The sequence below is a fragment of the Faecalimicrobium sp. JNUCC 81 genome (assembly GCF_053667625.1).
In genome coordinates this window covers 57672-173014 of the sequence record NZ_CM132203.1, presented here as the reverse complement: position 1 = coordinate 173014, position 115343 = coordinate 57672, and the positions used below count along the sequence as shown (strand labels likewise).

Sequence of the window (115343 nt, the reverse complement as noted above, 5' to 3'; positions counted from 1 at the left end):
CATTTAAACCTTCTATAAGCAACGTAGCACTTTTTATTCCAGCAGCCGGATCTGATAATATGTCTAAAAGTTTAACTTTATAGTCTTTAGATTCGCCCCATCTTATATACATTCTAAGTAACATTTGCGCCCAGTCTTGAGCATCTAATCCACCTGTTCCTGCATTTATAGATAATATTGCATTATTTTTATCATACTCTCCACTTAAAAGAGTTTTTATTCTTACAATATCTATCTCTTTTTGTAATATAACTATAGAGCTTTCTATTTCCTTTTCAATAGATGGATCTTTTTCCTCTAATCCAATTTCTATTAAAACTTCTATATCCTCTAAAGCTTCCTTTAGTTTATTATATTCATCCACTGTTTCTTTTAAAGTCTTATTTTCTTGAAGAACTTTTTGAGCCATTTCATTGTCATTCCAAAAATCTTGCTCATTCATTTTAGCTTCATTTTCTTCTATTTTAATTAATAGTGAAGCAATGTCAAAGAGAGTCCCTCATTTCTTCTATATTTGAACCCATAAGCTCTAAGTTGTGTCTATATTCTTGTATATTTAACATTTGGATCCTCCAAAATTATCTTCCACAGCACTTTTTATATTTCTTTCCACTTCCACATGGACAATCTTCATTTCTTCCAATATCTTCATCTTTTTTAACAGTCTTACTTTCTTCTCCATCTGTTATATTAGAAGATAAGTGATCAACATCTATAATTTGTTTTCTTTCTACAGGTTGTTCTTCTACAGTTATATTAAATAAATATTTTATAGTATCTTCTTTTATATGCATATTCATTTCGTTAAACATTTCAAATCCTTCATTTGTATATGCTATAACTGGATCTTGCTGACCTATTGCACGAAGTCCTATACCTTGACGTAATTGATCCATAGCATCTATATGATCTATCCAATGGCTATCAACTGATTGAAGAAGTATTACTCTTTCTACTTCTCTCATTCTTTCTGATCCTATTCTTTCTTCTTTCCCATTGTACATTTTCATAGCTATTTCATATACAGCTTCTACTAATTCAGCTGTATTAAGCTTTTCTATATCTGGTATTTCTATACTTCCCTTTGGCATAAATTGATGGTACATATAATCTTTAAATCCATCTATATTTATTCCTTTTTCTTCAGCATAAGCATTTGCTGCATCTTCTATTAAAGAATGAATCATACTTTGAATTTGTTCTTGAAGATTTTCACCCTCTAATACACGTCTTCTTTCTGCATATATTGTCTCTCTTTGCTTATTCATAACATCATCATATTGAAGTACGTGCTTTCTTATTCCGAAGTTTCTACCTTCAACTTTCTTTTGTGCACCTTCTATAGATTTAGTTAACATCTTATGCTCTATAGGCATATCTTCCTCAAGACCTATTTTTTCTACCATCGCAGATATTCTCTCACTACCAAATAATCTCATAAGATCATCTTCTAATGATATATAGAATCTTGAACTACCTTTATCTCCTTGACGACCAGCACGTCCTCTTAACTGGTTATCTATTCTTCTAGATTCATGTCTTTCTGTACCTATTATAGCTAAACCACCAGCTTCTATAACTTGAGCTTGTTCTTCTTCACATTTTTTCTTGAAGTCTTTATATAGCTTTTCATATTTTTCTCTAGCTACAAATAATTCTTCATTACCTTCTTTTTCTATACCTTCTAATGATGCGTCTACTCTATTTATTATAGATTCAGCATATCCTATCTTTTTCATTTCTTTTTTAGTTAAAAATGTAGGATTTCCTCCAAGAACTATATCTGTACCACGACCTGCCATGTTAGTAGCTATTGTTACTGCTCCTAATCTACCAGCTTGTGCTATTATCTCTGCCTCTTTATCATGGTGCTTAGCATTTAATACTTCATGCTTAACTCCCCTTCTTTTTAAAAGTTGAGATATTAATTCAGAGTTTTCTATTGAAACAGTACCAACAAGTATTGGTTGTTTTAATTTACTTCTTTCTATTATATCTTCAACTACTGCATTAAATTTCCCTCTTACATTTTTATAAACAGCATCCGATAAGTCATCTCTTTGTATTGGTCTGTTTGTTGGTATTTGAACAACATCCATTTTGTATATTGCTTTAAATTCTTCTTCCTCAGTTTTAGCAGTACCAGTCATACCAGCGATTTTATTATACATTCTAAAGTAATTTTGGAATGTTACAGTTGCTAATGTTTTAGATTCTCTTTGTATCCTTAATCCTTCTTTAGCTTCTATTGCTTGGTGTAATCCTTCTGAATACCTTCTACCAAACATAAGTCTCCCTGTAAATTCATCAACTATTACTATTTCTCCATCTTTAGAAACATAGTCTACATCACGCTTCATTATTGTATGAGCTTTTAATGCTTGATTTATATGGTGATATAATTCTGTATGAGCTATATCTGTTAAGTTATCAACGTTAAAATAAACTTCTGCCTTTTGTATTCCTGAATCAGTTAAAGATACCGATTTTTGCTTTTCATCGATTTCATAATTTTCAGGTTTTAATGTTAATACAAAAGTATTAGCATCTGAATATAAATGTGTAGATTTATCTCCAGGTCCTGATATTATAAGAGGTGTTCTAGCCTCATCTACAAGTATAGAGTCAACCTCATCAACTATTGCATAATTTAGTTCTCTTTGAACCATTTGCTCTTTGTGTATTACCATATTGTCTTTTAGGTAGTCAAACCCATATTCATTGTTTGTTCCATAAGTTATATCACATTGATATTGAGCTCTTCTTTCTTGAGGGTTTTGTCCATGAACTATAACCCCTACTGTAAGCCCTAAGAATTCATATATTTTACCCATTTGCTCTTTATCACGTTTTGCTAGGTAGTCATTTACTGTAACTACATGAACTCCCTTTCCTGTAAGAGCATTTAAGTAAACTGGCGCAGTAGCAACTAGTGTTTTACCTTCCCCAGTTTTCATTTCCGCTATTCTTCCTTGATGAAGCACAATTCCACCTATAAGCTGTACTCTATAGTGTCTCATCCCTAATACTCTTTTAGAAGCTTCTCTTATTACTGCAAAAGCTTCTGCTAAGATGTCATCTATTGTCTCACCGTTGTTTAATCTTTCTTTGAATATGTTTGTCATATTCTTAAGTTCTTTATCAGACATAGATTCAAACTTAGGCTCTAATGAATCTATTTCATCTACTATCTTATTAAACTTTTTTAGCTCTTTTTTATCTGCCATGTTAAATAAATTATCTAAAAAACCCATGTTCAGTATCTCTCCTCGCTCATTTTTTATACTATTATACATTTTACCATAAAAACACTGTATGTAATATTCTTTATAATTAAAAAGCTATCGATAATTAAATTTATCGATAGCTTTTTAATTATTTTAATTATGTTATTCGTGTTCTATCATTCCATATCCACCATTTTTACGTTTATAAACTAAAGACATTTCATCAGTTTCTATATTTCTAAACATATAAAAATCATGTTGTAAAAGATTCATTTGTAATACCGCTTCTTCTGGATTCATTGGCTTTATATCAAATTTTTTATGTCTTTTTATTTCTATTTGATCAAAATCATCGTCTTCATCGTCTTTTTCATAATCAATTGTAGTACCTTTTTCAACACCATTAAATCTAATACTTTCAACATCTTGGTGTCTATCTAATAATCTATTTTTAAGTTTTCTTAATTGCATATTTAATTTATCATATACAACATCAATAGCTGCATATAAATTTTCTTCTGAATCTTCTGCTCTAATTATCGGTCCATTTATAGGAATTATTGTTACCTCTATTGTTTGTCTTGACTTTGAAGCACTAACAGTAACATTTACTCTTGTTTCTGGATGTATATAAAAATCTAATCTACCTAGTTTTTCTTGAATAGTATTCTTTATACCTTCTGTTAGTTCCATTTGCTTACCAGATATTATTATATTCATAAGAACATCTCCCTTCAGTTATGCAGTATAAATTTTATACCTTAATATAGTATTCTACTCTAATTTAGCTAATCCTTTATTTTTATTGTTAGCTTTTATAAATTAATATATACAACCAAAAATATATTAATTTTTAATAATTTATAATACTTATTATTAATATGTGGATTACTAATATTCATATGATTTGTGGATAATGTGGATAGAATTGTTAATAACTCTAGTTTTGTGTATTTTAAGCTATTCTTTTATTTTTATATATCCACAAATATCAACAATAGTTGTTATTAATTTGTGAATTTATGTCGTAAAATTATACTAAATATCCATTTTTAATATATTTTACTCTTTTATGGAATACCATTTTTTATAAAAAAAAAGTACCTATAAGGTACTTTGAATATTTAGCTGACCTGGTTTTTGACCCCACACTCGCCTACTGGAGGGTTCGCTTGGGTTCGCCGCACTACTAGCTCTCTCGATTTTATATCGGTAGGTCTTACTTCTAAGCTGCACCATGATCATCAACCCAATTTTTAGTGTTGACTTACGTGGATCCCTTTGCCTGCAACTGGCTTGGACTTTCAACCACAGACCTAAATATTACTCATTTATTTTAATACGTTAATAATCATATGTCAATAGGAATTTATTCCATAACATAAGCATCTGAGGCTCTAGTAAGCAAAGTCATAACAAATACTTTATTAACACCATTTAGTTTTAAGACTTTTGATATCTCATTTACAGTAGACCCTGTTGTAAATATATCATCTATTAGAAGTATGTTTTTATTTTTTAATAGATTATTTATATCATCTATAATAAATGCATTTCTTAATTCTTTTTTTCGCTCATTTTTACTTAATTTATATAGTTGTACAGTATCATATTTTCTATATATAATGTCTACATCTGGTATATTAATTAATTTACTTAATTTTATACCTATCTTTTGAGCTTGATTAAACCCTCTTTTCTTTAAACGGTTTTTATGTAATGGTACATACATAATATAATCAAATTTTATATCTTCTATTTCTAGTCTTTCTTTCATTATTTGCGCTATATACTTACTCATATATGTTTTATTTTTATATTTAAAATCTAAAGCAAGCTTTTTACTCAAATCATTATATTCTATACAAGATATAGCTTTATCAAAATAGAAGGTTTTGTTAAAACAACTGCTACATCCGCTTATATCTTGTTTTTCTAGAGAATGATTAATTATTGGTTTTCCACATTTTTTACATCCATCTAGTATAAAATGTAGTTCTTCAAAACAATTTTTACAAGTTGAATAAGTATTAGTTTTACTTATGGGTTTATCGCATATTATACATGTTATATTTTCTGGATATATAAAATCTAAAATTAAATTAATTATGTCTTTAAATACTTTAGAGAAAATAATCCCTTTATTATTCATATTTATTTAACTAACAACCCTTCTACTTTAAATTTATTTAACTTATATGCTAAATTAGAGTATCTCTCATTCGTTCTATTATTTTTTATCATATATTCTAAGTACTTTACATCTCCAACTAATACAACTAGCTTTTTAGCTCTCGTTATAGCTGTATATAACAAGTTACGGCTAAGTAGCATCGGTGGGGCCCATGTTATAGGTATAACTACAACTGGAAATTCACTTCCCTGGCTTTTATGTATAGTTGTACAGAAACTATGATCTAGTTCATCTAATTCATCATACTTATAAGACACTATTTTAGTATTATCAAATAATACGTATACAGTTCTCTTATCTTTGTCTATATGATATACATAACCTATATCTCCATTATATATACCTTCTCCACTATCTTTTGAATCTTCACTTTCCCATTTTTTAGTGTAATTATTTTTTATTTGCATAACTTTATCACCGACTCTAAAAAGTCTTTTTTGGAAACTCTCTTCTAATTTAAATTTTTCAGGTTGGTTAAGGTATTTTTGTAACTCTACATTTAGATTGGTCACACCTAAGTCGCCTTTTCTCATAGAAGCTAGTATTTGTATATCTTTTAATTTATCTACATTATAAAATTTAGGTAGTCTTTCATTAACTAAGCCAACTATTTCTTGTAAAATTTCTTCATTTGTAGATTTTCTTATAAAGAAGAAGTCTTTACCTTTTGAATTTAAGTGAAGAGGTTGTCCGTTATTTATTTTATGAGCATTTACTACTATCATACTTTCTCTTGCTTGTCTAAATATTTCATTTAATTCAACTACATTTATAACCCCAGAATCTATCATATCTTTAAGTACATTACCTGCTCCAACAGATGGTAACTGGTCACTATCTCCAACTAGTATAACTCTAGTTCCTTCTTTTATAGCTCTTAGTAATGAGTACATTAATAAAATGTCAACCATAGAAACTTCATCTACTATTATCACATCTGCTTTTATAGGTTCTTCTTCATTTTTCATAAATTCTAATTGGTCACTATCTGTAGCAAATCCCATTTCAAGTAATCTATGTATAGTTTTTGCTTCTTTATTAGAAGTTTCGCTCATTCTTTTAGCAGCTCTTCCTGTTGGTGCTGCTAAAACAACTTCTTGATTGTTATTTTCAAATATTTTTATTATTGTGTTTATAGTTGTAGTTTTTCCTGTTCCAGGACCTCCAGTAACTATTACTACTCCACTTTCTATTGATTCTTTAACAGCCTTAGCTTGGTTAGTAGCTAACTTTATACCTTCTTCATTTTCAACAAGTCTTATTTCTTCTTCAATATCTATATTTAAATCTTTAAATTCACATTGAGATAATTTTATTATTTGCTTACAAACCCCGTTTTCAGATAAATAGTATGGTATTAAATATATTAAGTTTTGTCCGCTCATTTTTTCTATATGCACCTTTTGGTCATAAGCTAAATCCATTATACACTCTTCTATAAGATCAGTACTTACTTGTAATAGTTTTTTAGCATCTTGTATTAAAATATTTTCTGGTAGATAAGTATGTCCACTTCCTAAAGATTGATTTAGAGAATATAAAATTCCTTGGCAAATTCTATCTTTAGAATTCTTTTCTATTCCTATTTTATTCGCTATATCATCAGCTATTTTAAACCCGATACCTCTTATATCTTCCGCTAACTTATATGGATTTCTATTTATAACTTCAATAGCCTTATTTTTGTATTTTTTATATATTTTCATACAGTAATTAGGAGTAATTCCATAAGGTGATAATTCAATAATTATATTTCTAAGTTCTCTATTTTCTTCATAACTTTTGACTATTTGATTTATCTTCTTACTTCCTATACCTTCTACTTCTTGTAATCTTTCAGGACTATTTTGTATTATATCTAAAGTATTAACTCCAAATTTATCTATAATCCTTTTCGCCATTTTTTCACCTATTCCATGTATCATACCCGATGCCAGATATACATAAATTCCTTCGAGTGATGATGGCGTTACTGGCATAAATTTATTTACCTCAAACTGAGTTCCATAAGTTTTGTGATTTATCCATTTCCCCTCTACTTCTATGCTTTCTCCAACTGATAAAGTTGGCATACATCCGACTATTACAACTTCACTATTAGAGTTAGCTAAATGGGCTATGGTGTATCCATTATCCTCATTTTTGAATACTATATCACTTATCATTCCTTCTAATCTTTCCATACTTTTCTCCTACAACAAATAATATTTCTATACTGTACTTAAGTTGTAATTATTATACCTTTTATATAAAATAAAATCACCCCTTAAAGTAATATTACTTTAAGGGGCTTTATTTATAAATCTAATTTATATTATTGTCCTAGAGCTTCTTTTCTTAAAATTTGAGCTTTATCTGTTCTTTCCCATGGTAAATCTATATCAGTTCTACCAAAGTGTCCATAAGCTGCTGTACTTTTGAATATTGGTTGTCTTAAGTCTAAGTCTCTTATTATTGCACCTGGTCTTAAGTCAAAGTTCTTTTCAACTAATTTAACTAATATTTCTTCAGATACTTTTCCAGTTCCAAACGTATCTATAAATATAGAAAGTGGTCTTGCTACACCTATTGCATATGCAAGTTCTATTTCACACTTGTCAGCAAGCCCAGCTGCAACTATATTCTTAGCTACATATCTTGCAGCGTAAGCTGCAGATCTATCAACTTTTGTAGCATCTTTTCCTGAGAATGCTCCACCACCGTGTCTTGAGTATCCTCCGTAAGTATCTATTATTATTTTTCTTCCTGTAAGACCTGTATCTCCTTGAGGACCACCAACAACGAATCTTCCCGTTGGATTTATATATATCTTAGTTTCTTCGTCTAATAAATTAGCTGGTATAACTGCTTTTATTACATGATTTATTAAGTCTTCTCTTATTGTTTCACTAGTTACTTCTTCTCCATGTTGAGTAGATATAAGTACTGTATGAACTCTTACTGGAGTATTTCCTTCGTATTCTACTGTTACTTGAGTTTTTCCATCTGGTCTTAAGTAATCTAATGTAGAATTTTTTCTAACTTCTGTTAATCTTCTAGCTAATTTATGAGCTAAAGATATTGGAAGTGGCATTAATTCCTCTGTTTCGTTACAAGCAAAACCAAACATTATACCTTGGTCACCTGCACCTACTTTTTCTATTTCATCTTCTGCTGTTTGTCCATCTCTATTTTCTAATGCTTCATCAACACCCATAGCTATATCCCCTGATTGTTCATCTATAGAAGTTATAACTGCACAAGTGTCACAGTCAAATCCATATTTTGCTCTATCGTATCCTATTTCTCTTACTGTTTCTCTTACTATTTTAGGTATATCAGCATATGCTTTTGTTGTTATTTCTCCCGCTACTAATACAAGCCCCGTTGTTACTGTAGTCTCACAAGCAACTCTTGATAGTGGATCTTGCTTTAATAATTCATCTAATATTGCATCTGATATTTGGTCACATATTTTATCTGGATGCCCTTCTGTTACTGATTCTGATGTAAATAAATGTCTTGCCATTTTAATTCCTCCTTAATTTATAATTTCGGGGTTTGATTCATCCCCTATGCTAGTCCAATTATGAATACTCTTAGTTAATTTAACTTTATATATCTGAAATCTTACGCTATATATTAGAGGTAATAGTTTAATAATTAAAAAACCTCTTCTTATGCAAGAAGAGGTTAATTTTGTATATTCAATACATTAATTAACTAACCTCATCTCTCAAGACTATTTAGTCTTGTAGGATTTAGCACCTTTTCCCAAATGGGTGGTTGCTGGGCTTCACAGGGCCTATCCCTCCGCCGCTCTTGATAAGGTAATCAAGAAAGTTATTAAGTTCTTTATATTATATATCTCATTAATTTATATATTACTATCTTTATAAAATCCTGTCAATAATTTTAAATCAAATTTATCATTTGGAATATTCTTGCTTGTACTATATCAACTATATAGTATCCTATTTAATACCATTTTCATATTATATATTATGTAACCTAAGATAGGTATTTTTTAAATTAAAAATTCATATATTTTTTTGAAGGGGGGTGCCTATGTATTTAGCCAAAGTGAATTATAAAAAAGAGAACGTTGTAGAAGTATTAAGTTCAATACTTAAAGATTTAATCGATGAAAATACAGTTGTAGTTTGCATAGGAACAGACAGAGCTATCGGAGACGCTCTCGGACCATTAGTTGGTACAATGTTGCAAAATAGTGATTTTAAATACCCCGTTTACGGAACATTAGATAATCCTATCCACGCTTTAAATATATACGAATCTATTGATCACATAAAACAGATTCATCCAAATGGAAATTTTTTAGCTATAGATGCATGTTTAGGGTCAAAAAGTAGCATAGGTAATATACAAATAAGAGAAGGCCCAATTTTACCTGGAAAAGGTGTTGGAAAAAAATTACCTCAAATAGGAAACCATTCTATTGTAGGAATAGTTGATAAGATAGATGAAAATAATAGATTTTCATTTAATAATGTGCGCCTTAGCTTCATAATAGAATTAGCCGAAGTAATTTCGTTAGCTCTATTACTTTCTACCTAAAATATTCGTCAACACGTTACTCAAAATATTCGCCAACATGTTACTCAAAAAAACTCGCCCCATTATATTAGATAAGTCTAATATAATAGGGCGAGTATAATATTTATTTTAAAAAGTCCTAAATTTTAGGACTTTTATTTTATTTTTGTACAAGAGCAAACATTAATTCTCCGCTACAAGCAAGTTCTTCTCCAACGTAAGCTTTTGCTGTAGCCTTACCAATGTTTCTTCTTAAAGATAGCATTTCAACTTCCATAATTAATGTATCCCCAGGTCTTACTTCTTTTTTAAATCTTACCTTATCTATACCTGCAAATACACCTAATTTACCTTTATTTTCTTCTATAGACATCATAGCTACTGCCCCTACTTGAGCCATAGCTTCAACAATTAAAACCCCTGGCATTATAGGATATTCTGGAAAGTGGCCTTGGAAAAATGGTTCATTAGCTGTAACATTTTTAATACCTACTGCTTTTTTTCCTTCTTCTAATTCTATAACCTTGTCCACTAACAAAAATGGATATCTATGTGGTATTAACTCTTTTATTTGATCTATATTTAACATTGAAATACCTCCCTAAATTTTATTTTCTTCTAAAGGTACCACCTGTTTCAAGTAAGTCTAAAGACCCTAATGCACTTCCTGTTCCTTTTGCAACACATGCTAAAGGCTCATCTGCTATTATAACCTTTATACCTAGTCTTTCTTCTATTCTTTTGTCTAAACCATGTAATAAGGCTCCTCCACCTGTCATTATTATGCCTGTATCACTTATATCAGCTGCTAATTCTGGTGGTGTTTTTTCTAATACATTATGCGCTGAAACAACTATTTGCTCAGCACATTCATCAAGAGCACTTAAAATTTCTGTTGAGTTTATCTCTAGAGATACAGGTAATCCTGTAACTAAATTTCTACCGCTTATTTTCATACTCTTTTCTTCTTTTCTTTTAAATGCGCATCCTATTTCTATCTTTATTTTTTCAGCACTTCTTTCTCCGATAAGAAGATTATGTTGTTTTCTTATATATCTTACTATAGCTTCATCAAATTTATCTCCACCCATTTTAATAGATTCGCTTACAACAGCTCCTCCTAAAGATATTACGGCTATATCCGCTGTACCTCCACCGATATCTATAACCATGTTTCCATTTGGTTCAGCTATATCTATACCTGATCCAATTGCAGCTGCAATTGGTTCTTCTATAATATATACATCTCTTGCTCCGGCTTGTCTTGTAGCTTCTTCCACAGCTCTTTTTTCTACTTCCGTAACACCCGTTGGAACACAAACCATTATTCTAGGCATAAAAAATCTTGAGAATCCTTTTTTGTCTACAACTTTATTTATAAAATAATTTAGCATTTTTTCAGTTACATCGTAGTTTGAAATAACTCCATCTCTTAATGGTCTAATAGCTACTATATTTCCAGGTGTTCTACCTATCATCCTTCTTGCTTCTTCACCTACTGCTAAAACAGAATTTGTTCTTTGTTCTATCGCTACAACAGATGGCTCCTCTAATACAATTCCTTTACCACTAACATACACCAATACATTAGCAGTACCTAAGTCTATTCCTATATCAGCTCTAGCCATTTTTTCAACTCCTTTTTATATTCATTTATATTTAAACTTTTCGTTTTTTGCAAATACTCCTATATTACAAAATATACAAAAACCCTGTTTAAGTCAAGGAAAAGTTTCTTCATTTTTTAAGTAGTAAATTTATTTTATAAATAAAAAAAATGTAGGCTTTAACCTACATCTTTTTTTATATCTTTTTCATATTTAAGTTTTGTTGCCATGCCGCCTCTTATGTGTCTCTCAGATTTATTCTTTTCTAAAACCATCTTAACTTCTTTAGCCAGAGATGGATTTATTTCTTCCAGACGTTCTGTTACATCTTTGTGAATTGTACTTTTACTCACTCCGAATGTTTTTGCAGTTTGTCGTACCGTAGTATTTCTTTCTAGTATATATTTTGCTACAACGATAGCTCGCTCCTCTATATGAGATCTCAAGACTTCCCCCCCTCACATACTAGCCTTAATCATATATATGTAGCATTTCAAAAAAATATAACAGACTTAATCAAATTTGATTAAGTCTGTTATATTTTTTATTTTATTAAACTCATTGGATCTATGTATTTTTTTCCTTTAAATGCTTCTACATGTACGTGTGACCCATCTTGTCCTTCAACTGAGCTTGTGTTTCCTACAGTTCCTAAAACATCTCCAGATTTAATTTCTTGGCCTTTTTTAACCTTTGTATCTTTTGATAAATTAGAATATACTACTGTTGTATCATTATCACTTTTTACTTTAACTGAAATTCCATGTTGATCATCTGTAAATACAGATTCAACTTTACCATTTAATAAAGACTTGATTTCAGAACCACTCTTTGCACTTATATCTAAACCTTTATGTATTTCCCATACATCTAATGTTTTTGAATAACTTGGTTCTTTTTCTGAATACTCTCTAATTACTTTAGTTCCTAAAAAACTTAACTTCGAATCATTTTCCTTAGCCTTTTCTTTAGCTTTTTCTAAATTTTGCTCTGAATTTGTTGTTGGTACCACATTTTCATTATCTTTTTCTATTAATTGCAATTCATCATCTTTATCGGCTTTGTTTACAAATCCTTTATTAGACGCTAATTCATCCACATTATTTTTTGTAAACCAAACCCCACCAATTGCTAACAAACAAACACACGCAAATAAGGCTAAGTAAAAACCATCTTTTTCTAATAGCTTTTTCTTCATACAGCACCTCCAAATATTTATGTATTTATATTGTTGGCGTTAATTTCTATTTTTATACAATTTATGAACTTTTTTGAAATATATATTTTGTTATATATTTAATATATTAACTTAAAATTCTACATTAAAATAAACTCTATAAAGCAAGTAATTTGCTTTATAGAGTTTATTTTAATATATATCAGTTATATTAGTTCCTGTATAGTAATGAGACAATATTTCATAATACTTATAGCCGTCTTCTGCCATACCTTGAGCTCCCCATTGACTCATACCTACTCCATGTCCATATCCCTTTACATTAATTTTCACAGAGTTATTTTCAAACTTAATATCAAAGTTAGCCGAGTTTAAACTTAATATATTTCTGACATCGGTACCTTTAATTTCTTTATTACCTATCTTAATCGTTTCTACAGCTCCGCCTTCACTTCTTTTTTTAACCTTAACTTGATTACTCAAGTTACTTGCATCTATTTTAATATTACTATAACTTTTCTTAAATAAGTTTGCAAAGTCACCATTACTTAATTCTAATGCAGAAATATACTTAGGAGCATTTTTATCATATGGGCTATCAACTGATTTTAAATATGGATATGCTGAAGAAAAAACCTCTTCACTATTCTCAGTCTTTCCAGATGACGTTGAAAAATATAATGTAAGTATAGGCTTTCCTTTATATGTAATAATTTGACCTTTAGTCTCATCTACTGCTTGTTTTATTTTTTTATAAGAACTTTCCATCCAAGCTTTACCATTCCTCTTTTCTAGTTCTTCTGGACTTTTGTATTCTTGACAATGCCTAAAATCTGTACATACAAGTGCATTTTTATGTTTGCTATTTGGACCTTGTTTTTCTTTATACTTTACATAAGTTCTTGCTGCTAAAGCTTGGGCCTTTAAAGCCTCTATATCAAATTCTGCAGACATTTCCCCTGCTAAAACTCCACACAGATATTCTTCCATATTCATTGCTTGAACTTTACCCAACTTATGATTATATACATTAATAATAGGTGTTTTTTTATCTACAGTTTCATAATTTATTACTTCTTTTTCTTTTTTAGTGTCTGCTACTGGTGCTTTAGTAACTAATTCTTTTACTTCTTTTACTTGTGTACTAACATTAATATCATCATAAGATACTACACTTATAAGTATTGGAATTGATATTGAACAAACTACTACACCTGCTAAAATTAGTAAAGGGTTCTTCATATACTTCCTCCTTAGTTTTCTTATTAACATTAAAGTATATGAAAAACCCTATTCTTTTATTACATTAAATTACGTATTTATTAATCTTCTACTATCTTTATATTCCCGCCTAAAGCAGTTATTTTCTTATCTATATCAACATATCCTCTTTGTATGTGATATATTTCACCTATTTGAGTTTCACCTTCAGCTATAAGCCCACATAGTATAAGCGCTGCACCAGCTCTTAAATCTGTAGCATTTACTTTAGCTCCATGTAATTTATCAACACCATTAACTATAGCACTTCTACCTTCTATCTTTATATTCGCACCCATTCTATTAAATTCAGCAACGTGCATAAATCTATTTTCAAATACAGTTTCTATAACTACCCCTGATCCATTAGCTACAGTAAGCATAGCCATAAATTGAGCTTGAACATCTGTAGGAAATCCTGGATGAGGTAATGTTTTTATATCTATTGGCTTTAAAATTTCTGGTCCTATTACTCTAACAGCATTATCTAACTCTATTATTTCACATCCAGCTTCTTTTAATTTAGCTGTAACTGGCTTTAAATGCTCCATCATCACATTTTCTATTATTATATCGCCTTTTGTCATAGCTGCTGCTACCATGTAAGTTGCAGCTTCTATTCTATCTGGTATTACATTATGTTCCGCTCCATGTAATTCCTTAACTCCATTTATTTTTATAGTATTAGTACCCGCACCTTTTATATTAGCACCCATTTCATTTAAGAAGTTTGCTAAATCTACTATTTCTGGCTCTTCTGCTGCGTTTTCGATTATAGTAGTTCCTTCTGCAAGTGCAGCTGCCATCATTATGTTTTCAGTAGCTCCAACTGATGGGAAATCTAAATATAATTTAGCTCCTGTTAATTTTTTAGTAGTAGCTTCAACGAATCCGTGATCCATATCTACATCAGCACCTAAGTATTTAAATCCTTTTAGATGTAAATCTATAGGTCTAGTTCCTATAGCACATCCTCCTGGCATAGATATCTTAGTATGATTAAATCTTGCTAATAACGGTCCCATAACTAAGAATGATGCTCTCATCTTTCTTACAAGTTCATATGGTGCTTCACATGTAGTTATATTAGTTGCATCTACAGTTAATGTAGTACCTTCATATTCTACCTCAGCTCCTAAATGTCTTAATAAATCAGATATAACATGTACATCTCTTAAATTTGGAACTCCTCTTAAAGTAGACTTTCCTTTTGCTAATAAAGTTGATGCTATTATTGGTAAAACTGCGTTTTTTGCTCCATCTATTTTAACGTTCCCCTTAAGTGGGTTACTCTTGTTAACTATTATCTTTGCCATTTTATTGACCTCTCCTCATTAATTAATAATCTAATTTTATAATTGGCGTAGCAATATAGATGATCGTTTTTTCGTCATCCTCACTATACCTCATTCCTATATTCAAATTTATCTTATCGCCTAAATATTCTAAGTAATTATCCTTTAAAACTTTGCTATATGCTGTAATAGATATAAAATTTTCTTCCTCTACTCTATCTATTTCTTTAGCATTCATATTATATAATATTTCTTGAAAAATATCATCATATTTATTCATCTGTAACTTTTTTGTGTACTCTCCTGATATACACGTATTTATGTCAACTTTTTGAACATGTTTGTTTAACGTATTTTCAAGAATTGTATAAATATCCACTATATTTTTATATACTTTATTTTCTAATATGTCAACCATAATATATGCTTCTTCGTCATTTTTTTTAATTCCAGAAATTGAAATATTTTTTTCTTCATTCTGAACTTGTGCATATATCTGGTTTTGGTTATTGTTCCAGTTTTCTTCCCACTTCATATTACTCTCTTCAAGGCCTAAATTGTTAATTATTTCCACGAATATATCTCTCATTTCATTCTTAGATATATCGTAGTTTATAACTCCATTCGCCTTTATATTGTAAAACTTAAAATTAGCTTGAGTATTATCAAAAGTTTCTATCAACTTATTATATTCATTGTTTGACTTAATATCAGCATATGATATTACTATTCCAATTATCATCAGTAATATAAAACTTGTAATTAATTTTATTATTTTCATAAAAAATCCCCCTTAAAATCATCATATTTATAATTGGATTATTGACAATTTTAAGGAGGATATACTTTATATACTATGTTAGTATTTTGTTTTTAATTGTTTAAACTTTATTATTCAACTGTTACTGATTTAGCTAAGTTTCTTGGCTTATCTACATCGCAACCTCTTTGAACTGCAACGTAGTAAGATAATAATTGAAGAGGTAGCACAGTTAATATACTTGATAATATATCATCTACATTCGGTATATATATTACCTTATCAGCTGCTTTTTCTACTTCTACATTTTTCTCTTGAGCTATTGCTATTACATAAGCTCCTCTAGCTCTAACTTCTTCCATATTTGAAACCATTTTTTCAAATAGCTCTCCTTGAGTAGCTATAGCTATAACTGGAGTTCCTTTTTCTATTAAAGCTATTGTACCATGCTTTAATTCTCCAGCTGCAAAAGCTTCTGCATGTATATAAGATATTTCTTTTATCTTTAATGCACCTTCCATAGCTAAGTTGTAGTCTAGTCCTCTACCTAAGTAGAATGCACTATGAGTTTCTTTTAAAGTTTTAGCTACATCATCTTTAATATAGTTTTCTTGTTCTAATGCTTTTAAAACTTTTTCAGGCATTTCTTTTAATTTTTCTATCATTTCATTGTAGTACTCTTTAGTTATAGTACCTCTCTTTATAGCAAAATCTAAAGCTATCATATAGAATGATACTAATTGAGTAGTGTAAGCTTTAGTTGATGCAACTGAAATTTCTGGTCCTGCCCAAGTATAGAATACATCATCAGCTTCTCTAGCTATAGAAGAACCAACAACATTAGTTACTGCTAATATTCTAGCTCCTTTATCTTTAGCATATCTTAAAGATGCTAATGTATCAGCTGTTTCTCCTGACTGGCTTACTAATATTAGTAAAGTTTTGTCATCTATAAATGGATCTCTATATCTAAATTCAGATGCTATATCAGTTATAACTGGTATTTTAGCAAATTTTTCTATAGCATACTTTCCTACAAGTCCTGCATGATATGCAGTACCACAAGCAACTATATAAACTCTATTTATTTTTTCTAAGTCTTCCTTAGTCATTTTTATATCATCTAATTGAATTTCTTCATTGTCATTTAATCTTCTTATTAGGGTTTCTTTAACTCCATTAGGTTGTTCGTAAACTTCTTTTAACATGAAGTGTTCATATCCGCCTTTAGATGCAGCTTCAACATCCCAAGTTATTTCGGTAACCTCTTTTTGCACAACTTCTCTATTTTCATTTAAAACAGTTAATTTATCTCCAACTATGTGAACAAACTCACCATTTTCTAAGAAGTATACATTTCTAGTGTATTTTAATATTGCAGGTATATCTGATGCTATGAAGTTTTCACCTTCTCCAAGTCCTACTACTAATGGACTATCTTTTCTTACTGATACTAATTCATTTGCATTATCTTTACATATAACACCTAATGCATATGCACCTCTTAATCTTTCAGTTGCCTTATAAACAGCATCTAATAGATTTCCTTCATAGTACTTATCTACTAAATGTGCCACAACTTCTGTATCTGTTTGAGATAAGAATACTACACCTTCAGCTTGTAACTCTTCTTTTAATTCACTATAGTTTTCTATTATTCCGTTATGAACTACTGCTATTGTCTTGTCCATATTGAAATGAGGATGAGAGTTTACATCAGATGGCTCTCCATGAGTTGCCCATCTTGTATGTCCTATTCCAAGTCCACCTTCTATAGGATTTTTTTCTAAGTCCTCAGCAAGTATTGCTAATCTTCCTTTGAACTTTCTTATTTCTAAGTCATTTCCACCATTTACTGCCACGCCTGCAGAATCGTACCCTCTGTACTCTAATTTAGAAAGCCCTTCTATTAGTACCTCTGTTGCTTGTCTGTGTCCTAAATATCCAACTATTCCACACATATTAAATTCCTCCTAAAAATATTATTTTATATATTTTTAGAGGTAGGTCATGATTACTTAAATTTCCCTTTGTCCAAAGAATTACTTCTAAGATTTAAGGAAATTCTTACGATGGTAATCACACCGCAGAGCATCCGCCGATAATTCGATAAACTCTGACCTCGTCAACTTAGTAGCTATGAAGTATTTGTATTTTGTCAATTACTAAGTTCTGGCGCTTATAAGTGAATACTAAGATAAATATCTTAGTATATCACTCCCATTAATTATTGCTTTAGGGTTATACTTTATTGTCTTAGTATTCACTTTTAAATTACGATAGTTTTTCTTGTATAAGGTTAGCTAAGTTTGTAGCTAATTCTTTTATTTGACCTTCCTCTTTACCCTCTAGCATAACTCTTACTAATGGTTCTGTTCCTGATGGTCTAATTAATACTCTACCACAACCATCTAATAACTTCTCAATTCTTTCTATTTCACTTTTTATCTCAAGATACTCCATATATCTATTCTTATTTTCATTTTTTATCCTAGCATTAACTAGCACTTGTGGGTACTGAGTCATAACTGCTGCAAGATCTGATATTTTCTTTTCTTCTTCAAGTACTATTTCAGCAAGTACTAAAGAACTAAGTACACCATCACCTGTTGTGTTGTAATCTAAGAATATCATGTGGCCTGATTGCTCTCCACCTAGGTTATATCCACTATTTTTCATTTCTTCTAATACATATCTATCCCCTACACCAGTAGTAGCTAATTTTATTCCATGCTCTTTAGCTGCTATAGTAAGGCCTATATTACTCATTACTGTAACTACTAATGTATCTTTTGCTAATTTATTTTTCTTTTTTAAATATATAGCACTTAATATCATTATATGATCTCCGTCAACAATGTTTCCATTTTCATCAACGGCAATTAATCTGTCAGCATCTCCATCATATGCAAGCCCTAAATCTGCTTTGTGCGCCAGAACAGCTTCTTGTAGACTTTGCGGATGTGTTGATCCACACTTATCATTTATATTATTACCATCTGGTTCACTATTTATAGTTACTACACTTGCACCTAACTCATCAAATACTATTGGCGCAACTTTATAAGCTGCTCCATTTGCACAATCTAAAACTACTTTTAATCCTTTAAAGTCAACATTTATTATAGATTTTAAATAATTTACATAATCTCTTTGTGCATCGTGTTTGTGTATTTTTTTACCAACATTTTCTCCAACTGGATGATAATCTACTTTTTCTATATTGTCAATATATTCTTCTATATTTAGTTCTAATTCATCATCAAGCTTATATCCATCTTTATTAAAGAATTTTATTCCATTGTATTCTACTGGATTATGTGATGCAGATATAACTACTCCACAATCAGCATTGTACTTTTTAGTTAAATAAGCAACTCCTGGTGTTGGTATTACTCCAACTGTTATAACATCACATCCAACAGACATAAGACCTGCTGTTAATGCGGCTTCTAACATATCTCCAGATACTCTAGTATCTTTTCCAACAACTACCTTAACTTTTTCTTTTCCTTGAGCTAGTACATATCCACCTGCTCTTCCAAGCTTATAAGCTAAGTCGCATGTTAATTCCGTATTAGCAATTCCTCTTACTCCATCAGTTCCGAAATATTTTCTCATGAAGAAATCTCCTTCCATTATGAAAAGCATATCAAATTATAATATATTATTATGTGCATATAAATGTGCTTAATTCTCTATTTTTAGTCATAAAATCATTTTAATACGTATACGATAAAAAGACAATAGAAATAATTCTATTGTCTTTTTTTTTGTTATTATTTGTTTTATTTTACTGCGTTTGAGCCTTTTTGTAAAGCCTCTTTATTTAATGGAACAAATTTCTCCTTACTAGGACCAAAAACCTTTTTAAATGCTTCTAATACTGAATCCGTCTCTACTGTTTGATTTGCTTCTAAATAGGCTCCTAACATTACCATATTTGCAACCTTTGGATTACCTAATTCTAGCGCTAAATCATTTGCTGGAATATAGTAAACTTCAACATCATCTCTTTCTACTTTTCTTTCTATTAATGAACTATTTACTAATATTTTTCCACCTGCTACTACTTCACTTTCAAATTTATCAAGTGATGGTGAGTTCATTACTATTGCGCAAGTTGCATCACTTGCTATAAGAGGTGATCCAACTGGTTTATCAGATACAGTTACGGCACAGTTTGCTGTACCTCCACGCATTTCTGGTCCATATGAAGGTAACCAAGCAACCTCTTTTCCTTCTAGCATTCCTGCATAAGTAAGCAACTGACCCATTGACATAACACCTTGACCACCAAAGCCTGCACATATTACTCTTTCTGTAGACATGCTACTTCACCTCCTGAGTTAAATCAACATCTTTTATATTTCCTAATGGATAATACGGAATCATGTTATCTCTTAACCATTTTAGTGAATCATTCGGAGTTAATCCCCAGTTTGTTGGACATGTAGATAATACCTCTACTATTCCAAATCCAAGTCCTGCTTGTTGTACTTCAAATGCTTTTTTTATAGCCTTTTTAGCTTTTCTAACATTAACAGGTGTATCTACTGAAACTCTTTCTACGAATACAGCACCTGGTAGTGTTGATAACATTTCACTCATTCTTATTGGGAAACCTTGCTTATCTATCTCTCTACCATATGGAGCTGTAGTAGCTTTTTGGCCAACTAAAGTAGTTGGCGCCATTTGCCCACCAGTCATTCCGTATATAGCATTATTTACAAATATAGTAGTAAACTTTTCTCCTCTAGCTGCAGCATGAACTATTTCAGCTGTACCTATAGAAGCTAAATCTCCATCCCCTTGATATGTAAATACTGTTTTATCTGGGTGAACTCTTTTTATACCAGTAGCTGCTGCAGGAGCTCTACCATGAGATGCCTCTTGCATGTCACAATTGAAATATTTATAAGATAAAACTGAACATCCAACAGGAGCTACTCCTATAGAATCTCCTATTACATCTAATTCTTCTAAAACTTCTCCTACTAATCTATGGATTATACCATGTGTACACCCTGGACAATAATGAGTTTGAACATCTGTTAATCCTTCAGTTTTTTTGAATACAACAGCCATTATTTAACACCCCCTGTAGCTAATTCTTCTTCTAATATTAAAATAGCCTTATCTGCTATTTCATTTGGAGTTGGTGCCATCCCTCCAGCTCTTCCATAGAAGTGAACTGGTAATTTACCTTCAATTGCTAGTTTTACATCTTCTACCATTTGACCCATACTCATTTCAACTGTTAATAAAGTTTTAGCTTCTGGTATATTTGCAAAAGCTTCAAATGGGAATGGCCATAATGTCTTAGGTCTTATAAGTCCTGCTTTTACACCTTGCTCTCTTAATATATCTATTGAATTTTTAACTATTCTTGATGTTGTACCATAAGCTACAAATACTAACTCTGCATCCTCAGTTTTATACATTTCACATTGAACTTCATTTTTTTCTATTTCTTTATATTTTTTATCTAATTTTATACAATGTTGTTCTAGTATTTCTGGTTCTAAATATAGAGAGTTTACTACATTAGGTTTTCTCTTGCCTTTAGTTCCTGTTGTCGCCCAATCTTTTGGTTGTAACTCTCTTTTTTTCATCTCCTTAAACTCTACAGGTTCCATCATCTGGCCTATCATACCATCTGCAGCAACCATAACTGGAGTTCTGTAGAAATCTGCAACATCAAAAGCTTCTATTATCATATCAACCGCTTCTTGTACAGTAGCAGGTGCATATACAGGTGTTCTATAATCTCCATTACCTCCACCTCTTGTTGACATAAAGTAGTCAGCTTGAGATGGCTGTATACTACCAAGTCCCGGTCCACCTCTCATTACATTTAGTACTACGCATGGTAATTCTGCTCCTGCTGCATAAGTTATCCCTTCTTGTTTTAAAGCTATACCTGGTGAAGATGAAGAAGTCATAACTCTCGCTCCTGCTCCTGCTGCTCCATAAACCATATTTATTGCAGCAACTTCAGATTCTGCCTGAACAAATACGCCCCCAATTTTAGGTAATTCTTTTGACATATATTCCGGAACTTCATTTTGTGGTGTTATTGGATATCCAAAAAAGTATTTACATCCAGCTTCTATAGCTGCTTTTCCAAATGCTTCGTTACCCTTCATAAGTATTTTAGCCATTAAAAACCCCCCTTTATATTTTAATTAAAATCTTTCTACTGTAATAACCTCATCTGGGCACATAGTTGCACAGTTTGTACATCCTATGCATTTCTCCAAATCAATAACTGTTGCAGGGTTATATCCTTTTTTATTAATTTTCATATTATCCATCGCAACAATTTTCAATGGACATGCTTCTACACATAGCCCGCAACCTTTGCAACGGTCTTGATTAAAAGATACTGTTCCTTTAGCCATTAAAATACCCCCTTAAATCTTTCTTATATTTGAGCTCAAATTACATCCAGTCTTCCCTCATATAAAGCTTAATTGGAAAAATCTCTCCATTTAAATCTTTAGGTAACTTATCTACTAAACTTTCCATACATGTAACATATTTTATAGGTATATTAGTAGCATTAGACACTTCTTCTACTAATTTTTGACCTCTTAAAATATCATCAATAGTAGTAGACCTTATTAAATGTGTATTATTTATTAGTCCTGTCACCTTTAACTTAGAAGTTCTTTCTATCGCATTTATATGATGAATAACTTGGTTATAAGTTTGAGTTTGCTCTCTATTTGCATTTACTACGCAAAACATATCATATTCTTTTTCTTTTATTTCATTACTAAATCTTCCTAATAATCTAGCTCCAACGTCATCTCCTCCTATATCCATAACATAATCATAGGATTCATCATTTATCGGTGTCATAACTTGAGCTGAAACTGCTGGTAAATCTAGCGTTGGTGCATTGATTGAGCTATCTATAGCTAGTATATCTAAAGACTGTAATAAGCCCTTTTTTTCCCTTGTTCTGAAGTAGACATTTACTACATCTAAGTCGGATAAAGCTATTTTTCCAGATATATGTGTTCTTAGTTTGGTAACATAATTCATTACAAATTCACTTTTCCCACTTCCATAATGTCCTGTTATTATCCTTATTCTATTATCCTCAGTTATCATAAATATCCCCTATCAAGTCTTAATTTTAGTTTTAAATATAACCTAGCTCGCAAAGATATTCTTTGGGACTTTCTTCATTGTTTAAAACTCTAAGTCCACCTTGCGCTAAAGCTATCATCTCATCTTCCCCCGGATAAACTCTTACTTTCGATATAAATTCAACATTTTCTTTTATAAGATTTGTAAATTTATTTGAGTAAGCAATACCTCCTGTTAATAATATGCCATCAACATCTCCTTTAAGAACTGCAGCGCAAGCACCTACTTCTTTACTTATTTGATATGCCATTGCTTCATATATTAATTTAGCTTCTTCATCAATATATTCTATTCTTTGTTCTACATCTCTAACATCATTAGTGTTTAAGTATCCTACTAGTCCACCATTTCCTTTTATCTTCTTTTTAATATCATTTTGACTATACTTCCCGCTAAAACACATCTTAACTAAATCACCTACAGGTAATCCTCCACTTCTTTCTGGTGAGAATGGACCTTCTCCATCTAATGCATTTGCAACGTCAATAACTTTCCCCTTTTCATGAGCTCCTACAGATATTCCTCCACCCATATGAACTACTATAAAATTACACTCACTATATTCCTTTCCTAGCTCCTTAGAAGCTCTTCTAGCAGTTGCTTTTTGATTTAATGCATGGAATATACTCTTTCTCTGTATTTCAGGAATTCCTGACACTCTTGCTATGTCATTCATTTCATCAACAACAACTGGATCTACTATATATGATGGTATATTAACTGAATCTCCTATTTCTTTAGCTATAATTCCACCTAGATTTGATGCATGTTCTCCCAATACCCCTAACTTCAAATCATCTATCATAGATTCATTTACAGCATAAGTCCCACCTTTTATAGGTCTTAGAAGCCCTCCTCTACCCACTACAGCGTCTAATTCATTTATACTAACTCCACCTTCTATTAAAGCTTCTTCTATTACATTTTTACGAAATTGAAATTGATCTGATATTTTTTCATACTTACTAATTTCTTCTGATGAATGTCTTAAAGTTTTTTCGAATACTAGATCCTCATTATCAAACACCGCAATTTTAGTCGATGTTGATCCAGGATTTATTGTTAATATTTTGAATAAGTTATTCATGTATATCCCCCTATATTCTTAATTCCCAGCTGACATTAACACACCTAAAGCTATTGAGTTTAATTTTGTTTCTTCATTATCTGCTCTAGAAGTTAATATTATTGGAGCTTTTGCACCAACTATAACTCCTGCATTTTTTGATTTTGAGAAAAATACTAAAGACTTGTATAATATATTTCCTGCTTCTATATCTGGAGCTAATAATATATCTGCATTTCCAGCTACAGGGTGATTTATTCCTTTATGATTAGCTGCTTCTATTGACACAGCATTATCTAAAGCAAAAGGACCTCCTACTATACAATCTTTTATTTCTCCCCTTTCACACATTTCTTCTAATTCTTTTGCATCAATTGTATCTTGCATTTTAGGATTTACTTTTTCTTTTGCGCATAATACTGCTACTTTTGGATTTTTTATATCTAACGAATGAGCTACTTTACATGAATTTTCTATGATTTGCCTTTTTATATTTACGTCTGGTGCTAAGTTCATAGCTGCGTCAGTTATAAAAAATAACTTATCGTATTCTTCTATATCAAATACCGCTACGTGACTTAATACATTACCTGTTCTTAATCCAACCTTTTTATTTAAAACGGCTTTTAGTATTATAGATGTGTCTACTAAACCTTTCATAACCATGTCCGCTTTATTTTGAGATACTAATTCAACGGCTTTAAGAGATGCTTGTTCTAAATCTTTTATATCTATTAATTGGTAATTACTTATATTTATATCTAACCTCTTAGCTATTTCTTTTGTTTTTTCTATATCCCCTATCAAAATAGCGTCTATTATTCTTTCCTTTCTTGCCATCTCAACTGCTATTAATACTTCTTTGTCTTGGCAACAAGCTACTGCAACAATCTTTGGACCTCTTTCTTTTGCAAATTTAATTACATCTTCAAAGCTTCTCAATTATTACACCTCATTTTAATACATATTAAATACAGTTTTTTTAATAAATATATGCTAAATTTAACTAAATTATATGTATTCATTCTAAATATCGTTTTCCTAGCAGCCGATTTTAAAACACATATACAAAATACATCTACTTTTATAATATATTGAAAATAAATAAGATGCAACAAAAACTATATTAGTAGTTTTAAACTAATAGTTTTAATTGCATCTTATCTAGTTAAATTTTATTAATTTTTCATTTTTTTATTCAACAATTGTTAAGTTTGGTTCAATTGTTATGTGTTTTGCATCATATTTAGTTTCATATTTTATAGAATATAATCCCTCTTCATTAGGTAATTCATTAAAATCTATATATAAAACTATATCTGACTTAGTTGGAGCTGATAAATTATCTCCATGTTCTACACTTACCTTTATATTTTCTGGAATTTTAACCTTATTCATATCTATAGTATCACTTAAATTTCTTAATTCAACGTCTTCTTTTGTGTATGTAAGGTTACTACTTATATACTTAACAGCATCTAATTTTATAGTTATAAACTTAGATTCTGCTGATATCCCCTCTGGTATCTCTAAATATATATCTTTAGATATATCCCCTGTTATAGATGACAAGTCTACAGGCTTTGTACTAATAGTATTTATGTTGTCTACTATATCTTTTTTACCTTTGATAGTTATAGTCTTTTGACTTAATGTATAATCTTTTAAGTTATCCTCTGCCTGACTATTACCACTAAACTTTACACTTATAGGAACTGTTTTTTGTTTTAAAAACTTTACGTTTACAGTTACGTTAGAAAAGTCTAAATGTACTCCCTCTACTTTTTTACCGTTTTCATCAACGGGAACTAAGCTTAATTCTTTCTTAAAGTCATTAGTTTCATCTCCTACATTAAGTGTAGCTACAACCTTTTGAACTTTTTTTACTAATACTCTTGGACCTGAAACCTTTACATTATCTTTGTCCATATCAACTGGTTCTATATTATTTTTTGCTCTACCTTCTAAATTTACTTCTATAGCTCTTTTTTCTTTTACTACCTTTTCTAAGTTTACTACCAACACTCCACTTTTAAACTCATGTGTAACTTTTCCCGGAACACTTGCTTTTAAATAGATTTGATTAGTACCTTCCCCAGTACTATTACTTCCTTCAACCTTATTTATTTGACCATAAATATGTATATCATTTCTACTTAACTTTTGAATACTTGAAAGCTTACCTGTTATAGCTATATCTGCAGTCAAATCTACCTCAGGATAAATAACTAAATCTTTATCTGCAAGCTGATTCATATTATTTATCTGTACTGGTATATCTTCAAAAACTTTTGTTTCTTCTGGATCTACAACTGCCATAACATACATCCATAACACAACTGCACTTAATAACGATATTAACTTTATTCTAGTATTATGTTTTAATTGATCTATCATCTGAATATCCCGCCTTTGAAAAAGCTTTTTTCATCCGTAATAGTTTTCAGATTACTTCTTAATATATTAGTCATCCTATCCTTCGATATATTCCTATATAGCTTTCCTGCTTTAGCTATAGATACATCTCCTGTTTCTTCTGAAACAACCAATGATATACAATCTGAAACTTCACTAACACCTACTGCTGCTCTATGTCTAGTACCCAAATCTTTGCTCAAATCTTTACTTTCTGTTAGTGGTAAAAAACATGCAGCTGCTTTAACTTGCGATCCTCTAATAACTACTGCTCCATCATGAAGCGGTGTATTAGGAATAAATATATTTATTAATAACTGTCTTGATACTTCACCGTCTATACTAGTTCCCGTATTTATTATTTCTCCTATTTTAGTTTGTCTTTCCATAATAATAAGGGCCCCTATTTTTTGTCTTGATAATGAATATAGTGCTTCTACTATTTCTTCTATTGTTTTATTAAGAGTTTCTTCTGGTGTATTTGTACCATTTTTTCCAAATATATTAAACTTTGCTCTACCTATGTGTTCAAGGCCTGCTCTAAGTTCTGGTTGGAATATTATAAGTGCAGCAATAACTCCAAAATCTAATGCATTAACTAATATCCAATATAATGTATGTAATTTAAAAGTATCACTAAGCTGTGTGGCTACTAATAACAATAGTATACCTTTAAAGACTTGTTCTGCCCTTGTATCTTTTATAAACATAAATATTTTATAAAATAAATACGCTACTATTAATATATCCACTATATCATTTATGGTCAAATTAAAAATTGTATCAAAGAAACTTCTCAAAAAAGAATTTATATCCACAGTTAATTCCTCCTGTCTGATAAGTTCTTAATCATTTACACTATGTATTATACTATATTACTCTAACTATATACAAATTATTTAAAGTATAGTAAATAATTATAAATTTTATTTAAATAAATTTATATAAAAAAAAAGTTTCACATTTGTGAAACTTTCTATTGGTGAGCGCACAGGGATTCGAACCCCGGACACACGCCTTAGAAGGGCGTTGCTCTATCCAGCTGAGCTATGCACCCATATTTTATATGGAGCGGGAAACGAGATTCGAACTCGCGACTTCAACCTTGGCAAGGTTGCGCTCTACCACTGAACTATTCCCGCATATTTAGTTTGTATTACATATATAATTTATAGTGGCGGGAATAACAGGACTCGAACCTGTGACCCATTGATTAACAGTCAATTGCTCTACCAACTGAGCCATATTCCCGCATATTAAATTAATTTGGCGACCTGGAAGGGACTCGAACCCTCGACCTCCAGCGTGACAGGCTGGCATTCTAACCAGCTGAACTACCAGGCCATAAATGGTGGGACTAACAGGGCTCGAACCTGTGACCCCCTGCTTGTAAGGCAGGTGCTCTCCCAGCTGAGCTATAGTCCCATAAGTTTAATCTGGAGCGGGTGAAGGGGATCGAACCCTCACAGCCGGCTTGGAAGGCCGGAACTCTACCATTGAGCTACACCCGCATATTTAATTGGTGACCCATAGGGGAATCGAACCCCTGTTACCGCCGTGAAAGGGCGGTGTCTTGACCGCTTGACCAATGGGCCATAAATTGGTTGCGGAGGCAGGACTCGAACCTACGACCTTCGGGTTATGAGCCCGACGAGCTGCCAACTGCTCCACTCCGCGATATTAATATAAATGGTGCCGAAGACCGGAATCGAACCGGTACGAGAGGTAAGTCCCGCAGGATTTTAAGTCCTGTGCGTCTGCCAGTTCCGCCACTTCGGCACATTAACGTGGCTATGTCTTACTCTCCCAGGCAGTTGCCCACCAAGTACCATCAGCGCTAAAGAGCTTAACTTCTGTGTTCGGAATGGGAACAGGTGTATCCTCCTTGCTATTATAACCACATTAATGTATTCATTTAAGGCAAACAAACATTAAAATTAATATTTGTTAGTAGAGTTAATACTCTGAAAACTACAAACATTTAATATACTAATCATTTTAAATTATGGTCAAGTCCTCGACCTATTAGTATCGATAAGCTAAATACATTACTGCACTTACACCTTCGACCTATCAACCAGGTAGTCTTCCTGGGGTCTTACCCTTACGGTGGGAAATCTTATCTTGAAGTTGGCTTCGCGCTTAGATGCTTTCAGCGCTTATCCATTCCGTACATAGCTACCCAGCCATGCCCTTGGCAGAACAACTGGTACACCAGAGGTACGTCCATCCCGGTCCTCTCGTACTAAGGACAGGTCTCCTCAAATTTCCTACGCCTGCGACGGATAGGGACCGAACTGTCTCACGACGTTCTGAACCCAGCTCGCGTACCACTTTAATGGGCGAACAGCCCAACCCTTGGGACCTACTACAGCCCCAGGATGTGATGAGCCGACATCGAGGTGCCAAACCTCCCCGTCGATGTGGACTCTTGGGGGAGATAAGCCTGTTATCCCCAGGGTAGCTTTTATCCGTTGAGCGATGGCCCTTCCATGCGGAACCACCGGATCACTAAGTCCGACTTTCGTCCTTGCTCGACCTGTATGTCTTGCAATCAAGCTCTCTTTTGCCTTTACACTCTTCGTACGATTTCCGACCGTACTGAGAGAACCTTTGAGCGCCTCCGTTACTCTTTGGGAGGCGACCGCCCCAGTCAAACTGCCCACCTGACGGTGTCCCAAGACCTGATTCAAGGCCTCTGGTTAGGATCCCAGTACTACAAGGGTGGTATCCCAAGGATGACTCCACACAAACTGGCGTTCATGCTTCAAAGTCTCCCACCTATCCTGTACATGTAGTACCAAGACCCAACGTCAAGCTACAGTAAAGCTCCATGGGGTCTTTCCGTCCTGTCGCAGGTACCCGGCATCTTCACCGGGATTACAATTTCACCGAGTCTATTGTTGAGACAGTGCCCAAATCGTTACGCCTTTCGTGCGGGTCGGAACTTACCCGACAAGGAATTTCGCTACCTTAGGACCGTTATAGTTACGGCCGCCGTTTACTGGGGCTTAAGTTCACTGCTTCGATTGCTCTAACAGATCCCCTTAACCTTCCAGCACCGGGCAGGCGTCAGCTCCTATACATCGTCTTGCGACTTAGCAGAAACCTGTGTTTTTGGTAAACAGTCGCTTGGGCCTATTCTCTGCGGCCATCCAAAGGATGGCACCCCTTCTCCCTAAGTTACGGGGTCATTTTGCCGAGTTCCTTAACAATAGTTCTCTCGCTGGCCTTAGGATACTCTCCTCACCCACCTGTGTCGGTTTGAGGTACGGGCGCCTTTAAACTCGATAGAGACTTTTCTTGACAGTGTGAAATCAGCTACTTCGCTACTAAATTTCGCTCCCCATCGTACCCCAGCATTATCAAGACGGATTTGCCTATCTTGACTGCCTCAGTACTTAGCCACACATAACCAACAGTGTGGTTAGCTTATCCTACTGTGTCATCCCATTTCTCAAGCGTTTATTGGCGGTACAGGAATATCAACCTGTTGTCCATCACCTACGCCTTTCGGCCTCGGCTTAGGTCCCGACTAACCCAGGGCGGACGAACCTTCCCCTGGAAACCTTGGGTTTACGGCCCGTGGGATTCTCACCCACGTCTCGCTACTCATGCCAACATTCTCACTCGTATACTGTCCACGTGTCCTTACGGTCACGCTTCAGCCTGCATACGAAGCTCCCCTACCCATCATAATGATGCCGTAGCTTCGGTAGTACGTTTTAGCCCCGGAAATTTTCGGCGCAGGATCACTCGACCAGTGAGCTATTACGCACTCTTTAAATGAGTGGCTGCTTCTAAGCCAACATCCTGGTTGTCTGTGCAATCCCACATCCTTTACCACTTAACGTACATTTAGGGACCTTAGCTGACGATCTGGGCTGTTGCCCTTTCGACTATGAATCTTATCACCCACAGTCTGACTCCCAAGTATAAGAATACGGCATTCGGAGTTTGATAGTCTTCGGTAAGTGCAATACCCCCTAGGACATTCAGTGCTCTACCTCCGCTTCTCTCAACCTTGAGGCTAGCCCTAAAGCTATTTCGGGGAGAACCAGCTATCTCCGGGCTCGATTGGAATTTCACCGCTATCCACAAGTCATCCCCGAGCTTTTCAACGCTCGTGGGTTCGGTCCTCCACGAAATTTTACTTTCGCTTCAACCTGCTCATGGATAGGTCGCCCGGTTTCGGGTCTACGTCAAGTAACTTAAGCGCCCATTTAAGACTCGCTTTCGCTACGGCTCCGCACCTTAAGTGCTTAACCTTGCTACTTAACGTAACTCGTTGGCCCGTTCTACAAAAAGTACGCGGTCACACAAGTAATGTGCTCCCACAGCTTGTAAGTGCAGGGTTTCAGGTTCTATTTCACTCCCCTCCCGGGGTTCTTTTCACCTTTCCCTCACGGTACTATGCGCTATCGGTCACTAGGTAGTATTTAGGCTTGGAGGATGGTCCCTCCTGCTTCCCACAGGGTTTCACGTGTCCCGTGGTACTCTGGATCATATCTGAAGTCTTCTCGTTTTGACTACGTGGCTGTTACACTTTATAGCGGAGCTTTCCAACTCTCTTCGTCTACAATAGCCTCTTCGTTTATGATATGTCCGCAACCCCAACAAAGAAAACTTCATTGGTTTGGCCTGTTCCGCGTTCGCTCGCCGCTACTTACGGAATCGAATTTCTTTCTTTTCCTCCGGGTACTTAGATGTTTCAGTTCCCCGAGTTCCCCTCGCTAAGCTATGTATTCACTTAACGATACTTAGACATTACTCTAAGTGAGTTTCCTCATTCGGAAATCTTCGGATCAAAGTTTACGTGCAACTCCCCGAAGCTTATCGCAGCTTATCGCGTCCTTCATCGGCTCCTAGTGCCAAGGCATCCGCCCTGCACCCTTAATAACTTGACCAGTTATTAAAGTGTTTCGTCAACGAACAAACTTCGTATTCACTCAGTTTATTACGTTACTCAAAGTTTGATATTTTAATGACTTATCGTGTCGTTGATATTTTTAGAAGTTATCTTCTTCATATATATAAAATGATGTCATATCACTAAATGTTATGCAGTTTTCAAAGTACTAAAATGCTTCGCATGTCGCCAACGATATTACTTCACATACGTTCAGTAACATCCGTTGCTCAAACAACGAAATGGTGGAGATGAGGAGGATCGAACTCCTGACCCCTTGCGTGCAAGGCAAGTGCTCTCCCAGCTGAGCTACACCCCCATATAGAGTTTTAAGAACTCTCAAAATTAAACAGTAGGTAATTCTCCTTAGAAAGGAGGTGATCCAGCCGCACCTTCCGATACGGCTACCTTGTTACGACTTCACCCCAGTTATTGATTTCACCTTCGACGGCCGCTTCCAAAAGGTTAGCAAACCGGCTTCGGGCGCCCCCAACTTCCGTGGTGTGACGGGCGGTGTGTACAAGACCCGGGAACGCATTCACCGCAGCATTCTGATCTGCGATTACTAGTAACTCCAGCTTCATGTAGGCGAGTTTCAGCCTACAATCCGAACTGAGAATGGCTTTAAGGGATTAGCTCCGCCTCACGACTTGGCTGCCCTCTGTACCACCCATTGTAGCACGTGTGTAGCCCTAAGCATAAGGGGCATGATGATTTGACGTCATCCCCACCTTCCTACAGGTTATCCCTGGCAGTCCCTCTAGAGTGCCCAACTTAATGCTGGCAACTAAAGGCAAGGGTTGCGCTCGTTGCGGGACTTAACCCAACATCTCACGACACGAGCTGACGACAACCATGCACCACCTGTCACTTCTGTCCCCGAAGGGAAATCTCCGATTAGGGAGAGGTCAAAAGGATGTCAAGCTTAGGTAAGGTTCTTCGCGTTGCTTCGAATTAAACCACATGCTCCGCTACTTGTGCGGGTCCCCGTCAATTCCTTTGAGTTTCACTCTTGCGAGCGTACTTCCCAGGCGGAGTACTTAATGCGTTAGCTGCGCCACCGAAGGGGGTAACCTCCGACAGCTAGTACTCATCGTTTACGGCGTGGACTACCAGGGTATCTAATCCTGTTTGCTCCCCACGCTTTCGTGCCTCAGTGTCAGTTACAGTCCAGAGAGCCGCCTTCGCAACTGGTATTCCTCCTAATATCTACGCATTTCACCGCTACACTAGGAATTCTACTCTCCTCTCCTGCACTCAAGTTTCTCAGTTTCAAAGGCTTACTACGGTTGAGCCGTAGCCTTTCACCTCTGACTTAAGAAACCACCTACGCACCCTTTACGCCCAGTAATTCCGGATAACGCTAGCCCCCTACGTATTACCGCGGCTGCTGGCACGTAGTTAGCCGGGGCTTCCTCCTCAAGTACCGTCATTATCTTCCTTGAGGACAGAGCTTTACGACCCGAAGGCCTTCATCGCTCACGCGGCGTTGCTGCATCAGGCTTTCGCCCATTGTGCAATATTCCCCACTGCTGCCTCCCGTAGGAGTTTGGACCGTGTCTCAGTTCCAATGTGGCCGATCACCCTCTCAGGTCGGCTACTGATCGTCGCCTTGGTAAGCCGTTACCTTACCAACTAGCTAATCAGACGCGGGTCCATCCTGTACCGCCGGAGCTTTGATAAAAAAGCCATGCGACTCTCTCATGTTATCCCGTATTAGCATACCTTTCGGTATGTTATCCGTGTGTACAGGGCAGGTTACCCACGCGTTACTCACCCGTCCGCCGCTCTTTCCCGAAGGAAATCGCTCGACTTGCATGTGTTAGGCACGCCGCCAGCGTTCATCCTGAGCCAGGATCAAACTCTTAAATATAAGTTTTGACTTGGGCTCAGATACTGTTATATATCTGGCTTTGTTTGGTTGTTTCAAATTCTATAAATTAACCTACTGTTTAATTTTCAAAGTTCTTAATAATAGTTTAAGTTGGTAGCGGTAACAGGAGTCGAACCTGTGACCTTTCGGGTATGAACCGAACGCTCTAGCCAACTAAGCTATACCGCCATATTCATTAATATGTTTTGGTGCCCAGAGGCGGAATCGAACCACCGACACGGGGATTTTCAGTCCCCTGCTCTACCGACTGAGCTATCTGGGCAAATTGGTGGGCCTAGCTGGACTCGAACCAGCGACCTCACGCTTATCAGGCGTGCGCTCTAACCACCTGAGCTATAGGCCCAACTTATTGGTCGAGGTAGAGGGACTCGAACCCCCGGCCCCATGGTCCCAAACCAAGTGCGCTACCAAACTGCGCTATACCTCGACATTAACTTATAATTTTAATTTTAAATGGCAGGGGTAGAGGGACTCGAACCCCCGGCGCACGGTTTTGGAGACCGACGCTCTACCAACTGAGCTATACCCCTATGAATTTATGGTGGACCATCAGGGACTCGAACCCCGGACCTACCGGTTATGAGCCGGGCGCTCTAACCAACTGAGCTAATGGTCCAAACTTATTGGTCGAGGTAGAGGGACTCGAACCCCCGGCCCCATGGTCCCAAACCAAGTGCGCTACCAAACTGCGCTATACCTCGACATAAAAACAAAAATTGGCGGAGAAGGAGGGATTCGAACCCTCGCACCGGTTTAATCCAGCCTAATCCCTTAGCAGGGGATCCTCTTGAGCCACTTGAGTACTTCTCCGAATATTAAATTAAAATGGCGGAGAGGGTGGGATTCGAACCCACGGTGCCGTTAAGCATCACTGGTTTTCAAGACCAGCTCCTTAAACCACTCGGACACCTCTCCAATTGGTGATCCATCCGCGACTCGAACGCGGGACACCCTGATTAAAAGTCAGGTGCTCTACCGACTGAGCTAATGGATCATATTTAATTAAGTTGGCAGGGGATGCAGGACTCGAACCTACGCATGTAGCAGTCAAAGTGCTATGCCTTACCGACTTGGCGAATCCCCTATAATTGTGGTGAGCGCACAGGGATTCGAACCCCGGACACACGCCTTAGAAGGGCGTTGCTCTATCCAGCTGAGCTATGCACCCACATTATATGATTCAATGGAGCGGGTGAAGGGGATCGAACCCTCACAGCCGGCTTGGAAGGCCGGAACTCTACCATTGAGCTACACCCGCATATTTAATTGGTGGAGGATGGTGGATTCGAACCACCGAAATCGTCGATAACAGATTTACAGTCTGCCCCCTTTGGCCGCTCGGGAAATCCTCCGTTTTTCATGGAGCTGGTGATAGGAATCGAACCTACAACCTGCTGATTACAAGTCAGCTGCTCTACCGTTGAGCCACACCAGCTAATTGGCGGGAATAACAGGACTCGAACCTGTGACCCATTGATTAACAGTCAATTGCTCTACCAACTGAGCCATATTCCCGCATATTAAATTAATTTGGCGACCTGGAAGGGACTCGAACCCTCGACCTCCAGCGTGACAGGCTGGCATTCTAACCAGCTGAACTACCAGGCCGCGAATGGTGGGACTAACAGGGCTCGAACCTGTGACCCCCTGCTTGTAAGGCAGGTGCTCTCCCAGCTGAGCTATAGTCCCGGGATATTGGTGACCCATAGGGGAATCGAACCCCTGTTACCGCCGTGAAAGGGCGGTGTCTTGACCGCTTGACCAATGGGCCTAACACCATTCTAAACTATTAGTTTAGAATATCAACGTGGCTATGTCTTACTCTCCCAGGCAGTTGCCCGCCAAGTACCATCAGCGCTAAAGAGCTTAACTTCTGTGTTCGGAATGGGAACAGGTGTATCCTCTTTGCTATTATAACCACATTGTATTTTATGTCCATTTCTTGGACAAGTATTATATTAACATTTTTTATCAAAAACGTCAATACCCTTTTTTATATTTTTTAAACTTTTTTAGTGGAAAAATATAAATTAATACTCTGAAAACTGCAAACATTTATTGAATTAATCATTTTAAATTATTGGTCAAGTCCTCGACCTATTAGTATCGATAAGCTAAATACATTACTGCACTTACACCTTCGACCTATCAACCAGGTAGTCTTCCTGGGGTCTTACCCTTACGGTGGGAAATCTTATCTTGAAGTTGGCTTCGCGCTTAGATGCTTTCAGCGCTTATCCATTCCGTACATAGCTACCCAGCCATGCCCTTGGCAGAACAACTGGTACACCAGAGGTACGTCCATCCCGGTCCTCTCGTACTAAGGACAGGTCTCCTCAAATTTCCTACGCCTGCGACGGATAGGGACCGAACTGTCTCACGACGTTCTGAACCCAGCTCGCGTACCACTTTAATGGGCGAACAGCCCAACCCTTGGGACCTACTACAGCCCCAGGATGTGATGAGCCGACATCGAGGTGCCAAACCTCCCCGTCGATGTGGACTCTTGGGGGAGATAAGCCTGTTATCCCCAGGGTAGCTTTTATCCGTTGAGCGATGGCCCTTCCATGCGGAACCACCGGATCACTAAGTCCGACTTTCGTCCTTGCTCGACCTGTATGTCTTGCAATCAAGCTCTCTTTTGCCTTTACACTCTTCGTACGATTTCCGACCGTACTGAGAGAACCTTTGAGCGCCTCCGTTACTCTTTGGGAGGCGACCGCCCCAGTCAAACTGCCCACCTGACGGTGTCCCAAGACCTGATTCAAGGCCTCTGGTTAGGATCCCAGTACTACAAGGGTGGTATCCCAAGGATGACTCCACACAAACTGGCGTTCATGCTTCAAAGTCTCCCACCTATCCTGTACATGTAGTACCAAGACCCAACGTCAAGCTACAGTAAAGCTCCATGGGGTCTTTCCGTCCTGTCGCAGGTACCCGGCATCTTCACCGGGATTACAATTTCACCGAGTCTATTGTTGAGACAGTGCCCAAATCGTTACGCCTTTCGTGCGGGTCGGAACTTACCCGACAAGGAATTTCGCTACCTTAGGACCGTTATAGTTACGGCCGCCGTTTACTGGGGCTTAAGTTCACTGCTTCGATTGCTCTAACAGATCCCCTTAACCTTCCAGCACCGGGCAGGCGTCAGCTCCTATACATCGTCTTGCGACTTAGCAGAAACCTGTGTTTTTGGTAAACAGTCGCTTGGGCCTATTCTCTGCGGCCATCCAAAGGATGGCACCCCTTCTCCCTAAGTTACGGGGTCATTTTGCCGAGTTCCTTAACAATAGTTCTCTCGCTGGCCTTAGGATACTCTCCTCACCCACCTGTGTCGGTTTGAGGTACGGGCGCCTTTAAACTCGATAGAGACTTTTCTTGACAGTGTGAAATCAGCTACTTCGCTACTAAATTTCGCTCCCCATCGTACCCCAGCATTATCAAGACGGATTTGCCTATCTTGACTGCCTCAGTACTTAGCCACACATAACCAACAGTGTGGTTAGCTTATCCTACTGTGTCATCCCATTTCTCAAGCGTTTATTGGCGGTACAGGAATATCAACCTGTTGTCCATCACCTACGCCTTTCGGCCTCGGCTTAGGTCCCGACTAACCCAGGGCGGACGAACCTTCCCCTGGAAACCTTGGGTTTACGGCCCGTGGGATTCTCACCCACGTCTCGCTACTCATGCCAACATTCTCACTCGTATACTGTCCACGTGTCCTTACGGTCACGCTTCAGCCTGCATACGAAGCTCCCCTACCCATCATAATGATGCCGTAGCTTCGGTAGTACGTTTTAGCCCCGGAAATTTTCGGCGCAGGATCACTCGACCAGTGAGCTATTACGCACTCTTTAAATGAGTGGCTGCTTCTAAGCCAACATCCTGGTTGTCTGTGCAATCCCACATCCTTTACCACTTAACGTACATTTAGGGACCTTAGCTGACGATCTGGGCTGTTGCCCTTTCGACTATGAATCTTATCACCCACAGTCTGACTCCCAAGTATAAGAATACGGCATTCGGAGTTTGATAGTCTTCGGTAAGTGCAATACCCCCTAGGACATTCAGTGCTCTACCTCCGCTTCTCTCAACCTTGAGGCTAGCCCTAAAGCTATTTCGGGGAGAACCAGCTATCTCCGGGCTCGATTGGAATTTCACCGCTATCCACAAGTCATCCCCGAGCTTTTCAACGCTCGTGGGTTCGGTCCTCCACGAAATTTTACTTTCGCTTCAACCTGCTCATGGATAGGTCGCCCGGTTTCGGGTCTACGTCAAGTAACTTAAGCGCCCATTTAAGACTCGCTTTCGCTACGGCTCCGCACCTTAAGTGCTTAACCTTGCTACTTAACGTAACTCGTTGGCCCGTTCTACAAAAAGTACGCGGTCACACAAGTAATGTGCTCCCACAGCTTGTAAGTGCAGGGTTTCAGGTTCTATTTCACTCCCCTCCCGGGGTTCTTTTCACCTTTCCCTCACGGTACTATGCGCTATCGGTCACTAGGTAGTATTTAGGCTTGGAGGATGGTCCCTCCTGCTTCCCACAGGGTTTCACGTGTCCCGTGGTACTCTGGATCATATCTGAAGTCTTCTCGTTTTGACTACGTGGCTGTTACACTTTATAGCGGAGCTTTCCAACTCTCTTCGTCTACAATAGCCTCTTCGTTTATGATATGTCCGCAACCCCAACAAAGAAAACTTCATTGGTTTGGCCTGTTCCGCGTTCGCTCGCCGCTACTTACGGAATCGAATTTCTTTCTTTTCCTCCGGGTACTTAGATGTTTCAGTTCCCCGAGTTCCCCTCGCTAAGCTATGTATTCACTTAACGATACTTAGACATTACTCTAAGTGAGTTTCCTCATTCGGAAATCTTCGGATCAAAGTTTACGTGCAACTCCCCGAAGCTTATCGCAGCTTATCGCGTCCTTCATCGGCTCCTAGTGCCAAGGCATCCGCCCTGCACCCTTAATAACTTGACCAGTTATTAAAAGTTGTAATTTTTACGACTTTTCTTGTCATTGATATTTTTAGAAGTTATCTTCTTCATATATATAAAATGATGTCATATCACTAAATGTTATGCAGTTTTCAAAGTACTAATGTACATCGCCAACGAACAAATTTCATATTAATTCAATTTATTGCATTGATCAAAGTACTAATGGTGGAGATGAGGAGGATCGAACTCCTGACCCCTTGCGTGCAAGGCAAGTGCTCTCCCAGCTGAGCTACACCCCCATAATTATTAACATTTTTCAACGAATTATATTTTACTATTTTCATTGAATTTTGTCAATATTTTCATGCAAGTTTTTATTTTATTTTCACAAAAATAAGAACTCTCAAAATTAAACAGTAGGTAATTCTCCTTAGAAAGGAGGTGATCCAGCCGCACCTTCCGATACGGCTACCTTGTTACGACTTCACCCCAGTTATTGATTTCACCTTCGACGGCCGCTTCCAAAAGGTTAGCAAACCGGCTTCGGGCGCCCCCAACTTCCGTGGTGTGACGGGCGGTGTGTACAAGACCCGGGAACGCATTCACCGCAGCATTCTGATCTGCGATTACTAGTAACTCCAGCTTCATGTAGGCGAGTTTCAGCCTACAATCCGAACTGAGAATGGCTTTAAGGGATTAGCTCCGCCTCACGACTTGGCTGCCCTCTGTACCACCCATTGTAGCACGTGTGTAGCCCTAAGCATAAGGGGCATGATGATTTGACGTCATCCCCACCTTCCTCCAGGTTATCCCTGGCAGTCCCTCTAGAGTGCCCAACTTAATGCTGGCAACTAAAGGCAAGGGTTGCGCTCGTTGCGGGACTTAACCCAACATCTCACGACACGAGCTGACGACAACCATGCACCACCTGTCACTTTTGTCCCCGAAGGGAAATCTCCGATTAGGGAGAGGTCAAAAGGATGTCAAGCTTAGGTAAGGTTCTTCGCGTTGCTTCGAATTAAACCACATGCTCCGCTACTTGTGCGGGTCCCCGTCAATTCCTTTGAGTTTCACTCTTGCGAGCGTACTTCCCAGGCGGAGTACTTAATGCGTTAGCTGCGCCACCGAAGGGGGTAACCTCCGACAGCTAGTACTCATCGTTTACGGCGTGGACTACCAGGGTATCTAATCCTGTTTGCTCCCCACGCTTTCGTGCCTCAGTGTCAGTTACAGTCCAGAGAGCCGCCTTCGCAACTGGTATTCCTCCTAATATCTACGCATTTCACCGCTACACTAGGAATTCTACTCTCCTCTCCTGCACTCAAGTTTCTCAGTTTCAAAGGCTTACTACGGTTGAGCCGTAGCCTTTCACCTCTGACTTAAGAAACCACCTACGCACCCTTTACGCCCAGTAATTCCGGATAACGCTAGCCCCCTACGTATTACCGCGGCTGCTGGCACGTAGTTAGCCGGGGCTTCCTCCTCAAGTACCGTCATTATCTTCCTTGAGGACAGAGCTTTACGACCCGAAGGCCTTCATCGCTCACGCGGCGTTGCTGCATCAGGCTTTCGCCCATTGTGCAATATTCCCCACTGCTGCCTCCCGTAGGAGTTTGGACCGTGTCTCAGTTCCAATGTGGCCGATCACCCTCTCAGGTCGGCTACTGATCGTCGCCTTGGTAAGCCGTTACCTTACCAACTAGCTAATCAGACGCGGGTCCATCCTGTACCGCCGGAGCTTTGATAAAAAAGCCATGCGACTCTCTCATGTTATCCCGTATTAGCATACCTTTCGGTATGTTATCCGTGTGTACAGGGCAGGTTACCCACGCGTTACTCACCCGTCCGCCGCTCTTTCCCGAAGGAAATCGCTCGACTTGCATGTGTTAGGCACGCCGCCAGCGTTCATCCTGAGCCAGGATCAAACTCTTAAATATAAGTTTTGACTTGGGCTCAGATACTGTTATATATCTGGCTTTGTTTGGTTGTTTCAAATTCTATAAATTAACCTACTGTTTAATTTTCAAAGTTCTTACTCAACTATTCTATCTTAAAAACTTTTTAATTTCAAGACTTTTTTGTTGATTTTTTATTTTTATTTTGTCCTTATCTCTTGGACAAGTAATACTATACCACCTTTATTTTTTATGGTCAAGACTTTTTTTAAAAATTTTTAATTTTATTTTGCTATTTTATGTTCATATCCATAAGCACTTTCTCTAGTCCTAACTTTAGAAACCTTTTTAACCTTTGATACATCTACACCTTGGCAAATTTTTAATGCATCTTTACAAAAATAAAACATAATATCGAAAACTAAAAAAGTTACACATATTAAACATAACCAACTCATCATTTGAGACATTTAAATACCCTCCAAAATTTTATTTTATAAGGTATTCTTTATTTTTATTCACATTTCCTTTACAAAAATTCCTCTATATACTTTCATAATAGATTTATTTAAGTTATTTTTTATCATTAAAAACTTTTAATCTGCACAATTATTTAGTAATTTTTAATATTTACTGTAAGTTTAATAGTAATTTCGCTTTATATTTTTCCAAATAAAAAAAAGATTATACCAAAATATAATTTTTTATTACTAATTATTTAATATATTAAATTCTAATAGTCAATTTACTTGATATTTTATTTATCCTCAATACAAAAACCCTCTAGATAGAATAATTCAATCTAGAGGGTTTTATATTATGAAGATTACTCTTCTATTTTATTTTGGCTATTATCTATTGGCTTCATCGTTGGGAATAAAATTACGTCTCTTATCGATGGTGAGTTAGTTAATAACATCATAACTCTATCCATACCTATTCCAAGTCCACCTGTAGGAGGTAATCCTACTTCTAATGCATTTATGAAATCTTCATCCATATCACAAGCTTCATCATCACCTAATTCTTTCTTTCTCATTTGATCCATGAATCTTCCTTTTTGGTCAATTGGGTCATTTAATTCAGAGAAAGCATTAGCTAATTCCCATTTATTTGCAAACGCTTCAAATCTATCAGTTCTTCTTGGGTCTTCAACATTTCTTTTAGCTAATGGAGATACTTCAACTGGATGATGAGTTATAAATGTAGGTTGGATTAATTTATCTTCTCCAAACTCTTCAAATAATGTATTTATAACTTCTCCTCTTCTCATTCCAGGAGTTATTTCTATTCCTTTTTCTTTAGCAACTGCTAAAGCTTCTTCATCTGTATTTATAGTAGAGAAATCTATACCAGTGTATTCTTTAACACAATCTTCCATAGTCATTCTCTTCCATGGAGGAGTAAAGTCTATTTCAGTTCCTTGATAGTTTATTTTCATACTTCCTGTTGCAGCTTCAGCCATATGAGCTATAACATTTTCAGTGATTTCCATCATATCTGTATAATCTGCATATGCTTGATATAATTCTATAGCAGTATATTCTGGGTTATGCTTTATAGACATACCTTCATTTCTAAACATTCTTCCCATTTCATATACTTTATCAAATCCACCAACTATAAGTCTCTTTAAGTATAACTCATTAGCTATTCTTAAGTACATTGGTATATCTAATGTATTATGGTGTGTTATAAATGGTCTAGCATTTGCTCCACCAGCTATAGTATTTAATATAGGAGTTTCAACTTCTAAGAATCCTCTAGTATCTAAGTAGTTTCTTAAAGCTTTTATAGCTTTAGTTCTTATTACAAAAGCTTCTTTTACTTCTGGGTTTACTATTAAGTCAACATATCTTTGTCTATATCTTAAGTCTTGGTCTTTTAATCCATGATATTTTTCAGGTAGTATTTGAAGTGATTTAGATAATAAAATAACTTCATTCGCTTTTATTGATATTTCTTCTTTTTTAGTCTTGAATACTTCACCCTCAACACCTATTATGTCTCCTAAGTCATATGTAGAGAATATAGAGTACTCTTCTTCCCCTATTCTATCTAATCTAACATAACATTGAATTCTTCCTTCGTGGTCTTGAACATCTATAAATCCAGCTTTACCTTGGATTCTTTTACTCATTATACGACCAGCTATTTTAACAACTTTCCCTTCAAAGTTTTCAAAGTCATTTTTTATTTCCATAGAATCACTAGTTCTATCATATCTACTTTGATGGAATGGATCTCTCCCCATTTCTTGTAATTTAGCTAATTTGTCTCTTCTTACTTGAAGAACTTCACTAAGATCTTCTTGTATTTGATCATTATTCATTTGTTTCCCTCCCGAATTATCTTCTTATTTCTAGTATCTCGAATTTAGCAACACCATCTGGAACTTGAACTTCTACAACATCTCCTATAGTTCTTCCTAAAAGAGCTTTTCCTACTGGAGATTCATTAGATATTTTTCCATCATATGGATCTGCTTCTGCTGAACCTACTATAACATATTCAACTTCTTCATCAAATTCTACATCATTAACTTTAACTATAGATCCTATAGTTACAACATTAACGTCTATTTTACTTTCATCTATGATAACAGCCTTTCTTATCATATTTTCTAACTTTATTATTCTTTCTTCCATTTGAGCTTGCTCATTTTTAGCTTCATCATACTCAGCATTTTCTGATATATCTCCAAAAGATATAGCTACCTTTATTCTATCAGCAACTTCTCTTCTTCTTACAGTCTTTAAAAACTCTACTTCATCTTCTAACTTCTGGTATCCTTCTTGAGTTAATAATATTTCTTTCTTATCTTCCATGACCCCTACAACTCCTTCTTTATGTACTTGGGATTTCTCCCAAATTTATTTTTTAAATTTATATTCTTAGTTTTAATTTATGCGCTATATTATAAGTCACTATTATTCTAATGTCAAGCAGTCCTGCATGTAGCCATTAAGCTTCGATACTACTTCTTCATAGCTTTCTATCTTATTGATTTCATCTCTTACTCTTGCTGAATTTCTAAGCCCTTTTAAATACCACGCAACATGTTTTCTCATTTCCCTTACTGCTACATATTCTCCATGTTCTTCAACTGCTAAACCTAAATGTTTAATGGCCGTGTTTATTTTTTCTTCAACAGTCGGTTCAGGTAAAATTTCCCCTGTTTGCATGTAATGGTTTATTCTTTTGAATATCCATGGATTACCTTGAGCACCTCTACCTATCATTATAGCATCACAATTGGTTTTTTCTAACATATTTATTGAATCTTCTACTGTAAATACGTCACCATTTCCTATAACCGGTATGTTTATATTTTGTTTTATTTCAGCTATTATATCCCAATCAGCTTTCCCTGAATAATATTGTTCTCTTGTTCTTCCATGTATAGCTAATGCACTTATACCACATTCCTCAGCTATTTTTGCAATTTCTACTGCATTTACAGTATTATCATCCCAACCTTTTCTTATTTTTAATGTCACAGGTTTTTCAGAGTTTTTTACTACTGCCGTTAGAACTTTTGCCACTAACTTAGGATTTTTCATAAGAGCAGATCCATCTCCATTTTTTACAACCTTAGGTGCTGGGCACCCCATATTTATATCCAATATTTCATTTGGATATTCATTCATAATCTTCGATGCTCTTCCCATATATTCTGGATCTGAGCCAAATATTTGAACAGCTACTGGGTGTTCTTCGTCTTCTATTTTTAACATCTTCTTAGTATTTTCATCATCATAGCACAAAGCTTTTGCATTTATCATCTCTGTATAAAGCATTCCGCAGTTTTGTTCTTTACATATTAATCTAAAAGGAAGATCTGTAACACCTGCCATAGGTGATAAAAAAACTTTATTTTTTAATTCGACATTACCTATTTTCATTTTTAGTCTCCTTCTCTAAATTGCTATTTTATATTATATATATCCAAAAGTTTACCCATTATCACAAAAAAGGAACTGGGTTTATAACCCAATTCCTTACTACTATTCTTTATTTTTATCGTATATAATTCTTAAACCTTCTAAAGTTAAAAATCTATCTACGCTATCTATGCTTTCAGTCTCAGATGCTATTAAATTTGCTAATCCACCTGTAGCTATTACCTTGACTTCCTCTTGACTTAGTTCTTTTTTCATCATTTCTATTATTTTCTCGACTAAGCCTACGTATCCATATATTATACCAGACTGCATAGCAGATACTGTATTTTTACATATGGTACTACCTGACTTTACTAATTCAACTCTAGGAAGTTTTGATGCTCTTTGGAATAATGCTTCACTTGAAATTTTAATACCTGGAGCAATAGTTCCTCCTAAATATTCACCTTTATCAGATATAGCACAGAAAGTAGTTCCTGTTCCAAAGTCAACTATTATTAATGGGTATCCATATTTTTCAATTCCTGCCACTGCATTAACTATTCTATCTGCTCCTACTTGTTTAGGATTGTCATATTTTATATTTAAACCTGTTTTTATACCAGGTCCGACAACCATAGGTTGTTTTTTACAATATTTTATACAAAAGTTTTCAAGTGAATGCATAACATTTGGCACTACAGATGATATTATAACATCTTTTATATCATTCATATCCATATTTTCATATTGAAATAAATTTCTAATGAGCATACCGTACTCATCTGATGTTTTTTCTTTATCTGTGTTTATTCTCCAATGTTTGATTAATTCCTTATTCTTATATATACCTAAAACCATATTGGTATTTCCAACGTCAAATACTAAAAGCATAAATTTACCTTCTTTCTATCTTTTAACTGTCTTAAGTACAGTGACAACTGATCCCACTATAATTGCCGCTAATATCGCTTCTGCTACTGCATTAGCTCCTACTATACCAAATATTATATATACAGGGCTATATACATTAGCATTAGGATTCTCCGATATAAACGCCTCTGCAAATCTTTGTGCGTATAATATATATGTCATACCTAAAACTCCACCAGTATTAACAAGAGTTCCAACAACTCCAGTTATAGCTGCTGGTATAGTTTTTAGTTTATTACCTTTTACTTTTGATTCTAATAATTTATTGAATCTTTTACTTATAAAAACATAAGTATAGTACGATGCTACCCCTATTAACATTCTTGGTAATATAGATACTAACGGATTCATAAATATAAAATTTGTAACAGTTGGACCTGTAATCGCCCTCATTAAACTTGTTGCCCCAAATATAAATCCTATAAAAGCACCTGCTAGTGGACCTTCTACTATGGCCCCTATTATAACCGGTATATGCATTATTGTTAAATTCACCACCGGATTTATAGGTACATAACCTATAGGAGTCATCGACATAATTATAGATATAGCTGATAGCATACCTATAACTGTCATCTTCCTTACATCAAGTTTTTTTACTTCTCTACTTTGGTTAGTAGTATTCATAAAATCACACCTCCGTTCCAGCTCATAAAAGATGCCGGACTTCTAAAATTATTTATTTTTTTTACTTGTATAGTCTGACTCTAATTATTTAGATGCCAGCTATAACAAAATAATTTTATCAGTAGGTATTAACATTGTCAATAATGCTTATTTTTGATGCATATCTTTATATGATAATATACTATTTACGCTATTTGCATTCTTTATTGCATTGATAACGCTTTTTTGGACAACTTCGGTAGCTAAAGAACCTAATAGCGTTATATCTGTTTCAATTTCTCCCGTTGCTATTGTAAATATAGTATCCCCATCATGAGGAGTATGTATCGGAAAAATAGATTTAGCATATCCATTGTGTGCCATCTGAGAAACCTTCTTACACCCAGATTTATCTAATTTAGCATTAGTAGCTACTATGCCTATAGTTGTATTGTCGATACTAAATCCACCTTTATTGATTCCATTTTTCATAAGTTCATAGCTATTTAAAATTTTTGTTTTATCTTCACTTAATACTCCTGCTATAACTTTACCATCTTCATATACATCTCCAAAAGCATTTACAGCTATTAAAGCAGACACTACAAGTCCATTATCTAATTTTATAGAATAACTTCCTATTCCACCCTTCATAGCAAAACTAGGCCCTTTTATCTTACCTACAGTAGCTCCACAACCTGCACCATAGTTACCCTGACTTAATTTTGTTTCACTTGCAACTTGACAAGCTTTATAACCCATATCTAAATCAGGTCTACATTTAGGGTTTCCTACTGCTAAATCAAATAATACAGCACCTGTTACTATTGGTACTTTTGCTACACCAACATCAAAACCTATATTTTGTTCTTCTAAAAATTTACTTACTCCACATGTACTTTCAAGTCCAAATGCAGATCCTCCTGTTAACACAACTGCATGAACTTTTTGTATCATATTTACAGGATCTAATAAATCCGTTTCCCTTGTTCCAGGTCCACCACCTCTAACATCTACTCCACAAGTTGCTCCTTTTTCACATATAACTACTGTACATCCTGTTAAACCATCTATGTCTTCTACTTGTCCAACTTTCAACCCTTTTACATCTAATATATTGTTATACATATCCTTTAATCCCCCTTATAGAAACCTCACCAGACATAATTTCTCTTGTAGTTTTATCTTGTTTTTCTACAATTAAATTTCCATCTTCATTTATATCTAAACACTTAACTTGTTCTTTATTATCACCATTTAGTATATATATATCTTTTCCTATAATTGCAGAGTACTGTCTACATATATTTAATGTCTCTTCTTTAGAGTTATTATTTACATAGTCTATGTATAATTTTTCAAATTCATTTAATATATTTCTAACTATATCCACTCTTGAAACTTTGTAGCCTTCTTTATATAAAGAAGTCGCTATATCACATATTTCCTGGGAAAATTCCATAGTTTTCACATTTATACCCATTCCCAACACAATATGATTAACTCTTTCAATTTCAGCTGATAATTCTGTAAGTATTCCTGATATCTTCTTGCCATTTAGTATTATATCGTTAGGCCATTTTATTAATGTATTTACTTCAAGATCATTTAAAGCTTTAACTATTGATGCACCTGCTATTAAAGTTATAAATGGCGCTTTATAAGGCATAATATTTGGTTTTAGTACTATACTCATCCATATGCCTTCATGAGATTTAGAATACCACTGTCTACCTAATCTACCTTTTCCCTTTGTTTGTTCTTCACTAATTATCACTGTTCCATCTTCTTTTTCACTAGCTATTTTTTTAGCATAATCATTAGTTGAATCTATAGTTTGAAAATGTATTATATTATTTCCTATAAAGTCTGTATTTAAATCATGACATATATTTTGATGTGTAAGTAAGTCTACAGGCTTTTCAGCTAATCTATACCCTTTTTTATTAACTGATTCAATATTATATCCTTCTTCTTTTAAAGTTTTTATGTGTTTCCATATACCAGCTCTAGAAATTCCTAATTGTTTAGATAACTCTTCGCCTGATATAAATTCATTTCCTTTATTTAATATAATTTCTATTATTTTATTTTTCATATTACACCTCATCCTAATGTAATTTTTCTTTCTAATAATTAATTATACCTTGAATCACAGTTATATATAAATATTTTTATAAAAAAGAAAATAGGACCTATACAGGTCCTATTAAATTAATCTATTTATTATCTGAGTTATCATCTAAATCTTTATTATCTTTTATCTTATCTAGTTTGACTAAATTTACATTAGACTCTTCTTTTTCTTGTTTTTCTAATGTTACTGCAAGTGAATCATCACCTGTTTCAGGTATCTCTAAAGGTAATTCTTTATCAAATGCTTTAACGAATTGTTCTGAATCTAAAGTCTCATACACTAGTAAAGCTTGAGCTACATAATCTAATCTATCCATATTTTCTTCTAGAATTCTCTTACACTCTTTATATGCTACATCTACTATGTTTCTTATTTCCTTATCGATTTCAAATGCAACTTCTTCAGAGTAATTTCTCTTAGATGTGAAACTATTACCTAAGAATACTTCATCTTCATTATCACCAAATACCATTGGTCCAAGCTTTGTACTCATTCCGTATTTAGTAACCATAGCTCTTGCAGTTTGAGTAACTCTTTCTAAGTCATTAGATGCTCCTGTTGATATATCATCTAAAACTAACTCTTCAGCAACTCTACCTCCAAGTGCCATTATAATAGTTTCTTTCATTTCTTTCTTAGTTCCATACATCTGATCTTCTTTTGGAAGTGGCTCTGTAAATCCACCAGCTCTACCTCTTGGTATTATTGTAACTTGATGTAGAGAACTTATATGAGGAAGTACATGCATACATATTGCATGACCTGCTTCATGATAAGCTGTAAGTTTTCTATCTTCAGGGCTTACAACTCTAGATTTTTTAGCAACCCCAACCATAACCTTTGTTATAGCTTCTTCTATAGTTCCCATATGAATTTTCTTTTCTCTTCTTCTAGCTGTAAGTATTGCAGCCTCATTCATTATGTTTTCTATATCAGCAGGAGTAAATCCTGGTGTTCTTCTTGCTAAAACAGATGGTTTAACATCATCTGCTAAAGGTTTATTTTTAGAATGAACTTTAAAGATAGCTTCTCTACCTTTAACGTCCGGAGCTCCAACAACAACTTCTCTATCAAATCTACCTGGTCTAAGTAATGCTGGATCAAGTATGTCAGGTCTATTTGTAGCAGCCATTATTATTATCCCTGGATTTATTCCAAATCCATCCATCTCAACTAGTAATTGGTTAAGAGTCTGCTCTCTTTCGTCATGACCTCCGCCAAGACCAGCCCCTCTTTTTCTACCAACTGCGTCTATTTCATCTATGAATATTATAGCTGGTGCGTTTTTCTTTGCTTGCTCGAATAAATCCCTTACTCTAGAAGCACCAACCCCAACAAACATTTCAACGAAATCAGATCCACTTATGCTAAAGAATGGTACTCCTGCTTCTCCTGCAACTGCTCTTGATAAATAAGTTTTACCAGTACCAGGAGGACCTACCATAAGTATACCTTTTGGTATTCTTGCACCTAAATCAATATATTTTTTAGGATTTTTTAAGAAATCAACAACTTCTTGTAAATCTTCTTTTTCTTCATTTAACCCAGCTACATCTTTAAATGTAACCCTTGTTTTTTCATCATCTTTATGTACTTTAGCTTTAGATTTACCAAAGTTCATAACTTTTCCGCCTCCACCTTGAGACTGATTCATAAATACAAACCATAATATTAACATAAAGAATATTAATAATAATGTTGGTAGCATTTCTACGAACCAAGGTGCAGATGGTTTTGCCTCTCCACTAAATATTAGTTTGCCTTCTTTAGATTGGGCTAATACCTCATCAGCAAGTTTATCTCCCATTACCTCTTGTGGCACATATGCTCTAAATTTAGTATTTTTATCTTTTATTGTTCCTTCTACAGCTGTATCGCTTATAAAGTGTAATCTTGATATATTTCCATCAGTTAATTCTTGATATACTTTAGAAAATTCTAGATTTTGTACTTTTTCTGCTGGCTTACCTGAAAACTGCACTATTCCTACTATTATTATTAATATTAGTAAGTAGAAACCTATTCCCTTGAAAAGTTTATTCAAAAGAAGCCCTCCTTTCATACGTTGTTTTTATTCTATAGTTTCTTAAAGCTAACCTTTAAGACTTCTTTTGTATTTGAATCAATTTTATAGTTTTCACTGATTCTATTATCCCCTACACACATTATTCCCTGTTCATCAGTAATTATAGGAATTTTGCATCTATCTTCTCTTGGGATTTTTAGATCTATGAATAGTTCTTTAACTTTTTTGCTTCCTCCAGCAAGTTTTATTTTATCTCCTTGCTTTCTATTTCTTACAATTATACCTCCTTTTATCTTATTAAAATCAAACCCTTTAGATGTCTTATCTATTTTTATACTTCTATATCTATCTATACTCATTGTTTGGGTTTCCATAATTAGGTTTAGCTCTTTTAATTTAATAAATCCGTTACTAGGTATATTATAACAAAATTCTATTTCTTCATTAACAATTTCTTTTGTAGTTAATATTATGATATTTTTTCTTCTATATGCAAACATTCCTCTTGGAAGAGTAATCTTTTTATCAACTTTATTTTCGTTTTCTAACTCCATAACATCTTCTATATGTTTTTGGTCTACAAAATTAGTGTCTCCTAATATTTGTTTTATAGAGTTTCTTAAGATTCTTGTTTTTATGGCATTGTGTAAATTAACATACTGTTGTAAGTTTATTTCTACAGAATCTTGGCTAATCTTACAAACTTCTTTAAATTTAGCCTTAGCCTCATTGTCAATGTAATCGCTATCATTTCTTAGGCTACTGCTCATCCTTACTATAGATTCTATTACATTTGGATTAAAATTATCCTTCATATAAGGTATTAATTCTAGTCTAATTTTATTTCTAGTATATATACTCTCTAAGTTTGTCTGATCTATTCTAGGATTTAAATTATGTTGTTCGCAATATTTCTCTATATCAATTCTATCTATATCTAGTATAGGTCTAATTATACCATTTTCTCTAATATATTCTATTCCTCTTAAACCTTGAAGTCCTGTTCCTCTCATGATACGCATTAGTATAGTTTCTGCTTGGTCATTTTGGTTATGACCTATAGCTATTTTATTAGAATGTGTCTTTTTTTTAATTTCTTCAAACATTTCGTATCTAAGCTTTCTAGCTCCTTCTTCTACAGATAGCCCATGCTTATCACAATACTCAGGTACATTGATGGATTTTACAAAAAATGTAATTCCCATTTCTTCACATATTCGTGATATATATAAAGCATCCTTTTGCGCTTCTATTCCTCTTATTTGATGATTTAAGTGTGCTGCATATACTTCTATATCCATCTGTTCTTTTAATCTTTTAAGTATGTGCAATAAACAAACTGAATCCGGTCCTCCTGAAAGACCTAATACAATTTTATCTCCTTCTTCTATCAAATTATATTTATTTATAGTACTCTGTACCTTTTCAAAAATCATATTTATACCTCTTACACTTAGTTTTTATTAACTTTTATGTATAGTTTCTATAAAAAAACTATAAACCCTTGTATCTTTTTCCAAAAGATATAAACTTTAATATTATTATTATAATACCAAATAAACTAAATAAAAGGTAGTGTTTTAAATAGCTTTATTTTAATTTATATTATTAAACATTTATTCATCTTTCTTATAAATATACTTTATTTCTTGGTTTCTACTGTTATTTCTATAACATTTCTTCCTTGGAATAAATCCATTATTTTAATATCATATTCTACATTTATCTTTATACAATTTTCCCTAGATTTATCTATATTTAGCTTTTTAGTATTTGTCTCTATTATAAATAATCCTTGTGGAGTTCTATATCTTGATATATGATTATTTTCCTTTTTTAAAATCATTACAGAATTAGTATTTCCAAATTTTTTTATGCTAACTTCATCTTCAGATATCTTTATAGTAGTTGTAACTTTTATACCCTCTTCCTCTTCTTTATATACAACAAATGTGTAATTATTTTTATTATATACATCAGCATTTGCATTTACTTTTATAGTATCTATATATCCTTTTTCATCATATTGTTTCGTAATTATGCTCAATTTTGCATTCATATTAATTTCCTCCTAAACAAGTATAAACTTTAGACTTATAAGGCCTAAAGTTTATATCAACAGTATTAGTATTTTTGTATCTCTACATTTTTTATATTTTCGATTTCTTTTTTCAAGAATTCGCCTGCTATATTAGCAAACTTTTCAGGTATATCAGAAACATAGTATTCATATAAAGCTTTTGATTTAGTTTCGTTCATTAAACCTTGTTTTTCTAAAATTCCCTTTAAATCTATAGCTGTTTCTTTAGCAGGATTAACTAATTTTATTTTTTCCCCAACAACTTCACCTATAGTTCTTTTAAGTATTGGGTAATGAGTACACCCTAATACTAAAGAGTCTATATCTTGCTTGATTAAATCATCTAGATATCTCTTAGCTGTTAAAGATGCTATATCAGTATTTGACCATCCCTCTTCAACTATAGGTACAAATAAAGGACATGCTCTATCTATTATTTTTATATCTTTATCTATTTTTCCGATTTCTAAATTATATGCCTTAGAAGTTATAGTTCCTTCAGTTCCTATTACACCAACAACTTTATTTTTTGTAGAATATGCTGCTGTTCTAGCTCCTGCCTCTATAACTCCTATTATAGGTATATCATACTTTTCATTAGCTTCTTTTAAGGCTCTAGCTGTAGCAGTATTACATGCTATAACTATAGCCTTTACATTTTTAGAAAGTAAAAAGTTTATTGCTTGAAAAGTATACTTTATAATTGTATCCTTTGACCTTGAGCCATAAGGAACTCTAGCCGTATCTCCAAAGTATACCATATCTTCATTAGGTAATATTTTCATTATTTCCTTTAAAACGGTTAATCCGCCTAATCCAGAATCAAATACACCTATTGGTCTATTACTCATAAGTCGCACCCTCTTTACTTTTTTGAATCTATAGCTAATTTAATAAGCTCGTCTATAAGATTTTGATATTCTAATCCTGTCGCTTCCCACATTTTAGGATACATACTTATATTAGTAAACCCTGGTAAAGTATTTATTTCATTTATAAATATTTCACCTGAGTTTTTATCTATAAAGAAATCAACTCTAGAAAGTCCTTTTCCATCTATTGATTTAAATGCTTCTACAGCCATCTTTCTTATACTTTCCATATCCTCTTTACTTATACTAGCTGGTATTTCATAAGTAGATGTTCCATTTATATACTTATCTTCATAGTCATAGAAATCTTTAGCTGGCTTTATTTCACCTGCTATAGATGCTTCAACTTGATCATTTCCAAGGACTGCTACTTCTATTTCTCTAGCATTTATTCCTTGTTCTAAAACAATTCTAGAGTCATATTGTAGCGCTTCATTTATTCCTTCTAAAAGTTCTTCTCTATTGTTAGCTTTTGATATCCCTACGCTAGATCCTAAGTTTGCTGGTTTAACAAATACTGGGTAATTTAATTTTTCTTCTATTTTATCTAATTGACCTTCTTTATCTTTGTTGAATGACCATTTATTAGTGTCTGTATAATTAACTTGAGGTAATCCTATTTCAGTAAATACCTTTTTACATATAAGCTTATCCATACCTACACTTGAAGCTAAAACTCCACATCCTACATATGGTATTTGGCTTATTTCAAATAATCCTTGAATAGTTCCATCTTCTCCATATGGACCATGTAAAACAGGGAATAATACGTCTATTTTTTCTACACGACCATCTTCAAATAATATTCCTACTTCTTTGTTTCCTGATGGAACTAAGTTAATTTCTACATTTTTATTAGCTAAATTAACCCATTCTCCATTTTTTATATTTTCTTCATTACCTTCGTAATACATCCATTTTCCATCTTTAGTTATTCCTATAGTTAAAACGTTATACTTTTCTTTGTCAATGTGTTTATATATTGAAGCTGATGATAATAGAGAAACTTCGTGTTCTCCTGACTTACCACCAAATATTAATGCTATGTTAAGTTTATTCATAATTGTACTCACCCTCCTGGTGTATAATTTTATCATTATCAAAATATTATATGTCTTTTATCCTCTAAATGATTATTATAGTTTATTTTAACAAAAAAAATAAAGAAGCAAAAGCTTCTTTATCTAAATTTTAAGTATTTTATTTAACTATTTCGCAAAAACATGGTTTCCTATTCTCATATATGGATCTAAAGTTCTTATCCATTTACATGTAGCTATCTCTGGATTCCAAAAGTATATGGCTTGATTAGTTGGATCTAAACCATATAAAGCTTCTCTAGCTGCTTTATATGCACTTTCTGTTGGTTGCATGTTTATTGAGCCATCATTTACTACCGAGAATGCATTTTTTTGGTATATAACATCTTTTATGCTATTTGGGAATCTTGAATCTTTTACTCTATTTATAACTACTGCAGCTACCGCTACTTGTCCTTCATAACTTTCGCCTCTAGCTTCTCCTGTAATTAATTTAGATAATAATAATAATTCCTCATTAGTTATACTTATTACTTCTTTTCTTTTTTCAACTGTATTATTTTTTATAGTTAATGGTTTCTCACTATCTTGTATTTTCATTCCCTCTGCTAGTACTTGTTGTGTAGGAATAAATACATAAATTGAAACTAATAAAGATACTATTAGTTTATAGCACCTATCCATAGTTAATGTCACTCCTTTTTGATTTGTCAATTTTTTAGAATAATTTATCTAGTATTTCAACTATTTTAAATTTAACTTGTACTCTACTTGTTTGAGCTTTATCCTTTTGAGTTATCAGTTCATATTCTTCTTTAGTTAAAACTTCTTTTAATCTTTTATCGGTTTCTTTATCTATTACTCCACTTTTATCATCTACAAAACATAATGGAGGAAACATTACACACCACCAATTTCTACCTTGACCATCTCCAATAATTATTCTTAATGCTTTATATTCACCCGCTGGAAGTACAATATTTGAGTATTGCTTAGTTGGGAAATTAGTGTACTCTATTCCTACCTTTACATCATAGCTATAACCATTTTCATTAATAATATTCTTACTTATTTTTTCTAACTGTTTATATTCACTTTTTATAATTTTTTCGCTTTCTTTTATACTGCTTGATTTAATTAGCTTCGGTTGTAAGTATTGTATAATTGCATCTCTTACTTTTAACTTTAATTCTTGATCTTCATCAGAATCACTATTTGCTAGAACATGAAATCTTATTAATTTTTCTTTATAATTTACAGATATATTATCTATCTTTTTTACTTCCCCACTTATTGTAATAGTCATAACTCCTATTACACATATTAAACTTAAAATTAATATAGTTAATCTTATTTTTACCTTTTTCATTAAATATATCCCCCTCAAAATATTTCTATTTTGAGTATGTCCAATATTTATTTTTTTATACAAAAAAGATAGAACCACTCTCACTTATACTAATCTTTAGCTATTTGTGTGAAAGCCTTCTATCTTTATCAAAATCGGTGCTCTACCATTATATAAACTGTTATTAAATATCTTTATTGTTCATAGCTCTTTCAATCATAAATTGTTCTGCTTTTTCTATATGTTCTCTAGCATGCTTTTTAGCAAGTTCATTATCTCCCTTTTTTATAGCCTCTAATATAAGTTTATGTTCGTTTACTATACTAAGAGATGAGTCATAATCCGATATATATGTAACCCTAAATCTGTATACTTGTTCCCATAAAGAATTTATTAATTGATGTAGTTTTTTATTATTTGTTGCTTTAAATATACATTCATGGAATTCAACGTCCTTTTTAAGCAATGTATCTACATCTGAAGCGATAGTAAGTTCTTCAAATTCTTTAACTATTATTTCAAGCTTTTTTATATCGTCTGGATTTATTCTTTCAGCTGCTAAAGATGCTGCTAAACCTTCTAGACTAGCTCTTATTTCTAATACATCAATTATATCCTTTAAGGACATATTAGCTACATATGCCCCTTTTCTAGGAAGCATAACAACTAATCCCTCTAATTCTAACTTTCTTATAGCTTCTCTTACTGGCGTTCTACTTACTCCTAATTGTTCCGCTAATTGAACTTCCATAAGTCTTTGACCTGGCTTTAATTTCCCCTCTAATATAGCTTCCCTTAAGTTTTCAAAAACTACGTCTCTTAACGGTTTATATTCATCTAAATTCAATTTGTTTAAATTATCCATTAATCTCAACTCCTTTTTCACTACTATTAACAACATATACTTGTTCATATTTTTCAAGTAATATCTCTTTACCCTTTAAAGCTTCTTCTTCGCTTTTAAATAATCCAAAAACCGTTGGTCCACTACCACTCATCATAGATCCTAATGCATTATTATCCATCATTATTTTTTCTATTTCCTCTATTTCTTTGTGGCGTTTACCAGTTACACTTTCAAGCACATTTACCATATGTTTTGCTACAGATTCTATATCTTCTTTTTCTAAATAATTTATCAGGTTCTTATTATTCGGCCTATCTTGAATATTATTTAGATCTAAACCTTCATAAACTTCTTTAGTAGATACAAATAAATTAGGTTTACACACCAGTATACTAACATTATGCGGTAGCCCTTTGATATATGTAAGCTTTTCACCTACTCCATAAGCTAAAGCTGTTCTTCCAGATATACAATATGGCACATCTGCACCTAATGAAAATCCGATTTCTTGTAAATCATTTTCTTCTAGATTTAAATTCCAGATTTTATTAAGACCTACTAAAACTGCTGCTGCGTTTGAGCTACCTCCAGCCATTCCAGCTGCTATAGGTATATTTTTTTGTATAAATATTTCTATTCCTTTATTTATATTAAATTTATCTTGTAATAATTTAATAGCTTTGTAAACTATATTGTTGTTATCTAAGGGCACATCTTTACTATTACTTTTTATGATTATATCGTCCGTACATAACTCTTTTATTTTTATGATGTCATACAAATCGATCGTCTGCATTATCATTTCGACTAAATGATATCCATCTTCTCTTTTCCCCAATACATCTATTGATAAATTTATTTTAGCTCTACTTTTTAATTCTATAGAATTCATTTTAGCCTCCTTGATACATAATATAATGCATGCATAACTACTAACATTATACTACAAAAAATAAGATAATAGGGGATTATAATCCCCTATTATCTTATTTTTTGTATATTTACTAATCAGCTAAAACAACTTTCTTTTCTAGTATTAAACACTTTCCTGCCTTTAACGGTTCATCTGATTTTAGTTCATTTAACTCTGCTATTTCATCTTCAGTAGTGTTATATTTTTTAGCTACATTCCAAAGACTATCTCCTTCTTTGCATATGTATACTATTATACTTGGAGCTGTAGATAAGTCATATACACCTAAATCATCACCTTTTATTATAAAACTTTCTGATTTTTTATCTATTGCTTCAGTAAATCTCTTTACTTTCATATTTAAATCTATTTGATCTCTATTTAAGTCAACATCTGCCTTTTCTATGCAAACTGTACTAAACACTTTACAAGTATCTGTTAAACTTTCTATAGTTACTTCATGCTCAAAAGGTATCTCTTCACTTATTCTATAAACTGATTTTAAACCTTCTACTGGAACATATAATACATCTACCTTTATAACACCTTGTACCACGCTATTATTATCTTCAATATATGCATTTTCTATTGATATAGAAGGACAAACACTTACTATATCTTTTATTTGCATATCATCATTAGAGTTTTTTATACTTTCTCTAACTACAAAAGTCTCAGTTCCACTACTTAATGCTTTATTAAGCTCCATTGTTCTTTGATCAAATTTTATTATTTTTTGTGGAGAGTAAGCATCTTGTAAGACTTCTCTACTTACTTCATCAGTTACTTTCACTTTACAATATACAGTACAATCTAAATCTAATATTCCTGTATTACTTTCATTATTTTGCTTAAATATATAATTTAAATCTCCCATAGATAATAAACTTTCTTCTGTCATACCTTCACAAGCACCAGGTACTTCAATAAATTGAGTAAAATCTATTCCTATTTTATCCAGTTCTACTATCTCACCATCATAAGTACAAGCTAATGGGTTTATTTCTAAAACTCCACCTACTATAACCTTATTATCAGTTACTCTACTTTCTTTTATTTTTGCAGTTGGGCTTAAGCTTATTATAGATTGAATTTCCTCAGTATTAATAGTAACAGTATCTCTTATCACACTTTCTGATTTTTCTATCCCAATTATATCTTGATAGTTTATTTCTTTTCTATGTTTTTGTATTCCTTCTACTTGAGAAACATCTTTTACTATATCTAATCTTTGCTTATCAAATAAACTTCCTCTTATATTCATAAGAGCACCAACTCTTATTTTTCTTTCATTTAATATTGTACAATCTACATGCTCAACTTCTGGAAATAACATATATTCCATATCTTGAACCACATTATCTTTTTCTATAACCTCATTTATGTCTATCCTACCATCCATACTAGAAACAGTATTTTTATCATCTGTTATGTACATAACATTATAATTAAAACTTCCCCTACAAAGTATTTTTCCATCTGTCACTTCTGTTTTTTTAAGACATATGTACCCTTCAGTTTTTACAATTTCATAAACATCTGATTTTTTATCTGGCACAACTGCTTCTGCCTCTATAAATGTTTGGTATTTTCCAAAGTCTATTCTATTGTCTACTTTTATTACATCTTTAATTAGTTCCATATTTATCCCCCCTGTAAATTAAATAAAAATATCACACTATATTTATATTTAAAAAACAAAAAAAAAATTACACCTATTTTTAATAGGTATAATTTTAACTTACATTTAATTTATTTTGATCTTTAAAAACTTGCAATTTCACATTCGATGTCAATAAGTCTGAGTAACTATATGATACTCTTGAATATCCATTTCCATCATCATCTAATTTTACAACAAACACACTTGGATAAACTTTTTCTAGTACTCCCTTTTTAGTAACAATCTGCTTTCTACCTTTATTCGCCCTTAGTAATATTTTCTTACCTAAATGTCTCTCAAGGCTTTCTCTTATTTTGTCTAGAGTTTGAACAGTAGCCATAATATCACCTTCTTTAAACGTTTGTATGTTTACATAATATCATAGATATGTTTTTTTGTCAAACGTTTAAACTAAATATTTTATATATTTTTCACTAAAAAGTCAATAGTATTTTTTAATATATACAGTATAATTTTCTAATTTTGTGTTAATATAAAATTGATTTTGGCATAGCCCATCTAAACTTACCTCTTGTTTCTAGTCCTCCGACCCCTTTAATACCAGTAACAGTCTGATCTATAACCTCATTTATAGGTACAACTATATCTATTCTTGAACATGCGATTTTTTCTACTACGAATACAGGATCTAGTGCATGTATCATTATCCTGCCTGGAGAACTCGCGTAGTTTGCACCTGCATTTATTATTTGTTCATAATTAGATTGGCACGCTCCTGCAAAAATAACTAAACTATCTATATTAGGTTGCCATTTTCTAGCCTGTTTAACCGCTTTAATAAAATTTAATGAATTTCTATAATTACTTAAATCTGTTATATTGCCTTTTCTAGAAGTTAGTGCATCATGACCTGTTATCACTAATATATCCGGATTGTGTTTTTCAAGTAATGCTCTTACTTCTTTATATTGATTCGGTTCTGGTATTGAAACTCCTACTGCTGGAATTCCCAATTCTGTATATACATCTAAACATATTTTTAAATACTCTTTATCTCCATCTATTTGAAGTACTTTTCCAGGCATGCCATAAACATTAGTATTTGCTTGAAGTTTAGGCACCGCCCTCATCATCTTTTTTTGTCTTTCTTTCGCCTTTACTAAAGATTGACAGAGTACCCCTTCTACATTTTTATCTATTAAAACATTTTTTAAATCTGGAAGTTTAACTATTTCTAAATCTTCTAAATAAGCATCCGCCATTATTCTAAAAGCTACACCTTTTAGCATTACCACTTTACGGTTATTTTCATCTACATTAAATCCTACTATTTTAAATATAATGTCTTTGTTATAAGATTTTCTTGCTACTATATCTCCTATTTTCATAGCTGTCCTCCCTAAAACTTTTTATCTTAATCTATAATATGTAGCATAGTTTCTTTTGTTACCTAAGAATATAAATGATTTTTTTGTTGAAAAATAAAATAGTTAGTGATAATATAAATATAAACTTATGTTTATGTATATAAACAAATATTTATTTTTGGTGATAATTATGACTGATAGAGAAAAAGAAATTTTAGATATTTTAAAAGAAAACCCTATGATTTCTCAACAAGAGTTAGCTAATCAGCTAAATATAACTCGTTCTTCTACTGCAGTACATATAACTAATCTTATGAAAAAAGGCTATATCAAAGGAAAAGGTTATATTCTAAAAAAGAATAATTATATAACGGTTATAGGAGGATCTAATATAGATATTCAAGGTGTTCCTAATAAAAAACTTGTTATGCACGATTCTAATCCCGGAAAAGTAGATATATCTTTAGGTGGTGTTGGTAGAAATATTGCCGACAATATATGTAGGTTAGGTGTAAGTACAAAGCTTATTTCTGCAGTTGGAAATGATTTATATGGTAATCAAATATTATCAGAGTGTAAGAGTTATGGAATAGATGTTGAAGATTTTTATATATCAAATGAGCATTCTACATCAATATACGTATCTGTATTAAATGATGCTAATGATATGCAAATTGCTATATCACACATGGATATACTAGATAAATTGGATTTGTCTTATATTTCTTCAAAACATCAGCAAATTAATGACTCTTTGGCTATAGTATTAGATACTAATCTATCTCATGAAGTAATAAACTATATTACTTCAGCTTATTCTCATATACCAATATTTGTTGACACAGTGTCTACTTCTAAGTGTATGAAAATTAAAGATATCGTAGGTCGCTTTAATACTATAAAGTTAAATAAGTATGAAGCTGAAGCTTTGTCTGGTATACAAATTAATAACATAGATGATATAAAATCATGTTCTAAATACTTCTTAAACGAAGGTGTAGAAAATGTATTTATAACGCTTGGTAAAGATGGCGTGTACTGTGAAGATAATTCACATAGCATCTATGTAGATGGTGTAAAAACTGAAATAATTAGTGCTACTGGGGCTGGAGATGCATTTATAGCAGGTCTTGTTTATAGTCATTTAAATAATTTTGACATTGAATATAGCGCTAAATTCTCTATGGCAGCATCAATAATAGCACTTTCTCATGAAAATACAATAAATCCAAACATGTCAGTAGACAATGTTGAAAAAATACTTAAGGAGATGATCTTATGTTAGAAAAATATTTACAAGTACATCCAGAAGTTCAAAAGGCAGTAGCAGCAGGACAACCTGTAGTTGCGTTAGAATCAACTATAATATCTCATGGTATGCCTTACCCTAAAAATATAGAAATGGCTAAAAACGTTAGTAAAATAATAAGAGATAACGGAGCTATTCCAGCTACTATAGCTATAATAGATGGTATATTAAAAGTTGGTCTTACTACTGAAGAAATAGAATTACTAGGAACTAGCAAAAATGTTGTTAAGGCTAGTAGAAGAGACCTTCCATTTATAATATCAAAAAAATTAACAGGAGCTACTACAGTTGCTACTACTATGATATTAGCTAATTTAGCAGGTGTTAAAGTATTCGCTACAGGTGGTATAGGTGGAGTTCATAGAGGAGCTCAAGAAACTTTCGATATATCAGCTGACTTACAAGAATTAGCTAATACTGATGTTGCTGTTATATGTGCAGGAGCTAAATCTATATTAGATATAGGATTAACTTTAGAATACTTAGAGACTAACGGAGTTCCAGTTATAGGATTTGGTACAGATGAAATGCCTGCATTCTATACAAGAAGAAGTGGTTTTGGTGTTGATTACAGAGTAGATTCTTCTATGGAAGTTGCTCAAGCTTTAAAAGCTAAATGGGACTTAAACTTAAAAGGTGGTATGGTTATAGGTAATCCAATACCAGAAGAATTCGAAATGGATTATGATACTATAAATAATGCTATAGAGTCTGCTTTAAAAGAAGCAAAAGAGAAAAACATAGGTGGTAAGAAGGTTACTCCATTCTTATTAGATAAAGTTAAAACTATAACTGAAGGTAAAAGTTTAGAGGCTAACATAGAATTAGTTTATAACAATGCTAAGGTTGGAGCTCAAATAGCTAAAAACTTATCTGATTTAAACAATAACTAATCCATTTATATTAATTTATAGTCAGCTAATAGTTAATATTATAATGAGAAATTAGTTTGTATAAAAGTTCACTTTGCTTAACAATCGCTCAAGCTTAGTGATATTTAAAAAGAGTATCTAAGAAATAATATTATTTCTTAGATACTCTTTTTTAGTCTTCTTTTAAGTTAGGTACTACTTTTTTGATTTCTTCAATCTGATGCCATGTTTTTTCTAGATTATTTTGACTTATATATTCTTTAACACTACTTAACGATGTAAATTCTTTAACTGCTAAATCATCTTCTTCATCAATAAATCTTAAAACAAACATAAGTTACCTTACTTTCCACAACACTTTTTGTATTTTTTACCGCTTCCGCATGGACAAGCATCATTTCTTCCTATTTTATCTTCTTTAACTATTGTCTTAGAATTTTTGTGTGCTTTTTGTATTTCTTTTCTTGTTTCAACTGATAATATATCATTCCATCCTGGTAAGTTATATAACCAATGAGCTTCAACAGCTACCATGTTGTAGTATAATTTTTCAACATCTATTTGTAACTTTATTTCACTATCAGCTTCTATAGTTTCTAAAGTTATATCTTCTTTTAAACTTTCGCTTATTCCATCTATGAATCCCATGAAGTATTCAACTGAAGTATTGTACTTAGCTGCTAAATCGCTAACTTTTCCTTCTACAACAAAAGTCTTAGTGTTTAAAAGTTCGTTGTATATTTCAGCTTCTACTTTTAAATACTCTTCCCAAAACTTTACTTCTGCTTCTTGATTTTCGTGATTATCACTTAAATTTCTCCATTCCGTATATAAACTCATACCTTTTTCCTCCTATAATATATCTTTTTATTTATAGTATAAATTTTTAAATTTATTTTTAATTTTATCGTATTATACCATAATTTCTTAGATTAACTCTTCTATTATATCACAATTAAATAATTCTTTTAATACTTTTATAGCATACTCTTGGTCTATAAAGAATGGACTCGATGCTATTGTTATTACTTTAGATTTAGATATAAGTTCTTTTATTCTATTAATCCTTAAATCATAGGAAATATATCTCATATCATCAGAAAATATATCTAAATCAATGTCTAATACAAATTCACCTTCTACATCTAATTCAAATCCATATGAACTATCTATTATAATTACTTCTGAAAATATATTATGCTTTAATGCAGGCTGAATAAAATTCCCTACATTAAGTACATCATTAGTATATCTAAATACATCATCTATATTCTCCATATCCACATTATAATTTTCTGATTCTCTCATATCTTTATGTTGGTCTACATGAACCAATTTACATCCTTTTGTAAACTTATGACTTTTAAGACTTTTTATCCAAAAATAAAGAGCATGATTGTGGTTATCAAATATATAAACATCTTTATTTTCCACATGATATTCAACCATATTTTTTAATCCTTTTGCTTTTATCTCTATATCTTCATCTATTTCATTAAATACTATATTTTTTCCAACGCATACATCTTCTAATGTTCCTTCTATTAATTTAGGTACATATATTTTTTTATTTTCTCTTTCTTCATAAGAAAATATATTATTTCCAGTTGGTTTGTCTATATAAAATCCTGTGTATTTATCCATATATTCTCCTTTAACTTTAGTTGTATTTGTATAAATTATTATACTATATTGTTTGTACAAAAATATATTCCTAATTTTTACTAACGTTACAAAAATGTCACGAAACTATAACCTATCAGTAAGGCTTTTTTCTAAAATTTTTAGTACAATAAATACATAGAAAACAAGTTTTAAGATTTATTTAAGACTTAAATCATAATAGTTTAAGTTTAAGATTTTATAATAAATTCATAAAATAAATATTAAGGAGGAATTACAATGATAAATTTAACACTAGCAATTATAATATTATTCCCATTAGCATTAACATTTTTAGCATATTTCTTAACTGATGGATTAGTAACAAGTGACGATTATAAAGAGGAAGAAATTCAAATGAACTATTTTGATGCTTTAGACTTATCTTCTATATATAATTAAATTTTATTTTATATAGTTTAAGTTTTATTTTTAGGAGAAATTAAAATGGTAAATTTAATATTAGCAATGTATAAAAAAGATACAGCGCAAATTATAATTTGCGCTGTATCTTTTATGTGTAATTTTATACCAAACATATTAATTCTGATTATTTTAAGTATTTGATTACATCTAATTAAGCAATATCTTAATTAACATATATACTTCTATTGTTTAATTAAATAGATCCCATGGATATTCATTAGGTGGCTCACAAACAAATTCCATTTTTTCCTTTGTTGTTGGATGCTCTATTTCTATCTTATAAGACCAAAGTGATATTTGTTGACCTACTTTATTTACATCTTGTCCATATCTTTGATCTCCAAATAAAGGATGTTTTCTACTTGAAAATTGAACTCTTATCTGATGTGATCTACCCGTTTTTAAATCTATCTCAACAAGACTAAATCCATTTTTTCTCTCTAAAGTTTTATAACTTAACTCTGCATTTTTAGCTTCTTTATGATTTTTACTAACTACACTAACCATGTTAGTTTTTTTATTTTTATAAAGATAATCTTTTAAAGTGTCCTCTGACTTATTCATATTTCCATGTATTATAGCTCTATAAGTCTTTTTAAAAGTTTTATTTCTAACTTGTTCAGACAATCTTGATGCTGATTTAGATGTTTTAGCAAATACCATTGCTCCACCTACAGGTCTATCTAATCTATGTATAAGACCTATATACACATTACCTGGTTTATTGTACTTTTCTTTTACATACTGTTTTAAAAGATTAACCATATCTTTATCATTAGTATCATCACCTTGAGATAGTATATTTACAGGTTTCTCTACAACTAATAAATGATTATCTTCGTATATAACTTTAATCATTACTTAGACTCCCATCTTCCAAATATACCACATGGAAGCACTTTTCCATCTCTTGAAGTTGGTATTCCTATTTCTCCTCCGTACACTTTTCCACCTTTTGCCTTTTTAACTACTGTAGCATCTAATATATGCTCAAGAATTATTGGAGATAATCCTGTAGTGTATGAGTTTATTAAGAAGAATAACGGTTCATCTGATAATACTTTAGTACATAACTCAACTAAACCATATAACTTTTCTTCTATTTGCCAAACTTCACCTTTTGGACCTCTTCCGTAAGAAGGTGGATCCATTATTATAGCATCATACTTGTTTCCTCTTCTTACTTCTCTCTCAACAAATTTAACTACATCATCAACTATAAATCTTACTTTTCTATCTTGAAGACCAGATGTGTGTATGTTCTCTTTAGCCCACGTTACCATACCTTTAGAAGCATCTACGTGACATACTTCTGCCCCTGCTGCTGCACAAGCAACTGTAGCTCCACCAGTATATGCAAAAAGGTTTAATACCTTTATTGGTCTATTTGCATTTTCTATTTTATCCATTGCCCAATCCCAGTTAGCCGCTTGTTCTGGGAATAAACCCGTATGTTTAAATCCAGTTGGACTTATGTTAAACTTTAAGTTTTTGTAGCTTATTACCCATTTTTCTGGATATTTCTTTTTATGCTCCCATTGTCCTCCACCTCTACTACTTCTGTGATAATGACCATGAGGATTTTTCCATAATGACCATTCAGACTGCATTGGCCACATTATTTGTGGGTCTGGCCTTCTAAGAACATAATCTCCCCATCTTTCTAATTTTTCTCCGTTACCCATATCTATAAGTTCATATTCTTTCCATTTATCTGCTAATAATAACATTGTTGCCCTCCTAAATTAATTACTCTCAATTTATGTATTATACCATATAATTACCTATATTTTTGGTATTTTCCATACTTTATATACTTTCCTTTTTATTATGTTTTTTATTATTTATAATTTATTAATTTTCATTATTTATTAACTATCTATAGGCTTTTAGCATACTATATTTTAATGGATTTTTTAAATATGAAAGGGGGTATTTTCTATGGATATGTCTCAAAATAATCCTAATTGTATATATAACTTATTGCGTACACAGTTTAATGAATCTATCGGACATGAAAACTTTTTTTATTATGACCTTCAATATCCGTCTTTTTTTAATATGAATAATGATTACTTCTACATTATGCAAACTTACTTAGATAATATAAATTCAACTATAAAATTAGATGTTGATACATTTATTAAAGGTCTTCAGGAGGAAGAAAGAGAATATAATCAAGTTGCTGAGCAAAATAACACACCTCTTAGAGTTTACAAAGCCAAGTCAACATTTGCTGTTTCGTTTAATAAAAACCATATTTTAAGTGTTTCTTTAAGTCTTCTTGGTTTAATAGATTCAAAGGAAACTATTTATAATTTTTTATATAACTATAATTATGACTTACTTACAGGCAATGAAATTTTTATAAAAGATGTTTTTAATGAAGGTGTTAATTATATTGAAGTAATTACTAATTATGTAAAATATAAAATTAATCAAAATCCTCAAATGTATTATCCTGAAATTGATATTGAAATTCCAGATGATCAAGCATTTTATCTAGCTGATGATGGTATAGTTATATACTTTGGTGTTGACGAGGTAGCACCTAGTGAATATGGTATAATTAAGTTTAAAATGATGTTTAGTAAATTTGCACCTTATATAAATCCTCGTTTTTATTGTACTGAACCTCAGACACCAGGTCCTATTCCTAGACCAAGAAATAGATCATATAGAAGGTTTTAATATAAAAAGGTAAAGGTATGAAGTTATAATTAACTTCATACCTTTTTAATTGTTAACATTTATTATTCAGCTATGTTATATACTTCTAATCCGGCATCTTTTATTTCTTTTTTCTTAACTTCTACTAATGCTTTTAATGTATCTAAAGATGTCATTATTTCTGTTGAGAATTCAGTAGCAGTTCTTCTTATCTTAAATCCATCTCTATTTGAGTCATTACCTTTAGTTGGTGTATTTATTACTATATCTACTTCTTTATTTCTTATAGCATCTAATATGTTTGGTCTAGCTTCTTCCACTCTATTAACTATATCTGCATCTATTCCATTTTCTATTAATGATTTAGCTGTACCTTCTGTTGCAACGAAAGTATATCCTAATTCTTTCATATCTTTTGCTATTTCCATAAATTCATCTTTATCATAATTATTTATAGTAGCAAGTACTACACCTCTCTTATCAGACATAGTTTTACCCGCTGCTAAGAATCCTTTGTATAGTGCTTCTTCTAAGTTTTCACCTACACCTAAAACTTCTCCTGTAGATTTCATTTCAGGTCCTAAACTTACATCAACTCTAGCAAGTTTAGACATAGAAAATACCGGAACCTTAACTGATACTAATTTAGGCTCTTTATAAACTCCTGTACCATATCCCATATCAACTAATTTTTCACCTAACATACATCTAGTAGCTAAATCTACTATAGGTACATTACTTACTTTACTTATATATGGAACTGTTCTACTTGCTCTTGGATTAACTTCTATTATGTATAATTCATTTTGGAATTCTATAAACTGGATATTAACCATTCCAAGTACATTAAGCTCTAATGCGATCTTCTTAGTATAATCTAGTATTTTAGCTTTTATTTCATCACTTACGTTTTGGCTAGGATACATAGTTATACTATCTCCAGAGTGAACTCCAGCTCTCTCTAAATGTTCCATTATCCCAGGTATTAATATGTTTTCTCCATCACATATTGCATCAACTTCTATTTCTCTACCTGTTAAGTACTTATCTATAAGTACAGGGTTTTTCTTATCTCTTTTAAATGCACTTTCTAAGTACATAGATAACTTAGTTTCATCGTAAGTTATTTCCATACCTTGACCTCCAAGTACGTATGATGGTCTAACAAGTACTGGGTAACCTAATTTCTTAGCTTCTTCAACACCTTCTTCAACCGACCATATAGCCTTACCTTTTGGTCTATTTATATCAAGTTTTTCTAATAATTCTTCAAATTTTTCTCTATCTTCTGCAGCATCTATATCTAAAAAATCAGTTCCTAATATTTTTATCTTCTTTTCATCTAAGAACTTAGCTAATTTTATAGCTGTTTGACCACCAAATTGAAGTATTACTCCATCTGGATTTTCTTTTTCTATTATATTTAATACTTCTTCTTCTGTTAATGGTTCAAAGTATAATTTATCTGATGTATCAAAATCTGTACTTACTGTTTCTGGGTTGTTGTTTATTATTATTGTTTCTATTCCTTGTGCTCTTAGAGATTTTACACAATGAACTGAACAGTAATCAAATTCTATACCTTGACCTATTCTTATAGGACCAGAACCAAGTACTATAACTTTTTTCTTATCACTTATTTCTACTTCATCATATTGTTCATAAGTTGAGTAGTAGTATGGAGATAATGCATCAAACTCTCCTCCACAAGTATCAACCATTTTATATGCTGGTTGTATGTTATATAATCTTCTTAATTCACATAGTCTTTCTGGGCTTATCTTCATTAAATCTGCTATACCTTTGTCAGAGAATCCTTTTTTCTTTAATTCTAGTAAATAATCCTTATTTAAATCTTCGATTTTCATTCCCTTTAGTTTTTCTTCTTGCTCTACTATCCATTTAAATTTATTTATAAACCACTTATCTACTCCAGTGATTTGTTCTATCATTTCTATTTTATATCCTCTTCTTATCATTTCAGCTAAATCAAATAATCTTTCATCATCAGGAACCACAACACTCTTCTTTAATGCTTCTATGCTTTTTTCTTCTGACTCAGCATGAACTAAAGAGTATTTTCCTATTTCAAGAGATCTTATTCCTTTAAGTATAGCAGCTTCAAAGTTACTTCCTATACTCATTATTTCTCCTGTTGCCATCATCTTTGTTCCTAATTTTCTATTAGCTTGCTTAAATTTATCAAATGGCCACTTTGGTATCTTAACTACTACATAGTCAAGTGTAGGTTCAAAACATGCATAAGTCTTCTTAGTTACTGCATTTTCTATTTCATCTAATGTATAACCTAAAGCTATTTTTGCTCCAACTTTTGCTATTGGGTAACCTGTAGCTTTTGATGCCAGAGCTGATGATCTAGAAACCCTTGGGTTTATTTCTATTATTGCATATTCTAAACTAGTTGGGTTAAGAGCTATCTGTACGTTACATCCACCTTTAACTTCTATAGCATTTATTATGTCTATAGATGCTTTTCTAAGCATTTGATATTCTTTATCGCTTAAAGTTTGACTTGGTGCCACAACTATACTATCTCCTGTATGGACTCCAACAGGATCTATATTTTCCATATTACATACAGTTATACAGTTTCCATTACCATCTCTGATTACTTCATATTCGATTTCTTTCCAACCTTTTATACTCTTTTCAAGTAAAACTTGGCTAACTGGACTTAATTGTAATCCTTGAGTAAGTATTTCTGTTAACTCTTCAACAGTTTCAGCTATACCTCCACCAGTTCCACCTAATGTGTATGCAGGTCTTACAACTACTGGGTATCCAATTTTATTTGCAAATTCTAAACCATCTTCTAAATTAGTTACTATATCACTAATTACAACTGGTTGATTAATTTCTCTCATTACCTCTCTAAAAGTATCTCTATCTTCACCTTTTTTGATAGATTCTACCGAAGTTCCTATTATTTGTACATTGTACTTTTCTAAGATTCCAGCATCATGAAGTTCAACAGCTAAGTTAAGTCCTGTTTGACCACCCATTCCTGCTAATAAACTATCTGGTCTTTCTTTTTCTATTATTTTTTCTATAAATTCGATTGTTAATGGTTCTATATATATTTTATCTGCTACTTCTTTATCAGTCATTATCGTAGCAGGGTTACTATTTACTAATACAACTTCTACTCCCTCTTCTTTAAGAGCTTGACAAGCTTGAGTTCCAGAGTAATCAAACTCTGCTGCTTGCCCTATTATTATAGGTCCTGAACCTAATACTAAAGTCTTTTTTATACTATCTATTTTAGGCATAATTTTTCTCCTTATCTAATTAACGATTTTTTATAATTCTAAGTTTAATCCCCTTAAGTTGTACAAATACATAGAATATTTATACTAATTCTAAGAACTTGTCGAATATATAATCGTTGTCTTTGGGTCCTGGACAAGCTTCTGGATGATATTGAACACTGTATATAGGTAATTCTTTATGTCTCATTCCTTCTACAGTATTGTCATTTAGGTTTATGTGAGTAACCTCCATGTTTTCAGGCATTTGTGATACATAATAACCATGATTTTGAGACGTTATAAATATTTTATTTTCTTCTAAGTCTTTAACTGGATGGTTTCCACCTCTATGTCCAAACTTTAATTTAGATGTTTGACCACCTAATGTTAAAGCTAGTAATTGGTGTCCTAAACATATTCCAGCTATTGGTTTTTTACCAATTAAATCTTTTATATTTTCTATAACATCTTCTAAATCTTCTGGATCTCCAGGTCCATTTGATAAGAATATTAAATCAGGATTTACTCCTAATACTTCTTCTGTTTTAGTAGTTGCAGGGAATACTGTTATATCACAATTTCTTTCTTTGAAAGATCTTAATATATTCTCTTTTACTCCAAAGTCCATAACAGCAACTTTAGTCCCATCACCTTTTATGTACTCAACTTCTTTTCTAGTTACAGTTTTTACTGCTTGTGTATTATCAAAAGATTCTAATTTAGATTTAACATCTTCTAAAGATGAATTTTCTAAAGTTATTATCCCTTTCATTGTTCCATTATTTCTTAATATTTTTGTTAAAGCTCTTGTGTCTATTCCTTCAAGACCAATAACTTTATTTTGCTTTAAGTATGTATCTATATCCATTTCGCATCTAAAGTTATTAGGTGCGTCACTTTTTTCTCTTACTATAAATCCTTTTACATGTACTCCCTTTGATTCTACATCTTCAAGATTTATTCCATAGTTCCCTATAAGTGGATAAGTCATTGTTACTATTTGACCATAGTATGACGGGTCTGTTAATACTTCTCCATAACCTGTCATAGAAGTGTTAAATACTACTTCTCCTACACTGTCTTGTAAGTATCCAAATGCTTTACCTTCAAATATTGTTCCATCTTCTAATATTAATTTTCCCCTCATTTGACCTACCTCCTAAGCGTTTTCTATTTCATTTACTATACTTATTGCAGCTTCTTTTGGATTTTCTGCTTTAGTTATAGGTCTTCCAACTACTAAATAGTGAGCCCCTTTATTTATTGCATCAGCTGGAGTAACAACTCTTTTTTGGTCTCCTGCTTCAGCAGTCTTAGGTCTTATTCCTGGGCATACTGTTACAAAGTTAGAACCACATGCCTCAACTATTTTATCTACTTCTTTAGCTGAACAAACTATTCCATCTATTCCAGATTCTTTAGCTAATTTAGCTCTCTTTATAGCTAATTCTTCTGTAGTCATATTGCACCCTATATCAGATAAATCTTTATCGCTTAGTGATGTTAAAACTGTAACCCCTACTATTATCGGCTTTTCTATATTCAATCTCTCTGCTTCTTCTTTAGCAGCTATAGCACATTGTCTCATACCTTCCATATCAGATACATGTATTGTCATTAACCATACATTATCTCTTACTGCAGCTCTTACTGCGCTTTGCATAGTATTTGGTATATCATGAAACTTAAGGTCTAAGAAAATTTTCTTCCTTTTTTCATTTAAGTAATCCACTGTCTTCCCTCTAGTTGCTACGTATTGTTCAAGTCCCACTTTAAATATATCAACGCTATCTTCTAATTTATCTATTAATTCCTTAGCTTTATCAAATTCATTAGTATCAATTGCAACTATTAACTTTTCTTTTCCATTTATCATTGTAATTTCTCCTTCTTTAATAAAGCCCAAAACAAAAATTCGCTGTGCTCATTTCTCCAACGACTTCGTCCGTTGCTAAAAAAATCCTTACACCAAAAAGAGGTATAAGGATTTTATCTATGCAGATATCTTTCCCAGCCTCTCAGGACTAGTTTAAAAGACTTTATTATATTTTTATTTTATATTTTCAGTAAAAAATTTCATTAAAAAACCTCTAACTAATCCAGCTAGAGGTTGTAAATACAAGTTTAAATAATTGTTTATATTTAACCTTTTTAGCCTCTCTGGACTACTTTCAAGGAGTTTTATTGTTAGTTTTAATTGCTTCATATCCTCTCTGGGATATTTTAAAGCTTTATCTTTGTATACAATTATCACATTTATTCCTTTTTGTGTCAACTATTCTTTCAATTATTCTTTATATTTTATAATAAATTTAATCAATATGTCGTCAACATGAGCAAAGTAAATTTTTTATTATTGCTATTTTAAAGTAACTGTCATGAAATAATCTTTCCCCATCTTCTTCTTAGCTTTTGTTTTTTCATAGCTTACATCTATTCCATATTTATCACACGCTATATCAAAATGTCTAAGAGCTATTCCCATACTTATCTTACTCATATTTTCAATAACCTTTTTCTGTCTTTCTTCATAAATATATAACTCATCTTGCTTATTATAAAACATCCATGGTTGGCAATTTTTTATAGAAGGTGATAGTCTTACTGCATTTAAAACTTTAATCCATTTTCTATCTAATTTTCTAGCTATATGTTTTATACGCTTTCTATCTATCTTTGAATCTTCATCTATAGATTTAAACAATCTTTCATTTCTTTCAGGATATCCAAAAGCTATTATAGAAACTGGTTCTTCTAAGTTTTGATCTACGTTTTCTTCATCTTCTTCATAATCATTTGCTTCTTCTAATTCAATAAATTCTAATATGTCTTCTCTTTTCAATTTACATTCTAGCCAACAAGTAGCTATCCCCAAACTGGTTAACTTTAAAACTACGCTTTCCATAGCATACCCTATATTTTGTAAGTAATCATCTCCCTTGTTAGATGTTACAACAATATAGTGAGGTGCCTTTATGCTACATTTTCTCCCCATTAGAAAATTAATTAAATGTCCTCTTTCTACTACATGAGCTTTAATATTCAAATTTTTATTTAAATAATCAATATTGTTACATATATATTTTATTTCTTCTATTAAACCCTCTTTTACATTTATATTAGAATATTTTTTTGTAGTTTTTCTATAAAAAATAGCATCGTATATATCCATTATGTCCTCCTCATTACTATACATCTATAGTAATTTTTATTATTCCTTCAAATTTCATTAATATTTTACAAAATCATATATTATATTATAAATTCTTTTTAAGTTTTTGTATATTTCAATACTGTAATTTATTTAAAAATAAAAAAGACATAGATTAAATCTATGCCTAAATTTATATTTATAATTTATTTTTTATTTTCTTCCATATACTGTTTCCAGTCGCCATTTTTAACTTCAACTAATTTATCATCTTTATTATAATCTGCTGATGGATTATACTCATAGTAATATGCTTTTATAACCGTACCTTCTGCAATCTTTACATTTACAATTTTTCTATTATATTCATTTTCACTCTCTTGTCCTTTTTCATAAGCTTCTAGTTCATCAAGTTCTTTTAATACAGATTCAAAATCTTTAAATGTCATTAATTCTCCAGCAACTTCTCCATCTCCTGGTACTACTGCTGGATATCCTTTATTTTCTATATGGAATAAATCTCCATTTATTGTTCCTTTTATACTTTCTTTAACTTTACCATCTAAGTGAGTTTTATAATTGAACATATCACTTCTTAGACTCCCGTATACGAATACTCTTTCAACTTTTATATTGTCCATATACAATTTCCAATCACCATTTTCAACCTCTATTAGTTTATCATCTTTATTGTAATCTGCTGATGGGTTGTACTCATAGTAATATGCTTTTTCTATACTACCATCTTCAAGTTTTACATCTACAATCTTTCTATTATATTCATTTTCAGTTTCTTCACCTTCTACATAAGCTTCTAATTCATCTAAGTCTTTTAATGTGGATTTGAAATCTTTAAATGTCATCAGCTCCCCTATTACTTCTCCATCTCCTGGTACTATAGCTGGATATCCTTTATTATCTAAGTGAAATAAATCTCCTTTAATTGTAGCTTTTTTATTTTCCTCAACTTTTCCATCTAAATAAACATCATAGTTAAACATGTCACTCCTTAAGCTTCCATAAACAAATACCTTATTTATATTTTCAACTTCTTCTTTAGGAGTACTACATCCAGTTAAAGTTAATATAAGTGCAGATAATAAAGAACCTAATAAAATTTTTTTCATTGTCTTTCCTCCAAATTTATTTTTATTTATATAAGTTTAGTTATTGTAAATATTTAGTATTTATATATATTCGTTTTGTTTTTCTAAGTATTAAGTTAAATATAACTAAACTTACCCTTTCTTAAAATAACAAATTATATTTTATATGTCAATATAATTAAAGTTTAAAATGATTTTTTAATATATTTTATTTAGATTTTTAGTATCATTAATACAAATATGTACTAAAATATAATTAAAAGAATTTTTTACCACATAATAGGAGGTCATAATATGAATTTTGAAAGAAATTTAGATGAATATGCTAAACTAGCAGTTAAAGTCGGTGTAAATATACAACCAAATCAAACATTGCTAGTTAGATCACCAATAGAATGTGCACCATTTGTAAGAAAAGTTACAGAACACGCTTATAAATGTGGAGCTAAAAATGTACATATCGAGTGGTCAGATGAAGAATGTACTTTAATCAAATATTTAAATGCGCCTGAAGAAACATTTAATGAGTTCCCAAAATGGACAGCTGATCAATATGTAGATATAGCAAAAGAAGGAGGAGCATTTTTAACTATTTATGCTCAAAATCCTGACTTATTAAAAGATGTTGATCCTCAAAGAGTAGCAAACTTCCAAAAAGCTTCTGCTATGGCTTTAAAGGAATGGAGATCTTATACTTTATCTGACAAGTGTAAATGGAGTATAGTTTCTGTTCCAACACAACCTTGGGCTAAGAAAGTGTTCCCTGATTTAGATCCAAAAGAAGCTGTAGAAAAGTTATGGGATGCTATATTTAAGTGTTCAAGAGTCGATGGTCAAGATGCTGTTGAAGCTTGGGCTAAGCACAATGCAGATTTAAAACTAAGAATGAATTTCTTAAATGACAAAAACTTTAAAACTTTAAAATATAAATCTTCTAAAACTAATCTTACTTTAGATTTACCTGAAGGTCATATATGGTTAAGTGGGGCTTCTGAGGACCCAAGTGGTGTAGAATTTAATGCTAATATGCCAACTGAAGAAGTTTTCTCTATGCCTCATAAATTTAAAGTAAATGGAGTTGTTCATAGTACTAAGCCACTAGTTTATGGTGGTAATGTTATAGATAATTTTGCCTTAACTTTCAAAGATGGTAAGATAGTAGACTTTACTGCAGAGAAGGGTAAAGAAACGTTAGGAAAACTTATAGACACAGATGAAGGTTCTCATTATTTAGGAGAGGTTGCATTAGTTCCATTTAAATCACCTATATCAGATACTAATATAGTATTTTACAATACTTTATATGATGAAAATGCATCTTGCCACTTTGCGCTTGGTTCTGCATATAGAACTTGTATAGAAGGTGGAGATGAATTAAAAGATGATGAACTAGATAATTATGGTGTAAATAATAGTTTAACTCATGTTGACTTTATGATTGGATCATCAGATTTAGATATAATTGGTATAACTCATGATGAAGAAGAAGTTCAAGTATTCAAAGACGGAAATTGGGCTTTCTAATAAAAATTTTAATTATAAATAAAAAAAGTATCCACATATATGGATACTTTTTTTATTTGAATTTTTAATTCACACCGTATATTCAATATTTTACCAAAAAAAAATATAAATTAATAGTCTTTTAATATTAGTATTTAAGCTCTACAATTAAATCATAAATAAGATTATAAAAACACCACTACATAAGAGGTTAAAGGTATAACTTTAAAATGAATTAATTTACTAATTTCATCCAAGTAAATACTTGGAGTTAATTAAATAAAGATTAAATATTGGAGGATTGTACTTATGGAATTAAAAATAACTTCTAAAAAAATTGAATTAACTGATGCTATAAAATCAAAGATAGAAAATACATTTATGAAGCTAGAAAAATATATAAATGATGACACAGATATTCACGTTAAAATTGATGTTAAGAAGAAAAATCAAAAGATTGAAGCAACAATATTCACTAAAAGTGGTACAATTCTTAGAGCTGAAGATTCAGAGGAAAATCTATATTCTGCAATAGATATAGTTTGCGATAAACTTTATAAACAAATTAGAAAATTAAAAACTCAACTATCTAGAAAAAATAGAAGAAATGAAAGTATAAGATTTGATAATATAGAAGACCCTATAGCTTATGATATAGAAGAAGGAAATAATATAAAGAGAAGAAAGAAATTTACACTAGATAAACCAATGACAGCAGAAGACGCTATTGTACAAATGGATTTATTAGGTCACAACTTCTTTATTTTTAGAGATTTAGATACTGAAGATGTAAGCATAGTATATAAAAGACATGATGGTTATGGGCTAATCGAGCAATTCTAATTGCTTAATATATGAAAAAAGGTATTATCTATTAATGATTAATCTCATTTTAAGATAATACCTTTTTAATGTTGACGACAAATTTTTTTATATTAATTAACCTATATAGTATAGACTAATTTCTATCTAATAACTTTATACTTCTATTATATATAAATAATTGCATTTAGTAAATTTATTATTTCTTATAATTTACTTCTGTCCAGTCTATTTTTTCCATATATTCCTTTACTAATTCGTGGCACATATCTGGATGTATAGTTTCTTTTGTAGATATAGTTATTGAAGACATAGATATAGCATACTTAACAGTATTTACTAAATCAATACTATTCATGTAACCACTAGCTATTCCAGCAACAAAAGAATCTCCTGCCCCTGTAACATTTACTACTTCTACATCGTTAGCTTTTATTTTTCCTTCTTCTTTTCCGTTATTATAGTATATACCATCTTCATCTAGTGTTATAAACACATTTTTAATTCCTAAATCTATAAAATATTTCCCAGCTTTTCTTAAATCTTCATCATTTTTTATCTTAAATCCACACATTATTTCAGCCTCATATCTATTTGGCTTTATTGTATGAAAATCATTTATTAAATGTTTCACATTTTTCGCTTTAGCCGCAGACACTGGGTCTAATATAAAATTAGTATCCCCTTTAAAAGTTTTTATTATATACTCTACTATATCAGGTCTATCTGAATCTAGTATCATATACTCTGAATTTTTTATTATCTCTGATTTTGAATCTATAAAGTCTGTAGTAAACATATCTATTATCTTCATGTCTACTACGGCAGATACCATTTCTCCTTGCTCATCTAAAATGGCCATATAAGTTGGTGTGTTAGCATTTTTTACTATTAACGAATCACTCATATCGTAATTCATTACTTTAGAATGTTCCATCATTCTAGTTCCTGTTTCATCATCACCTAAAATAGATATGAATTTAGTATTAACTCCTACTCTTGCCATGCATTCAGCAATATTTCTACAGACACCACCAAAAGAAGTGCTTACTTTTCCAGGATTTGAGTCATTGCATCTATAATTTCTATCCGTAAATCCGCATATATCAAAAACTGATACTCCGAAAACTAATGAATAAGGCGCTACATTTTCAATCATCGTTGTTTACCCTCCCTAAAAATCACCTATCCATTTTATCATATAATTGCGAGGTTTTTCTACATATTTTGCATTTTATTATGAGTTATACAGATTTTTACAAAAAAATAAAGGGTACTTCCCCCTTATTTTTTATAAAAAATTCATTTTAGCTATCTCAACTGCTGATTTTGCATCCTTTGAATAGTAATCTGCGCCTAAATCTTTTGCGTATTCTTCTGTAAGTACAGCCCCTCCTACAAATACTTTTGCGTCTATCTCATTTTCTCTTAGTGCTTTAATTGTTTCTTTCATACTATTTACAGTAGTTGTCATTAATGCACTAAGACCTACAAGTTTTATATTTTGATTTTTCGCTTGATTAACAACTTCATCTATAGGCACATCTTTCCCTAAATCAATAACTTCATATCCGTAATTCTCTAACATTATCTTCACTATATTTTTACCAATGTCATGAATATCACCTTTTACTGTAGCAACTATTATTTTTCCCTTAGACATTGTATTATTATTTTCTTTTAGTAAGCTCTCTTTAATAACATTTAGTGATACTTTCACAGTCTCAGCAGATTGTATTAATTGAGGTAAGAATATTTCTCCACTATCATATTTTTTACCTACTATATCTAGTGCAGGTATTAAAATTTCATCTAAAATATAATTTTCATCATATTTTTCTAAAAGATTTAGTGTCATTGGCTTTGCCTCTTCTTTTAATCCTCTTTCAATTACTTTATCTAGTGTAATATCTGCATCAACAGTTTTTACCTCTTTTTTGCTATTATAACCATTATATTTTTCTATATAATTTCTACAACCTTTATCTATGTTTTTTATAACTTTATAAGAATTTATAACTTCCATGCTACTAGATTCATTAGGATTTATTATGGGTAAATCAAGTCCATAGTTTAACGCTAAAGTTAAATATAAATTATTTAGTGCTTTTCTATTTGGCAGACCAAATGAAATATTCGATACTCCTAATATAGTTTTAACACCAAGTTTTTCCTTAACCATTTTTATACATTCTAAAGTTACCATAGATTCATCTTGCCCTGCTGATACTGTTAAAGATAAACAATCTATAAATATATCATCTTTTTTTATTCCATAAGATATCGCTTTATCTACTATTTTTTTAGCTATTTCATATCTCTTCTTTGCTGTATTTGGAATTCCATCTTCATCTAGTGTAAGTCCAACTACACATGCTCCATATTTTTTAACTATAGGAAGTATTGTGTCTAATGATTCATCTTTTCCGTTTACTGAATTTGCAATTGTTTTTCCATTATAATATCTTAATCCTTGCTCTAGGGCATCTATATTTGATGAGTCTATCTGTAGTGGAGTATCTATTATAGACTGTATTTCCTTTATAACTTTAGGCATCATTCTTTTTTCATCTATCTCTGGTAAACCTACATTAACATTTAAAATTTCAGCTCCGCAATTAACTTGGTCTAATGCTAGATTTATTATATAATCTAAACTTTCACTTTTAAGAGCTTCTTTTAAAAGTTTTTTACCTGTTGGGTTTATCCTCTCTCCTATAACTATAGGAGAGAGGATTTCTAAGTATTTAGAAGGTGAACAAACTACGCTTTTAATTTTTTTATCAACATTAACCTTATGTAGAGAATCTAAGTTATCACATATTTTCTTTATAAATTTAGGATTTGTTCCACAACACCCTCCTATAATAGATGCTCCTACTTTTATAAATTTTTTAACTCCTTCAAAAAATTCATCTTCTTTAACATTATAAATAGCATTTCCATCTATTATATCTGGTAGCCCTGCATTTGCTTGAACTATAACTGGTAATGAAGTAATTTTTGCTATTTTTTCAACTATAGGTAATAATTGTTTAGGTCCCAAAGAACAATTTACTCCTATTGCGTCTACTCCTAACCCTTCAATAGTTGCAACCATACTTTCTGGCATACACCCTGTAAAACTTCTTCCATTTCCATCAAATGTCATAGTTACAAATAAAGGAAGATTCGTATTTTCTTTTACTGCTAACACTGCTGCTTTAGCTTCATACAAATCCATCATTGTTTCAATTATTATAAGATTTGCTCCTGATTTTTCTCCTTGAATTGCTTGTCGTTTAAATATTTCATAAGCTCTATCAAAACTCAAAGTACCCATAGGCTCTAACATTTCACCTATCGGTCCTATATCTAAAGCTACATATCTAGGCTTCGATTTATCTACTTCTTCTATTGCTTTTTTTGCTACACAAATAGCGTTATCTACGATTTCTTCTACTGTGTATCCTAATTTATCTAACTTAATTTCATTTGCCCCGAATGTATTAGTTGTTAATACATTTGATCCAGATTTCAGATAATCTTTATGAATCTCTAAAAGTTTATCTGGATTTTTTAGTCCAAATACTTCTGGATTCTCACCTATTTTTAATCCTTTTTGCTGAAGCATTGTTCCCATTGCGCCATCAAATATTAATATATTATTTTTTATATACCCTCTTATCTCCACAAACTTCATCCCCTTTTTTATATCTACAGCTATCGTAATTTTTACAATTCAAGCACGATTTATTTTCAACTTTAATTTTGCTATTTGATATTCCAATTATAGCGATAACTGATTTTCTTGGTATCATAATTTTATTATCTGTAATTGTTAAGCCAATTTCTTTAGGTGAGTTTAAGAAATTTATAATCTCTATATTTGTATCAATAGATAAATCTCCATATCCCGGACTATATCTATTGGTTATGTATTTTCCTTGATTTGATAATTTAAGCTTTAGATCTTCTTGTATTAAATCACAAAGCTCTTCTATAGCAGTAGTCGCACATGAGTCTAAAATTATGCTTTTTGTAAGCTCTGTATATGAATGTTTTCTTATTTCTTTCTCAATTTCCATACCTATTGTTGTTGCAATTATTATACATTCATCACAGTTTTCAAGTAGTTTATATAAATCTTTACTTGAAAATTTAAGATTGCTTCCCTTAACCTCTATCTCATTATTTTCTTTTTTTCTTAATATAGGATAAACCCTCAACATATATCGAGGGTTTATCCTATCTTTAGTTAACTTTATACATTCATTAATAGTATTTTTAAGATTATCACTGATGTCCTGACCTTTGTACTCTAAATATCTTAAAACTTCACTTTTATTTATATTAATTAGATTAAAAGGGTCATTTCTCATACTAATTATTCTCCGTATATATTAAGAGAAAATCCTTTTTGTAGAGCTTCTCTAGCATATTCTTTAGCTCCGAATAAAGATAAATCTTTGTAGTTTCCACATTCGACAGCAGTAGCAGCTGGCATTTTATCTGATTCTAATACCATTTCTAAAGCTTTTTCTAATCCTTCTTTTACAGTTTGTGGTTCAACTTCCCCCCACATTATTAAATAGAATCCTGTTCTACATCCCATTGGTGATAAATCTATTATATTATCTAGTGTTTCTCTTAGGTAAGTAGCTAATAAATGTTCTAATCCATGTATTGCAGCTGTACCAAAAGTATCTGAATTAGGTTGTAAGAATCTTAAGTCAAACTTTGTTACCTTATCCCCTTTTGCTCCATCTAATACACAACATTTTCTTATATATGGCGCTCTTACTTTTGTATGATCTAATTTAAAACTTTCTACTTTTTGCATTTTATTATCCTCCGATACTTATTTTTTTGTATGATAATATTATACTTCATAACAAGTATATATTAGCAATTTTTTATATAAAAATTATATTTCTCATTTTAGTTAAATTTTAATTAAATATGTTAAACACATCATATTTATATTGTATATAAAAAAACTAGCCTAAAAATCAAGATAGCCTTAATCTTTAAGCTAGTTTTATTTATTAATTTATTCTCTCAATATACTTACAACTTGATTCAATATAATCTAAAAATAGTAGTAATCTTTCATATATTGGATGAGATTTTTCGCCATATTTAAAATCTAAACTTTCTCCAATTTCTTTAACAGTTTTCTCACTATCAATTTGTAAAAATACATAACTACTATATTCATCTAATATAATTTTTTTATACATAGGAATATTTACTTTTAATTTTCTTACAAACTTTTGAATCCAGTGATCTTGTTTTTCAAGTACAGTTACTAAACCATCTTTACTCACTTCATATTCAACAACATCAGAAATTTTAAATATTATTTTTAAATCGTTTTCATCGTTATTCATCGCGCTTTACTTTTGATGAAATAAGAGGTAGTGTTGAAAGAATAACTAAAGCAATTAGTAATAAAATGGCCATTGTGTTTCCTGCAGCAAATCCACTTGGTGAGCCTGCTTTTATAACCCCTGTTACTTGTAATATTATACCTATTAATCCAATTATAGAACCTCCTGCAACAAGACCAGAAGATAAACTTACACCATTTTCAACTTTAACTTCTTTTTCTCTATCACTTTTAGAAGTCTTTTCAATGAATACACGTATTAGTGCTCCAACTAAAATTATAGAAGTTGTTGAAATTGGTAAGTAAAAACCTATAGCAACAGTCATAATTGGTAATTCTAATAAGTATAAAACTATTGCCATAAACACACCAGCAATAATCATAACCCATGGTAATTTACCTGACATTATACCAGAAGTAAGTGTTGACATTAAATTTGCTTGCGGTAGAGCAAATTGTGGATTAACAGTATCTTTAAGTTGATCAGTAAGTATTAGGATTGTACCTATAGCAACTATAGCCCCTACAATACCAGCAATTGTAAAATAACGTTGTACTTCATTTTTATTACCACCTATAATAAAAGTCGCTTTCTGAGATTGACTATAACCACCAGCCATAGAAATAGCAACAACTATAAATGATCCAAATAAAAGTAATGATTTATTATCTGCTTGGCTTTTCCATCCCATAGAAACAAATATTAAAGTTACAATAACTAGAGATGCAATTGTCATACCAGATACTGGAAGATTTGATGTCCCTATTGTACCTGTTAATCTTCCTGCAACAATAACAAATAATAAAGATAGTACTAAAGAAGCAATCGCTCCAACAATTGCCATTAAAATATTACCAGAAATTAAAAATGCTGCAATAAATCCAATAACAATACCACCTAATAAAATTAAAATTTGCATAGATGAAGAATCTCCACCATCTTCAGATCCTGATTTTGCTTTAAGTGTCTCACTAATAGATGCAATAATAGTTGGTATAAGTTTTACTGCTCCTATAATACCGCCACAAAGCATCATACCTGCGCCTATATATTTTACATAGTTTCCTGCAATTCCATTAACATCTAACTGGCTAATTGAAATAGAAGGGTCATTCCATAATTTTGCACCTTCACCAGCCATATCCGTAAAATAACCAATTAAAGGTGTAATACCAAAGTTTGATAATATAGATCCAGCAAACATTGTTAAAGATACTTCTAATCCTACAATAAATCCGATTCCTAAAAGAAGAGGATTTACTTCAACTTCAAATTTCCATTTATAAAATTTACTTCCAACAAAACTAATTAAATTATTAGTTATATTAAAAAATGAACTTGTTAAACCAGTTATTACACCACCTATTCCAAAACCAATACCCATATACTTGATTGATTCTCCTCCAGTATCTGAGGCAACAAGAGTCTCAGAAATAGCCATAGCTTCTGGATACATTAGTTTACCATGTTCTTCAACAATTAAATAGTTATGAACAAGAGATGCTGCACCAATACCAAATAAAACTCCACCAACACCAACAGCTATCCCCTGTATAAAAGTTATTTGACTACCTATTAAAATAACAGCTGGTAATACAAATATTGCACCACTTGCAAATGATTCTCCACCACTTGACATACTTTGAATTATATTTTTACCAAGTATTCCTTTTTTTCTAGCAAATACTCCCACAAATGCTGAACCTAAAATAGAACCTGGAATACCGGCTGCAACTGTAAGACCTGCCTTCATACCAGAGTATGTTGTAGAAGCAGCAAAAACAGCGGCTAAAATAATACCTATAATAAGTACTGCCATATTTCCACCTGTTTTAGACTTATCTGTTACATATGGAACATAATCTTTTCCAGATACGCCTCCATATGCGTCTTTAGATAGTTTTTTATTCAACTAAATCCTCCCCCTTTTTATGTAGTTGGAAATATTATAGTATTTTTTCTAACTAATTACAATATAAATTACTATAATTTAACATTACTTAAGTTTTTATGTTCTTATAAGTCCGAATTAAATAAAAAAATTTATAATTTTTAAACGTACTTTATCAAATTATTCTAATTATTCATAATTATCTTTATACGTATACTATATTCAAATTAAAAATATCCTGTATATTTACTTATACAGGATATTTTTATATCAACTTTAATCTTATTTCAAAGATAGTACTTATACTATCACTTTTAACTTCAATACTGCCACCATGTAAATCTATTATATTTTTAGTAATTGCAAGTCCAAGTCCTGATCCACCATCATTTCTATTTCTAGATTTCTCTACCCTATAAAATCTATCAAATATGTGAGGTAAATCTAAAGAAGGTATAGGCTCTCCATAGTTTATAATTTTAACTATAGCCATATTATCTTGCTTTCTTGTTTCTACATCTATATATTTTCCATCATTACCATACTTCATAGCATTATTTATTAAATTTTCAAATGCTCTTACTAGCTTTGATGGATCTACATTTACTAATAATCTATCTTCTGAAAAATCAGTTCTTACTTTTACATTTTCTTTACTAAATTCATACTCAAATTGAGATACTATTTGTCCTAATAGCTCTACTAAGTTTATATCAATTTTATCTAATCGTATAGTATTGTTTTGCATCTTTGTAAGTTCAAATAAGTCATTTATAAGTATATTTAAGTTCTTAGACTTTTTATATGCGATAGTTGTATAATATCGAAGTTCAACTTCATCTTTATATTTATCCTCTTCTATAAGACCTAAATAGCCTATTATAGATGTTAAAGGCGTTCTTAAGTCGTGAGATACATTAGTTATTAAATCTGTTTTAGTTTGTTGGGCTCGTCTTTCTTCTATCGTTATATTTCTTAACTGTGAAACTATGCTATTAATATTATTTGCTAGCTCTTCAATTTCATCTTTAGATTCTGTTTGTATAGTTTGATTTAAATCTCCATTAGCCATAATATTAGTTGTATTTATAATCTCACTTATACCATTAATCTTTTTCTTCATAAGTAATAAATATATAGGTATAACAATTAAAATAATTAATATTAAATATATTAAATTCCCTAAAAAATTATTTTTTATATACAAAAATATGTTAACTGAGCTAATGATAAACCTTGGTATTTTACTGTAATTATCTATATACATATTTATTAATTTAGAGTATATTACATAAATTGTGCCAAAACCTATAAGTCCACTAATTATAAAATATATTATTGGTTTAAAAGCATATTCAAATAAAATTCTTTTATTTTTCAATTTTATATCCCACTCCCCATACAGTATGTATTATTTTATTACCTGCATACCTTTCTATTTTTTCTCTTATCCTACTCATGTGTACCATTACTGTATTATTAGATTGGTAGTATTGCTCTTTCCATACCTTCTCAAAAATCTCTTCTGTACTGAAAACCCTTCCTCTATTACTAGCTAATAAATATAAAATATCAAATTCTCTAGATGTTAAAACTACCTCTATTTCTCCAATCATAACTTTATGCTTACTTTTATCTATACTTAGATTCTCTATTTCTATTATACTTTTATTAGACTTTAATTTATTATTAAAATAATAAGCTCTTCTAAGTAAGGATTTTACTCTAACTGTAAGTTCTAAAGGATTAAAAGGCTTTGTCATATAATCATCTGCACCTGTCATTATTCCTTGTATTTTATCCATATCTTCAGATTTAGCACTTAACATTAATATAGGAATATCTAACTTTTCTCTTACTACTTTACAAACCTCTATTCCATCTATGCCCGGCATCATTATATCTAGTATCATTAATTGTATATCTTCTTTATCTAATATATTTAAAGCTTCTCTTCCGTTCTCAGATTTTATTACATCATATCCTTCGTTTAGCAAGTATATTTCTAAAAGGTTTCTAATTTCTTTTTCATCGTCTACTACAAGTACTTTATTTTTCAAAATTTATCATCCTTATCCATATAGTTTGTTTTTATGAAACCTATCTACAATATTTGATAAAGTTTCACATAGAACAATTATAGTATACTTTCTTCTTTTTTATTTAATTTTTTCTAGCTATATATTCTTCTAATGTTAAATTATTTATATGTATTTCTTTTGCTATATCTTTTCCTACATATCTTATATGCCATGGCTCATAAGACTTTCCCGTTACATCTTCTTTTCCTTTTGGGTACCTTATTATGAATCCAAACTTATGAGCATTTTCTGCTAACCATATAGCTTCCTTTGTACTTCCTACAAACCATCTATCTTCATTAGTTACATCTATGCATAATCCAGTTTGATGTTCACTCGTCCCAGGCTTAGCTACATATTCATTTGCCTTTTTTATTCCGTCTGAAATAACTTTCTTTGTATATATTTCTTTTTGAGATGCATAAGACCTATATGCAGATGTAGCCAAGAATTTTATACCTTCTTCTTTAGCTTTATTAAATAATTTTTCTACTGATTTTGATGCTATTTCTTCCATTTGCTTTTCTTCATCTGTTGAACTATCAATAAATGGTATACTTGGTATATCACTATTAATCGGTTTATAGTTTTTATCCAGTTTATTATCATTGTTTACTAATAATGTGTTTGTTATAATATTTGAGTTACTTTTATTTGATATTTTTTCTGGTGTTAAAACTTTAAATAAAATAACTGTAACTGCTAAAATAACTATAATTGGTAATATAAACTTAATTTTTTTCATAATCTATCTTCTCCCTTTAACTTTGCTAATCCTAATTAAATTTAGTGATAGCGAATTTTCATAGGTTAATTTTAAAGGATAGATTTTAAGTAAATTATAAGTAATTCTTAAGAAATCTTAAGTTTATTAATTTTTAATGGAGGATATAAATATGACTATGCAAAAACTTCTTAGTAAAGCTCGTCAAGCTATACAGGATTTTGATATGATACAAGATAACGATAAAGTAGCAGTTGGGCTTTCAGGTGGAAAGGATAGCTTGACATTACTTCATATACTAAAAAACTACCAACGATTCTCTCCACAAAAATTTGAATTAATAGCTATAACCCTAAATCCTGGTGGAGTAGATAATTCTCCATTATACAAATTATGTGAAGAGTTAGATGTAGAGTTTCATGAAGTACAAACTGATATAAAAGAAATTGTATTTGACATAAGAAAAGAAAAAAATCCATGCTCATTATGTGCTAATTTAAGACGTGGTGCACTAAATAGTACAGCTAAAGAACTAGGATGTACTAAAGTTGCACTTGGACATCATAAAGATGATGCAATAGAAACATTTTTAATGTCAATGGTTTACGAAGGTAGAGTATCTTGTTTCTCTCCAAAGTCAACTATGGATAAACAAAATATAACTATAATAAGGCCCATGATATATATAGAAGAATGGATGACTAAGAAGGCTACAAAAGAATATAACTATCCAGTTATTGAAAATCCTTGTCCAGCAGATGGACTTACAAAAAGACAAGATATAAAAGAACTTGTAGCTAGATTAAATAAAGAAATACCTGGCGCTAAAAAAAATATATTTGGAGCTTTAAATAATTCTGATAAATTATTTATATGGGATAAAGATAAAATAAAATAGTATATAAAAAGCATGGATATTTATTCATGCTTTTTATATACTACCTCGTTTTTAGACTATATTTATAATATCTTCGACCTTATCCATTTTTTCATCATAAATTTTTGGCCTTTTTATACTATACCATTCATATGTTTTTTGCAAACCTTCATGTAGTAAAATATTTGGTATGTAAAGACCATGTTCTATTAATTTATCTATATCTAACTTATAATCTATATTTCTAAAAGGAAAATATTTTCGCTCTTCAAATTTAACCTTATTTATATCTACATATTTTATTATAGGTAATTTTCCTACTACAAAACCACAAGTTTCTATTAGTTCATTCCATGATATCAATTGTGGATTCGTTACATTATAGGCTTCTCTAACTTTATCTGTATGTATTAGACTTTCTAATACCTTTACTAAGTCTTCAATATATATAAATTGATTGACTACATCCTTTCCGTAAGGCACAGGTATTTTTTTATTATGTAATATTCTATCAAAGAAGTAATACTCTCTATAAAAATTATTGTTAGGACCATATATATAGGTTGGCCTAATAATTATATATGGAATATCGCTATTTATAACAAAATCTTCAGTTTCTTTCTTATCTAGACCATATTTTCCCCAATGATTATTTTCACCTTTTTCATGATCTTCTTTAGCACTTTTACTACTGTCTTTATAAACTGCTCCAGATGATAAAACTATATATTTTTTTAATGATTTTACATCTACAAAGTCTATAAGATTTTTTATATCCTCTTTAGAGTAAGCTGTCATATCAAATATATATTCATATCTACTTCCTTTTAATGATTTTTCCATATCTTCTCTTTTTCTACGATCACATAAGATATGCTTTTTTAGTCCTTTATACTTTACCAGCTTCTTTCCTCTTGTAAGTATATCTACATCATATCCAGATTTTATTAAGTATTTAGCAAGCGTAGAGCCTATAAAGTCACTTCCACCCATAACTAAAATTGATTTCATGTTAAAATTTCCCCCTCTAGAAATATAATTATCTTAAAATCAACATTTTATATGTCATAATTCTTTTGCATGAAATACTACATGTACTAATTATTTTAGTATTTTTAAAAGTTTATATTAATTTTTGGATTTAATTAGCCATAATAATAGACCTACAAATGAACAATCCTAAGATGTCTTGAGGTCTTTATTATTTAAATTATTGATATAGTATTTATTTTACTTCTACTAGCTTATCAATACGACTATTTAACTTATCTTGTAGCATATATAGTAAAACTGGGATATACATATAAGACATCCATCCAACTACATTAAATAGTATTAGTATCAATATTATTGAAGCTACAACTGATGTTATCTGAGAAGCCCTATGACTTTTTTTAAATATTTTAATAGTTGTACCACACATTAATCCAAATAATAAAATCATTAATGAGAATATTATAAATATCCCAAAACTTTGAATTCCCTTTGAAAGACTTGGAATAGAAGAGTATCCTATAACAAAGATAAATGTCAATAATCCAAATATCATATATAGTTTTCCCATACTATTTCTTTTAAACATAAGTAATACCGTAAATCCAAGATATAAATAACTTAAGAAACTAACTAAACCCAATTTTTCCACCTACCTTATTTACTACTAAGTCTTTATAAAAACAAAACCATAAAGCTAGTTAAAATGCTTTATGGTTTTGTAAATAATTAAATCTGTATATTTATACTCCTAAAAACATTGATCCAGCTGCTAAAATTATTACTGTTGCTATAAATATCATTACTAATAACTTAGTTGCAAACTTTACCCATGTTGAGTAGTCTACTTTAGATATTGCAAGTCCACCCATAACAACCCCTGATGTAGGCGTTATTAAGTTTACTATACCAGAACCAGCAGAGAATGCTGAAACCACTATTTCCGGAGCAATATTTAATTTTTGTGCTAATGGTGCAAATATTGGCATAGATACTGACGCTAAACCTGAAGTTGATGGTATTAAGAATGATAAAGCTATGTATATTACATAAGCCATATTAGCAAATAACATTCCTGATACACCACTTAATACTCCTGACGCTTTATCTAATATATATAAATCTAATCCAGAATTTGCCATCATGAAAGATATTCCTCTTGATACACCTATTACAAGAGCAACTCCAACCATATCTGCAGCTCCTGCTATAAACGAACTAACTATATCGTCTTCCGGCATTCTATAAACTACACCTATTATAACAGCCATTAAGAAGAACCATACTGTTAATTCAGGGAACCACCAAGTTCCTAAAGCAGCTCCGTTTAACCATGAAGTAGTATTTTCAAATATAGTTATACCAAAGTCACCCCATGGAATAACACCAGCTATCATAACTATAAATGAAAATACAAATAGCGCTAAAACAACTTTTCTTTTTCCATTTAACTCTAATACTTCTTCAGTATTTTTACCAAAAGCGTCATGAGCTAGATCTAATTCATGCTTTGATAATATTGTAGCATTTTTATCGGCTTTAACTTTTTTAGCATATCTTAACACATAAGCTATTGATATTGCTAAAGTTACAAACCATAATACTACACCTACCATTATAGTAGTACCTTGGTTTATAGTTACTCCAGCTGCACCAGCAGCAGAAGCAGCAGCACCAACAGCAAATGGATTTACTGTTGATCCTAAAACCCCAGTACCAGCTCCAAGTAATATAGTAGCAACAGCTACTAATGGGTCAAATCCAGCTGCCATCATTGTAGCAGTTATTAATGCATAAAAAGCTAATGATTCTTCTGCCATACCATAAGATGTTCCACCTAATGAGAATATTATCATTAGAACTGGTATTAGCATTAATTCTTTTCCTTTTAATTTTTTAACAAGTCCTCCAACTCCAGCGTCTAAAGCACCTGTTTTTGTAACAACTCCTAGGAATCCTCCTATTATAAGCACAAATAGTGCAACATCTATAGCTCCTTTAAGTTGACCATTATTCCATACACTCATGTATGATCCATCATAGTCATTTATTGTCTGTAGTGCTCCTTCTACTCCTTTTGCTTCCATAGCAGCACTTACAGCTTTATCCATATCTAAATCTTTTACACCTACCATACCTGTAACTGGAGCCATTACTAAGTCGGCTATTTGAGCTTTTTTAACTCCAGGAACAAATTGAGTTACTATTGCAATAGATATCATTATAGCTAATAATACCGTATATGCAGATGGGAATTTGAATTTCTTCTTCTTATCCTGTGCCATCTGTATATCCCCCTTCTCTTTTAATTTTATTAAAATATATATTACATATAAACTAGAAATTTAGATTATATGAATATCTCAATATAAGTTCACTAAATAATTTCATATTAAAATATTTTAAGCAATAAAAGGAAATGGTACTCTCTTTTAGAATAACATTTCCTTTTTTTCACATCAATAACTAAATTATTTTGATATTATTGTACCTGTAGAACCATGTAATGCTTCTTTAGCTTTTTCTAAAGAAGTTATTAAGGCTTTACCATTAGTAGATGATTTTACAAAATCTACACAAGCTTCTACTTTAGGTAGCATAGATCCTTTAGCGAAATGACCTTCTTCTATATATTTATCAGCTTCTTCTAAGTTTATAGATGCTAATTCTTCTTGGTTTGGCTTATTAAAGTTTATACAAACTCTATCAACAGCAGTAAGTATAACTAACATTTCAGCATCAAGGTCTTTAGCTAATTTAGCACTTGATTTATCTTTATCTATAACAGCAGCTACACCAGTTAATGATTCGTCTTTACCTTCTACTACTGGTATACCACCGCCACCAACAGTTATAACTATAGTTCCTTCATCAACTAATTGTTTAACAGTTTCTAATTCAACTATTTTTTGTGGTTGTGGAGAAGCAACAACTCTTCTATAACCTCTTCCTGCATCTTCAACAAAAGTAAATCCTTTTTCTTTTGCTATTTTATCCGCTTCTTCTTTACTATAGAACATACCTACTGGTTTAGTTAAGTTTTTGAATGCTTCGTCATTTTCATCAACTACAACTTGAGTTACTATAGTAGCAACATTTTTCTTTACATTTCTTCTTTTTAATTCAGTTCTTATAGATTGTTGTAAGTGATATCCTATATATCCTTGACTCATAGCTCCACATTCTGCAAATGGCATCATAGGAGTATTTGCTCCATTATTAGCAGCAAAATCCATTGCTAGGTTTATCATACCTACTTGTGGTCCATTTCCGTGCCCCACTATTACATTGTATCCTTCTTCAACAAGGTCAACTATTGTTTTAGCTGTCTGTTTAACTAACTCTAATTGTTCTTCCGCATTTTTACCTAGTGCATTTCCCCCTAAAGCTATAACCAGTCTCTTCATATTATTATTCTCCTATTGTTTGTATTTTATATAAATATAACCCCCATCTATATTTCCGAAATAAGGTGGGGGTTAATCAAACTACTATTATACAACTTTTACAGATTTAACCACCATTTATAATGTTATACTTAAATCACGTTTATAAAATGCCTTCGACTAGAAGGTGATCAATTTATCTTTTTAACTATTATTGTCCTACAGTAGCAGCCATAATAGCTTTTATAGTATGCATTCTGTTTTCTGCTTCATCAAATACAACAGATTGCTTAGATTCAAATACTTCGTCAGTAACTTCCATTTCAGTTATACCGAATTTTTCACCCATTTCTGCTCCAACTTTAGTTTTTAAGTCATGGAATGCAGGTAAACAGTGCATGAATATTGCTTCTGGGTTAGCATTGTCCATAACAGCTTTGTTAACTTGGAATGGCATTAATTGTTTAATTCTAGCTTCCCAAACTTCAGCTGGTTCTCCCATAGATACCCAAACATCAGTGTATATAACATCAGCATTTTTAGTTCCAGCCATAACATCTTCAGTTAATGTTATAGTGCATCCATTTTCTTTAGCTATTGCTTCACAAGTAGCAACTAATTCTTCAGCAGGGAATAATTCTTTTGGAGCACAAGCTGTGAAGTTTAATCCCATTTTAGCACAAGCAACCATTAAAGAGTTACCCATGTTGTTTCTAGCATCTCCCATGTAAACAAAGTTTACACCTTTTAATCTTCCTAATTTTTCTTCTATAGTTAATAAATCTGCTATCATTTGAGTTGGATGGAATTCATCAGTTAACCCATTCCATACTGGTACTCCTGCATATTGAGCTAATTCTTCAACTATTTCTTGAGAGAATCCTCTATATTCTATACCATCATACATTCTTCCTAAAACTCTAGCAGTATCAGCTATAGATTCTTTTTTACCCATTTGAGAACCTGTTGGTCCTAGATAAGTAACACCCATTCCTAAGTCCATAGCTCCAACTTCAAATGAGCATCTAGTTCTAGTTGAGTCTTTTTCGAATAGTATAGCTACATTTTTACCATTTAAAGTTTTATTAACTACACCAGCTCTTTTTAAGTCTTTTAAGTTTTTAGATAAGTCTAATAAATATCTTATCTCTGCACTAGAAAAATCTAATAATTTTAAAAATGAACGTCCTCTTAAGTTAACTGCCATTGTAAAAACCCTCCTAAATATGTTATTATATTAGTATATTTTTAAATTTAACGAATTAATTTTGCTACTTCTTTAAAGACCTTTGAATAAGGGTCTTTAAAGAAGTTTTTTTTATTTATATTTTTAAATATTATTCTTCACGCTCTAAAGGCATTGACATACATCTTGGGCCCCCACGACCTCTTGATAATTCACTTGATGGTATTACGTGAATTTTAATTCCATTTTCAACTAATATTTTATTAGTGATATAGTTTCTAGAATAAACGACAACTTCACCTGGCTTAATACATAATGTATTTGATCCATCATTCCATTGTTCTCTATCAGCTATAACTTTATCTCCTCCACCACATTGGATTAATGTAACCTTTTCTACTCCAAGGTGTTTAGCTAATATTTCTTCTAATTTAGCATTAACTTCTACTATATTTAATTTACCTTCTACATCTCCCTTAGTTACTTCGAATACTTGTAAAGGTCCTTGTATTCCTGGATGTATAGTGAACTTATCAACATCTATTTGAGTAAATACTGTATCTAAATGCATCATAGCTCTATTATTTGGAATATTAAATGCTAATATTGTTTCTATTTTATCGTTGCTGCTTTTGAAGAATATTTGTTTAGCTATATGCTCTATTGCATTAGCTTGAGTTCTTTGAGATATACCTATTGCTAATGTTTTCTCATTTAATATTAATATATCTCCACCTTCTATATGATATTCAAAATCTCTATCATAGAATCTTTCTACTTGACCTTTAAAGTCTTTGTGATATTTGAATATATAATCAGCGTATATTGTTTCTCTGTTTCTAGTTACAGAATACATTTTATTTAAACTTACTCCATTTCCTATACTTGCAAATGGATCTCTTGTGAAGTATAAGTTTGGCATTGGATCAGCCACAAATGGATAATCATCTTCTACTAAATCAGCTAAACTTTTATTATCTAATTCTGGTAATTCTTTTTTATTTATACCAGCCATAGTTTTTCTTATTAATTCTTCATTATTTTTTATACCTTTTAAGAAGTTGTACACATTTTTTTGTACTTCTGGGCTTTCTATTCCAGCTTCTTGTATAAATTGATTTATAAATTGTTCTTTTATTTCTTCGTCAGCTATAACTTCAGCTGCTAATTCATGTAGGTATACTACTTCAACACCATTCTCTCTTAATACATTCGCAAATGCATCATGTTCTTGTTGAGCTACTTCTAAGTAAGGAATATCATCAAATAATAATCTCTCTAGGTATTCCGGTGTTAAATTTTCTATTTCAGCACCTGGCTTATGAAGTAGAACTTTTTTAAGTGGTTTGATTTCACTTGTTACTTTTATTCCCATAGCTATTCCTCTCCATCTGTCATGATATTTATCAATAGTATTTACAATTTGATAAATATTACAACTATAGTATTTTTAAAAAAGCAATATATTTTAAAATTTATATTAAATAAGCCTAAAAAAACGTTTTCTCAAAGGTTGTCTCCAATCTCATCTTGAAATATTAAAGTTTATCCAAACTTAAAATATAAATTATTAAAAGCTTAAGTAATTAATTAAATAGTAATAAACTTTCAAAATATTTTATATTTTTATACTTTCAAACAGTCCACTATTATTTGTTATTTTAATTTCTCCACTTGATTTAATACTTTCATCAATGTATTTTTCAAATTCTCTTTTTTTAGTATCTATTACTTCTAAAATGTTACCTGGTATAGAGTATATATACTCTAGTATTCCCTTAGTATCATTTACTATTAATTTATCTTCATACAAATATCTTTGTATATTATCAAAATGTTTTTTTAATATTTCTTCTCCATTTTCTAATCCAAATTTATTTGATAATTTTTCTTCGGAAATCTTTATATTATTACTAAATCCTAGCATAAGCTCTTCTAGTTCTTTCATATGGTAACTATCTATAGTAGAACAGTAAAAATGCCCTCCTTTTTTAAGTACCCTATTAATCTCAGATAGAACTAAATCTAAGTCTTTCATATAAAACAGTATATGGTTAGCTATGACTACATCAAAGCTGTCGTTTTCAAAAGGAATGTTGTTTGGGTCTGCTATTTGGAAATTAAATTTATCAGAGTTTTTACTTAGATTTATTTTTGCATCATTTAACATATCTTCGCAAATCTCTGTCAGTGTCACATCTATGCTGTCATTTAAATACTCTATATTCTTAGCCCACAAAGCACCATTCCCACAACCAATTTCTAAAACTTTAAAGTTCTCTTTTAATTTTAGATTTTGGAATGTCCAATTGTACCAACCATGTTTATTTGAACTAAATCTTTCTTGCAGTTTAACGCTTGCATTTAAATTAGATGAATCTATGTATTGCTGTAATAACTCTTTTTCACTTTCTAGTATTTTTATTATATCTACTGTCTTATTCCAGTCTAAGTTTTCATCATTTTCAATGCTAACTTCGGCTGTTTCTATGGCATTTAATACTGTTTTCATATGATTAATTTTGTTTTTTATGATATTTTTTTGTAATTTTAACGAATTAACCATATCATCTTTTTCAAAATTATTTTGTTCAGTATTCATAACCTCCTCTAGTGATAATCCTAAATACTTTAAAGCTAAAATCTTTTTTAATTTTGTAAAATCTTTATCTGTGTATAGTCGATGCCCTGCATCATTATGGTGAGATGGTTTAAGAATCCCCTTAGTGTCATAATATCTTATTGTTCTGATTGTTACTCCCGCCATTTTAGCAAATTCACCTGTAGTATATAATCTTTCATCTTTCATTATATCTCCCCCAAAGCTATTGCCTAATATTATTGTATAAGGTTACGTTGCGTAATGGTCAATACTAAATTTTAAAATTTTTTAAATTTTTTTTATTTGAAAAAAACATCAAAAATTATATTTCGATATTACTTTTATATTATCTACAAAATTTAACAATAAAATTTAGTATTGCATTTATAATCTCTACTATATTCTAATTACTAACTTCTTTAAGTTCATATTTTTCTTCTTTAGCTTTTTCTCTTTTTTTCTCTATTTTAGCTATTAAATAATCAACTAAGAAACCATTAATTACTACAGCTATTAATGAAAATATGCCTTTACCTAATCCAAAAGTTAATCCTCCACATATAACAACAAATAAATCTACCATTAATAATGATTTACCTATATTAAATGTTGAGTACTTATTTAATATTTTTGCAAGTATATCTGTTCCACCTGTTGAAGCATTTACTGCAAATACTATAGCTAATCCACTTGCCGCAGTTATAGTTCCACATAAAACTGCTAAAACCATATTAGTTGTAATTGCATGTGAATGAAGTACCTTTTCCATAAAATCCATAACAAATGACATCATAAAACTTGCGTATATAGTTTTAATACCAAAATCCCCACCTATTAGTATAAAAGCTATGATAAATAATATTAAGTTACCTAAAAAAACTATAGTCCCTACTGATAGTGATGGTATATAATGACTTATAACTAAAGCCATACCACTTAATCCTCCACCCGCTATTTGATTTGGAGCATAAAAATACTGTATACCAAATGCCACTAAAATAACTCCAAATGTTATTATCATGTAGTCCCTAACTATATTCATCTTATTTATTTTTTCCATAAACATACCTCTTCCCTTCAATCAGTGTCTATAATATTAATATTTTATATATAAAATATAATACACTTGAACATATATTTAATCAATAAAAAAGAGATGTTTAGTACACCTCTTAAATAGTTTATAAATTTATAGAAAGCTATTCTACAGTTATTGCACTAACTGGACATGTATCTTGTGCTTCTAAAGCTGATCCTTCTAAATTAGCTTGTAATTCACCTTCTGTAGCTACTGCTAATCCATCAGTATCCATATCAAAAACTTCTGGACATACTCCAGTACATGCTCCACATCCTATACATACGTCTTTATCTACAACTGCTCTCATTTTAATATCCTCCATTTATGTTTTAATTATTATAATATTTATCCATTTTTTACTATATTAAAACAATTAGTTAGATTTGTCTACTATATACCCTTAATTATTACATATTTCCTTATCATTCTATCTCTATAATATAGGAGTTTATCTAAATTAAGACATTCCTATAAACATTCCTATTATATATGGAATTAACCACACAACCCATACAGCTATACTAAATTTATGGAATGTAGCTTTTTTCTTTTCATCATTTTTATATAATACCCATGTAGCCCATACTGCATGAAATAACATTAATACTATAGCTAAAAAACCTGTTATTCCATGAATTAATTGACTTGTAGAATTTATTGCCTCTACTCCTGACTTAGCTATTTGTCCCATCGTAAGTGTACCTAATGTATCACATACTAATCCTAACCAAAATATTATGACATGATTTTTATTAAGACTTTTAGCCTTTCTTTCACCAAATACCCCTATAGTATAAAATACTAACGCTAAAGTTATTGCTACAATTGCTAAAATTAATTTTGAATCCATAACTATTTTACCTCCTTAATTTTATTTCTTATTTTTAATAAACTTTCTTTTACTTCCTTTATTTCTTCCTCTGTAAAGTTTTCAAATATTTTATCAAAACTTTGATTAATTGTAGTTCTAAATTCTTTTGCAAATTCTAATCCTTTATCTGCGAAAGTTACATAAGTATTTCTTTTATCATTTTCATCTTTAACTTTTTTAACATAACCAGCATTTTCTAATCTTGTAACTATTCCTGATACTGTTCCTTTAGCTAAAGACATTTCTTCACATAATTGTGATATATTAACCTTTCCATTGTGAGCAATTAACTTAATAACCATAACTTGCTGATGGGTAAGCCCACTATCTTTTAAACTATTGCTTATTGTACCCATCGTACTTGCATATATTTCTTTTATAAGCATTGCTATTTCAAAAGAATCAAATGCCATATATAACTACCTCCATTCTTAATTACTATATTTCATTTTCGTTGTTTCGAAGTTTAATGAACTACTTAAAAAGAATACTCCTGCACTAAACAATGCAAATCCTAATCCTATATAAAAAGTTCCTATATGATAAGGACTAAATATCTCTAAGCTTCTTACTGATATTCCTATAATCATCATAAAAGCCATTATAAAATAACTTTTTAAATCAAAGAAAGAATATATATATTGTTTTTCAAGTTCACTATTAATGATTCTTAGAGTATGTTTTTTTACTAATTTCATAAATATAAATTTAAAAAATACATAAAACGTTATAGCTACAAAAGCTAAACTTACAATCCAGTTTCCTCTACTAGAATGTACATCTTCTAATCCCAAAGTAAACACTCTAAATCCAGCGAAACACCATATTATTCCCGCTATTAATAATAAAACCCTCTTTTCAACTTTAGGTATATATTTTGTTAATATCTCCATAACTTTATCTCCTATAAAAATTAATCTCACTAAATAGTTTGCATAAGAACTAATAAGTTCGTATGCAAACTATTTTAATAGTATATTTTAATATTGTCAATATATTTAATACAAAAATAAAGACACCCATAAAGATGCCTCTATTTAATAAGTGTTTTTATAGTGTCTTAAATCTTATTTTGCATATTTAACAATGATATCACGTAATATATTAACTGCATTTAAGCCCGCTTTGTCGTTATAATATTTAGCAAATCTCTCGTCTGCAACGTACATCTCTGCTAATCCAATATGAGCCTCCTCTGAATAAACTGGCCATGAGAAACATAACCAAGTCTTATGCTTTTCAAATACATTTTTAGCTTCTTGCGAATCTAAATCTTTACTTCCAATAACTTTTTCTAAAGACTCAAACATTTCTTTTTCAATTTCTTGCATTCTTTTTAAGTCATCTTCAGTCATGTTCATCCATTTTTTATTAGATTCTTCTACTGTTTCTTTCCCATATTTTTCTCTTATTTCATTTCCATATTTAGCTTCATTTTCTTCTAATTTTTCTTTTTTAAATCCTTCAAATTTTTCTCTATCTGACATTTCTATTTCTCCTTTTTTATATTCTAATGTTTTTTCAACTGTCAAAATCAATTGATTAATTTGGTCTCGTCTGGAAATAAGTTGTTGATGATGTTCTAATAAAGCCTTATTAATATCAAAATCTGACTTTGAAATTATTTGATGTATTTCTTCTAACTTCATATCTATAGATCTATAAAATAAGATTTGTTGTAATAAATCAATCTCATTTTGACCATAAATACGATAGCCAGATGAATTAATACGACATGGTTTTAATAAACCAATTTCATCATAATATCTAAGTGTTCGTGCACTAACACCAGCTATTTCAGCTAATTTCTTAATTGTATATTCCATGTGATTACCTCCTGACAGTTTTATAATAATGCTTATCGCTACGTTAAGGTCAATAGAAAAAATAATATTTATTTTTTTATTTTCAATACTTTTTATTATGTCTTTCTTATGCTCTTCTAATTCTTCGCCTTGAGCATTCAATATACTTAAATTTTTATTTCTAGTACCTATAGCTATGTCTACTTTCATCTCCTCAGACATGCTAATTTATCAACGTATTATCACATTTGTCTTAAATAGTAATCTGTATCCTTGGGTACTGGTCAAGCTTTATTAATTATATAAAAATAAGATATATGTGCAATAACACATATATCTTATTTTTATATACTATATATATCCGAAAATTCTATATCACATTTTTCTAATATATTGATTTCATTCTTTTTGTTACTCGCTTTATTAGGACAATAATCTATAGTCTTTGCTGGTAGAGTGATAACAAATTCAGTTCCTTTTCCTTCTTCACTTCTTACACCTATACTTCCACCTTGAATTTCTACTAGTTCTTTTACTATTGATAATCCAATTCCACTGCCTTCTTGTTTACGAGTTAAGCTTTTATCTATTTGCACAAATCTGTCAAAAATAGTACTTATTTTTTGTTTTGATACTCCTATACCATTGTCTTTTACATATATATATACATTATCTTCAGCTACATCTATATTAACTTCAATCTTTCCATCTTCATGTGTATATTTTATAGCATTTGATATTAAATTTAGTATTATTTTTTCAATTTTATCTGAATCACAGCAAATAAACTTCTCTTCTTTATTAGTATCAAATACAATTGATACATCTTTACCTTCTACATAACTTGCAACGGAGATGACTACCTCTTCTACAATAGAAATAATATTTTTATTTTCTAAATTTACATCATGATAACCTGTATCAATTTCTGTTATGTCAATTAAGTTATCTACAAGTCTTAATAATCTATATGAGTTTTGTTTCATTGTGCTCATATAATAATTTAATTTGTCTTCACCAATTTCACATATCTTATTATTTTCATTGTATTTAATTAATAATTGTATAGTCCCAAGGATTATATTTAAAGGTGTTTTAAATTCATGAGATATATTTGCAAAAAATTCGTTTCTTAAATTTTCAATTTCATTTTCTTTTTCTTCCACTCTTCTTCTTGCCTTTATTTTTTTATCTCTAGTTATATCCTTAGCCATACCAAATATATATTTTACATTTTCATTTTCGTCTAATGCTGCGACTTTAAATACATAAAGCCACATTTTTGTTTTATTAGTCCTTAATAATTCTTTATTTATAAAGTAACCTTTTTGCTTAATTAAATTTTGATCTTCTTTATAAAGCTTCTCAGCTTCTTCCCTAATCCAAAAATCTATATCTTTTTTTCCAATTATATCATCTTTGGTTAAATTAAATTTATCCGCATATCCTTGATTTATATACATATACTTTCCTTCTAAATCTTTTATCCATACTAGAAGTGGTATACCATCTAAAATCAATTCTAAATCTTCCATATTGTACTGTTTAACACTATCATTATGCTCATGTAAAATATAAATTTTAGCTACTTTATCTCTCCAATTTATGTCAAATATTTTATAAGTAAAATTAATAATTTTACATTTTTTATTATAGATACTTACAATCTTATTTTGATTTAGTTTATTATTTTCCCCTATTAATTTACTTATATTAAAACCATTTAAATCCTCAGCATTATACATTAATTTCTTTAATAATTTATTATTACAAAACTGTATAATGTTTTCTTCGCTCACTATTAGTAAATTATCATCCATATTATTAAATATTAGTTCCATATCACCTATACCCCTGCCCCCTCTATCACTATAATATAGTAGCATATCGTGATGTATTATTACAAATAACTATGATTATTTGACATAAAATCTAGATAAATAGTTATTATTTTGATATTTTATAGCTTATATCCCATAATTATAGCCTTAAGCATAATAAAGCCGTATCACTTATTTGTGATACGGCTTTATAAAAAAATATTAACATTAAAATATACTATGCTTTTTTAACAACGCTAGATTTTAATTTCATAGCTCCAAATCCATCTATCTTACATTCTATATCATGTCCATCAGCTGCATCAGGAACTAAACGTATACTTTTTACTTTTGTTCCTATTTTTATAGATGATGAACTACCTTTTACTTTAAGGTCTTTTATTACTGTCACAGCATCTCCATCATTTAATACGTTTCCATTTGCATCTTTTATAACATTTACTTCTTCATTTACTGACTCTAAAGACCACTCATGAGAACATTCTGGACAAACTAAAAGACTTCCATCTTCATAAGTGTATTCTGAATTGCATTTTGGGCAATTTGGTAAATTTTCCATATCTTGTTTCCTCCATTTGTTATTTTAATTATAATACATAAATTTTTCGATTCCCTATTTGCAACATATTATTAATATTTATTAATATGTTAAAGCTTATAAAGCTATATAGAGACTTTCTCATAGAATTATATAATATCATAATCTATTTACATTGACAAACCTTCGTACTATGGCTGATTAAATTTTGTATTTTAATATATTATATCCATTTTATTCCTAACACTAAATTAGGTAAAAAATATTTTATACAGTGAGTTGTAGATTTATCTATTTTTATATAAACATTATTATAACTAAGTTTTGATTTTAAAATTTCATAAGCTTTTATGTTATTATCTAACATATGAATATGATTATAACATTTACTTTTGCAATGATCCTCATCTTCTCCTATAGACATAAATATTCTTTTTTCTTTTAAGCTTACTTCACTTTCTTCTAAAAATTTTAGCATATCTTTATACCAAAAAGATCCGGATGCGCATACAGCATTTCCAAAAACATCACTTTTAGTATATATAGCGTATAAAGATATTAATCCTCCTAATGATGCACCTATTATACTTGTGTTTTCTTTACCTTTTTTAGTTCTATAGTTATTATCGATATATAACTTTACTTCATTACATAAAAAATTTAGATAATTATCTCCTTCGCCTAAAAAATCAGGATTTTTTTCGCTTAATCCTTTGCTATACCAAGGTGTATATTCATTTAATCTATTTTTAGGAGGTATTAAAGCTCCAATAAAATTTATATTATCTTTTTCAAGTTCACCAAAAAATTCGTTTTTATGTTTTATTATTTCATCACCATCTTGTATATATATTACAGGATAAAATTTATCACTTAAATTATAATCTTTTGGAAGATAAATTAATACTTCTCTATCTTTTATAGTTTCTGTTACTATAGTTCCCTTCATAGATTAATTCCCTTCTATTTAAGTTATTAGTAATTTAATATGTACTTTTATCTTTCCTATTTTTTTTATATTTATTATTAATTATATATCTATAAAAAAGCTATCTCAGCCTAAGCAGTTATATTGCTCAAATTGAGATAGCTCTTAATAATTATTTTATTTTAAGATGTGAACGTCTATATCCCTAACGCCCCAGTCATTACATTCTTTTTCTGAATTCATAAATATATCTATTCTATTTCCTTTTATAGCACTTCCACAATCTTCAGCTATAAATACCTTATCAAATTTAGGTATATATACCTTTGTTCCATAAGGTATAACAGTTGGGTCAACTGCAATAGTTCCCCATTTTGGAACAGTTCCAGTAGATGTTATAGTATCTCCTGCATAAGCTGTAGCTTTTACATTAAGTTTCTTAGAGTTTTCTAACGATACTGTTTCTTTTCCTTTTTCTTCACTATTTGAAACATATTTAGAATAAACATAACCTACTTTGTTTTTATGGTTAACTTTCGTCCACTTACCTTCAGATTGGATTATATCTAATTTCTCTGGCTTATCTAAAGTGTAGTTTACTTTACTTTCTGTACTTGGCCCTGTTCTAAAATTAACTTTACTTGCATTTATGTATCCACCTTTAGTGCTTTGTATGTTAATAGATGAATTTTCTGTATTTGATGGACTATCTGCAAAAGCTTTTGCATTTGGCATAAATAATAAAGCTATTGCCGTCGTGACCATTAAAAATTTCCTTTTCATATGTCAATACCTCCTAGGCTTATTTATTATGTCAATTTTTTTGGTCTAACCCCTTGCCTAGAAAATATTATATCTTAAAAGTTACAATTTTGTTACCCTTTCGGGCAAACTACTTTTATTTACTATTAATGTAATTATTTTCTTGTTTGTACTTCTCCGTTATTTTTTCTAATTTTCCTGTTCCCTTATTTATTGCATCTGATGCTGTATCTATTTTATTTTTTAGTGCTTTAATAACTGAATCAGCTTTAGTTAATTTATCCTTCGAATTATCTATCTTAGAGTTTACCTTATTCATCGATTGTTCTGCTAATTTAGTACTATCATTTATTTTATTTTCAATATCAGTTACTTTATTCTTTTGTTCTTCACTTAAATCTTTTTTATTTATTTTTTCTAATATTTCTTGAGCTCTATCCAACTTCTTTTCATCATAAGAACTACTTAATTCTTTTATATCTGAATCTATATCTTGAGCTTTTTTAGATTTTTCAGATATTTTATCTTTAATCTCATCAATGCTTTCATTTAATGAATCACTTGTATTTTCCTTATTAATACTTTCTACTTTTGTTTCTATATCATCTTCTGCATTTCCCTTTTTTAAATCCATATTACTATAGGCAAATACACCTATAGATAATATTGCTAAACCAGCAACTACTTTCATTTTTTTCATTCCTATCACTCCTTTGGTAAATTTATTTATTCATATATCAGCTTTGCGCTATATTTAACAGACTATAAAATACTATTAAATGTTCTATAAGTTTTGATATTTTATATAAAACAATTAATAATATAACTCTTAATATTATAAAATAGTATGGTAAATAAGGATACATTTTTTTGTTAGATTTCTAAATATTTTATTATATTTACCATCTAATATCAATATTCAAGTACTGACTTTAGTATGATTATAAGTCCATTTTATAAAAACTTATCCTTACGTTTATTAATACTTCTTTATTGTTTATCAATAATTTATTGTTGATATTTTTTATATTCAGTGATAGTATATATCCTTAAGAGAGATAAGGAAAGCTAGATTAGCTTTTTATAAATTTTATACTATGAAAAGGAGTCTGTCATGAGATTTGATAACAAAAAAATTTCTAAATCATTAATATTTATTTTAGATTTAATTTTTATTTTTGGACTAATTATTTCATTTAATATTTGTTATGATATATTTAATGAAAATATAAAAATATTATCTAAAAACAATATCCTTATAACAATTTTCACTTTAATTTTAGGTACATTATGTACTTTATTAATAGTCTTAGATTTAAGAAAAATATTAAAAACATTATTAGAAAAAAATCCTTTTGTATTAAAAAACGTAAAGTTATTAAATAAAATTGCTATCGAGTGTTTTATAATAAGTGGATGTTATATAGTAAATATTCTTTTAAACTTAAAAGAGTATTCTTACAAATTCTTAAATGTATCAGACACTATAATTCACACAGATACTGAACCTTTGATTTTCTTCTTAGCAGGAATTTTCATACTGGTCTTATCAGTGGTGTTTAAAGAGGCTATCAATTATAAAGAAGATAGCGATAATACAATTTAAAGAAATGGAATGATGTTGCATGTCAATAGTAATAAATTTAGATGTAATGATGGCAAAGAGAAAAATTTCATTACAAGAACTAGCTGAAAGAATTAATATAACTAATTCGAACCTTTCTATATTGAAAAATAGTAAGGCTAAAGCTATAAGATTCTCCACATTAGAAGCTATATGTAGAGAATTAGATTGTCAACCTGGAGATATATTAGAGTATAAGGATATTTAAACTTGTAGTATAGTTAATATGAACTTAAACTTAGTAATCTCAGGAGGAAAGCATGAATATAGATATTCTTAAAAAGATTTCACAAGGTCTTAACAAATTAAACTGTACTTGGGGCGTTGGAGGTTCTGTGCTACTAAACCAATATAATTTAGTAGAAAAACCAAAAGACATAGATATTTTAATAGATTCATCAGATACTAATAAAATTAAATCTTTTATGAATACTATAGGACAACCTATATACTTACCTTCTAAAACTCCATTTTTAACAAAAGACTTTTTTGGATACAATGTAGATGGTGTAATTGTAGAGTTTATGGGAGACTTTAAAATAGACTTAGGAAACAATAAAATATACGAATTTATACTAGATAATAAAGCTATAGCTCATACTAAAACTATAGATGATATAAATATAAATTTCACTACTTTAGAAGATTGGATTGTTGCCTATAACGTTATGAATGATCCTAAAAATAGAGTACCTTTAATTAAAAATCACTTTAAAAATCATGGTATAAATTATAGATATTTACTAGAAAGAAATTCAAATCAAAACTTGCGTATTGATACTCTAGAACTTATATATAGTTTATTAAATATGTAATTAATAAAAAATGGGGTGCCTTATTTTTAAGACATCCCATATATTATTAAATAATCAATTTTTATATACCTGTACTATAAATTAATTTACTTTTTTATTTTTCTTTAGGAATGAAAAATCTACAGTTATTGACACAATCGCAAATATAAGTAAGAATATAGGATAATGTAAATATTTTATTATTCCTACAGAAGAAACTCCAGCTATACCAACAGCCGTTAGTATTTGTGCTCCATATGGTATCATTCCTTGCCAGCACGATGCGAACATATCTAACATACTAGCAATTTTTCTCGGATCAAGATCATACTTTTCTCCAATATCTTTAGCTAAAGGACCAGCTGTTATTATTGTTATTGTATTATTAGCAGTACATAAATCTATTACACTAGCAAGTAAAGCTATACCAAACTTAGCACCAGTTGCTGTTTTTATCTTGCTTGTTATAAAGTTTAGTATAAAATCTATACCGCCATTATGTTTTATTAACCCGATTACCCCTCCGACGATTAAAACTAAGATACATAATTCTTGCATTCCAGCCATACCGTCTGATACAGCACTTATGAATCCCCATATATCTATAGTATTTGTAAATATACCTATTCCTCCTGCAAATAAAACTCCTCCAGCAAGAAGAACAAAAACGTTTGCCCCTGCTAAAGCCCCTACTAAAACAGCTACATAAGGTACAACCTTTATTATTTCATAAGATCCAGCTTCAGCTGAAGTAGTTCCATATCCTGATGACATTACTGCTATTATTACAAGGCTTATTAATGCCGCTGGTAATACTACAAAGAAGTTCATTTTTACTTTGTCTTTTAATTCACAACCTTGTGTACTTGCTGCTGCTATAGTTGTATCAGATATCATAGATAAGTTATCTCCAACCATAGCTCCTCCAACTATTATTGCTACTAATAATTCTAATGGCATTCCAGTTTTTTGAGAAATACCTAGAGCTATAGGTGTTAATGCAGAAATTGTTCCAACTGATGTTCCCATAGATGTAGATATAAAACATACTACTAAGAATAACCCTGGTACTAATAAATTCGGTGGTAAAACTGATAAGCTTAAGTTAACTGTAGAATCTACTCCACCCATTGCTTTAGCTACACTACCAAAAGCTCCTGCTAGTAAGAAAATTACAAGCATTATTAATATATTACTATCTCCAGCACTTTTACAGAATATTTCCATTTTAGTGTCTAGAGATTCTTTAGGATTAATCATAAAAGCTACACCTGCTGCAATTACGAATGCTGTTAATGCAGGCATTTTATAAAAATCTCCTGTTATAATACCACTTCCTAAAAATAATATTAAAAATACTCCTATTGGAAGTAATGCAAGTGCACTACCTTTATTTTCTTTTTTGTCAATTTGATTGCTCACATTTTGCATACTTTTGATCCCCTCTTAATCAATTTAAGGTATAACTAACAGAGAAGGTATTTATACATATCTCCTCTGTTAGCTTTAAATATATAATTTATATCTTAATAAAGACTTTAGCAATCTTTTATTTCTTATAATCTATCAAGACCTTGTTTTAAGTCTGCTATTATATCTTCTGCTTCTTCTAATCCAACTGATATTCTTATTAAACCTTCAGATATTCCAGCTTCAGCTCTTTCTTCTGGAGTATATGGAGAATGAGTCATTGAAGCAGGATGTTGTATTAATGTTTCACAGTCACCTAAGCTAACTGCAAGAACACATAATTCTAAAGAGTTTAGGAATTTCTTACCAGCTTCTAATCCACCTTTAACTTCAAAAGCAATCATCCCTCCTGGAAGATCCATTTGCTTTTTAGCTAATTCATATTGTGGGAAACTTTCAAGTCCTGGATAGTTAACTTTTGTTACATTTTCATGAGATTCTAAGAATTTAGCTACTTCCATAGCATTCTTGCAATGTCTATCCATTCTTACTTGTAAAGTTTTCATACCTCTTATTATTAAATATGCATCAAGTGAACTTAATACAGCACCTGTCATATCCTTTATTCCAAATAATCTTACTTGATTTACGAAATCTAATTTACCAGCAACAAACCCTGCTATAACATCTCCATGTCCATTTAAGTATTTAGTTGCTGAATGAACTACTACGTCTGCACCTAACTCTATTGGTCTTTGTATATATGGAGTACAGAAAGTATTATCAACCATTACCATACAACCTTCTACTTCATGAGCTATTTTAGATACAGCTTCTATATCTATTAATTTTAAGTCTGGGTTTGCTGGAGTTTCTAAGTATACAACTTTAGTGTTTTCTTTCATAGCTGCTTTTACTTCATCTAAGTTTGTAGCATCAACAAAAGTTATTTCAACTCCGTATCTGCTTATACCATGATTAAACATTGCATATGTGCATCCATATAAAGTTTTACTTGCAACTACATGATCTCCTGCTTTTAATATTGTCCATAAAGCTGAAGTTATTGCACCTATTCCTGAAGCTGTTGATACACAAGCTTCTGCTCCTTCAAGTAATGCAACTTTATCTTCTAATTGAGCATTAGTAGGATTTCCTAATCTAGAGTATATGTATCCACCCTCTTCTAATGCGAATCTTCTTCCACCTTGTTCTGCACTATCAAATACGAATGTTGATGTTTTATATATAGGTGTTGTTAACGCTCCTGATACGGCATCCTTTTGATGTCCACCATGAATTGCTTTTGTAGCAAATTTTTTGTTTTGTAAGTTTTCCATTTTTTATTTCCCCCTTGAATTTTGATATTATGATTTTTAACTATTGTTCCTTAAGGAACATCTTTCGTGTTGCAAAAAACATTTTTCTTCAAGCTAACAAGTAACGTTTTCCTATGACCGAAAAACCTTTTCCCTTGTGTATACAATCAATGTAACATCTTTTTGTTTTCTTGTAAATATATCATGAAATTTTTGTAAAATTTGAAATTTTCGCCATCATTTTTTATCAAATCTTCTGATAATTAAATTAATTTTATAATTTCCACAAAGCTTTTCACTATAAAAATTATTTTTTATATTCCAATTATTGTATTTTAGCCATTTGTATAATGTATCCTATTTTCATAAAATCATATTTTTTTATAACTCTACTTTCAACATGTCAAGCATTTTAAGTGCTTTTTTAACTTATTTAAGCTATAAATTTTTTATAAAAAATTTAAAATAAATTATTTTATTTAATAATTCATTTTGATTTTTTTACTTAATTTATGATAAATTTCTCCATTATATTTCTAAAAAATATATTTTTTTATTTAATTTTACATAAAAATATTTGTGAGGCTACATACTTTTTTATATTTATTTATAAAATATTTACCTAATGAGTTATACATTAAAGACACACATAATAATCGATAAATTATATTTTTATATAAAAAGAACTCTAATAAATAGAGTTCTTTTTATATAATCTTTATTTTTTATAGGTTATTTCTTCTTTTCAGGCATTATATTTTCAAATATAAAACCATGAAGTATATCTAATGAACTTGGTTCAAATTGCATTACTGACTTATTATTTATTCTTACATTCTTGCTATTAACACCATCATCTATAGGGAATTCCATTTGAGTTATATTAAAGTTACCAATTTTTAATACTCTACCACCAATATTAAGAATTTCAGCAGGCTTCATATTAGTTTTAACATAAGGAAGTATTGTATCTAATAATTTAGGGTATTTTGTCATAGGTAAATCTTTTACTCCCTTCATCATACCTTCAATAACTTGTCTTTGTCTTTTATCTCTTTCTAAAGCACCACCACTGCCACCTTTTCTTATGCGTGAGTATGCAAGAGCTTGATATCCATTTAATTTTTGTTCCCCAGCACTTTTAATGTATGATATAGAGCCTTTATTATCTTTAGAATCCCATCCATATGTTTCAGGAATAAATTTATTTAGCTCTTGTATTTCATTTTGCTTAACATCTATAGTTATACCTCCTAAAGTATCAATTATGTCCATAAATGAATAAAAATCAACAATAGCGTAGTTTTGTATGTCTAATTCAAAGTTTCTCTCTATTGTTTCTGCTAATAAATTTATACCACCATACGCATAAGCTTCTGTAAGCTTTATATCTCCATATCCAGATGTAGAAACATATGTATCACGAGCAAGTGATGTTAATTTTAAACTTTTATTTTTACTATCAACAGTAAGTATCATCATAGCATCACTACGAGAGCTCTTTTCTCCTGGCCTTCCGTCTGTACCACAAAGTAATATATTAGTTATACCTTCCTCTGACTTATAGTCACTTTTTCCAAGTGTGTTACTATCTCCCCCAGAATCATACATACTATTTAATTTAAAATAAACAAATCCAAATGCGCTAGCAGGAATCATTATTATTAAAATTGCCAATAGCACAACTATTCTTTTTAGTATTTTATTACTCATTATTTATCCTCCCAAATAAGTACCCATATTATTATTTATATATTCTAATTCGTATTGAATGTTGTTTATAATTTATTATTCAACCATATATAATTTATGGATAATTTTCACTATTAAAGCTATCGCTAACATTTTACCATAATAACTTTATTTTTTTCTACATAATTTCTCTATTTTTGCATATAGCTAAAAATATTTCAATTTAAAATATTTATTTTCATATAACTTTAATAAAAAATAAAGTTATTTATACACGAAAAATACCATACCTTCTTCATATTATATTACTTCTTTAGGAGTAGTTCCATAAGCTAGACATACTCGTAGTAATTTATTTCCTACATAGACAATTTCTACTTCTATTGCTACAGTTTTTAAGGAAAATAACTTTATTAAATTATATCTCCTCTTGAAGATTTGTCTAATAAGTATTATCCTAATTTAGATGAAACTAATAGATAATTATATTTCTGAATTAGCACGATAAAATTAGGAGGAATTTCAATGAACTGGATAATTAAAACATTTAAGGAACTAACAACAGATGAATTATATAAAATACTTCAACTTAGAAATGAAGTATTTATAGTAGAACAAGAATGCCCTTATCAAGATATCGATGGTAAAGATAATGAGTCTTATCATATATTTTTAAAAAAAGACAATGAAGTAATAGCCTATTCAAGAATACTAAAAAAAGGTATTTCATATGAACAAGCATCTATTGGAAGAGTTATTGTAAAAAAAGATTATCGTGGTGGAAGCATAGCTAAAGATATGTTATTGAAAAGTATTTCTTTCATAGAAAATAGTTTACATGAGAAAGAAATCAAAATTCAAGCACAGGCATATTTAGATAAATTTTATAGCAGCCTAGGATTTGAAAAAATATCTGATGTGTATTTAGAAGACAACATTCCTCATATGGATATGTTATATAAAAAATAAAATAAATAAAAATCCGTATCATTTGTATTTGATACGGATTTTTATTTATTTTATTATATTTTTAGTTAATATAGACCTTAAATCTTATTTAAAGTTTATAAATTTCTTTGATATAAATATATCTTCAAATTTTTTATCATTTAATATTTCATGTGTTATAAATTTCCCATTATAATATAGACTATATGTTGTAAATGGTGTATTTGAATTTTGTGCTTGTTCTTTATTTTCATATCTAATTATATTAAGTTGTATATTCCTTTCTTCTGCGAATTCTTTTACCATAGATACATATTTTGAGGTAAATGGACATTGATTTGAATAATATAAAACAAACCCTGATTTATTAATATCATCTACTTTTACAGCATCTTTAAATTTAGGAATATCTATATCTTTTCCAAATGGCAAGTATAACAATTCATAGTATGGATTTGCAGTATCTGCTAATATAAATCCTTTATATTTTAAATACTTTGAGTCCGCCAAGTATGGTCTCTTCTTATTAGAACTTAATATAACTAATCCCTTTTTCCCTTTCTCTTTACTATCATTAATACATTCTTCTAATAATATGTTAGAAATACCTTGTCCCTTGTATTTTCCTGAAACCCATAAGCAGTTAATAAACATATATTCACTTGCAATAATAGGACACCAGGCATTTTCAGCTGGTATATATTCGATAAAAACTTTCCCCCTTACATCTCCCTTTTTAAATACTATTCCTTCTTTAAATCTATCTTTTAGCCAGTTTTTTTTAGATAAAACTTGAAATTCTCCTTTTTTATTAGAAAGAGCACAACAAATATGCTCTTTATCTATATTATCAATATTAACATCTACTATTTTCATTATATTTCTCCCCCATAGTTTTAATATCTTTGATTATATACTTACTTAGATTGTTATTAGTAGTCTTTTTAATAAATAAACATCTTTTAATTTAAATAAACTGTCTTATAATTTATAAATAATTATCTTAAATATATAAAAACCGTATCATTTATATCTGATACGGTTTTTTATATATTTTAATTTTAGCTTATTTTTAATTAAGGTCTTCTTGCACCTTTGAATGTTTTTTCATAGTATCCTGATGATAATTTCGATTTCTTAACTCCATCTCTAGGATTAGATGCATGTATAAACTCATCATTTCCTATGTACATTCCCACATGACTTACTCTACCTTTTTTCATAGTATCGAAGAATACTAAATCTCCAGGTTGTAAGTCTTTTTTCTCTACGGCTTGTCCAAACTTACTTTGATCATAAGATACTCTTGGTATATCTTTTCCTAATTCAGTTTTATATATATACCTAACCAACCCAGAGCAATCAAATGCATTCGGTCCATTCGCTCCCCAAACATATGGTTTTCCTATTTGATTTTCTAATGTTTTTATCGCATTATCCATTTTATTAGATGTTTTAGCTTCATAATTAATAGTATTAGTTTTAATAACAGGATTATGTTTTTCTATTTTTTGAGTAGTTTTAGAGATAGTATCATTGTTTATATTATGATTATCTATCTTTTGTGTATCTATTCTACTCATATTTATAGTACCTAATATTGTATTTAAAATTTCTAATGTACTTAAATTATTGCTACTGCACGAACATGAGCATGTACAAGTATTACCCATACCACCTGTGTTTCCTAATGTATTATTTAATATATAATCAAAAGGATCTGAACTTGTACTTAATGAATTTTTATTATTTAAATTTGAACGACTAATACTATTTAAAAGACTACTTAAAACAATTTGACTTACATCACTCATATATCTAACCTCCCATACTTTCAATTTTATTTTTTAAGTAATAAAAGAATATATTTATTAAAAATTTTTTAATTTTAATATGAAAATTACATCTCTTACTTATAATCGGCTTAATTTATTTTTTATTTAATTTTATTTATAAGCTAAATCACCTAAATCCCTCTAAATAGCTAATATTAGCAACATAAGTATTTTTTATTATACAAAAATTTTCATTACTATTTACCTATTAAAACAGTACCATTAGACTCTTAAATGAATACTATTGTAATTATATAAATAATAAAAATTAAAGATTTTATTATCCAAGTATATTACTTTTTAAGCATATATTTAGCTATATATATTTTTTAGTTTGGAGGGTAAAATTATGAAAAAGAAGTTTTATGATATTTTGTACAACATGATATGCCGTGGTCGTAATGTATTTAGTTTTAAAATGAAATCAATAAAAACTAGACAATTTCCTTATGAAATTGAAATCATAGCTGAAAACCTATATGTACCTTGGGCCATGGATATAAGCAATGAAGGAGATATATATTTTACAGAACGCTCTGGTTCGATTAGAGTTATTGAAAATGGTAAACTTAATCCCCAACCTCTCATTACATTTAGTTCACCATTTGCAAGTCAAGGCGAAGGTGGTTTAATGGGAATAGCTTTAGATCCTAATTTTTCACAAAATAACTATATCTATGTTATGCATTCATATACAGAAAATAACCAGATTTATAACCGTGTTGTTAGACTAATAAAGAGAGATAATATAGTAGCTATTGATAAAATACTCTTAGATAAAATACCAGGAGGCCAAATTCATAATGGAGGAAGGATAAAGATAGGTCAAGATAATAAATTATATATAGCAACAGGAGATTCAGGAAATTCTTCATTATCTCAAGACTTATTAAGTACAGCCGGAAAAATACTACGAATAGAATTAGATGGTAATATTCCTGAAGATAACCCTTTTATTAATTCACCTATTTATAGCTTCGGTCATAGAAATCCACAGGGATTAGCTTGGAATTCAAAAAATATATTGTATGAATCAGAACATGGACAGTCAGCACATGATGAAATAAATATAATACAACCAGGAGCTAATTATGGTTGGCCTCTAGTCCAAGGAGATGAAGAATCTACAGAAATTACAACACAAAAACCTTTGGTACATAGTGGAGAAGATACATGGGCACCATCTGGTATTGCTTTTGTTGAACAAGGACCATGGCAAGGTAAATTACTAGTAGCTAATTTACGTGGCCAGCAACTACTTGCTATATCTCTAAACGGAAAAGGCACAGTGGTTAAGGATATAGAGCCATTATTAAAAAATAAATACGGACGTTTGCGTGATGTTATTCAGAGTAAGGATGGATCCATCTACCTAACAACAAGTAATAGGGATGGCCGAGGAAACCCTGATATAACTGATGATAAAATAATCCGTCTCATTCCAAGATAAACTAATAAATATATTTATAAAATAACTGATGATTTAAATTTATTTAACTAAAAAATAGGTGCTTAAATAGCACCTATTTTTTAGAATTTACACTTACACTAGCTTTTTATCACGTAGATTTTTATTATCAAATATAAATCTAGATATTTCATTTTTTTGCTTGATACTTAATTTATCAAATTTTAAATTATATAAGTATGTACCATTTCTAAAATTAGTTCTCTTTTTTATTATATTACTTTTTATATCATGAGTTTTACCATCTATATCAATTTTTACTTTAAGATTCTTAGTTTGATAGATATTTTCATAAGTTTCCATAAGCATACCATCAATACTAATATCTAAAGTATTGCCACTATATTCTATACGTTCTCTTGGTAATAATGTATAGTTTAAATCTAATACTATAGGTAGCCTATAGTTTTTTCTTCTTTGATTTTTCTCTATTGGTGAACTAAATTCACCCTTATAGTATAATACATTGTCTTCTATTATTTTTTCGGTTATTAGAAGTTCAGTTGTATA

100 protein-coding genes, 30 tRNA genes, 6 rRNA genes and 1 riboswitch (2 of these 137 cut by a window edge) are annotated in these 115343 nt (G+C 31.0%); of the genes, 13 read left to right on the top strand and 123 right to left on the bottom strand.

Annotated elements, in window-relative coordinates:
* The 6 genes from prfB to metK form a co-directional block, all read right to left on the bottom strand.
* A protein-coding gene (prfB, locus tag JNUCC81_RS01005) for a peptide chain release factor 2 (protein WP_454094921.1) occupies positions 1-563 on the bottom strand; the annotation gives its coding sequence in 2 pieces (ribosomal slippage) (positions 1-499 and positions 501-563; 1113 coding nt in all); it reaches 551 nt to the left of the window's first position.
* A 15-nt stretch (positions 564-578) separates the two neighbouring features.
* Entirely contained in the window at positions 579-3254 is a 2676-nt protein-coding gene (secA, locus tag JNUCC81_RS01000) for a preprotein translocase subunit SecA (protein ID WP_454094920.1), read from the bottom strand.
* Between the two features lie 135 nt (positions 3255-3389).
* Positions 3390-3947, bottom strand: a complete 558-nt coding sequence (gene hpf, locus JNUCC81_RS00995) for a ribosome hibernation-promoting factor, HPF/YfiA family (protein WP_454094919.1) — start codon at positions 3945-3947, stop codon at positions 3390-3392.
* Between the two features lie 649 nt (positions 3948-4596).
* Positions 4597-5379 (bottom strand): double zinc ribbon domain-containing protein, encoded by a 783-nt coding sequence (locus JNUCC81_RS00990; protein ID WP_454094918.1) that lies wholly within the window; start codon positions 5377-5379, stop codon positions 4597-4599.
* Positions 5380-5381: 2 nt separating this feature from the next.
* Positions 5382-7604, bottom strand: a complete 2223-nt coding sequence (recD2, locus tag JNUCC81_RS00985) for an SF1B family DNA helicase RecD2 (RefSeq protein ID WP_454094917.1) — start codon at positions 7602-7604, stop codon at positions 5382-5384.
* 131 nt (positions 7605-7735) lie between these two features.
* Entirely contained in the window at positions 7736-8929 is a 1194-nt protein-coding gene (gene metK, locus JNUCC81_RS00980; protein WP_454094916.1) for a methionine adenosyltransferase, read from the bottom strand.
* Positions 8930-9126: 197 nt separating this feature from the next.
* Positions 9127-9232: riboswitch (SAM riboswitch) on the bottom strand.
* Between the two features lie 236 nt (positions 9233-9468).
* Here metK and yyaC point away from each other — a divergent pair.
* Positions 9469-9978 (top strand): spore protease YyaC, encoded by a 510-nt coding sequence (gene yyaC / locus JNUCC81_RS00975; protein ID WP_208334697.1) that lies wholly within the window; start codon positions 9469-9471, stop codon positions 9976-9978.
* Positions 9979-10117: 139 nt separating this feature from the next.
* Here the strand turns inward: yyaC and fabZ are convergent, their stop codons facing one another.
* The 74 genes from fabZ to yabG form a co-directional block, all read right to left on the bottom strand.
* Positions 10118-10546, bottom strand: coding sequence for a 3-hydroxyacyl-ACP dehydratase FabZ (fabZ, locus tag JNUCC81_RS00970; protein ID WP_208334696.1), 429 nt, complete (start codon positions 10544-10546; stop codon positions 10118-10120).
* 19 nt (positions 10547-10565) lie between these two features.
* Positions 10566-11585: a rod shape-determining protein gene (mreB, locus tag JNUCC81_RS00965; protein WP_208334695.1), complete on the bottom strand. Its 1020-nt coding sequence runs from the start codon at positions 11583-11585 to the stop codon at positions 10566-10568.
* Positions 11586-11743: 158 nt separating this feature from the next.
* On the bottom strand, positions 11744-12010 hold the full coding sequence (gene spoIIID / locus JNUCC81_RS00960) for a sporulation transcriptional regulator SpoIIID (RefSeq protein ID WP_042277578.1): 267 nt from the start codon (positions 12008-12010) through the stop codon (positions 11744-11746).
* Between the two features lie 98 nt (positions 12011-12108).
* Positions 12109-12762 (bottom strand): M23 family metallopeptidase, encoded by a 654-nt coding sequence (locus JNUCC81_RS00955; protein ID WP_208334903.1) that lies wholly within the window; start codon positions 12760-12762, stop codon positions 12109-12111.
* 171 nt (positions 12763-12933) lie between these two features.
* Positions 12934-13983 carry a stage II sporulation protein D gene (gene spoIID / locus JNUCC81_RS00950; RefSeq protein ID WP_454094915.1) on the bottom strand — a complete coding sequence of 350 codons (1050 nt, stop codon included), beginning with the start codon at positions 13981-13983 and terminating at the stop codon, positions 12934-12936.
* An 80-nt stretch (positions 13984-14063) separates the two neighbouring features.
* Positions 14064-15317 carry a UDP-N-acetylglucosamine 1-carboxyvinyltransferase gene (gene murA / locus JNUCC81_RS00945; protein ID WP_208334905.1) on the bottom strand — a complete coding sequence of 418 codons (1254 nt, stop codon included), beginning with the start codon at positions 15315-15317 and terminating at the stop codon, positions 14064-14066.
* Between the two features lie 22 nt (positions 15318-15339).
* Positions 15340-16077, bottom strand: coding sequence for a YwmB family TATA-box binding protein (locus JNUCC81_RS00940; RefSeq protein WP_208334906.1), 738 nt, complete (start codon positions 16075-16077; stop codon positions 15340-15342).
* A 110-nt stretch (positions 16078-16187) separates the two neighbouring features.
* Positions 16188-18017, bottom strand: coding sequence for a glutamine--fructose-6-phosphate transaminase (isomerizing) (gene glmS, locus JNUCC81_RS00935; protein WP_454094914.1), 1830 nt, complete (start codon positions 18015-18017; stop codon positions 16188-16190).
* A 313-nt stretch (positions 18018-18330) separates the two neighbouring features.
* Positions 18331-19677 carry a phosphoglucosamine mutase gene (glmM, locus tag JNUCC81_RS00930; protein WP_454094913.1) on the bottom strand — a complete coding sequence of 449 codons (1347 nt, stop codon included), beginning with the start codon at positions 19675-19677 and terminating at the stop codon, positions 18331-18333.
* A 167-nt stretch (positions 19678-19844) separates the two neighbouring features.
* Positions 19845-20387 carry a 2-oxoacid:acceptor oxidoreductase family protein gene (locus JNUCC81_RS00925; RefSeq protein WP_454094912.1) on the bottom strand — a complete coding sequence of 181 codons (543 nt, stop codon included), beginning with the start codon at positions 20385-20387 and terminating at the stop codon, positions 19845-19847.
* 1 nt (position 20388) lies between these two features.
* Positions 20389-21144 (bottom strand): thiamine pyrophosphate-dependent enzyme, encoded by a 756-nt coding sequence (locus JNUCC81_RS00920; protein ID WP_454094911.1) that lies wholly within the window; start codon positions 21142-21144, stop codon positions 20389-20391.
* Positions 21144-22220, bottom strand: coding sequence for a 3-methyl-2-oxobutanoate dehydrogenase subunit VorB (locus JNUCC81_RS00915; RefSeq protein WP_454094910.1), 1077 nt, complete (start codon positions 22218-22220; stop codon positions 21144-21146). Before JNUCC81_RS00915 ends, JNUCC81_RS00920 begins: the two co-directional genes overlap by 1 nt.
* Positions 22221-22244: 24 nt before the next feature.
* Positions 22245-22460, bottom strand: coding sequence for a 4Fe-4S dicluster domain-containing protein (locus JNUCC81_RS00910; protein WP_208331443.1), 216 nt, complete (start codon positions 22458-22460; stop codon positions 22245-22247).
* A gap of 40 nt (positions 22461-22500) precedes the next feature.
* Positions 22501-23178, bottom strand: a complete 678-nt coding sequence (locus tag JNUCC81_RS00905; protein ID WP_454094909.1) for an ATP-binding protein — start codon at positions 23176-23178, stop codon at positions 22501-22503.
* A gap of 31 nt (positions 23179-23209) precedes the next feature.
* On the bottom strand, positions 23210-24304 hold the full coding sequence (gene buk / locus JNUCC81_RS00900) for a butyrate kinase (protein WP_454094908.1): 1095 nt from the start codon (positions 24302-24304) through the stop codon (positions 23210-23212).
* An 18-nt stretch (positions 24305-24322) separates the two neighbouring features.
* Positions 24323-25225 (bottom strand): phosphate butyryltransferase, encoded by a 903-nt coding sequence (gene ptb / locus JNUCC81_RS00895; protein WP_454094907.1) that lies wholly within the window; start codon positions 25223-25225, stop codon positions 24323-24325.
* A 252-nt stretch (positions 25226-25477) separates the two neighbouring features.
* Positions 25478-26680 carry a CdaR family protein gene (locus tag JNUCC81_RS00890; RefSeq protein ID WP_454094906.1) on the bottom strand — a complete coding sequence of 401 codons (1203 nt, stop codon included), beginning with the start codon at positions 26678-26680 and terminating at the stop codon, positions 25478-25480.
* Positions 26677-27516, bottom strand: coding sequence for a diadenylate cyclase CdaA (gene cdaA / locus JNUCC81_RS00885; RefSeq protein WP_353654846.1), 840 nt, complete (start codon positions 27514-27516; stop codon positions 26677-26679). The genes JNUCC81_RS00890 and cdaA overlap by 4 nt, the downstream gene beginning before the upstream one ends.
* A gap of 162 nt (positions 27517-27678) precedes the next feature.
* Positions 27679-27755: transfer RNA gene (locus tag JNUCC81_RS00880), tRNA-Arg, on the bottom strand.
* Between the two features lie 10 nt (positions 27756-27765).
* Positions 27766-27840, bottom strand: a tRNA-Gly gene (locus JNUCC81_RS00875).
* Positions 27841-27873: 33 nt separating this feature from the next.
* Positions 27874-27949, bottom strand: a tRNA-Asn gene (locus tag JNUCC81_RS00870).
* 16 nt (positions 27950-27965) lie between these two features.
* Positions 27966-28042, bottom strand: a tRNA-Asp gene (locus JNUCC81_RS00865).
* A gap of 5 nt (positions 28043-28047) precedes the next feature.
* Positions 28048-28123: transfer RNA gene (locus tag JNUCC81_RS00860), tRNA-Val, on the bottom strand.
* 12 nt (positions 28124-28135) lie between these two features.
* Positions 28136-28209 (bottom strand) — tRNA-Gly (locus JNUCC81_RS00855).
* A gap of 9 nt (positions 28210-28218) precedes the next feature.
* Positions 28219-28293, bottom strand: a tRNA-Glu gene (locus tag JNUCC81_RS00850).
* Positions 28294-28299: 6 nt separating this feature from the next.
* A tRNA-Met gene (locus JNUCC81_RS00845) sits at positions 28300-28375 on the bottom strand.
* A 13-nt stretch (positions 28376-28388) separates the two neighbouring features.
* Positions 28389-28477: transfer RNA gene (locus tag JNUCC81_RS00840), tRNA-Leu, on the bottom strand.
* A 6-nt stretch (positions 28478-28483) separates the two neighbouring features.
* Positions 28484-28600, bottom strand: a 5S ribosomal RNA gene (gene rrf / locus JNUCC81_RS00835).
* Positions 28601-28703: 103 nt separating this feature from the next.
* Positions 28704-31605: ribosomal RNA gene (locus tag JNUCC81_RS00830) — 23S ribosomal RNA — on the bottom strand.
* Between the two features lie 245 nt (positions 31606-31850).
* Positions 31851-31926, bottom strand: a tRNA-Ala gene (locus tag JNUCC81_RS00825).
* A 51-nt stretch (positions 31927-31977) separates the two neighbouring features.
* Positions 31978-33480 (bottom strand): 16S ribosomal RNA (locus tag JNUCC81_RS00820).
* 112 nt (positions 33481-33592) lie between these two features.
* Positions 33593-33669: transfer RNA gene (locus JNUCC81_RS00815), tRNA-Met, on the bottom strand.
* Positions 33670-33687: 18 nt separating this feature from the next.
* A tRNA-Phe gene (locus tag JNUCC81_RS00810) sits at positions 33688-33763 on the bottom strand.
* A gap of 4 nt (positions 33764-33767) precedes the next feature.
* Positions 33768-33844: transfer RNA gene (locus JNUCC81_RS00805), tRNA-Ile, on the bottom strand.
* 7 nt (positions 33845-33851) lie between these two features.
* Positions 33852-33928, bottom strand: a tRNA-Pro gene (locus tag JNUCC81_RS00800).
* 27 nt (positions 33929-33955) lie between these two features.
* Positions 33956-34031 (bottom strand) — tRNA-Trp (locus JNUCC81_RS00795).
* 9 nt (positions 34032-34040) lie between these two features.
* Positions 34041-34117 (bottom strand) — tRNA-Ile (locus tag JNUCC81_RS00790).
* 8 nt (positions 34118-34125) lie between these two features.
* Positions 34126-34202, bottom strand: a tRNA-Pro gene (locus JNUCC81_RS00785).
* A gap of 16 nt (positions 34203-34218) precedes the next feature.
* Positions 34219-34311 (bottom strand) — tRNA-Ser (locus tag JNUCC81_RS00780).
* Positions 34312-34327: 16 nt separating this feature from the next.
* Positions 34328-34416 (bottom strand) — tRNA-Ser (locus JNUCC81_RS00775).
* Positions 34417-34419: 3 nt separating this feature from the next.
* Positions 34420-34495: transfer RNA gene (locus JNUCC81_RS00770), tRNA-Lys, on the bottom strand.
* A gap of 14 nt (positions 34496-34509) precedes the next feature.
* Positions 34510-34585 (bottom strand) — tRNA-Gln (locus JNUCC81_RS00765).
* A gap of 7 nt (positions 34586-34592) precedes the next feature.
* Positions 34593-34669: transfer RNA gene (locus tag JNUCC81_RS00760), tRNA-Arg, on the bottom strand.
* Between the two features lie 16 nt (positions 34670-34685).
* Positions 34686-34759: transfer RNA gene (locus tag JNUCC81_RS00755), tRNA-Gly, on the bottom strand.
* Between the two features lie 9 nt (positions 34760-34768).
* A tRNA-Tyr gene (locus JNUCC81_RS00750) sits at positions 34769-34853 on the bottom strand.
* An 8-nt stretch (positions 34854-34861) separates the two neighbouring features.
* A tRNA-Thr gene (locus tag JNUCC81_RS00745) sits at positions 34862-34936 on the bottom strand.
* 4 nt (positions 34937-34940) lie between these two features.
* A tRNA-Asn gene (locus tag JNUCC81_RS00740) sits at positions 34941-35016 on the bottom strand.
* Between the two features lie 16 nt (positions 35017-35032).
* Positions 35033-35109: transfer RNA gene (locus JNUCC81_RS00735), tRNA-Asp, on the bottom strand.
* Between the two features lie 5 nt (positions 35110-35114).
* Positions 35115-35190 (bottom strand) — tRNA-Val (locus JNUCC81_RS00730).
* 7 nt (positions 35191-35197) lie between these two features.
* Positions 35198-35272 (bottom strand) — tRNA-Glu (locus JNUCC81_RS00725).
* Between the two features lie 34 nt (positions 35273-35306).
* Positions 35307-35423 (bottom strand): 5S ribosomal RNA (rrf, locus tag JNUCC81_RS00720).
* A 158-nt stretch (positions 35424-35581) separates the two neighbouring features.
* A 23S ribosomal RNA gene (locus JNUCC81_RS00715) occupies positions 35582-38483 on the bottom strand.
* Between the two features lie 183 nt (positions 38484-38666).
* Positions 38667-38742: transfer RNA gene (locus JNUCC81_RS00710), tRNA-Ala, on the bottom strand.
* A gap of 135 nt (positions 38743-38877) precedes the next feature.
* Positions 38878-40380: ribosomal RNA gene (locus tag JNUCC81_RS00705) — 16S ribosomal RNA — on the bottom strand.
* Together the 16S, 23S and 5S rRNA genes with 30 tRNA genes alongside form the textbook arrangement of a ribosomal RNA operon.
* A gap of 242 nt (positions 40381-40622) precedes the next feature.
* Entirely contained in the window at positions 40623-40808 is a 186-nt protein-coding gene (locus JNUCC81_RS00700) for a hypothetical protein (protein ID WP_454094905.1), read from the bottom strand.
* A gap of 356 nt (positions 40809-41164) precedes the next feature.
* Positions 41165-42670, bottom strand: a complete 1506-nt coding sequence (lysS, locus tag JNUCC81_RS00695; RefSeq protein WP_208332334.1) for a lysine--tRNA ligase — start codon at positions 42668-42670, stop codon at positions 41165-41167.
* 16 nt (positions 42671-42686) lie between these two features.
* Complete coding sequence (gene greA / locus JNUCC81_RS00690) at positions 42687-43166, bottom strand: transcription elongation factor GreA (RefSeq protein WP_208332333.1); 480 nt, start codon at positions 43164-43166, stop codon at positions 42687-42689.
* A 102-nt stretch (positions 43167-43268) separates the two neighbouring features.
* On the bottom strand, positions 43269-44243 hold the full coding sequence (gene dusB, locus JNUCC81_RS00685) for a tRNA dihydrouridine synthase DusB (RefSeq protein ID WP_454094904.1): 975 nt from the start codon (positions 44241-44243) through the stop codon (positions 43269-43271).
* 102 nt (positions 44244-44345) lie between these two features.
* Positions 44346-45116 carry a type III pantothenate kinase gene (locus JNUCC81_RS00680; protein ID WP_454094903.1) on the bottom strand — a complete coding sequence of 257 codons (771 nt, stop codon included), beginning with the start codon at positions 45114-45116 and terminating at the stop codon, positions 44346-44348.
* 15 nt (positions 45117-45131) lie between these two features.
* The gene (locus tag JNUCC81_RS00675; protein WP_454094902.1) at positions 45132-45782 is read right to left on the bottom strand and encodes an ECF transporter S component; all 651 of its coding nucleotides are present in this window, start codon (positions 45780-45782) and stop codon (positions 45132-45134) included.
* 147 nt (positions 45783-45929) lie between these two features.
* Positions 45930-46889, bottom strand: coding sequence for a P1 family peptidase (locus JNUCC81_RS00670; protein ID WP_454094901.1), 960 nt, complete (start codon positions 46887-46889; stop codon positions 45930-45932).
* Positions 46882-47859 carry a biotin--[acetyl-CoA-carboxylase] ligase gene (locus JNUCC81_RS00665; protein ID WP_454094900.1) on the bottom strand — a complete coding sequence of 326 codons (978 nt, stop codon included), beginning with the start codon at positions 47857-47859 and terminating at the stop codon, positions 46882-46884. Before JNUCC81_RS00665 ends, JNUCC81_RS00670 begins: the two co-directional genes overlap by 8 nt.
* A gap of 121 nt (positions 47860-47980) precedes the next feature.
* Positions 47981-49942 carry an ATP-dependent zinc metalloprotease FtsH gene (gene ftsH, locus JNUCC81_RS00660; RefSeq protein WP_454094899.1) on the bottom strand — a complete coding sequence of 654 codons (1962 nt, stop codon included), beginning with the start codon at positions 49940-49942 and terminating at the stop codon, positions 47981-47983.
* 32 nt (positions 49943-49974) lie between these two features.
* Positions 49975-51360, bottom strand: a complete 1386-nt coding sequence (gene tilS, locus JNUCC81_RS00655) for a tRNA lysidine(34) synthetase TilS (protein ID WP_454094898.1) — start codon at positions 51358-51360, stop codon at positions 49975-49977.
* A gap of 206 nt (positions 51361-51566) precedes the next feature.
* The gene (locus tag JNUCC81_RS00650) at positions 51567-51983 is read right to left on the bottom strand and encodes a DUF1934 domain-containing protein (protein WP_454094897.1); all 417 of its coding nucleotides are present in this window, start codon (positions 51981-51983) and stop codon (positions 51567-51569) included.
* Between the two features lie 65 nt (positions 51984-52048).
* Positions 52049-52855, bottom strand: a complete 807-nt coding sequence (gene murI / locus JNUCC81_RS00645) for a glutamate racemase (protein WP_454094896.1) — start codon at positions 52853-52855, stop codon at positions 52049-52051.
* Between the two features lie 14 nt (positions 52856-52869).
* The gene (locus tag JNUCC81_RS00640) at positions 52870-53937 is read right to left on the bottom strand and encodes a D-alanine--D-alanine ligase (RefSeq protein ID WP_208332323.1); all 1068 of its coding nucleotides are present in this window, start codon (positions 53935-53937) and stop codon (positions 52870-52872) included.
* A gap of 147 nt (positions 53938-54084) precedes the next feature.
* Positions 54085-54600 (bottom strand): cell wall hydrolase, encoded by a 516-nt coding sequence (locus JNUCC81_RS00635; RefSeq protein ID WP_454094895.1) that lies wholly within the window; start codon positions 54598-54600, stop codon positions 54085-54087.
* A 34-nt stretch (positions 54601-54634) separates the two neighbouring features.
* Positions 54635-55285 carry a stage II sporulation protein R gene (gene spoIIR / locus JNUCC81_RS00630; protein WP_454094894.1) on the bottom strand — a complete coding sequence of 217 codons (651 nt, stop codon included), beginning with the start codon at positions 55283-55285 and terminating at the stop codon, positions 54635-54637.
* A gap of 163 nt (positions 55286-55448) precedes the next feature.
* A complete protein-coding gene (locus JNUCC81_RS00625) occupies positions 55449-56129 on the bottom strand; it encodes a GntR family transcriptional regulator (RefSeq protein ID WP_208332320.1) in 681 nt (226 codons plus the stop codon).
* The gene (ispE, locus tag JNUCC81_RS00620; RefSeq protein WP_454094893.1) at positions 56122-57003 is read right to left on the bottom strand and encodes a 4-(cytidine 5'-diphospho)-2-C-methyl-D-erythritol kinase; all 882 of its coding nucleotides are present in this window, start codon (positions 57001-57003) and stop codon (positions 56122-56124) included. The genes JNUCC81_RS00625 and ispE overlap by 8 nt, the downstream gene beginning before the upstream one ends.
* A 112-nt stretch (positions 57004-57115) precedes the next feature.
* The gene (locus JNUCC81_RS00615; protein ID WP_454094892.1) at positions 57116-58666 is read right to left on the bottom strand and encodes a DUF3794 and LysM peptidoglycan-binding domain-containing protein; all 1551 of its coding nucleotides are present in this window, start codon (positions 58664-58666) and stop codon (positions 57116-57118) included.
* Positions 58667-58760: 94 nt separating this feature from the next.
* The gene (locus JNUCC81_RS00610; RefSeq protein WP_454094891.1) at positions 58761-59027 is read right to left on the bottom strand and encodes a Veg family protein; all 267 of its coding nucleotides are present in this window, start codon (positions 59025-59027) and stop codon (positions 58761-58763) included.
* Positions 59028-59175: 148 nt separating this feature from the next.
* A complete protein-coding gene (yabG, locus tag JNUCC81_RS00605; protein WP_454094890.1) occupies positions 59176-60036 on the bottom strand; it encodes a sporulation peptidase YabG in 861 nt (286 codons plus the stop codon).
* A 169-nt stretch (positions 60037-60205) separates the two neighbouring features.
* Between yabG and JNUCC81_RS00600 the strand changes: the two genes are divergently transcribed.
* Positions 60206-61300 (top strand): PfkB family carbohydrate kinase, encoded by a 1095-nt coding sequence (locus JNUCC81_RS00600; RefSeq protein WP_454094889.1) that lies wholly within the window; start codon positions 60206-60208, stop codon positions 61298-61300.
* Positions 61294-62217, top strand: a complete 924-nt coding sequence (locus tag JNUCC81_RS00595; RefSeq protein ID WP_454094888.1) for a pseudouridine-5'-phosphate glycosidase — start codon at positions 61294-61296, stop codon at positions 62215-62217. The genes JNUCC81_RS00600 and JNUCC81_RS00595 overlap by 7 nt, the downstream gene beginning before the upstream one ends.
* A gap of 151 nt (positions 62218-62368) precedes the next feature.
* Here the strand turns inward: JNUCC81_RS00595 and JNUCC81_RS00590 are convergent, their stop codons facing one another.
* The 3 genes from JNUCC81_RS00590 to JNUCC81_RS00580 all read right to left on the bottom strand — a co-directional run bounded on the left by JNUCC81_RS00590 (position 62369) and on the right by JNUCC81_RS00580 (position 63840).
* Entirely contained in the window at positions 62369-62530 is a 162-nt protein-coding gene (locus tag JNUCC81_RS00590; protein WP_173399947.1) for a hypothetical protein, read from the bottom strand.
* A gap of 8 nt (positions 62531-62538) precedes the next feature.
* The gene (locus tag JNUCC81_RS00585; protein WP_454094887.1) at positions 62539-63036 is read right to left on the bottom strand and encodes an SEC-C metal-binding domain-containing protein; all 498 of its coding nucleotides are present in this window, start codon (positions 63034-63036) and stop codon (positions 62539-62541) included.
* An 87-nt stretch (positions 63037-63123) separates the two neighbouring features.
* Positions 63124-63840 carry a UPF0489 family protein gene (locus JNUCC81_RS00580; protein WP_454094886.1) on the bottom strand — a complete coding sequence of 239 codons (717 nt, stop codon included), beginning with the start codon at positions 63838-63840 and terminating at the stop codon, positions 63124-63126.
* 258 nt (positions 63841-64098) lie between these two features.
* On the opposite strand from JNUCC81_RS00580, the gene JNUCC81_RS00575 reads away from it, so the two are divergent.
* Positions 64099-64260, top strand: coding sequence for a hypothetical protein (locus JNUCC81_RS00575; RefSeq protein WP_208332077.1), 162 nt, complete (start codon positions 64099-64101; stop codon positions 64258-64260).
* Between the two features lie 213 nt (positions 64261-64473).
* Here the strand turns inward: JNUCC81_RS00575 and JNUCC81_RS00570 are convergent, their stop codons facing one another.
* Both JNUCC81_RS00570 and JNUCC81_RS00565 read right to left on the bottom strand, forming a co-directional pair.
* The gene (locus JNUCC81_RS00570) at positions 64474-65142 is read right to left on the bottom strand and encodes an RluA family pseudouridine synthase (protein WP_454094885.1); all 669 of its coding nucleotides are present in this window, start codon (positions 65140-65142) and stop codon (positions 64474-64476) included.
* Positions 65142-66014: a class I SAM-dependent methyltransferase gene (locus JNUCC81_RS00565; RefSeq protein ID WP_454094884.1), complete on the bottom strand. Its 873-nt coding sequence runs from the start codon at positions 66012-66014 to the stop codon at positions 65142-65144. The genes JNUCC81_RS00570 and JNUCC81_RS00565 overlap by 1 nt, the downstream gene beginning before the upstream one ends.
* A 211-nt stretch (positions 66015-66225) precedes the next feature.
* On the opposite strand from JNUCC81_RS00565, the gene JNUCC81_RS00560 reads away from it, so the two are divergent.
* Positions 66226-66975 (top strand): DUF3298 domain-containing protein, encoded by a 750-nt coding sequence (locus tag JNUCC81_RS00560; protein ID WP_454094883.1) that lies wholly within the window; start codon positions 66226-66228, stop codon positions 66973-66975.
* Positions 66976-67037: 62 nt separating this feature from the next.
* On the opposite strand, the gene carB is transcribed toward JNUCC81_RS00560, so the two are convergent.
* The 5 genes from carB to JNUCC81_RS00535 all read right to left on the bottom strand — a co-directional run bounded on the left by carB (position 67038) and on the right by JNUCC81_RS00535 (position 74501).
* Positions 67038-70244 (bottom strand): carbamoyl-phosphate synthase large subunit, encoded by a 3207-nt coding sequence (carB, locus tag JNUCC81_RS00555; protein ID WP_454094882.1) that lies wholly within the window; start codon positions 70242-70244, stop codon positions 67038-67040.
* Positions 70245-70323: 79 nt separating this feature from the next.
* Positions 70324-71370 (bottom strand): glutamine-hydrolyzing carbamoyl-phosphate synthase small subunit, encoded by a 1047-nt coding sequence (carA, locus tag JNUCC81_RS00550; RefSeq protein ID WP_454094881.1) that lies wholly within the window; start codon positions 71368-71370, stop codon positions 70324-70326.
* Between the two features lie 12 nt (positions 71371-71382).
* Complete coding sequence (pyrF, locus tag JNUCC81_RS00545) at positions 71383-72099, bottom strand: orotidine-5'-phosphate decarboxylase (RefSeq protein WP_454094880.1); 717 nt, start codon at positions 72097-72099, stop codon at positions 71383-71385.
* A gap of 483 nt (positions 72100-72582) precedes the next feature.
* Positions 72583-73395, bottom strand: a complete 813-nt coding sequence (locus tag JNUCC81_RS00540; RefSeq protein ID WP_454094879.1) for a nitroreductase family protein — start codon at positions 73393-73395, stop codon at positions 72583-72585.
* 185 nt (positions 73396-73580) lie between these two features.
* Entirely contained in the window at positions 73581-74501 is a 921-nt protein-coding gene (locus JNUCC81_RS00535; protein WP_454094878.1) for a gamma-glutamylcyclotransferase family protein, read from the bottom strand.
* A 273-nt stretch (positions 74502-74774) separates the two neighbouring features.
* Here JNUCC81_RS00535 and JNUCC81_RS00530 point away from each other — a divergent pair, with 273 nt between their 5' ends.
* A complete protein-coding gene (locus JNUCC81_RS00530; RefSeq protein WP_454094877.1) occupies positions 74775-76004 on the top strand; it encodes an aminopeptidase in 1230 nt (409 codons plus the stop codon).
* Between the two features lie 288 nt (positions 76005-76292).
* Positions 76293-76826 carry a ribosome hibernation-promoting factor, HPF/YfiA family gene (hpf, locus tag JNUCC81_RS00525; protein WP_454094876.1) on the top strand — a complete coding sequence of 178 codons (534 nt, stop codon included), beginning with the start codon at positions 76293-76295 and terminating at the stop codon, positions 76824-76826.
* Positions 76827-77004: 178 nt separating this feature from the next.
* Here hpf (JNUCC81_RS00525) and JNUCC81_RS00520 read toward each other — a convergent pair whose 3' ends face one another.
* From JNUCC81_RS00520 to JNUCC81_RS00480, 9 genes are all read right to left on the bottom strand, one after another.
* Entirely contained in the window at positions 77005-77964 is a 960-nt protein-coding gene (locus JNUCC81_RS00520) for a carbohydrate kinase family protein (protein WP_454094875.1), read from the bottom strand.
* Between the two features lie 132 nt (positions 77965-78096).
* Positions 78097-80478, bottom strand: coding sequence for a homocysteine S-methyltransferase family protein (locus JNUCC81_RS00515; RefSeq protein ID WP_454094874.1), 2382 nt, complete (start codon positions 80476-80478; stop codon positions 78097-78099).
* Positions 80450-81166: a vitamin B12 dependent-methionine synthase activation domain-containing protein gene (locus JNUCC81_RS00510; protein ID WP_454094873.1), complete on the bottom strand. Its 717-nt coding sequence runs from the start codon at positions 81164-81166 to the stop codon at positions 80450-80452. Before JNUCC81_RS00510 ends, JNUCC81_RS00515 begins: the two co-directional genes overlap by 29 nt.
* Before the next feature lie 5 nt (positions 81167-81171).
* Positions 81172-81627: an S-ribosylhomocysteine lyase gene (locus JNUCC81_RS00505; RefSeq protein WP_454094872.1), complete on the bottom strand. Its 456-nt coding sequence runs from the start codon at positions 81625-81627 to the stop codon at positions 81172-81174.
* 205 nt (positions 81628-81832) lie between these two features.
* Positions 81833-82177, bottom strand: coding sequence for a PqqD family peptide modification chaperone (locus tag JNUCC81_RS00500; RefSeq protein ID WP_454094871.1), 345 nt, complete (start codon positions 82175-82177; stop codon positions 81833-81835).
* Positions 82170-84089 carry an OPT family oligopeptide transporter gene (locus JNUCC81_RS00495; protein WP_454094870.1) on the bottom strand — a complete coding sequence of 640 codons (1920 nt, stop codon included), beginning with the start codon at positions 84087-84089 and terminating at the stop codon, positions 82170-82172. Before JNUCC81_RS00495 ends, JNUCC81_RS00500 begins: the two co-directional genes overlap by 8 nt.
* A 244-nt stretch (positions 84090-84333) precedes the next feature.
* The gene (locus JNUCC81_RS00490; RefSeq protein ID WP_454094869.1) at positions 84334-85191 is read right to left on the bottom strand and encodes a HAMP domain-containing sensor histidine kinase; all 858 of its coding nucleotides are present in this window, start codon (positions 85189-85191) and stop codon (positions 84334-84336) included.
* Positions 85192-85438: 247 nt separating this feature from the next.
* Positions 85439-86128, bottom strand: a complete 690-nt coding sequence (locus JNUCC81_RS00485; protein ID WP_454094868.1) for a response regulator transcription factor — start codon at positions 86126-86128, stop codon at positions 85439-85441.
* A gap of 103 nt (positions 86129-86231) precedes the next feature.
* Positions 86232-86894: a M15 family metallopeptidase gene (locus tag JNUCC81_RS00480; protein WP_454094867.1), complete on the bottom strand. Its 663-nt coding sequence runs from the start codon at positions 86892-86894 to the stop codon at positions 86232-86234.
* Positions 86895-87045: 151 nt separating this feature from the next.
* On the opposite strand from JNUCC81_RS00480, the gene JNUCC81_RS00475 reads away from it, so the two are divergent.
* Entirely contained in the window at positions 87046-87771 is a 726-nt protein-coding gene (locus tag JNUCC81_RS00475) for a tRNA 2-thiocytidine biosynthesis TtcA family protein (protein WP_454094866.1), read from the top strand.
* Between the two features lie 51 nt (positions 87772-87822).
* Here JNUCC81_RS00475 and JNUCC81_RS00470 read toward each other — a convergent pair whose 3' ends face one another.
* The 18 genes from JNUCC81_RS00470 to JNUCC81_RS00385 form a co-directional block, all read right to left on the bottom strand.
* Positions 87823-88761: an NAD-dependent epimerase/dehydratase family protein gene (locus JNUCC81_RS00470; RefSeq protein ID WP_454094865.1), complete on the bottom strand. Its 939-nt coding sequence runs from the start codon at positions 88759-88761 to the stop codon at positions 87823-87825.
* Positions 88762-88975: 214 nt separating this feature from the next.
* Positions 88976-89386: a hypothetical protein gene (locus JNUCC81_RS00465; protein WP_454094864.1), complete on the bottom strand. Its 411-nt coding sequence runs from the start codon at positions 89384-89386 to the stop codon at positions 88976-88978.
* 100 nt (positions 89387-89486) lie between these two features.
* Positions 89487-91028, bottom strand: coding sequence for a YfcC family protein (locus JNUCC81_RS00460; protein ID WP_454094863.1), 1542 nt, complete (start codon positions 91026-91028; stop codon positions 89487-89489).
* Positions 91029-91214: 186 nt separating this feature from the next.
* On the bottom strand, positions 91215-92150 hold the full coding sequence (gene arcC / locus JNUCC81_RS00455; protein ID WP_208334326.1) for a carbamate kinase: 936 nt from the start codon (positions 92148-92150) through the stop codon (positions 91215-91217).
* A gap of 190 nt (positions 92151-92340) precedes the next feature.
* Positions 92341-93336, bottom strand: coding sequence for an ornithine carbamoyltransferase (gene argF, locus JNUCC81_RS00450; RefSeq protein WP_454094862.1), 996 nt, complete (start codon positions 93334-93336; stop codon positions 92341-92343).
* A gap of 130 nt (positions 93337-93466) precedes the next feature.
* The gene (gene arcA, locus JNUCC81_RS00445; protein WP_454094861.1) at positions 93467-94690 is read right to left on the bottom strand and encodes an arginine deiminase; all 1224 of its coding nucleotides are present in this window, start codon (positions 94688-94690) and stop codon (positions 93467-93469) included.
* A 243-nt stretch (positions 94691-94933) separates the two neighbouring features.
* The gene (locus tag JNUCC81_RS00440) at positions 94934-96124 is read right to left on the bottom strand and encodes a MerR family transcriptional regulator (protein WP_208334324.1); all 1191 of its coding nucleotides are present in this window, start codon (positions 96122-96124) and stop codon (positions 94934-94936) included.
* Between the two features lie 196 nt (positions 96125-96320).
* Entirely contained in the window at positions 96321-96977 is a 657-nt protein-coding gene (locus JNUCC81_RS00435) for a YitT family protein (RefSeq protein ID WP_454094860.1), read from the bottom strand.
* A gap of 139 nt (positions 96978-97116) precedes the next feature.
* Positions 97117-97305, bottom strand: a complete 189-nt coding sequence (locus tag JNUCC81_RS00430; protein WP_454094859.1) for a ferredoxin — start codon at positions 97303-97305, stop codon at positions 97117-97119.
* 150 nt (positions 97306-97455) lie between these two features.
* Positions 97456-97848, bottom strand: a complete 393-nt coding sequence (locus JNUCC81_RS00425) for an HsmA family protein (RefSeq protein ID WP_454094858.1) — start codon at positions 97846-97848, stop codon at positions 97456-97458.
* A 2-nt stretch (positions 97849-97850) separates the two neighbouring features.
* Positions 97851-98282 (bottom strand): MarR family winged helix-turn-helix transcriptional regulator, encoded by a 432-nt coding sequence (locus JNUCC81_RS00420; RefSeq protein ID WP_454094857.1) that lies wholly within the window; start codon positions 98280-98282, stop codon positions 97851-97853.
* Between the two features lie 18 nt (positions 98283-98300).
* Entirely contained in the window at positions 98301-98762 is a 462-nt protein-coding gene (locus tag JNUCC81_RS00415; protein ID WP_454094856.1) for a hypothetical protein, read from the bottom strand.
* Between the two features lie 174 nt (positions 98763-98936).
* Positions 98937-99896 (bottom strand): MerR family transcriptional regulator, encoded by a 960-nt coding sequence (locus JNUCC81_RS00410; RefSeq protein WP_454094855.1) that lies wholly within the window; start codon positions 99894-99896, stop codon positions 98937-98939.
* Positions 99897-100018: 122 nt separating this feature from the next.
* Positions 100019-101515, bottom strand: coding sequence for an ATP-binding protein (locus JNUCC81_RS00405; protein ID WP_454094854.1), 1497 nt, complete (start codon positions 101513-101515; stop codon positions 100019-100021).
* Positions 101516-101732: 217 nt separating this feature from the next.
* Positions 101733-102074, bottom strand: coding sequence for a zinc ribbon domain-containing protein YjdM (locus JNUCC81_RS00400; RefSeq protein WP_208334315.1), 342 nt, complete (start codon positions 102072-102074; stop codon positions 101733-101735).
* A gap of 202 nt (positions 102075-102276) precedes the next feature.
* On the bottom strand, positions 102277-103002 hold the full coding sequence (locus tag JNUCC81_RS00395; protein ID WP_454094853.1) for an alpha/beta hydrolase: 726 nt from the start codon (positions 103000-103002) through the stop codon (positions 102277-102279).
* Positions 103003-103158: 156 nt separating this feature from the next.
* Positions 103159-103764 (bottom strand): 3D domain-containing protein, encoded by a 606-nt coding sequence (locus JNUCC81_RS00390; protein WP_454094852.1) that lies wholly within the window; start codon positions 103762-103764, stop codon positions 103159-103161.
* A 115-nt stretch (positions 103765-103879) separates the two neighbouring features.
* Complete coding sequence (locus tag JNUCC81_RS00385; RefSeq protein ID WP_454094851.1) at positions 103880-104443, bottom strand: hypothetical protein; 564 nt, start codon at positions 104441-104443, stop codon at positions 103880-103882.
* A 414-nt stretch (positions 104444-104857) separates the two neighbouring features.
* Between JNUCC81_RS00385 and JNUCC81_RS00380 the strand changes: the two genes are divergently transcribed.
* From JNUCC81_RS00380 to JNUCC81_RS00370, 3 genes are read left to right on the top strand one after another with little or no spacing between them, the layout of a single operon-like run.
* Positions 104858-105349: a DUF2975 domain-containing protein gene (locus tag JNUCC81_RS00380; RefSeq protein WP_454094850.1), complete on the top strand. Its 492-nt coding sequence runs from the start codon at positions 104858-104860 to the stop codon at positions 105347-105349.
* A gap of 19 nt (positions 105350-105368) precedes the next feature.
* Entirely contained in the window at positions 105369-105575 is a 207-nt protein-coding gene (locus tag JNUCC81_RS00375; protein ID WP_454094849.1) for a helix-turn-helix domain-containing protein, read from the top strand.
* A gap of 52 nt (positions 105576-105627) precedes the next feature.
* Positions 105628-106182 carry a hypothetical protein gene (locus JNUCC81_RS00370; protein ID WP_454094848.1) on the top strand — a complete coding sequence of 185 codons (555 nt, stop codon included), beginning with the start codon at positions 105628-105630 and terminating at the stop codon, positions 106180-106182.
* Positions 106183-106263: 81 nt separating this feature from the next.
* Here the strand turns inward: JNUCC81_RS00370 and JNUCC81_RS00365 are convergent, their stop codons facing one another.
* From JNUCC81_RS00365 to JNUCC81_RS00355, 3 genes are all read right to left on the bottom strand, one after another.
* Complete coding sequence (locus JNUCC81_RS00365; RefSeq protein ID WP_454094847.1) at positions 106264-107592, bottom strand: Na+/H+ antiporter NhaC family protein; 1329 nt, start codon at positions 107590-107592, stop codon at positions 106264-106266.
* 125 nt (positions 107593-107717) lie between these two features.
* A complete protein-coding gene (gene megL, locus JNUCC81_RS00360; protein WP_208334311.1) occupies positions 107718-108911 on the bottom strand; it encodes a methionine gamma-lyase in 1194 nt (397 codons plus the stop codon).
* A gap of 711 nt (positions 108912-109622) precedes the next feature.
* Complete coding sequence (locus JNUCC81_RS00355) at positions 109623-110603, bottom strand: LCP family protein (RefSeq protein ID WP_454094846.1); 981 nt, start codon at positions 110601-110603, stop codon at positions 109623-109625.
* 504 nt (positions 110604-111107) lie between these two features.
* Between JNUCC81_RS00355 and JNUCC81_RS00350 the strand changes: the two genes are divergently transcribed.
* Positions 111108-111551, top strand: coding sequence for a GNAT family N-acetyltransferase (locus JNUCC81_RS00350; protein ID WP_454094845.1), 444 nt, complete (start codon positions 111108-111110; stop codon positions 111549-111551).
* Between the two features lie 84 nt (positions 111552-111635).
* On the opposite strand, the gene JNUCC81_RS00345 is transcribed toward JNUCC81_RS00350, so the two are convergent.
* Both JNUCC81_RS00345 and JNUCC81_RS00340 read right to left on the bottom strand, forming a co-directional pair.
* Complete coding sequence (locus JNUCC81_RS00345) at positions 111636-112406, bottom strand: GNAT family N-acetyltransferase (RefSeq protein ID WP_454094844.1); 771 nt, start codon at positions 112404-112406, stop codon at positions 111636-111638.
* A gap of 200 nt (positions 112407-112606) precedes the next feature.
* Positions 112607-113344, bottom strand: coding sequence for a C40 family peptidase (locus JNUCC81_RS00340; RefSeq protein ID WP_454094843.1), 738 nt, complete (start codon positions 113342-113344; stop codon positions 112607-112609).
* A gap of 403 nt (positions 113345-113747) precedes the next feature.
* Between JNUCC81_RS00340 and JNUCC81_RS00335 the strand changes: the two genes are divergently transcribed.
* Positions 113748-114815, top strand: a complete 1068-nt coding sequence (locus JNUCC81_RS00335; RefSeq protein ID WP_454096359.1) for a PQQ-dependent sugar dehydrogenase — start codon at positions 113748-113750, stop codon at positions 114813-114815.
* Between the two features lie 93 nt (positions 114816-114908).
* Here the strand turns inward: JNUCC81_RS00335 and JNUCC81_RS00330 are convergent, their stop codons facing one another.
* Positions 114909-115343, bottom strand: partial view of a PilZ domain-containing protein gene (locus JNUCC81_RS00330; protein WP_454094842.1) — the 3' portion only. Its footprint extends 249 nt past the window's final position; the window shows 435 of its 684 coding nt (coding positions 250-684); the start codon falls outside the window, past its right edge; its stop codon occupies positions 114909-114911.

What these genes read in the sequence shown, in the direction of transcription:
- secA (WP_454094920.1), bottom strand. Translation starts at nt 3,254, where the DNA reads ATGGGTTTTTTAGATAATTTATTTAACATGGCAGATAAAAAAGAGCTA.
- hpf (WP_454094919.1), bottom strand. Translation starts at nt 3,947, where the DNA reads ATGAATATAATAATATCTGGTAAGCAAATGGAACTAACAGAAGGTATA.
- JNUCC81_RS00990 (WP_454094918.1), bottom strand. Translation starts at nt 5,379, where the DNA reads ATGAATAATAAAGGGATTATTTTCTCTAAAGTATTTAAAGACATAATT.
- recD2 (WP_454094917.1), bottom strand. Translation starts at nt 7,604, where the DNA reads ATGGAAAGATTAGAAGGAATGATAAGTGATATAGTATTCAAAAATGAG.
- metK (WP_454094916.1), bottom strand. Translation starts at nt 8,929, where the DNA reads ATGGCAAGACATTTATTTACATCAGAATCAGTAACAGAAGGGCATCCA.
- yyaC (WP_208334697.1), top strand. Translation starts at nt 9,469, where the DNA reads ATGTATTTAGCCAAAGTGAATTATAAAAAAGAGAACGTTGTAGAAGTA.
- fabZ (WP_208334696.1), bottom strand. Translation starts at nt 10,546, where the DNA reads ATGTTAAATATAGATCAAATAAAAGAGTTAATACCACATAGATATCCA.
- mreB (WP_208334695.1), bottom strand. Translation starts at nt 11,585, where the DNA reads ATGGCTAGAGCTGATATAGGAATAGACTTAGGTACTGCTAATGTATTG.
- JNUCC81_RS00955 (WP_208334903.1), bottom strand. Translation starts at nt 12,762, where the DNA reads ATGAAGAAAAAGCTATTAGAAAAAGATGGTTTTTACTTAGCCTTATTT.
- spoIID (WP_454094915.1), bottom strand. Translation starts at nt 13,983, where the DNA reads ATGAAGAACCCTTTACTAATTTTAGCAGGTGTAGTAGTTTGTTCAATA.
- murA (WP_208334905.1), bottom strand. Translation starts at nt 15,317, where the DNA reads ATGGCAAAGATAATAGTTAACAAGAGTAACCCACTTAAGGGGAACGTT.
- JNUCC81_RS00940 (WP_208334906.1), bottom strand. Translation starts at nt 16,077, where the DNA reads ATGAAAATAATAAAATTAATTACAAGTTTTATATTACTGATGATAATT.
- glmS (WP_454094914.1), bottom strand. Translation starts at nt 18,017, where the DNA reads ATGTGTGGAATAGTTGGATATTTAGGACACAGACAAGCAACAGAGGTA.
- glmM (WP_454094913.1), bottom strand. Translation starts at nt 19,677, where the DNA reads ATGAGAAAATATTTCGGAACTGATGGAGTAAGAGGAATTGCTAATACG.
- JNUCC81_RS00925 (WP_454094912.1), bottom strand. Translation starts at nt 20,387, where the DNA reads ATGTCTACAGAAAGAGTAATATGTGCAGGCTTTGGTGGTCAAGGTGTT.
- JNUCC81_RS00920 (WP_454094911.1), bottom strand. Translation starts at nt 21,144, where the DNA reads ATGGCTGTTGTATTCAAAAAAACTGAAGGATTAACAGATGTTCAAACT.
- JNUCC81_RS00915 (WP_454094910.1), bottom strand. Translation starts at nt 22,220, where the DNA reads ATGGCTAAAATACTTATGAAGGGTAACGAAGCATTTGGAAAAGCAGCT.
- JNUCC81_RS00910 (WP_208331443.1), bottom strand. Translation starts at nt 22,460, where the DNA reads ATGGCTAAAGGAACAGTATCTTTTAATCAAGACCGTTGCAAAGGTTGC.
- JNUCC81_RS00905 (WP_454094909.1), bottom strand. Translation starts at nt 23,178, where the DNA reads ATGATAACTGAGGATAATAGAATAAGGATAATAACAGGACATTATGGA.
- buk (WP_454094908.1), bottom strand. Translation starts at nt 24,304, where the DNA reads ATGAATAACTTATTCAAAATATTAACAATAAATCCTGGATCAACATCG.
- JNUCC81_RS00890 (WP_454094906.1), bottom strand. Translation starts at nt 26,680, where the DNA reads ATGATAGATCAATTAAAACATAATACTAGAATAAAGTTAATATCGTTA.
- JNUCC81_RS00700 (WP_454094905.1), bottom strand. Translation starts at nt 40,808, where the DNA reads ATGTCTCAAATGATGAGTTGGTTATGTTTAATATGTGTAACTTTTTTA.
- lysS (WP_208332334.1), bottom strand. Translation starts at nt 42,670, where the DNA reads ATGAATAATGATCAAATACAAGAAGATCTTAGTGAAGTTCTTCAAGTA.
- greA (WP_208332333.1), bottom strand. Translation starts at nt 43,166, where the DNA reads ATGGAAGATAAGAAAGAAATATTATTAACTCAAGAAGGATACCAGAAG.
- dusB (WP_454094904.1), bottom strand. Translation starts at nt 44,243, where the DNA reads ATGAAAATAGGTAATGTCGAATTAAAAAATAAAGTTTTTTTATCACCT.
- JNUCC81_RS00680 (WP_454094903.1), bottom strand. Translation starts at nt 45,116, where the DNA reads ATGCTTTTAGTATTTGACGTTGGAAATACCAATATGGTTTTAGGTATA.
- JNUCC81_RS00675 (WP_454094902.1), bottom strand. Translation starts at nt 45,782, where the DNA reads ATGAATACTACTAACCAAAGTAGAGAAGTAAAAAAACTTGATGTAAGG.
- JNUCC81_RS00670 (WP_454094901.1), bottom strand. Translation starts at nt 46,889, where the DNA reads ATGTATAACAATATATTAGATGTAAAAGGGTTGAAAGTTGGACAAGTA.
- JNUCC81_RS00665 (WP_454094900.1), bottom strand. Translation starts at nt 47,859, where the DNA reads ATGAAAAATAAAATAATAGAAATTATATTAAATAAAGGAAATGAATTT.
- tilS (WP_454094898.1), bottom strand. Translation starts at nt 51,360, where the DNA reads ATGATTTTTGAAAAGGTACAGAGTACTATAAATAAATATAATTTGATA.
- JNUCC81_RS00650 (WP_454094897.1), bottom strand. Translation starts at nt 51,983, where the DNA reads ATGAATGCAAAATTGAGCATAATTACGAAACAATATGATGAAAAAGGA.
- murI (WP_454094896.1), bottom strand. Translation starts at nt 52,855, where the DNA reads ATGAGTAATAGACCAATAGGTGTATTTGATTCTGGATTAGGCGGATTA.
- JNUCC81_RS00640 (WP_208332323.1), bottom strand. Translation starts at nt 53,937, where the DNA reads ATGAATAAACTTAACATAGCATTAATATTTGGTGGTAAGTCAGGAGAA.
- JNUCC81_RS00635 (WP_454094895.1), bottom strand. Translation starts at nt 54,600, where the DNA reads ATGGATAGGTGCTATAAACTAATAGTATCTTTATTAGTTTCAATTTAT.
- spoIIR (WP_454094894.1), bottom strand. Translation starts at nt 55,285, where the DNA reads ATGAAAAAGGTAAAAATAAGATTAACTATATTAATTTTAAGTTTAATA.
- JNUCC81_RS00625 (WP_208332320.1), bottom strand. Translation starts at nt 56,129, where the DNA reads ATGGATAATTTAAACAAATTGAATTTAGATGAATATAAACCGTTAAGA.
- ispE (WP_454094893.1), bottom strand. Translation starts at nt 57,003, where the DNA reads ATGAATTCTATAGAATTAAAAAGTAGAGCTAAAATAAATTTATCAATA.
- JNUCC81_RS00615 (WP_454094892.1), bottom strand. Translation starts at nt 58,666, where the DNA reads ATGGAACTAATTAAAGATGTAATAAAAGTAGACAATAGAATAGACTTT.
- JNUCC81_RS00610 (WP_454094891.1), bottom strand. Translation starts at nt 59,027, where the DNA reads ATGGCTACTGTTCAAACTCTAGACAAAATAAGAGAAAGCCTTGAGAGA.
- yabG (WP_454094890.1), bottom strand. Translation starts at nt 60,036, where the DNA reads ATGAAAATAGGAGATATAGTAGCAAGAAAATCTTATAACAAAGACATT.
- JNUCC81_RS00600 (WP_454094889.1), top strand. Translation starts at nt 60,206, where the DNA reads ATGACTGATAGAGAAAAAGAAATTTTAGATATTTTAAAAGAAAACCCT.
- JNUCC81_RS00595 (WP_454094888.1), top strand. Translation starts at nt 61,294, where the DNA reads ATGTTAGAAAAATATTTACAAGTACATCCAGAAGTTCAAAAGGCAGTA.
- JNUCC81_RS00590 (WP_173399947.1), bottom strand. Translation starts at nt 62,530, where the DNA reads ATGTTTGTTTTAAGATTTATTGATGAAGAAGATGATTTAGCAGTTAAA.
- JNUCC81_RS00585 (WP_454094887.1), bottom strand. Translation starts at nt 63,036, where the DNA reads ATGAGTTTATATACGGAATGGAGAAATTTAAGTGATAATCACGAAAAT.
- JNUCC81_RS00580 (WP_454094886.1), bottom strand. Translation starts at nt 63,840, where the DNA reads ATGGATAAATACACAGGATTTTATATAGACAAACCAACTGGAAATAAT.
- JNUCC81_RS00575 (WP_208332077.1), top strand. Translation starts at nt 64,099, where the DNA reads ATGATAAATTTAACACTAGCAATTATAATATTATTCCCATTAGCATTA.
- JNUCC81_RS00570 (WP_454094885.1), bottom strand. Translation starts at nt 65,142, where the DNA reads ATGATTAAAGTTATATACGAAGATAATCATTTATTAGTTGTAGAGAAA.
- JNUCC81_RS00565 (WP_454094884.1), bottom strand. Translation starts at nt 66,014, where the DNA reads ATGTTATTATTAGCAGATAAATGGAAAGAATATGAACTTATAGATATG.
- JNUCC81_RS00560 (WP_454094883.1), top strand. Translation starts at nt 66,226, where the DNA reads ATGGATATGTCTCAAAATAATCCTAATTGTATATATAACTTATTGCGT.
- carB (WP_454094882.1), bottom strand. Translation starts at nt 70,244, where the DNA reads ATGCCTAAAATAGATAGTATAAAAAAGACTTTAGTATTAGGTTCAGGA.
- carA (WP_454094881.1), bottom strand. Translation starts at nt 71,370, where the DNA reads ATGAGGGGAAAATTAATATTAGAAGATGGAACAATATTTGAAGGTAAA.
- pyrF (WP_454094880.1), bottom strand. Translation starts at nt 72,099, where the DNA reads ATGATAAATGGAAAAGAAAAGTTAATAGTTGCAATTGATACTAATGAA.
- JNUCC81_RS00540 (WP_454094879.1), bottom strand. Translation starts at nt 73,395, where the DNA reads ATGGATATATACGATGCTATTTTTTATAGAAAAACTACAAAAAAATAT.
- JNUCC81_RS00535 (WP_454094878.1), bottom strand. Translation starts at nt 74,501, where the DNA reads ATGAAAAAAATTTTATTAGGTTCTTTATTATCTGCACTTATATTAACT.
- JNUCC81_RS00530 (WP_454094877.1), top strand. Translation starts at nt 74,775, where the DNA reads ATGAATTTTGAAAGAAATTTAGATGAATATGCTAAACTAGCAGTTAAA.
- hpf (WP_454094876.1), top strand. Translation starts at nt 76,293, where the DNA reads ATGGAATTAAAAATAACTTCTAAAAAAATTGAATTAACTGATGCTATA.
- JNUCC81_RS00520 (WP_454094875.1), bottom strand. Translation starts at nt 77,964, where the DNA reads ATGATTGAAAATGTAGCGCCTTATTCATTAGTTTTCGGAGTATCAGTT.
- JNUCC81_RS00510 (WP_454094873.1), bottom strand. Translation starts at nt 81,166, where the DNA reads ATGAGAAATGACCCTTTTAATCTAATTAATATAAATAAAAGTGAAGTT.
- JNUCC81_RS00505 (WP_454094872.1), bottom strand. Translation starts at nt 81,627, where the DNA reads ATGCAAAAAGTAGAAAGTTTTAAATTAGATCATACAAAAGTAAGAGCG.
- JNUCC81_RS00500 (WP_454094871.1), bottom strand. Translation starts at nt 82,177, where the DNA reads ATGAATAACGATGAAAACGATTTAAAAATAATATTTAAAATTTCTGAT.
- JNUCC81_RS00490 (WP_454094869.1), bottom strand. Translation starts at nt 85,191, where the DNA reads ATGAAGAAAAAGATTAATGGTATAAGTGAGATTATAAATACAACTAAT.
- JNUCC81_RS00480 (WP_454094867.1), bottom strand. Translation starts at nt 86,894, where the DNA reads ATGAAAAAAATTAAGTTTATATTACCAATTATAGTTATTTTAGCAGTT.
- JNUCC81_RS00475 (WP_454094866.1), top strand. Translation starts at nt 87,046, where the DNA reads ATGACTATGCAAAAACTTCTTAGTAAAGCTCGTCAAGCTATACAGGAT.
- JNUCC81_RS00470 (WP_454094865.1), bottom strand. Translation starts at nt 88,761, where the DNA reads ATGAAATCAATTTTAGTTATGGGTGGAAGTGACTTTATAGGCTCTACG.
- JNUCC81_RS00460 (WP_454094863.1), bottom strand. Translation starts at nt 91,028, where the DNA reads ATGGCACAGGATAAGAAGAAGAAATTCAAATTCCCATCTGCATATACG.
- arcC (WP_208334326.1), bottom strand. Translation starts at nt 92,150, where the DNA reads ATGAAGAGACTGGTTATAGCTTTAGGGGGAAATGCACTAGGTAAAAAT.
- argF (WP_454094862.1), bottom strand. Translation starts at nt 93,336, where the DNA reads ATGGCAGTTAACTTAAGAGGACGTTCATTTTTAAAATTATTAGATTTT.
- arcA (WP_454094861.1), bottom strand. Translation starts at nt 94,690, where the DNA reads ATGGGAATAAAAGTAACAAGTGAAATCAAACCACTTAAAAAAGTTCTA.
- JNUCC81_RS00440 (WP_208334324.1), bottom strand. Translation starts at nt 96,124, where the DNA reads ATGAAAGATGAAAGATTATATACTACAGGTGAATTTGCTAAAATGGCG.
- JNUCC81_RS00435 (WP_454094860.1), bottom strand. Translation starts at nt 96,977, where the DNA reads ATGGAAAAAATAAATAAGATGAATATAGTTAGGGACTACATGATAATA.
- JNUCC81_RS00430 (WP_454094859.1), bottom strand. Translation starts at nt 97,305, where the DNA reads ATGAGAGCAGTTGTAGATAAAGACGTATGTATAGGATGTGGAGCATGT.
- JNUCC81_RS00425 (WP_454094858.1), bottom strand. Translation starts at nt 97,848, where the DNA reads ATGGATTCAAAATTAATTTTAGCAATTGTAGCAATAACTTTAGCGTTA.
- JNUCC81_RS00420 (WP_454094857.1), bottom strand. Translation starts at nt 98,282, where the DNA reads ATGGCATTTGATTCTTTTGAAATAGCAATGCTTATAAAAGAAATATAT.
- JNUCC81_RS00415 (WP_454094856.1), bottom strand. Translation starts at nt 98,762, where the DNA reads ATGGAGATATTAACAAAATATATACCTAAAGTTGAAAAGAGGGTTTTA.
- JNUCC81_RS00410 (WP_454094855.1), bottom strand. Translation starts at nt 99,896, where the DNA reads ATGTCTGAGGAGATGAAAGTAGACATAGCTATAGGTACTAGAAATAAA.
- JNUCC81_RS00405 (WP_454094854.1), bottom strand. Translation starts at nt 101,515, where the DNA reads ATGGAACTAATATTTAATAATATGGATGATAATTTACTAATAGTGAGC.
- JNUCC81_RS00400 (WP_208334315.1), bottom strand. Translation starts at nt 102,074, where the DNA reads ATGGAAAATTTACCAAATTGCCCAAAATGCAATTCAGAATACACTTAT.
- JNUCC81_RS00395 (WP_454094853.1), bottom strand. Translation starts at nt 103,002, where the DNA reads ATGAAGGGAACTATAGTAACAGAAACTATAAAAGATAGAGAAGTATTA.
- JNUCC81_RS00390 (WP_454094852.1), bottom strand. Translation starts at nt 103,764, where the DNA reads ATGAAAAGGAAATTTTTAATGGTCACGACGGCAATAGCTTTATTATTT.
- JNUCC81_RS00385 (WP_454094851.1), bottom strand. Translation starts at nt 104,443, where the DNA reads ATGAAAAAAATGAAAGTAGTTGCTGGTTTAGCAATATTATCTATAGGT.
- JNUCC81_RS00380 (WP_454094850.1), top strand. Translation starts at nt 104,858, where the DNA reads ATGAGATTTGATAACAAAAAAATTTCTAAATCATTAATATTTATTTTA.
- JNUCC81_RS00375 (WP_454094849.1), top strand. Translation starts at nt 105,369, where the DNA reads ATGTCAATAGTAATAAATTTAGATGTAATGATGGCAAAGAGAAAAATT.
- JNUCC81_RS00370 (WP_454094848.1), top strand. Translation starts at nt 105,628, where the DNA reads ATGAATATAGATATTCTTAAAAAGATTTCACAAGGTCTTAACAAATTA.
- JNUCC81_RS00365 (WP_454094847.1), bottom strand. Translation starts at nt 107,592, where the DNA reads ATGCAAAATGTGAGCAATCAAATTGACAAAAAAGAAAATAAAGGTAGT.
- megL (WP_208334311.1), bottom strand. Translation starts at nt 108,911, where the DNA reads ATGGAAAACTTACAAAACAAAAAATTTGCTACAAAAGCAATTCATGGT.
- JNUCC81_RS00355 (WP_454094846.1), bottom strand. Translation starts at nt 110,603, where the DNA reads ATGAGTAATAAAATACTAAAAAGAATAGTTGTGCTATTGGCAATTTTA.
- JNUCC81_RS00350 (WP_454094845.1), top strand. Translation starts at nt 111,108, where the DNA reads ATGAACTGGATAATTAAAACATTTAAGGAACTAACAACAGATGAATTA.
- JNUCC81_RS00345 (WP_454094844.1), bottom strand. Translation starts at nt 112,406, where the DNA reads ATGAAAATAGTAGATGTTAATATTGATAATATAGATAAAGAGCATATT.
- JNUCC81_RS00340 (WP_454094843.1), bottom strand. Translation starts at nt 113,344, where the DNA reads ATGAGTGATGTAAGTCAAATTGTTTTAAGTAGTCTTTTAAATAGTATT.
- JNUCC81_RS00335 (WP_454096359.1), top strand. Translation starts at nt 113,748, where the DNA reads ATGATATGCCGTGGTCGTAATGTATTTAGTTTTAAAATGAAATCAATA.